Raw genomic sequence first — 115,343 nt, forward strand, 5'->3', positions numbered from 1 at the left:
CAGGAGGACGCGATTGACGCGGATGCCGGTGAGGCGTGCCGCCTCCTTGTCGTCGCCGACGGCGTACACGTGGCGTCCCCAGGCGGTTCGGGCGAGGACGAACGAGATGACGACGTAGAGCAGCAGCATCAGCAGCACGCCGAAAGTGATGTCGACGCCGAGATGGAATGTTGTTCCCGTCCAGGTGACGATGTCGGGCAGCTTGTCGCCCTGCACCGTCGCGCCGTTCGAGAGGAGCAGCGTCAGCGCGGTGAAGATGCTCAGTGTGCCGAGGGTGACGATGAACGGCGGCAGATTCAGCCGCGTGACGAGGAGCCCGTTGATGATGCCGGTGGCGAGGCCGGTCAGCAGACCGAGGAGGAGTGCGACGACTCCGGGCAGGCCCATGCCGGCGGCCGCGTTGCCGATGACGACGGAGCTCAGCACCATCGCAGCGCCGACCGACAGATCGATGCCGGCGGTGAGGATGACGAGAGTCTCGGCCACGCCGAGGGTGCCGATGACGGCGACCTGCTGCGTGATGAGCGACAGGTTGTTCGGCGCCAGGAAGCGCGGGTTGATCACGCCGAAGATGATCACGGAGATCACGAGTACGATCGCCGGGCTGATCGCCGGATAGCGGTACAGCACGGCGCGCACGCGCATCATGGGCGTCTGGCGGGCGAGGAACTCGTCGGCCAGGTGAAGCGACGAGGTCGGCGGGTTCGGAGGCGGCGGTGGCGTTACGGTCGCGGACATTCTGTTCTCCCGAGTTCTGATGGATAGGGATGCGGGGCGCCGGCGTCTGCGCCGGCGCCCCCTGGTGTCACTTGCCCCAGCAGGTGTTGGCCGCGTCAGCCGTGGTGATGCTGTCGAGTCCCGTCATAGGCTGGTCGGTCACGAGGCGCTGACCCGTGCTGAAGAAGTCGAGGCCGTTGCTCGTCCTCGGCTTCTCGCCGCCACGGGCGATCTTCGCGATGGCCTCCATGCCGAGCGCGGCCATCTTGGACGGGTACTGCTGAGCCGTCGCGCCGATGATGCCGTCCTTGACATAGCCGACACCGGTGCAGCCGCCGTCGATCGAGACGATGATGACGTCCTTCTCCTTGCCGGCTGCCTTCAGAGCCTGATAGGCACCGTAAGCGGCGGGCTCGTTGATCGTGTAGACGACGTTGATGTTCGGATTCTTCGACAGAAGGGTCTCCATGGCCGAGCGACCGCCGTCCTCGGCGCCCTGCGTGGGCTGGTGGCCGACGATTTCGTACTCACCGCCCTTGCCGCCGGTGTAGGAGCCCGTCTTCGCCTCCGAGCCGTTCTTGCTCTTGTCCGGAACCGTGATGCCCATGCCGGAGAGGAAACCCTGGTCGCGGTTGGTATCGACGGAGACGATCTGGTCGGAGAAGAGGTCGAGCATAGCGATCGTCGCCTTCTTGCCGTCGAGCTTGGCGGCGGTCCACTGGCCGATCTCCTTGCCCGCGGAGAAGTTGTCGGTGGCGAAGGTGATGTCGACGGTGTTGGCGGGGTCCGGAACGGTGTCGAGCGCGATCACGTAAAGGCCCGCTTTGCGCGCCTTCGCGATCTCGTTGTTGACCGCAGTGCCGTTGGGCGTGATGAGGATTCCCTTGTCGCCGCGGGAGATCGCGTTCTCAATGGCCTGAATCTGGCTGTCGGTGTCGCCGTCCTTCTTGCCAGCGGCAAGTGTGAGATCCACGTTCGCGGACTGGGCGTCTTTCTTGGCGGCGTCCTCCATGGAGACGAAGTAGGGGTTGGTCGTGGTCTTGACGATGAGCGTCACGCCGACCTTGTCGTTCGGCCCAGCGGTCGCGCCGCCGGTCGCGCCGGATGAACAGGCGGCGAGCGAGAGGGCTGCGACGGCGGCGAGGGACACGGCGGCGGTGAGCTTCACGCGGGGAGTCGTTCGAAGGGGCATCTTTGCTGTCCTTTGCAGGTGGTGTGTGTGACACCATGACAACGGTGTCAGCTGTATGTTTACCTCACCGGATGCACGAGCGCAAGGCCAAGATGGGGAAATCATGACATCGTTATCAAACCAACGCCTGCCCCGCGTGACGATCCGTGAGGTCGCGCAGCGCGCAGAGGTGGGCATCAAGACGGTGTCGCGCGTCGTGAACAACGAGCCGAACGTCGCACCCGCCACCGCCGCGCGCGTGCGTGCCGCGATCGAGGAGCTGCGCTGGGAGCCGGACGCCCATGCGTCGAACCTCCGGCGCACGACGACGCGTACCCGCTCCGTGGGACTCCTGCTCGGCAACGTGGCGAACCCGTTCTCCGCCACCATCCACCGCGCGATCGAGGACACCGCCGTCCATCGCGACGTCGCTGTCTTCGCGTCGAGCCTCGATGAGGAGCCGGAGCGTGAGATCGCCGCGGTCGAGGCATTCCTTCGCCGTAAGGTCGACGGCCTGATTCTCACGTGCATCGCGGAGAGCCAGGAGTATCTCGCCGACCTCGTCCCGCCGGAGATGCCGATCGTCTTCATCGACCGTGAGCCGGCCTCGTTCACCGGCGATACGGTGCATTCGGACAACTTCGGCGGCTCGCGGCTCGCGACCCGACATGTGCTCGGCTTCGGGCACCGCAGACTCGCGCTCCTCATCGACCGTCGCGAGATCTGGACGGCCCGGGAGCGCGAGCGCGGCTTCATCGCCGCGCTCGAAGAGTTCGGCGTCCCCTCCGACGCCGCCACGATCGTCGCCGATCTCTCCGACCGGGATGCGGCGGAGCGCGCCGTGACGCGGCTGCTCGGCATGCCGGATGCTCCGACGGCTATCGTCAGCGGCCAGAACCTCATCACCGTCGGAGCCGTGCACGCTCTGCGCCGGTTGGGCCGCCACCACGACATCGCGCTCATCGGCTTCGACGACCTCGAACTCGCCGATCTGCTCGAGCCGGGTATCAGCGTGGTCGCACAGCGCCCGCAGGAGATGGGGCAGGTTGCCGCCGCGCGGCTGTTCGCCTCCCTCGACGCCGGACAGCGGCTCGCACCGACATCGATCGTCGTCCCGGTCGACCTCATCCCGCGCGGCTCCGGCGAGATCAGACCGCACCGCTCGTAACTCCCGCACGAGTCCGGTGGTGGGGACTCACCCCGCATGCAGCACATCCAGGGGCGTGCCGGTATCCGGGGCAGCGACAACGCTGTCAGTGCGGCCCGCGAGCACTGCGTCTACCGAGCTCTGGCGCTGAGTGCTGACCACCGACGTTCGGCATCACGACGGCGAGCCATTGACGTCGCGTGGTTGCCGCGCGTACTCTCGCAGCTTGACATCGTTGTCAATGAGGAGAGGTCAGAAATGGGTTCAACCGTCCCCCGGCCGAGCAGGCGAGCGCGGCGCAACGCGGTCGCGGGCGCGGCGATCGCCGCAATGGCGAGCGCCCTGCTTGCGTTCACGGCCCCGGCGCACGCTTCGACGGCAACACCCCCGCCGGCGCCGCATACGGAGACCTACCGTCCGCAGTTCCACTTCACTCCACAGCACAACTGGATGAACGACCCGAACGGGCTCGTCTACTACAAGGGCGAGTACCACCTGTTCTTCCAGTACAACCCGACCGGCAACACGTGGGGAAACATGTCGTGGGGACACGCTGTGAGCAAGGACCTCGTCCACTGGACGGAGCTCCCGGTCGCCATCCCTCAGGACACCGAGGAGATGGTGTTCTCGGGCAGCGCGGTCGTCGACACGAATGACACGAGTGGCTTCGGAACGCCGGGGAACCCGGCCATCGTGGCCATCTACACCAGTCTGGACAAGGCAACGGGTCAGCAGAAACAGTCATTGGCGTACAGCACAGACGACGGCCGCACGTTCATCAAGTACGCAGGCAACCCCGTGCTCGACATCGGCTCATTCAACTTCCGCGACCCCAAGGTGTTCTGGTACGCGGCCGGGAACGAGTGGCTCATGGCAGCGGCGCTGTCCGACCAGCACAAGGTCACGTTCTACAGCTCAGCCGACCTGAAGCACTGGACTCACCTCAGCGACTTCGGACCCGCCAATGCCACGGGCGGCGCCTGGGAGTGCCCAGACCTCTTCCCGATCGCCGACCCGCAGAACCCCGGAAAGCAGAAGTGGGTTCTGGTCGTGAATGTCAACCCCGGGAGCATCGCCGGAGGCTCCGGCACCCAGTACTTCACGGGCGACTTCGACGGCACGACCTTCACCGCGGACGACACGCCCTATGTCCCGCCGACCGGGACATCTCTGGGCGACTTCGACGGGGCGACATGGGATGCCGGGTGGACCACCAGCGGGGCCGCGTTCGGCACCGGGCCGACACCCGGCAACGCTCCGGGTCAGGGCGGCGTGACGGGCTACATCGGGGCAGGGTTGGCCAACAGCTACAACGGGTTCGACGGAGCAACGGGCTCGCTGACCTCGTCCAACTTCACCATCGACCAGCCATACCTGAACTTCCTGGTCGGCGGCGGAAACCACCCCTACGTCCCCGGCTCGGTCGTGGGCAACGCGCTCCCCGCCGGAACGACGTTCGCCGACTTCGAAGGCCCCACATATGGCACCGGATGGACGACGACCGGCGACTTCGTCGGCACTGGTCCCGCCCCCGGAACCTGGCCAGGGCAGAATCAGGTGAGCGGATATGTCGGCAATCAGCTCGTGAACACCTTCATCAATGGCGATCAGTCTGAAGGCAGCATCACCTCCCCGGCGTTCACGATCTCCAGCAACTACATCAACCTCCTCGTGGGAGGCGGTCGCCATCCCTGGGGCGTATCCGACCCGACATCGGTGAACCTCGTCGTGGACGGCAAGGTCGTCGCAAGCGCCACCGGTCGGAACGATGAAGCGCTGGACTGGGCTGACTGGGATGTCAGCGCCTACACCGGGAAGTCTGCGACGATCCAGATCGTCGACCAGAACTCCGGAGGCTGGGGACACATCAATGTCGACCAGATCATGTTCTCCCCGCAGCCTTCCGCACCGCGTGCCGTCGACACATCCGTCCGGCTCATCGTCGACGGAAACGTCGTGCGCACCGCAACGGGTCCGAACAGCGAGTCCCTCGACTGGAACAGCTGGAACCTCAGCGACCTGCAGGGCAAGACCGCTCACATCGAGGTCGTCGACAACAACACGGGCGGCTGGGGACACATCCTCGCCGATCAGTTCAGCCTTGCCGGAGTCGCTGCGCAGTCGGTGATCCAACGCGCGCACTGGATCGACTTCGGGAAGGACGACTACGCAGCCGTCACCTACAACGACGCTCCCGGCGGCAAGCGGATCATGATCGGCTGGATGAACAACTGGGACTACGGCGGGTCCATCCCCACCTCCCCTTGGCGCAGCGCGATGACCATCCCGCGCGAGCTGTCCCTCGAGGACGTCGATGGTCAGGATGTTCTCGTGCAGAAGCCGGTCACCCAGCTCGACCAGCTGAAGACAGCGCCCTCGTCGCACGTTCAGAACCTGAGTCTGCCCAACCGCACCGCCACGCTCGACGCACGAGGCGACACCGCCGATATCGACGCGGTCCTGGCGCCCGGAACGGCAACCACGTTCGGCCTGAACGTGCGGGTAGGCAACGGACAGCAGACGTCCATCGGCTACGACACCACCACCGGGGAGGTCTATGTCGATCGGACGAAGTCAGGTGACGTCAGCTTCGACCCGTCCTTCGCCGCCGACACGCAGCGCGCGCCGCTGAAGCTGCAGGACGGCAAGCTTAAGCTGCACATCCTCGTCGACTGGTCCTCGGTCGAAGTGTTCGCGAACGACGGCAAGGTCCTGATCACCGATCAGATCTTCCCTGATCCCGCGAGCACCGGCATCAACGCGTTCGCCACGGGCGGTACGGCATCGCTCGTCTCCCTGACGGTGCATCAGATGTCCTCGACGTGGACGCGAAGCGGCGATGCCCGGTAACGGAAACTGCGCTCCGGCCCTCAACCCGCGCGGCTCCGGAGATCCGACCCGGGGCTGACGGCCCGGCATGAGGCGGGCCCGGTCGCATCACGGCCTGGCCCGTCTCATCCGATCACTCACATCCGAAGCGACCCGACGGACGTCTCGTTCACGCCGACGGCGTCGCCTCCCCATCGTCCACGGAGATGACGAGGTCGGCGAACGCGCGGCGGGCGCGGATGCGGCGCGCGTTCGGCTCATCGACGGAGGCGACCCAGTCCTCGGCGTCCGCGCGGGCCTTCCCGAACGCGACGTGCCGCTCGACGAGGCGCGAGCGCCGAACGTCCGAGGGCACGTCGGCATACCAGATCTCCGCCGCGACATCTCGCACGAGCGACCACGGTGCAGTGTCGTCGAGCAGGTAGTTCCCCTCGGTGACGATCAGCGCGCGGCCGGGCGGGATGACGCGGTCCGCGGCGATCGGCTGCTCGAGCGTGCGTTCGAACCCGGGAACATAGACGGGGTGAGATGGCTCCGCGAGAGCCCGCCGCAGCGCGGCGAGGTACCCCCATCCGTCGAACGTCTCGATCGCACCCTTCCGTTCGAGGAGTCCGAGCTCTGCAAGAGTGCGGTCGCCGAGATGGAAGCCATCCATCGGCAGCCACGCGACCGGGATGCCGCGAGCGCGCAGCGCATCCATCACGTCGAGCGCGAGCGTCGACTTGCCCGCCCCCGGCTCCCCGACGATGCCGAGGATCACGCGATCCGCCCGCGATGCGAGCGCCGCCGCGCGATCCGCAATCGCCGTATCCAGGTTTCGCACGCTCGAACTCTACGGCGCGCCCCGGGGGTACGGCTGCCGCATTTCCCGCTCCATCGCGCTCTCCGTGTGACGCGCATCCTGAAGCGATTCGCACACCTGCCCACGCGGCGATCGCGCGGGGATCGGCAACCCGCCGCGAAGGGAAGTCGCCTGTGACCGCCTGGCATGCAGCATAGCGGGATGCCATCGCGGCGTTGCCGACGCGCTTTGCGGTGGTGCAGTCGGCCACGCCGGGACCGAGACGAGGTTGCCTTTGGCCAGACGTCCGAACTGCTGGGAGACGGAGGGAATGGCGCCCTCCGCCTCGGTTGCCCACATGCCAGCTGCCTTACATCGCTGCGGATTGGATGCATGTTGCAGAGCAGCAGTAGCTCGCGCTCAACAGATCGGCGAGCTGGACGGCGCCCAAGTCAATGGGATTTGAGCGCATTCGTTCTTTCCCACGGCGTTCCTAAAAGGAGCGCTGATCCGGGATTTTTATGGCGGAGACGGAGGGATTTGAACTCTTCTGGAGAGTGATGAGTTCGATGCACTTCGCCGATACTGCGTTGATTTCACGCGGATTCAGCGGCGCGGAACGCCGCGTTCGATGAGGTTCTATCAGGGTCGCCCGAGCAGAATCCCGTGCGATCTTTCCCACTGCTTTCCCACGTTTTCCTGTGCTGCCACCCCACGTCGTGTCGCCGCTCGAACCGACGAACCGGTACCGACCCGGCGGGCGCAACCGCGTCCGCCGGGTCGGCCGCCATCAGACGACAGAAACGTCTTCCAGCCGGTCGAGCCGCATGGTTGCCGTCGCGCTGTGGGCGGCCATGCCCTCGGAATCCGAGATGACCTGCACGGCATGGGCCAGCTGCGGCGTCGCCTCCCGCGCGATGCGCTGATAGGTCAGCGGCTTGAGGAACCGCGACACCGACAGCCCTGCGCTGTGTTTGGCGCCACCGGCTGTGGGGAGCACGTGGTTGGTCCCGGCCATCCCCTTGTCGGAGTAAGCAACGGTGCTCCAGGGTCCGAGGAAGATCGACCCGTAGTTGCGGAGCCGGTCGTGGTACCAGGCGTCGTCCGCCGTGATCAGCTCAAGGTGCTCGGGAGCGAGGTCGTCCATCAGCTGCGCTGCGGTCTCGCGATCCTTGGCGACCGTGACGACGCCGTAGTCGCGCCACGCGGGGCCGGCGATCGGCTCGGTGGACAGAGTGCTGAGCTGGCGCTCCGCCGCCTCGACCACGGCCCGGCCGTGCGACTCCGAGGTCGTGACGAGGGCGGCAGGAGAGTTCGGGCCGTGCTCGGCCTGGCCGAGGAGGTCGGCCGCGACGATCTCGGGGTCGGCCGTCTCGTCTGAGAGGACGGCGACCTCGGAGGGACCGGCGAGCAGATCGATCGCGACAGTGCCGAAGAGCTGGCGCTTGGCCTCGGCGACGAACGCGTTGCCGGCCCCGACGAGCATGTCGATCGGCAGCTCACCCAACAGCCCGTAGGCCATGGCGGCGAGGGCCTGAACACCACCGAGGACGAACACCCGGTCGACGCCGGACAGGTGCGCGGCGTAGACGACGGCGTCGTTTGCGCCCCCGTGTGGCTGCGGCGGCGTGCACGCGATGACCGTCGGCACTCCGGCAGCTTTGGCGACGCCCACGGTCATGAAGGCGCTGGCGGTCAGCGGGAACCGCCCGGCGGGGAGGTAGGCGCCGACCCGCGACACCGGAATGTATCGCACGCCAGTGACCAGACCCGGGACGAGCTCGGTCTCGAAGTCGGTGAGGTGCGAGCGCTGCTCGGTCGCGAACAGTCGGGTCCGCTCGGAGCCGAGTTCGATCGCTGCGCGCAGGTCGGCGGGGAGGCGGGAGCCGCTCGAGGCGATCTGTGCGGCCGACAGCTCGATGTCGCCGCCCTGGTACTTGTCGAGGGCGCGTGCGTAGTCGAGCACTGCGTCGAGGCCGCGCCGCTGGATATCGAGGAGCATCGCCGACACCTTCTCGATGACGGCCGGATCGCGCTGCGCCGCGGGGGCGTCGATGAGTGGGGTCTTGAGATGACGGTACGAGCCGTCGAGGCTCTGGAGGAGGGCGGGGCTATAACGCATTCCTGCAGGCTAGATTGAAGCGAACATCCGGCACAAGGCCATTGGATCCGATGATTCCCATAGGGCTAGCCTGTAGTAATGACGATCGTTCAGCTCAAGGCGTTCCTCGCGGCCCTCAAGCTCGGTTCGTTCACCGCGGCGGCGACGGATCTGGACATCACCCAGGCCTCGGTGTCCGAGCTCATCGCGCGACTTGAGCGCGAACTCGACGCGCGTCTTTTCACACGAGGCGGTCGACGGCTGATCCCCACGGATGCCGCGCTCGCGCTTCGCGACCACGCCGAACATGCCGTCGCCGCGATCGACCACGGCATCGAGGCCGTCCGCGCGAACAACGCCCTCGAAGGCGGGACCTGCACATTCGGGGTGCTGCGCAACGCCGCCTACTACGACCTCTCCGATCTCGTGCAGCGATTCCACCGTCGACACCCGAAGGTCACCGTGCGGCTTGTCGGACTGAACTCGTCACTGGTCGCTGAGTCGATCGCTCAAGGCGAGATCGAGGCTGGGCTCGTGGTGCTGCCGATCGCAGCGAAGGGGCTGAAGATCAGACCCCTCTTCCGCGACGAAGTCCTCTACGCCACAACGAAGCGGTCGCCCTCCAAGGGCCCGGTGACGATCGACGAGGTCTCGCGGGCGAAGCTCGTCCTCTACGACGCGTATGCCGGCTGGAAGGACCCGACCCGCCGGCAGCTGCTGGAGCGCGCGCGGCTGCGCGGACTTCCCCTCGAGCCCGCGATCGAGGTGGAGCACGTCGAGACGGCGCTCAGCCTCGTGGCCACCGGAGCCGCAGACTCGATCGTCTCGCGCACTATCGCCGAGTCGGCATCCTTTCCGCCCGGTATTGACACGGCGCCGTTCGCCGAACCGCTCTACGACACGATCGCGCTCGTGCAACGGGAGGGCGCCGAGCTCTCCCCCGCCACCCGGAAGCTCGCCGATCTCGCCGAACGGACGCTGCTCGCCAAAGTCGGCGAGCATGCGGGACGCGCAGCGGTGTCGCAGCGCGTCGACGATCCTCAGTAGAGTTCGGGCCGCCGATCGGCGAACAGGTCGTTGTACGGCGGAAGCGACTTGTCGCCGGGCGCACGGAGGATGAGCTCTGCCACCGCCAGGTTGCCCAGGCCGGGGAGGGCGGCGACCCATCCGTCTTCGTCGATCACGGCGGTGCCGCTCGTCCAGGTCACGCCGCGCTCCTTACCATGGCGGTCGGCGATCACGGTCGCCAGGCGCGAGGACCGTGCCGCAGCCATCGCCTGGATCGTCTCGGGCGCGTGCTCACCGGCCGGCCGCGCCACCAGCGGCCAGTTGACCGGCAGCGCGAGCACCTCGGCTCCCGCGAGCGCGAGCCCGCGGGGGACCTCGGGGAACTCATTGTCGTAGCAGATCGCGACCCCGAGTCGGCCGATGGGGCTGTCGAACACCGCACCGGCGATGTCGCCCCGGAGGAAGAACTCGCCTTCGCTCCCCCACAGGTGCGACTTGCGGTAATCACCGAGACGATCGATTCCGGTCAGCACCGCCGCCGTGTTGTAGAGGTCGCTGCCATCGCGCTCCGCATATCCGACGACGGCGACGACACCGTCCGGTAGCACCGCCGAGATCTGGGCCCACATCGGGTCATCGCGGGTTACGGCGGCCGCGCGAGCCTCCGACGGGTCGGTGAAGACGTATCCGCTCGTCGCGAGCTCGGGAAGCACGATCAGCCGGGCGCCCTCTTCCACCGCCGCGCGGAGGGCGTCGCTGATGCGCTCCCCGTTGCCGGCGACGTCCCCGAGTTCGACCTCGGGAGACGCCGCCGCAACGCGGAGCGAACGGGGAGCCTGGGCAGGCTGCATGGTTCGAGCCTATGAGGTCGTGCTCAGTCGTCCTCGGTCGCCGTGATCATCACACCGACGGGTGCCAGATATCCGTTCGGGTCGATCATCCAATCGGCGTCACGCGCTGCGCTGACGACCTCGGGAGCCCACTCCAGGTACACGCGGTCGTCGCCGCCGTTGATGACGAGCAGCTCACCGGCCTCGGCATCCCCCGTGTCGATGCAGCGGAATGCGCGCCAGGCACCCTGCGGGATCGACAGGGAGTCGGCGGGGCCGAGCTCGACGGTGGTGTCCATGTCGCCGTTGAGCGTGACGGCCCAACGGCCGGTCTTCACGAGGATCGCCTGAGTGCGGTCATGGCGGTGCCGCAGCATCCCCTCGTCGCGAGCGGCGCGCACCCAGGCGAGGTTGAAGGAGTGCGGTTCGTGGATGTTCGGAACCTGTCGGCGGTCCTCGGTCATGCCGTAGCCGATGGCGAGGCTCAGTTCCGCGGCGCCTCCCGGAAGGCTCGCGCAGAGCAGCGCGTTCTTGCTGTAGGCGCGGTCGCTGGGCCTGATGACGCGGGAGCGCATCTGTTCCGGGGTATACGTGGTGAGGTCGTCGATGTACTTCTGCTTCATCGGCGTGATCAGCGGCACATCGTCGGGCACCACATCTCCGGCGACGGTGTCGATCAGCCGGTTGTCCGCCGTCAGGTGCAGGCCATACGACTCCGCCTCCTTGAGGACGGAGGGACCCCAGATGATGCCGCCTGTGTTGTCGCGGCCGAGCACGGTGAACAGCAGCCCGTCGTCGGGTCCCTCGTTGGTGAACCCGCGGAAGATCCAGGTCGGGATCGAGACGATGTCGCCGTCGGTGCTGACGTACTCGCCCTGCTTGCCGTCCACGCCCCAGCGCAGCCGGAACTCGCCGCCCAGGTTGATGAAGACCTCGGCGGTGAAGTGGAGGTGCAGATTGTTCGAGATGCCGTTCGGCATCCCGGCCGCGCCCGTGTTGAAACCGTGGTTCTCGGTGAGGTTCACGTACTGGTTCGCGTTCTGGGAGACCCCGGCGCCGATGAAGGCGTAGTTCTCCTTCTGATCGGAGCCCGGGGTGCGGCAGTCGATGAAGGCCGCGTTGCAGGCGACCCAGTCGGTCTTGCGGATGGTCCTGCGCTGGAGCTCCGTCGTATCCACGATCACGTCGGTCATGTCGTACTTCTTCTTCCTGGTTGTGGTGTTGTGTCGGGCGCCCGCGCGCCGCTGGTCAGTAGATGTTGGTGAGTGCCACAGGCTCATCGCCGCGCATGCCGGCGATCTGGGCGCGCAACGCGATGTCGTCCCAGATGCGCACCTCCTTCACGAGCGCACCGTTGTGGAACGTGAACTGCGAGATGCCGAGAACGTCGACGGATGAACTCGTCAGCGGACCGTAGTTGGCCTTGCCGATGTAGTCGCCGGTGAACTTCCAGGTGACGGCGACGCGCAGTCCCGCGTACCGGACGTCGTAGTTGGTCTGGATGTCGCGGACCTGGAACTGTCCCGCCGGGAACGACTCGAGGAACCTCAGCAGCGCACGCCGATACCCCTCGGGACGGAGGATGACGCGGTTGCCCACCGTCAGCAGGACGAGGTCGCGGTGGAAGAAGGACTCGACCTTCTGCAGGTCGCGTTCGTTCCACACGGTCTGGATCATCTCCAGCACGGTCTCGACTTCCGAGCGGTAGTTGTCGGGCCGAGGTCCCGAGTCGCCCTTCGCGATCGGATCGACCGGCGCCGGCTCGGTCCACGAACCCGTGTAGCCACGGAACGCCGGTGCCTGTGCACGCGCCAGCTCGTCGAGGTCCTCTCCATGCAGGAGTGCTCCGGCGAGCGTGTCGCGGACGACCCACTCCTCCACCATGCGCCCACGCCGATACAGGCAGTTGGCGATCGTCCGGCTGTACTCGAGCGTGAGAAGGTCGCTCGAGAGCACGAGGTGGGAGCTCAGAAAGGCGTCGTCGCCGCGCGCCTCCCAGATGACGTCCTCCGCCTGGCCCGTGCGATCCGGGGTTGCCGAGATCCGCATGAGTGAGCCTTCGATGACCTCGTCGCGGGTGGTAGACGTGCCGTAGGCGCCGTGCACGACGGAGTCCGGCTCGTAGTTCTCCCGGATAAAGGAGATGGACCGTTCGACCCAGATGAGGTCCGTGACCTCGCGAATGAAGTCGTCGGGGTCGGTGTACGGCTGGTAGGCAACCGGATCGAGGGACACGTGCACACTCCTTGGCTCTTGCCGCGGTGCCTCCGTCTGCACCCGGCAGGTGTCGATGAACGTCAGTGTATGCGTATGCACAACACGAAGGCAAGGCCTCGCGGAAGGCGGTGCGGAGGCCGTCAGCGCGCGGCGGGGGCCGCCAAGGTGCCGCGCTCGACGAACGACGTCTCGAACTGGATGTGCGAGATCGGGGCATCCGGCTGCTCGATGCGGCGCGTGATCAGACCGGCAGCGGCGCTCGCCATCCCGACGAGGTCGTACGCGATCGTGGTCAGTTCGAGGATCGGCCATGAGGCGGGCGGAAGGTCGTCGAACCCGATGATGGAGATCCCGTCGGGGACCGGGACGCCTGCGCCACGAGCCGCGTTGAGCGCGCCGTACGCGACGACGTCGTTGCCGCAGAAGATCACCGTCGGCGGGTGGGGCAGTGCGAGCAGCGATGCGGTCGACAGTGCACCCGATTCGGTGTCGAACGGCCCGCGGCGAACATAGTCGGGCTCGAGGGCGAGCCCGTGCTCGGCCAGCGCCGTGCGGAGGGCGACCTCGCGGCCCTGCGCGGTGCTCGTGTTGCTCGGACCGAGGATCGCTCCGATGCGGCGGTGCCCGAGGTCGACCGCTCGGGTAACGGCGGCGGTCAGCCCATTGACGGGCGAGACGACCGTCGAGTCGGCGTCTACGGCGGCGGCCGTGCGGTTGAAGTAGACGAAGGGGACCCCTCGATCGTGCAGCCGCAGCGGCGCGACGGACTCGGCCGTCGTGGTCGCGAGGATCACCCCGTCCAGGCCGTTGGCGATCAGCCGGTCCGCGATGGTCTCGCTGTCGGCGGACTCGGTGTGCAGCAGCAACTGGTATCCGAGCCGCTCGAGTTCACGGTGCGTCGGGGCGATGATGTGCGAGTAGAACTGGTTGTCGAGGTCCGTCACCAGGAGCCCGATCCGCCGGGTGCGACCGGACGACAGCGCCCGACCGGCCTCGATCGGCACGTAGCCGAGCTGATTCACGGCCTCGCGCACCCGATGCTTCGTGGCTTCGGACACCCGTGGGTCGTCGCGCAATGCTCTCGAGACGGTCGGCTGAGAGACGCCGGCCAAACGGGCGACGTCGTGACTGGTCACCGCCATGAACGCTCCCCCGGCTCGGCTTAGAACCCTTAGACAACCTTGACCCGCCGTACATACGCAAGCATAATATGAGCATACGTATGCACCGAGAGGACCACCCGCACATGCCCCTGTACCTGAAGAGCGCGCCGACGAAGTCGTTCACCGACACGGCTCAGGCCGATGTCGCCGAGAGCGTGCGAACGGTGATCGACGAGATCCGCCATGGCGGCGACGCAGCCGTCCGGAAGTACGCGGAGCAGTTCGACAAATGGTCGGCCGACTCGTTCCGGCTGGACGACGCGCAGATCGCCGAGATCATGGCCGGGCTCGATCCGCAGGTCATCGAAGACATCGAATTCGTGCAGCACCAGGTGCGCACCTTCGCGCAGGCCCAGCGCGACTCCCTGGTCGACATCGAGGTCGAGACCCTCCCCGGCGTGCGCCTGGGCCAGAAGCACGTCCCGGTCCAGGCCGCCGGCGCGTACATCCCCGGAGGGAAGTACCCCCTGACGGCGTCGGCGCACATGACGATCATCACCGCCAAGGTCGCCGGTGTCCCCCGCGTGGTCGCGTGCACGCCGCCGATCCGCGGGGAGATCCCCGCCGCGACCGTCGCCGCCATGAAGCTGGCCGGTGCGGACGAGATCTACATCCTCGGCGGCATCCAGGCTGTCACCGCGATGGCCGTCGGCACCGAGACGATCGCGCCGGTCAACATGATCGCCGGCCCGGGCAACGCGTATGTCGCCGAGGCGAAGCGTCAGCTGTTCGGCGAGGTCGGCATCGACCTGTTCGCCGGCCCCACCGAGATCCTGATCATCGCGGACGACGACGCCGACCCGTTCCTCACCGCTGTCGATCTGCTCTCCCAGGCCGAGCACGGCCCCGAGTCACCCGCCGTCCTGATCACGACCTCCAAGGCCCTCGGCGAGAAGGTCATCGAGCACATCGACCGGCTGCTTCCGGGGATGTCGACGAAGGACTACGCGGGGCCTGCCTGGCGCGACTGGGGACAGGTCATCGTCGTGGACGACATCGACGAGGCCTACGCCCTGGCCGACACGTTCGCGTTCGAGCACGTACAGGTCTTCACAGCGCAGCCGCGCGAAGCGCTGGAGAAGATGCACGACTACGGCGCCCTCTTCCTCGGCGAGAACACCTGCGTCTCCTACGGCGACAAGGTGATCGGCACGAACCACGTGCTGCCGACGCTGGGCGCCGCCCGGTACACCGGCGGATTGTGGGTCGGCAAGTACCTGCGCACCGTGACGTACCAGGAGATCCTCGAGCCCTCCTCGTCCGCTCAGCTGGGTGAGGTGTGCGGTCGTGCAGCGCGAGTGGAACTCTTCGAGGGCCACGCCCGCTCGGGCGATGCCCGGGTGTGGCGGCACGCCGGCCGTTCCTTCGGCTGGATCGAGGACGCCGTCGGCGCAGGAGCCGGCGCTCGATGACCGATCTCACCGGCCGCACCGCCCTGATCACGGGCGGCGGAAGCGGCCTCGGCGCGGCGATCACCGCGGCCCTGCATGACGCGGGGGCGGCGGTCGTCCTCGTCGGCCGCGACGAGTCGAAGCTGGCCGCCGTCGCCGACCGGCTCGGAGAGCGCGCACGATGGGAGGTCTGCGACGTGGCGGACCCCGCATCCATCGACGCACTGGCGACCGCCCTCGCATCCACCGAGGTGTCTATCCTTGTCAACAACGCGGGCGTTCCGGGACCCGTCGCTGCGCTCACGGACATCACGGTCGACGAGTGGGACGAGGTCTTCGATGTCAACGTGCGGGGCACATTCCTGATATGTCGCGCGTTCCTTCCCGCGATGACCGCGCGGGGATCAGGAGACGTCATCAACGTGGCATCCGTGTCGGGCAAACGGCCGCTCGCTCACCGCACGCCGTACGCCGCCTCCAAGATGGCGGTCATCGGCCTCACCTCCACGCTGGCGTTCGAAGTCGGGCCGCTGGGCGTGTCGGTGAACACGCTGTCCCCCGGCCCGGTCTCGGGCCCGCGCATGGCGCGCAACTTCCGGCTCGAGGCGGAGCGCTCGGGAAGCACGATCGAGGATGCCGAGCACGCCTTCGTCTCCCGCGCGGCGCTCGGCCGCATGGTCACCGAGGAAGAGGTCGGACTCGCGGTCGTTGCGATGCTCGGGATGCCCGGGCTGTGCGGCGCCGACATCGACCTCTCCGCCGGGATGATCGCATGAGCGCGTCGCTGCGTGCCCGGGCGAGATCAGGCGACCGTCTCCTCGGTGTGCTGCTGCGCATGCCCGCCGAAGAACTTGTGGAGATGGCGGCCGTGGCGGGATACGACTTCATCCTCATGGACTGCGAGCACGGCCCGGCCGACGTCGTCGCCCTGCGACAGCACATGGCGCTCGCCGAGGCGCACGGGGTGCCCGTGCTGGTGCGCGTCGGTGAGGGCGACGACGCGGCCATCCTGCGGGTGCTCGATCAGGGGGCGCAAGGGGTGGTGGTCCCGCACCTCGACTCGGATGAGGACGCCCGCCGCGCGGTCGCCGCCGCGCACTATCCCCCGGTAGGACATCGCGGATTCGCGACCTACAGCCGGGCCGGCCGATTCGGCACGCGGGATGCCGCGGAGCACCGTGACTGGTTCCTCCAGAACACGCTGGTGATCGGCATGATCGAGTCGCCCCTCGGGGTCTCTGCCGCGTCGGCGATCATCGCGACGCCCGCGCTGGACGGGATCATGGTCGGGCCGTCCGATCTGGCAGCGTCATCCGGTCCCGATGATCCGCCGCCCGCCGTCGCAACCGGGCAGGTGCACGTCGAGCTCGCCCGGGCGGGGTCGCTGCGGATGGACATCGTCGGTTCTCCCGAGGCCGCCGCCCGCGCGTTCGCCGACGGCGCCGGTATCGTGGTCTACAACCTCGCGCACGTCCTCATGGCGCATCTGCGCTCTGCGCTCGACGCACGGTCCTGACCGCTGCGGCGGTCAGCGGTCGAGCCGGCTGCGCCAGGCGCCCACCACCTCACCGAACGCCTCGGGCTGTTCGAGCGGGAGCAGGTGGCCACCGTCCAGCGTGACCAGTTCCGCGCCCGGGATGGCATCGGCGATCTCGGTGTGAAACGAGGGCGGACAGATGGCGTCCTGCGCGCCCGAGACCACGAGGGTCGGCGCAGTCACGGCCGGCAGCTGAGGCAGCAGATCCACGCGCGTGCCCTGCAGGCGCAGCTGCATGTGCAGCACCTCGGCGCCGGTCTCCTCGCCCATCGCCAGCGTCCGCGCCACGAGGTCCGGGCGCACGGCCGAGGCCGAGAGAAGCATCGGCAGAAGGCCGCCCTGCAGGTCGACAGGTGAGACACCCGCGTCGAGCTGTCGGAGCCAGTCGTCCCACCCTGCCCGCTGCGCCGCGGTGGGCGCCTTCGCGTTCGTCGAGACGAGGAAGAGCCCGGCCACGCGCTCCGGAGCTCGGAGGATCATCGCCATGGCGACGATCGCTCCGAGCGAGAGCCCCCCGAGCAGGAACCGGTCCGGCAGCGATTCGAGCAGCCGCTCGACCTGGGCATCCATCGCTGGCACGTCCAGGACGGGAGTCACCGCGTCGTCGAAGCCGCATCCGGTCCAGAGATCGGCCGTGCAGTTCATCCCCGACAGCAGGACCAGCGGTGTCACCTCAGCCCTTCACCGCTCCGTCGCTGAGTCCGGCGACCAGATACTTCTGCGCGATGAACGCGATCAGGATGACCGGGACCGTCAGCAGCATGGATGCGGCGCCCGCCTGCTGGAGCATCGGCAGCGTCTGGCCGAGCTGGGTCGCAATGAACACGGGCACGGTCTTCGACCCGGTGTCGGTCAGGACGAGCGCTGTCAGGTACTCCTGGAACGCGAAGAGGAACACGAAGATCCCCGCGGTCAGGATGCCGGGGCCCATGAGCGGGATCATCACGCGCCGCAGCATCCCGATGCGTGTGCAGCCGTCGATCATCGCGGCCTCGTCGAGGTCGGGCGGAATCTCGGCGAAGAAGTTCCGCAGCAGCCAGATCGTGAACGGCTGGTTGATCGCGACCAGCGCCAGAGCGAGCGCGAAGGTGGTGTCGTAGATCCCCAGGGCGCGGCTGATGTCGTACATCGGCAGCACCACAGCGAAACGCGGCAGGGCACGGAAGATGAGGGCGAGCACGAGCAGGATCGCCGAGACGTAGCTCGGGAATCGCGACAGCGCGTACGCCGCGGGGATGCCGATGATCAGGGCGAGGATCGTCGAGATCACGGCGACCGCCAGCGTGTTCACCAGGTAGTCCGCGAAATACGTCGTCTCCCAGAGGTCGACGAAGGCCTGGAGCGTGGGCTGGTACCCCCACAGCACCGGCGGATTCGCGAAGGCGACGTCGGTCGGCTTCGTCACCGAGAGCGCCATCCAGATGAACGGTGCGAGCACCAGCACGCAGAGCAGGGCGAGCAGGATGCCGACCCAGAGAGGTGCACGCTTCGTGCGCCGTCTGCGCTTCGCCGGCGCGTCGCGTTCTCCGGTGGTGAGGGCGCGGGTGGACAGATCAACGGTCTCGAGCATCAGCGTGCCACCTTTGCTTCCTTGAAGATGCCTCGGATGAACGGCGTGAGCATGACGAGGATCAGGAGGATCGTGAGCACGTTGACCGCGCTGCCGAGGCCCAGCTGCTGAGCCCCGTTGGCGAACGCCACTGAGTAGACGTACAGCATGATCGATTCGTTTCCGATGGCCTGAGCCTGCGGCGACAGCGGGATCAGGCTGTCGAAGATGCGCAGGACATCCATGATCGTGATGAGCGTCACGAACCCGAGTACGCCGCGGATCGTCGGGATGATGATGTTCCAGTGGGTCTGGATCGCGCTCGCGCCGTCGATCCTCGCGGCCTCTCTCAGCTCGGCCGGAACACCCTGAAGGCCCGCCAGGATGATCAGCATGGCGAACGGCAGCATCTGCCAGACGGTGTTGGCGATGATGAGGATCGCATTCGGAACCGGGTCCGTGAACCAGAGCACCTTGGGCCCGCCGAAGAACGCGATCACGTGATTGACCACGCCGCCGAAGTTGTCGTCGAAGAGCCAGGAGAAGGCGACGGCGCCGACCAGCTGCGGCAGGACGTACGAGATCAGCAGGATGCCGAGCACGACGGGCCTCGAGACCGTCAGCATGTTGACCCCGGTCGCGACCAGGTAACCGAGAACGAGCAGGATCGCGACCGAGATCACCGTGATGATTACGGTGAAGAGCACCGCACGACCGAAGCGCGGGTCTGTCAGGGCCGCGGTGAAGTTGCTCAGGCCGACGAAGGTTCCGGGCGTGCCGTAATGCACGTTCTGGAGACTCCACTGGATGGTGCGGATCAGCGGCAGGACCAGGAGTCCGCCCATCACCAGCACGCTCGGCCCGATCAGCAGCCAGAATTCGCGTGGCTTCACGCCTTGTCCTCCCTCTCAACGGCTGTGGCCCAGAGCGTGCCCTGGGCCACAGCCATCACTTGCCTGTCGTGGAGACCTCAGCCGGCGATCTTCTCGCCGGCCGCCTGCATCTGCGTCATCCCGTCCTCGACCGAGAGCTTGCCGGTCAGCACCTGGACGAGGATCGGCTGGATCGCGTTCGTGACATCGGCGAGGATCGGCGACACGACCGGAGGCATGGCGCCGGCGATCGAGTCGTTGGCGGCCTGCCCGTACGGCGAGTTCTTGGTGGTGACCATGCCCTCACGAGCGGGGTAGGCGGCGGGGACCGACGCCTTCGAGGCGCGCTCGTTGACAGCGGCGGACATCATGCTGAAGAGCATGTCGTGGTTGAGCTTCGTGTTGAACGGGATCGACCATCCGTCGATGGAGGTGCGGTCGTAGAGGTACTTGGCATCCCCAGTCGCCTTCGGCGGCGCGGCGAAACCGAAGTCCTTGGACAGCTTGCTGTTCGTCGACAGAGTCAGGTCGTTCATGCGGCCCGAGAACATGATCGCCATCGCGGCCGTGCCGTTGTAGAGCTGCTGCTGCACCTTCGGCTGGTCGAACGTGGTGACCTGCGGGTCCATGTACGGGACCAGCGCACGCATCGACTCGAGCGCCTGCTTGGCCTGCGGCGTGTCGAGCGTGACCTTTCCGTCGGCCGTGACGAAGTCCTGGCCGAGCGAGTTCATGGTCGCCTCGAAGCTCGTCGTGATGTCGCCCGTGGCGAGCCACGGCAGGGCGATCGGGTGGTCCATCAGCTTCGCCGCTGTGATGGCCTTGGCCGCGCTGATCATGTCATCGAACGTCTTGGGCACGGGGAGATTGAGCTTTTTGAAGATGTCCTCGCGGTACGCCATGACGAACATCTGCCCCTGCATCGGGATGGCGTACAGGTGCCCGTCGTAGGTCATCGCCTTGCGCATCGACTCGCTGAGGGAGCCGAGGTCGTACTTGTCCTTGTACTTGGCGTAGAGGTCATCGAGGGCCACGAGCTTCTTGTCCGTCGCGAGGCTCGGGATGACGAAGCCGTACGTCTCGATGATGTCGTAGCTGCCGGTGTCGCCGGACAGGGTCGCCGTGGTCTTGGTCACCTGGCCGCCGAAGTCGATCGGGTCGTGCTTGACCGTGACCTTCCCCTTGCTGCAGCTGGAGACCATGGTGTTGGTGAAGGGGTCGATCGCGGACGAGTTGTACGCCAGGACATTGACGGTCGTGGCGTTCGAAGGAGCTGTGTAGTCGCAGACGACTTTCGTCGCGTTGGCGTTCCCGGTGCGGCTGCCAGCGCTGCACCCGGCGAGGACGAGCAGGCCGGCCACGATGCCGGCCGTGAGGGCGAGGCCCCGGAGCTTCTTGGTAGACATGAGGCGAGCGTATACGTATGCACCCTGGTAAGGGAAGCCTTACTCCAGATATTGAACAGACATCCGATCGCATCGGTCTGCGGGACGTCGACGTCGCGACTGCATGTCGCCACGACTTACCGGCCACTTCAGGCGCAATGCCCTTCGATGAACCATGGCTCGGGGATTTCGTGCCCACTCAATCCCTGACCAGCTGCTCGCCGGCCTCGACATCCTCCCCGCTAGCAGACTGCCAACCTGAGGTGCTCACGCCCTCAACCCGCGCGGCTCCGGAGATCCGACCCGGGGCTGACGGCCCGGCATGAGGCGGGCCCGGTCGAATCACGGCCTGGCCCGTCTCATCCGATCACTCACATCCGAAGCGACCCGACGGACGTCTCGTTCACGCCGACGGCGTCGCCTCCTCACCGTCCACGGAGATGACGAGGTCGGCGAACGCGCGGCGGGCGCGGATGCGGCGCGCGTTCGGCTCATCGACGGAGGCTACCCAGTCCTCGGCGTCCGCGCGGGCCTTCCCGAACGCGACGTGCCGCTCGACCAGGCGCGAGCGCCGAACGTCCGAGGGTACGTCGGCATACCAGATCTCCGCCGCGACATCTCGCACGAGCGACCAGGGTGCAGTGTCGTCGAGCAGGTAGTTCCCCTCGGTGACGATCAGCGCGCGGCCGGGCGGGATGACGCGGTCCGCGGCGATCGGCTGCTCGAGCGTGCGTTCGAACCCGGGAACATAGACGGGGTGAGATGGCTCCGCGAGAGCCCGCCGCAGCGCGGCGAGGTACCCCCATCCGTCGAACGTCTCGATCGCACCCTTCCGTTCGAGGAGTCCGAGCTCTGCAAGAGTGCGGTCGCCGAGATGGAAGCCATCCATCGGCAGCCACGCGACCGGGATGCCGCGAGCGCGCAGCGCATCCATCACGTCGAGCGCGAGCGTCGACTTGCCCGCTCCCGGCTCCCCTACGATGCCGAGGATCACGCGATCCGCCCGCGCTGCGAGCGCCGCCGCGCGATCCGCAATCGCCGTATCCAGGCTTGGCACGCTCGAACTCTACGGCGCGCCCGGGTACGGCTGCCGCATTTCCCGCTCCATCGCGCTCTCCGCGTGACGCGCATCCTGAAGCGATTCGCACACCTGCCCACGCGGCGATCGCGCGGGGATCGGCAACCCGCCGCGAAGGGAAGTCGCCTGTGACCGCCTGGCATGCAGCATAGCGGGATGCCATCGCGGCGTTGCCGACGCGCTTTGCGGTGGTGCAGTCGGCCACGCCGGGACCGAGACGAGGTTGCCTTTGGCCAGACGTCCGAACTGCTGGGAGACGGAGGGAATGGCGCCCTCCGCCTCGGTTACCCACATGCCAGCTGCCTTACATCGCTGCGGATTGGATGCATGTTGCAGAGCAGCAGTAGCTCGCGCTCAACAGATCGGCGAGCTGGACGGCGCCCAAGTCAATGGGATTTGAGCGCATTCGTTCTTTCCCAGTTCTTGCCCACGGCGTTCGCAAAAGGAGCGCTGATCAGGGATTTTTATGGCGGAGACGGAGGGATTTGAACCCTCGGTCCCCTTACGGGGCTCCACCTTAGCAGGGCGTCGATTGGCCCACCGGAGCCGACACTGCGGGCTCCACATACTCGCTGAGCACTCCATACACGGCGACCACAAGGCGGGCCGGTTCGCGCTGAGTCCGCTTGACGACGAGGCGTTCAGTTATCCCTCCGGCGCATCCCCATCTCCGGACTCAAGCTCAGAGCCCACGTCTTCGGCGAAGGACCGCACGACTTCTTCGAGCAGCCGGAGGAACCACCGCCGCGCAGCCGTGGGGTGCAGTGCTGGGTTGGCGAAGAGGCGGACCTGGAAGTCCTCCAGGAGGTGGTTGACCGGGCGGGAGCTCAAGGGCCAGCGTTTCTCGAAAACGGCCGCGACGCGACTGGGCACAATCGCCGCGCTCTGGGAGCGGACGAGCGTCTCAGGAAGCGTCGAGAGGTGGTGTACCCGCAACGCGGACGCCGGCACCACGCTTGCGGCCTCGAGAGTTCGACCCACCCGATCATGGCCGGACGACGTATCGATGAGCGCCAATCGGAGGGTGGCGAACTCGGACGGCACCACCGGTGTCCCGATGAGGTCTTTCGGCCACGCCGCTACGCACACGTAGCTCTCCGTGAACAGATCGACCGTCGGCGTGCGACCAGTGGGAGGAGCGCTGCTGATCGCGGCGTCCACTTCGCCGCTGGAAATCCATCGGTCAACCGCGTCGATATCAACGGGTACGACGTCAAGGCTGACGGCCGGGGCATCGGTGGACAACCTTTCCATGAGCGAGGGCAGGTAGGAGAACTCGCCCATATCGGTGAGAGCGATGCGAAAACGTGTACGGGCGGTTGCAGGGTCGAAGTCGCGCCCGGCGACGACATCGTCGATCGCATCGATGGCGGAGCGGGCCACGGCGTAGAGCTGCTCCGCCCGCGCGGTGGGAGCCATGCCCTGCGCCGAGCGGACGAAGAGCGCGTCGCCAAGATCCTGACGCAACCGCCCGAGGGCGTAGCTCACGGAGGGTTGAGTCACGTTGAGCAGGGCTGCTGCGAGGGTGAGGCTGCGACGCTCGTAGATCGCGACGAAGGTGCGCAGCAAATCCAGGTCCACAGTCGCCAAGAGGGACCTCCTTCGCGTCGGAGCACCCGAGGTGCCGCTCATAGAGGGATTCTATTCCTGACATCTGAACCCTCGTCTGGACACTATTAACATCGAGATATTGAATCGAATCAGCCCGAAGGCGGGTGCGAAGGGATTGTGCGATGACGCAGCAGTGGACCCCGAGACGTATCGCGGTGCTGGGCGCTTCCGGCCTGACCGGCTCGGGACTCGCCCACCAGCTGTCGCTCAGCCCTGACTTCGACGAGATCCTCCTGCTGGATCTGAAGGACAGCCTTCTGCAGGCGCACGCGATTGATATGCGCGAGGCGCAGATCGTGACGGGGAGTACTCACGCAGCGCTGCAAGTGATCCCGATGGAGCGGGCCGCCGAGCAGCGGCCGGTGGATCTGGTCGTGGTCGCCGCGTCACTGCCTGAGACCCCGGATGGCAGCCGAGAGGCATTCCTCGATGCCAATCTCGGCGTGTTCCGCGCTTTGGTGCCGACAATCAACGCCCTTGCCGGGGACGACGCCCTCGTGATGATCCTGACCAACCCTACCGACGTGCTCGCGACCTGCCTGGCGCGCATGAGTGGCCTCGCCCCCTCACGCATCTTCGGGTACTGCTTGAACGACAGCGTGCGCCTCGTCGCGGCTGTCGCGCGCGAATTGCAGGTGTCACCCGCCAGGGTCCGGGCACTTGTCGTCGGCGAGCACGGCGACGGGCAGGTACCCGTGTGGAGCGGGATCGAGGTCGACGGCTCGCCGGTCCACCTCGCTGACGACCAGCGAGCTCGAATCGACGCGGACGCACGAGGCTGGTTTCGACGCTGGTCCGACCTGCGTCCCGGAAGGAGCTCCGGCTGGACGACGCCAGTGGGCTCGGCGCGCACGATTACCGGGCTCATGTCCGGAGAGCCGATGCCGGTTGCTGCATGGTACGAGGACGGCGTGAGCGAGGGCTCTCACACGACGCTTCTCGCAGTCGTGCGCGACGGATCGGTCGTGCCGATAGCGCTGGACTACTTGGACGACGCCGAACGCTCGGCTCTTGACGAGGCCTCGGCTGCGATCGCCGAGAAGGCACGCCGCACAGATGCACTCGCGCGCTCCGGCGCAGAAAGGAACTGACCGATGACGTTCTTCGACCCGCAGACCTGGGATGGCCGTTACTTCAATGGCTCATGGATGCCGGCATCCAGCACCTTCCCCGTCGTCTCACCCTCCACCGGCGAAACGCTCGGCAGCGTCGCGAGCGCCACCGCCGACGATCTTGCCGCAACGGTCGAGCGGGCGCGCCTCGCACAGGTGGCGTGGGCCGCGAGTCCTGCCGAGGAGCGTGCGGCCGTGCTTCGACGCGCCGCCGCCCTCCTCGAGGAGAACACGGGCGTGCTCGCACAATGGCTCAGTGATGAAGCCGGTTCATCACAGGGCAAGGCGCTCTTCGAGGCCGGCCTGGTGGCGAACGAGTTCCATCTCGCCGCCGCTACCGCGCTCATGCCGTACGGTCAGCTGCTGCGATCGGCGCGCCCGCGGCTAAGCCTGAGCCGACGCCGGCCGGTCGGTGTCGTGGGCGTGATCTCGCCATTCAATTTCCCTGGCATCCTCTCCGCCCGGTCCATCGCGCCGGCTCTCGCTCTCGGCAACGCCGTCGTGCTGAAGCCCGACCCACGCACCAGCGTGAGCGGCGGACTGTTCTTCGCTGCCGTCCTCGAAGAAGCGGGCGTTCCCGCCGGCGTGTTCTCGGTGATCCCCGGCGGGGTCGAAGTGGGCTCGGCCCTCGTCGATCACCCGGACGTGCCGGTCATCTCGTTCACGGGATCGACCGAGGCCGGGCGGATCATCGGTGCACGAGCGGGGCAGCTGCTCAAGCGGGCGCACCTGGAACTCGGCGGCAACAACGCACTCGTCGTCCTCGGTGACGTCGACCTGGCAGCCGCGGCATCCGCGGGGGCCTGGGGTTCGTTCCTTCACCAGGGACAGATCTGCATGACCACGGGCCGTCACCTCGTGCACGACAGCATCTATGACGAGTACATCGCCCTACTCAGCGAGAAGGCCAAGGCCCTCCCGGCCGGCAACCCGACATCGGGCGCCCCTCTCGGACCGATCATCGACGAGCGTCAGCGCGACAAGATCGACGCCATCGTGCATGAAACCGTCGACGCGGGAGCGCGCTTGACTGCCGGTGGCCGCTACGACGGCTTGTTCTACGAGGCCACCGTGCTCGCCGACGTCGCCCCGGACCATGCGGCATTCCAGAAGGAGATCTTCGGGCCGGTGGCCCCCGTCACACGGTTCGGGTCGGTGGACGAACTCGTCGAGCTCGTCAACGCGAGCGACTACGGGCTTTCGCTCGGCATCCTGGCCAAGGACGCGTTCCGGGCCTACGAGCTGGCCGACCGCCTGCCCACCGGCATCCTGCACATCAACGATCAGACTGTGGACGACGAGTCGCAAGCGCCTTTCGGAGGCGTGGGAGCGTCGGGCACCGGCGCTCGCTTCGGCGGCCATGAGGCGAACATCGAAGCATTCACCGAGACGCAATGGGTGACGATCCAAGCCGACGTCGCGACCTACCCGTTCTGATTCACGACAGCCATCCCATGCCCTCTCTCGACGTCGCTCACGCGTTCTACGACGTGCTTCGCTCCCACGGCGTGACGCGCATGTTCGGCAACCCTGGATCGAACGAGCTCACGATGCTGAAGCATCTTCCGGACGACATCGAATACGTCCTGGCCCTGCAAGAGGGCGCGGCGGTCGCAATGGCCGACGGGTACGCACAAGCTTCCGGTTCCCTCGGCGTGGTGAACCTGCATTCTTCGTCGGGTACCGGCAATGCCATGGGCAATCTCACCAACAGCGCCGCCGCGCATGTCCCGCTTCTCGTGATCGCCGGGCAGCAAAGCCGACGGTACGTTCCCCTCAACGCCATGCTCACCAATCTCGACGCGACTCGGCTGGGCGATCCGCTCATGAAGTGGTCGGCCGAGCCGCTCCGCCCGGAAGACGTACCGCTCGCGGTCTCGCAGGCCGTCCTGCTGGCGGAGTCCGCACCCACCGGACCGGTGTTCGTCTCGGTGCCACTGGATGACTGGGATCGCCCGGCGGATGATCGCGCCTCTGCCCACCTGACGCAGAGGACCGTGTCGGGTACACCCGTCCTCGCCGACGTGAGCGTCGAAGCGATCGCTGCGGCGCTCGACCAGGCTTCTGCACCTGTCCTCGTGCTGGGGCCGGGAGCAGACACCACTCACGGCTGGGAAGCGACGCGCCTGCTCAGCGAACATCGTGGGATGCCGGTCTGGGTTGCTCCCAGTCCGTCGCGGGCGCCCTTCCCGACGCGGCATCCGTACTTCCGCGGGGTCCTCCCGACGGGCTTGGGGGACGTTGCTGACGTCCTCTCCGAACACGATCTGGTGCTCACGATTGGCGCGGCGGTGTTTCGCTATCACCAGTTCGTCGACGGCAGTCCGCTGGCTTCCGGAACTCTGCTCATCGGCATCACGTCCGATCCGAGCGAAGCCTCGCGAGCGGCAGCTGGAACGCTCTACGTGGGAGATCCGTGTGACGCCGCGGTTCGGCTGGCCGCCCGAGTGAGGGAGGGAGAGCAGTCCGCGTCAGGGGTCGTCGAGATCGTCGACGCTCCGACCTCCGTCAATGGCCGGTACTCGGCGCACGCGATTCTCGATGCCGTGGATGCCGCCAAGCCCGACGATTCGGTGATCGTCCTCGAGTGGACATCCGCCGATACTCTCTGGGCCAGGCTGACTTTCGACAGCGCACAGTCTTACTACTTTCCCGCGAACGGCGGACTCGGATGGGGGTTGCCGGCATCCATCGGTGTTCAGCTCGCCAACCCTGATCGCCCCGTTATCGCGCTCATAGGCGACGGAGCCATGCAATACACGCCCTCGGCGCTGTGGACGGCCGCGCGCTACCAGGTTCCCGTGACATTCGTGATCGCGCAGAACGAGGAGTACGGCGCGCTGCAGCGCTTCTCGCGGATCATGCATGTGCCTGACGCCGGGTACCTCGACCTAGACGGCCTCGACCCCGTCTCGATCGCCAAAGGTTACGGCATCGACGCGTGCGAGCTCGCCGACATCGATCAGCTCGAACAGTTCGTGAGAGCTGCGGGGTCTGCCACGGGGCCACGTCTCGCCGTCGTCCCTCAACTCTCGCAGCGCTGACCCCACAAGAAGATCCGCACTGAGCCGCTCACCGCGGATGACACAAGAGAACACAGCTTGCCAGCAAGGGCGGACCGACCGCCCAGCTTACAAGGAGGTAACAGCATGACGATGTCCCAGACGCGGCGAGCACTCACTTCGGTACGGTCGAAAGAATCCCTTGTCGGCGGCGCTCGAAAACTGGACAGTAGCGGCGCTCGAAAAGTGAACACTCAACGATTGGAGAGTGATCACTTTGGAGGATTGGGCGTTGATCCGCAGGCTGGCTGCGGAGGGTGTTCCGAAGGCGCAGATCGCGGCGCGGCTGCAGATCTCGAGGACCACGGTCATCAAGGCGGTGGGTTCGGGTTCGCCGCCGCGGTATGAGCGGGCGGCGAGGCCGACCTCGTTCACGCCGTTCGAAGCGCGAGTCCGGCAGCTGTTGGTCGAGACTCCGGATATGCCGGCGACGGTGCTGGCCGAGCGGGTGGGGTGGACGGGGTCGATCCGCTGGTTCCGGGACAACGTGCACCGGCTGCGGCCGGAGCAACGGCGTATCGATCCCGCGGACCGGCTCACGTGGGAGCCCGGGGACGCGGCGCAGTGTGATCTGTGGTTCCCGCCGGAGAAGATCCCTCTGGAGGACGGCACCCGGAAGCTGCTGCCGGTGCTGGTGATCACGGCCGCGCACTCGAGGTTGATGCTCGCGCGGATGATTCCGACGCGGAAGACGGAGGATCTGCTGCTGGGGTCGTGGGAGCTGATCCAACAGCTCGGGCGGGTGCCGCGGCGGCTGATCTGGGACAACGAACCCGGCATCGGGCGCGGCAAACGGCACGCCGAGGGCGTTGACGCGTTCATGGGCACGCTGGCGACGAGGCTGGTGCTGCTTCCGCCGAAGGACCCGGAGTCCAAGGGCGTCGTGGAGCGCCGCAACGGCTGGTTCGAGACCTCGTTCATGCCGGGCCGGTCGTTCACTTCCGCTGCGGACTTCGACGCCCAGTTCCGGGACTGGCTGGGGCGGGTCAACGCCCGGGTGGTGCGCACCACAAAGGCGTCACCGCTGCAGCGGGTCGACGTGGACCGGGCGGCGATGCTGCCGTTGCCGCCGATCCCGCTGCACTTGGGTTGGCGCAACCGGGTCCGGCTCGGCCGGGATTACTACGTCCGTCTCGACACCAACGACTACTCCGTCGACCCGCAGGTAATCGGCCGGCTCGTGGACGTGACCGCGGACTTGGAACGGGTCAGAGTCCGCGCGGACGGGCGGATCGTGGCTGACCACGCGCGGGTCTGGGCCAGAGGGATGACGATCACCGATCCTGCCCATGTCGAGACCGCCGCGAGGCTGCGGAAACAGTTCCAACAGCCCCGCGCCGCCGCCGCCGGTGACGACCTGGCCCGTGACCTCGCGGACTACGACCGGGCCTTCGGGATCATCGATGGAGAGCTCAGCTGATGGCTACCACGAAGACGACCGAGTCGGTCAAGCAGCTCACGTATCTCGCCGGCGCGTTGAAAGCACCCCGGATCACCGAAGCCGCGACCCGGCTCGCCGACCAAGCCCGCGACGCGGGCTGGTCGTTCGAGGACTACCTCGCCGCCGTCCTGGAACGCGAGGTGTCGGCGCGCAACGCGTCCGGCGCGGAGCTGCGGATCAAGGCCGCCGGGTTCCCGGCACGGAAGACACTGGAGGACTTCGACTGGGACGCGCAGCCCCCAGCCCGGCAGCAGATCGCGCAACTCGCCTCCGGCGGGTTCCTCCTGGAAGCGCAGAACGTGGTGCTGCTCGGCCCGCCCGGAACGGGGAAGACGCATTTGGCGATCGCGTTGGGGATCGTCGCCGCCCGGCACGGGCATCGGGTGCTGTTCGCGACCGCGACGGACTGGGTCACCCGCCTCACCGACGCGCACCGGCAAGGCCGGCTCCCCCAAGAGCTCGCGAGGCTGCGGCGTTACGGGCTGGTCATCGTCGACGAAGTCGGCTACCTCCCGTTCGAGCAAGACGCGGCGAACTTGTTCTTTCAGCTGGTGTCCTCCCGCTACGAGCACGCGTCGCTGATCCTCACCTCGAACCTCCCGTTCTCCGGGTGGGGAGGGGTGTTCGGAGACCAGGCCGTCGCCGCTGCGATGATCGACCGGATCGTGCACCACGCCGACGTCCTCACCCTGAAAGGCGCCAGTTACCGGCTCCGCGGACGCGGCATCGACAGCCTCCCCAGCATCCGCACCACAACCGACGAAACCCCTGGCTAGACTGCCCGCAACCGTTCACAATTCGAGCGCCGAAAGCGACCAGGATTCAGGCGCCGCCGACATCCCTGATCAAGCGGAATTGAGCATTCTGCCCGCGGGCGGACTCGCAATCTCGCGACGCCCTCCACACACTTCAGAATCGCTAAGAAACGAGCTGCTCAGAATGCTCGGGGTCACTTGGGGGTCACCTGGTTCTCGGCGCATCCACGACTCGACACCGATCCGCACGCGGGCATCATGCGGTCGAGGATCATATCGCGGACAGCAGCTGACACTCACGTTGCCAGCTGCGTACAGGCACTGCGCGGTCGAAGAGCGGTGGCGAATGACGGTGGGAATGTCGGCTACCTCCGCGTCCGCCTATCGCGCCTGGAACTCGACGAGAAACACCGACTGAGGTGCGAGGTCGAAGTCGAGCTGGATGTCGCCCGCGTCGGACACCCGTGAATCGCTGGGGCCGTGGACGGCTCCTGTCGTCGAGGTGCGCGTGATGCTCACTGTTCGCCCAGCCCAAGGGAGGTTGCGAATGTCCACGCGGGCGGATGCGACACCCGCTGACGCCAGTTCTCGCCGTTGCGGAGGCAGGGCGAAGCCGAGCTCGATGCGCTGCGCGCCGATGGGGATGCGGAATGTGAACCGATCTTCCTCCCGTTCGACGAGCGCCGCGTCGGGCGCGACGTAATTGGCCACGAGCACGCGCACCACATCTCCGTCCCGACCGGCCGCGCAGGCGAGACCCGATTCGTCGCCGCCGGTGACCGCCAGGCGGTGTCCCCTGAGCGCTCGTCCGGCGAGGGCGAGCGCGCGGGACCGTTCATCGGGGGCGTCGTCCGCCGTTCCGACACCGGCCGGATCCACGAAGCCGTAGTGCGGGTCGCGCCCGCTGTCGGCGCGGAAGAAGAACGCGTGATCGATGACGGTGTCCTGGAGGTAGATCGCCGTCGCCGCCTGGAATGCGCCCTTCTCAGCGGCCGGCGCGGAGCTACTGGGAACGGCGAGGTAGTTCCAGTAGCAGAGCGTCAGGTCGGTGTCTGTGAAGCCGTGACGGTCGAGCAGGGCACGCAGTTCGGCAGACACGGAGCGGGTCGTGGATGCCACGATCCGCCTGCTGACCGAGCGCGGCGATGGGGACTTCACCATCGCCGAGGTGAGCGCGTATGCCGGCGTGGCTGTTGGAACCGTCTATGGGCGAGTGGGGAACAAGGAATCTCTACTGCTTGCCGTTCACGAGCGGGAGCTCACCCGGATGGACCGCGAGACCGTCGCTCAGCTGGGCGCGGCGTCCGGGAGCGGCTCCACGCTGCGCGAAGCGATCGGTGCGGTGATAGCGGCCCGGACCACAACACTCGCAGCAGAAGCTCCCCTTCTGCGCGCACTGATGCGGGTCGCCGTCGATTACCCGGCGATCTCCCGGCGAGGTCGCGAATCAGGTCTCATCGCGCAAAGCGCGTTTGTCGAAACTTTGACGGCGGTGTGCCGGCGGTTCGGCCTCGATCTCGCGGGAGAAGACGTGGAATGGGCGGACGAAGTGACTTATGCTGTTGCGGCGCGACAGCTCAGCATCGAGCTCGCCGATAGGGGCGCACCGATGCGAGTTATCCCTCTTGAGAGGCTGACGGCGCGGCTGACAGACACCATCACGGCGTATCTGTCGTCTCAATAGCTGTCCGGCTGCCGCCAGCCGCCTTCGGGGTTGCGTCCGGGAACCACGTGGCCGGCCTGGTGGTGGGAAGACTCAGCTGCTAATCGTGCGCTGACGTGTTATGCGCCCGTTGAGCGCCGCCGATCCTAGTCACGTGTGTGGCAACAAGGCACCCTTGTGATCGTCGTCCCTCAGGTCGCCGCGATTCGCGTTCTGGCGGAGACGGAGACTCACGGTCAGCATCAGACGTCATTCGAGGGGACACCACCTTTGCGGGGTCGGCTACTTCCGACTGGATTTACCTTCTGACCACTCAAATACTTTGGTCAATCGCAGCCAGAAGACGCTCATGCGTACCAGATGCGAACCGAGGCGAACCAACGGTTCGCACTCAGTCCTCTCCACGCACTTCATACACAATTCGCGTTCGAGCCGAGATGAAAGAAAAACCCCAGTTGACCTGGGGTTTTCACGCGGAGACGGAGGGATTTGAACCCTCGGTCCCCTTACGGGGACTCCACCTTAGCAGGGTGGTGCACTAGGCCTGACTATGCGACGTCTCCTTGCCCGCCGGAGCGGACAGGCACCCGCCGAAGCGGGCGCCGCACCCGCGAGCGGGCACGTCCGTCAATAGTACCTGGTCGTTCCGGCGGCTGCGAACGCGGCGGCGGGTCAGCCGTTGCCGTTGTAGACCTGGCCCTTCGAGCAGGTCTGCTGGGCCGCCGTGGTGCCTGTGATGGTCGAAGGCAGCGCAGCCGAGTCGGTCGCCGTCGGCGACGGCGTGGGGCCCGTCGTCGCACCGGCGGTGGGCGCCGCCGTGGTGGGGCCGGCGGAGGCCGTCGGTGCGGGCGTCTGCTGAACAGTGCCGACGCCGCTGTTGCCGGTCAGCTGCAGCTGCTTGTTCTGGCTGAGCGCCGTCAGGAGCTGTGTGGCGGCGGTCCTGTTCGGAACGACACGGTTGGGGTTCGCGGGGTCGTACCCGGTCGGGTACTGCACGAAGACGAACTGATCGAACGGGACGCTCTTGGCCGCGAGCGCGATCTGCACGAGCGTCATCGGGTTCGTGAGGCTCTCGCTCGGCGTGACGTTCTGAACCGTGGTCGAGGCCAGCTTGTAGAGGGTGGCGGGGTTCGACAGGACGCCCTGGCTCATGATCTTCTGCACCAGCCGCGACATGTACTGCTGCTGGTTCGAGATGCGACCGAGGTCGCTGCCGTCGCCGACACCGTGCCGCGTGCGCAGGAACTGCAGCGCCTGCAGGCCTTGGATCGTGTGGGTGCCCGCGGTGAGGTCGAGGCCCGTCAGGCGGTCCTTCAGGTGGCCCGAGACGCAGACGTCCACGCCGCCGATGGCGTTCGTGATCTGGATGACGCCGCCCCACGTGATCTTGGCCGCGAAGGGGATCTGGATGCCGGTGAGCTGCGTGATCGTCTTCGCGACGCACGAGAGGCCGCCGATGTCGTAGGTCGAGTTGAGCATGAGCTTGCTCGCCGGCGACGACGTCGAGCCGTTCGGCCTCGTACACGAGGGCACAGGCAGCATCATGTCGCGGGGGAAGGAGATGACCGTCACGCGGCGGGGGTTGCTCGAGATGTGGAGCAGCATGTTGACGTCGTTGTTCTCGCTCGCCGCATCCGCCCCCTTGCAGCGATTGCCGAACAGGGCGTCGTACGCGGGCTCGCACTGGTCGGTGCCCACGAGCAGCAGGTTGACGTCGCCCTCGTAGGCGCCGATGCCGGGCGGCGGCGCAGCCGCCTCGCCTTCGAGCTTCACGGAGCGGCCGGCGAAGGAGGACGAGAGGTCGGTCACCGCGTACGCGGCGACGCCGGCCCCCGAGACCAGGACCACGGCGATCGCGATCGCCAGTCCCTTCAGCAGCTGGGCGAAGGGATTGGGGCTCCGGAGCTGGCCGTGGCGGGCAAGCGGGCGGCGCGCAGCTCTGCCGGGCTTGGTCGTCTGGCTCACTCGAGTCCTCTCAGGCTTCGCCTCCGGCTGTTGCGGAGGGTGTGGGATTCGAACCCACGGGACATTTCTGCCCACTGGTTTTCAAGACCAGGTCCATCGGCCGCTCGGACAACCCTCCCGATGGTGTGCGCACGCGCGCACCATCCATCAATCAGGCGTCGAGTCTAGCCGACGGCGTTCTCACCATTTTCCCGGGCCCGCCTGAGCGGGCCCTGAGTGGGACGTCAGAGCCGGCGCAGGACCTCGGCGGTGCCGCCCTCGTGGACGGATGCGGTGACCTCGGTCGCCGCATCCCGCACTTCGTCCGGCGCCTGCGCCATCGCGACGGCGCGCCCGCCCTGCTGGCGCGCCCACGCGAACATGCCCAGGTCGTTGCGCCCGTCGCCGACGACGACGACCCGGGAGCCGGCGACCCCCAGCTCGGTGCGCACGATCTCGAGCGCGGTGCTCTTGTCGACGCCCAGCGGGGCGATGTCGAGCCACGCCGTCCAGCCGATGGCGTACGACACGTGGTGCAGGCCGATGCGCTCGACGAGCTCCATGAAGTCCTCGTCGCTCTGCCCGGGCGAGACCACGACCACGCGGCAGACCGGCTGCGCCGACAGCTGCTCGAAGGGCACCTGCGTGGCATCCCGCAGATTCCAGTGGTCGAGCTGCTCGGTGTACAGGCGGTGCCCGTCGGGGAGCTCCACCATGTAATGGGCATGGGGCAGGTCGCGCACGAGAAGCTCCAGCACCTCGGATGCGTCGAACGTCTCGGTGTGGAAGCGCTCGTAGCCGTCGCCGGCGCGGCGCAGCACGACGGCGCCGTTGGAGCAGACGACGAACTCCGGCGTCATGCCGAGGGTGTGCAGCACCCACTCCGTGCCCGCCCAGCTGCGCCCGGTCGCCAGCATGACCTCGTTGCCCGCGGCCGCGGCGTGCGCGATCGCATCGACGATGCCGGGGCTCAGCGTCTCGTCCTCGAGCAGGAGCGTGCCGTCGATGTCGAGCGCGATCAGGCCGGGTACGGCCTCGCGAGCGGAGGATGCGGGCACGCCGGCGGCCGTGTCGGTCACGCGATGGGCTCCAAGACCTCGAGTCCGCCGAGGTAGGGCCGCAGCACCTCGGGCACGACGACGGAGCCGTCCTCGCGCTGGTGCGTCTCCAGCAGGGCGACGATCCAGCGGGTGGTCGCCAGGGTGCCGTTGAGGGTGGCGACGTGCTGCGTGCGGCCGCCTTCGTCCGGTCGGTAGCGGATGTCGAGGCGCCGCGCCTGATACGTCGTGCAGTTCGAGGTGCTGGTCAGCTCCCGGTAGGCGCCCTGCGTCGGGACCCACGCCTCGACGTCGTACTTGCGGGCCGCGCTCGACCCGAGATCGCCGGCCGCGACGTCGATCACCCGGTAGCTGAGGCCGAGGTCCTGCAGCATCGCCTCCTGCATCGCGACCAGCCGCAGGTGCTCGGCCTCGGCATCCTCCGGAGTCGTGTAGACGAACATCTCGAGCTTGTTGAACTGGTGCACGCGGATGATGCCGCGGGTGTCCTTGCCGTATGAGCCGGCCTCGCTGCGGTAGCACGTCGACCAGCCGGCGTAGCGCTTCGGCCCGCGCGCGAGGTCGATGATCTCGCCCATGTGGTAGCCGGCGAGCGGCACCTCGCTCGTGCCGACGAGGTACAGGTCCTCCTTCTCGAGGCGGTACACCTCGTCGGCGTGCTGGCCGAGGAATCCGGTGCCGCGCATGACCTCCGGCCGCACGAGGGTGGGCGGGATCATCGGGATGAACCCGGCATCCAGCGCCCGCTGCAACGCGAGCGACATGAGGGCGTACTCGAGCCGTGCCCCCACGCCGGTGAGGAAGTAGAAGCGGCTGCCCGACACCTTCGTGCCGCGCTCCATGTCGATCGCGCCGAGGCGCTCGCCGATCTCGAGGTGGTCGAGCGGTGCGAACGCGAAGGATGCAGGCTCCCCGTGCGTGCGCAGCGTGACGAAGTCCGCCTCGCCGCCGGCGGGGACGTCGTCGATCACGATGTTCTCGATGCGGGCGAACGCCTCGTCGGCCGCCTCCTCGGCGGCGGTGACAGCGTGCTGGGCCCGCTTGACCTGCTCGCTCAGCTCCTTCGCCTCGGCGACGAGCGAGGGCTTCTCGTCCTTGGATGCCTGCGCGACACGCTTCCCGTGCACGTTCTGCGCGGCACGCAGCTCCTCGAAGGCCGTGATCGCAGCCCGGCGCGCCTTGTCGGCCGCGACGGCGTCATCCACCGTCTCCGGCGACTCCCCCCGCTTCTCCTGCGAGCGCTTGACCAGCTCGGGATTTTCGCGAAGAAGCACGGGGTCGATCATCCGTCAAGTCTCGCACAGCGTGTTCGCGCACCCGCGGGATATCTTGTCCCCATGGGCGACGATCCGGAGCGGCACAAGCGCGCCGCTCTCGTCTACAACCCCATCAAGGTCGACAAGAGGATGCTGCGCGCCAGCGTCGTCCACTGGTCGAAGCGCTCAGGCTGGCTGCATCCCCTCTTCTTCGAGACCACGCTCGACGACCTCGGCGACGGCGTCGCGCGGCAGGCGCTCGATGAGAAGGTCGACGTGGTCCTCGTCGCGGGCGGGGACGGCACCGTGCGGGCCGTCGCCGGAGCGGTCGCGGGATCCGATGTGCCGCTCGCCATCGTTCCGAGCGGCACGGGGAACCTCTTCGCGCGGAATCTGCGGCTCCCCCTCGACCCGGAGCTCATGGTGGCCGCGGCCTTCGGCGAGAACATCACCAAGACCGACGTCGGCCTGGCCCGCATCACTCGCGAAGGGGGCGACGTGGAGGAGCACGCCTTCGTCGTCATGGCCGGTATCGGGCTCGACGCCGCGATGATCGCGAACACGCGTCCGCAGCTGAAGAAGCACGTGGGCTGGATGGCCTATGTCGACGGGGCCGCCCGCGCACTGCCCGGCGCCAAGCCGTTCCGCGTGATCTATGCGCTCGACGAGCAGCGCCTGCACACGGCGCGGGTGCAGAGCGTGCTGTTCGCCAACTGCGGGCAGCTGCCGGCCGGCATCGCGCTGATCCCGGATGCGTCGCTCGACGACGGGCTGCTCGACATCATGGTGATCCAGCCGACCGGGTGGTTCGGGTGGCTGGGCGTGTGGCGCAAGGTGTGGTGGGACAACAGCGTGCTGCGCCGGTTCCGCGCGGGGCGCCGCGTGCTCGAGCGCCGCGGCCGGGACACGTCGATCCACTATCTGCGTGGCGGTTCGATGGAGGTCGCGGCGACGGCCCCCCGGCCCATCGAGCTCGACGGCGACGCGTTCGGCGACGGACGGAGCATCGTGTGCTCGGTGCGGCCGGGGGCGCTGCTCACGGTCACGCCGTAGCCGCTCCGGCGGGAATGCGCGGGGATGCGCCAAGGTTGCCGCTGAGGATGATCGCACTCTCCGTCCTCGACCTGATCCCCGTCCGCACCGGCCAGACGAGCGCGCAGGCGGTCGCCGCATCCCTCGATATCGCCTCCCGGGCCGACGATCTCGGCTACCGGCGCTACTGGTTCGCGGAGCATCACAACATGCCGTCGGTCGCGTCCACCACCCCTCCGGTGCTGATCGCCGCCGCCGCGGCGCGCACGTCTCGGATCCGCGTCGGCTCGGGCGGCGTGATGCTCCCCAACCACGCGCCGCTCATCGTCGCCGAGCAGTTCGCCGTGCTCGAGGCGATCGCGCCCGGACGCATCGACCTCGGCATCGGCCGCGCCCCTGGCAGCGACCCGGTGATCACCCAGCTCCTGCGCCAGGAGGGGACGACGAGCGACGTCGAGCGCTTCCCCGAGCACGTACGCGACATCGCCTCCCTCGTCGCACCCGGCGGTGCGACGCTGCGCTTCACCTCCGGCGGCGAATATTCGGTGCACGCGACACCGGCCGCGGCCGGGACTCCGGAGATCTGGCTGCTGGGCTCGAGCGACTACTCGGCGCAGCTGGCGGCATCCTTCGGTCTGCCGTACGTCTTCGCGAACCACTTCTCCGGCGACGGCCTGGAGCGGGCGCTCGAGCTGTACCGGACGCAGTACCACCCGTCCGAGGCCCACCCCGAGCCGCGTACCTTCCTGACCGCGAACGCCGTCGCGGCGCCCACCGCCGAGGAGGCCGAGGCGCGTGCCCTGCCCCAGCTGCGGGCCATGGGCCGACTGCGCTCGGGTCGCCCGGCGACGCCGCTCGAGACCGTGGAGCAGGCGCAGGCGGCCGAGCCGGATCCCGCCGTCGACGAGCTCGCAGCCCGCATGCGCCCGCGGTGGTTCGTGGGCACCGGCCCGGAGGTGCTCGCATCGCTCACCGCGCTCGCGCAGCAGCACGGCCTCGACGAGGTCATGATCTCGCCCATCGCGGGATCGTTCGACGGTGAGCCGCTGGATGCCGCGCCCGGCCGGGTCCAGACCCTCGAGCAACTCGCGGCCTGACGAGAGCTAACGGAGGGCGCCGACGCTCGCGAGCGCCATGCGGACGAGCGTGCCGCGGCCGCCCTCCATCTCGGCGGCGAGGGCGTCGGAGGCAGCCTCCTGCGGCGACAGCCACGTGACCTCGAGTGCGTCCTGCCGCGGCTCGCACGTGCCGGTGACCGGCACCACGAAGGCGAGCGACACCGCGTGCTGCCGGTCGTCGTGATACGCGCTGACGCCCGGGATGGGGAAGTACTCGGCCACCGTGAACGGGTTCGGCTGCGGCGGAAGCAGCGGGAAGGCCATGGGACCGAGGTCGTCCTCGAGGTGGCGGAACAGCGCATCCCGCACGGTCTCTCCGTAGCGCACACGGCCGGACACGATCGTGCGCGTCATCTCGCCGAGCGGCGTGGCGCGCAGCAGGATGCCGACCTCGGTCACCGCCCCCATGCCGTCGGTGCGCACGGGCACAGCCTCGACATAGAGGATCGGCAGGCGCCGGCGCACCTCGGCCAGCTCGACGTCGGTGAGCCAGCCCGGATTGGCGGTCGGACCGCCGAACGGCGGCTGCGCGTCGAACGGCGGATTCGATCCGAACGGCGGATTCGATCCGAACCCGCCCGACCCGCTGAAGGGCGGATTCGCACCGAACCGGCCGGGGGGCTGATCGCCGCGCTCGTCGGGATCCGGATCTGGGGTGCGGACAGGCATGGTTCCTGTATACCCGTCCCTCCCCCGGCGCGCACTCAGGCTGGTTCGTGTCCTCCGTCCGCGCGATGATGGGCGGATGACGCCGTCCGACGCCTCATTGGACCCCGACGTCGTCCGGTGGTCGGCGCCGCCGGCGGAGCGAGCCGGGCGCCCTCTGCTCGTGCTGCTGCACGGGTACGGCTCCGACGAGAACGACCTGTTCGGGCTCGTCCCCTACCTTCCCGACGACTTCGTCACGGCCTCGGTGCGCGCGCCGCTGACGCCGCCCTGGCCCATGATGGGCAACGCCTGGTACGCGATCGACGCGATGAATCTCGACGACGTGGGCGCACGCCCCGGCGCGGCGGCCGCTCCCGACGAGGGCATGGGAGGGGTGACGGCCGCAGCATCCGCGTTCATCGAATGGCTGGATGCCGCGACGGATGCGCCGCACGTCGGCCTGCTCGGCTTCTCCCAGGGCGGCGCGGTGTCGCTGCAGGCGCTGCGCCTGCAGCCCGAGCGCTTCGCGTTCGCCGTCAACCTCAGCGGCTACGTGTCGCCGGGCGAGCTGCCGCGGGATGCGGAGCTCGCCGCACGCAAGCCGCCCGTGTTCTGGGGGCGCGGCACGCGGGATGACGTCATCCCGCCCTCCCTCGTCGAGCACAGCGCCGAGTGGCTGCCCGCCCACGTCGACCTGTCGGGCCGCGTCTACCCCGGGCTCACGCACAGCGTGTCGGAGGAGGAGCTGGCGGACGTCCGCACATTCCTCACCCATCGTCTTGACGAACTCGCAGACTGATGCGCTATCGTGGCGAGGTCCTTGTTCCCCAGGTCAGGAATGAAATGACGGAGATCGCCGCCATCGCGCTGTAAGCGCTGATCGTCGATGTCCCTCGACGTGTCGCGCTCGCAGATTCCCTCTCGCGCGGTCGTCGATCTTCCTCCCCCGGTGTTCTTCCGGGCCCTTCGAGGTTCCTCGGTGTCGCGCGTCCGACACCACGAGGAGGACCTCATGCCCACCACACTGTCATCCGTCGTCCTGGACCGCGTCTCGTTCACGTGGCCGGACGGCACCATCGCCCTCGACGGGATCTCCGGCGCCTTCGGTGCGGGACGAACCGGTCTCGTCGGCCGGAACGGTTCCGGCAAGTCCACGCTGCTCCGCCTGATCGCGGGGTCGCTCACGCCGTCATCCGGCTCGATCTCAGCGGGCGACGTCGCATATCTTCCGCAGCACCTCACGCTGGACGTCGGCCGCCCCGTGTCGGCGCTGCTCGGCATCGAGCCTGTGCTCGCGGCGGTGCGCGCGGTCGAATCCGGAGACGTCGCCCAGGAGCACTTCGACAGCATCGGCACGGACTGGGACGTCGAGGCGCGCGCGATCGCCGCTCTCGACGAGGCCGGTCTGCCCGGCATGCTCGACCGGCGCGTCGGCGAGCTCTCCGGCGGTGAGGCGGTGCTGGCGGCGGTGGCCGGCATCCGGCTGCGGAACGCATCCGTCACGCTCCTCGACGAACCGACGAACAACCTCGACCGGATCGCGCGCGCCCGTCTGTACGATCTGGTGCGCGGGTGGCGCGAGGCGCTCGTCGTGGTCAGTCACGACATCGCGCTGCTCGAGCTGATGGACGACACCGCCGAGCTCTACGCCGGTGAGCTGTCGGTCTTCGGCGGCCCGTACGCGGAATGGCGCGCCTGGCTGGAGGCTGAGCAGGAGGCGGCGCGACACGCCGAGTCGGACGCCCGCAAGGACCTCCGCCGCGAGAAGCGCCAGCGTATCGAGGCCGAGTCCAAGCTCGCCACGCGCGCTCAGATGGGCCGCAAGGCGTTCGAGGAGAAGCGCGTGCCGAAGATCGTCGCGAACGGGCGCCGGATGGCGGCCCAGGTGTCGGCGGGCAAGCTGCGCACCGAGGTACGCGAGAAGGAGGCGGACGCCCGTGCCGTGCTCGACGCAGCCGAGCGGCGGGTGCGCGACGACGACCGCGTGCACATCGACCTGCCCGATCCGGGTGTTCCGGCGGGAAGGCGCATCGCGACGATCGGCACGCACATCATCCGCGGACCGGAGCGGGTCGCCCTCATCGGTCCGAACGGCATCGGCAAGACGACGCTGCTGGAGCGCCTCGTCGCCTCGGCCGTTCAGCATTCAGGAGATCCGGCTGCGGCGGCCCCGGAAACGCCGGGGGATGCAGGGCCGCAGGGCGCGGATCTCCTGAATGCCGAACACCGGCCGCGGGCGAAGCCCGCAGACCTGGAGCCGGCGAAGCCCGCAGACCTGGAGCGGGCGAGGCCCGCAGACCTGGAGCGGGCGAAGCCCGCAGACCTGGAGCGGGCGAGGCCCGAACACCTGGGGAATGTGGGTCTCGGCCTCCACGTCGAGCACGTCGGGTACCTGCCGCAGCGCGTGGACGGCCTCGACGATCGGGCGACCGTGCTGCAGAACGTGGAAGCGGCGGCGCCGAGCGTGCCGACGGCGGAGATCCGCAACCGGCTGGCCCGGTTCCTGCTGCGCGGCGACACGGTGCACCGCCCGGTCGTGACGCTGTCGGGAGGCGAGCGGTTCCGCGTCGCCCTGGCACGGCTGCTGCTCGCCGACCCGCCGCCGCAGCTGCTCGTGCTCGACGAGCCGACGAACAACCTCGACCTCGACACGGTCGATCAGCTCGTCGACGCGCTGGCCGCCTACCGCGGGGCCGTGCTCGTCGTGAGCCACGACGACGCGTTCCTCGCGCGGCTCGGGCTCGACGCGACCCTCGAGCTCGATGCGGAGGGAAGCATCACGCAGCGGTGACCGTGCCCGGCTCCGCGCCCACCAGCACCTCGCTCGCCCGCGCGAGCCGGGCGACGAAGGGCGCGGAGTCGGTCCCACGGGCGAGGGCATGGGCGGCGAGGCCGTCGATCATGCCGAGCAGCTGCCATGCGACGGCATCCGGATCGTCCGTGGTGAAGACTCCGTCGCGGCATCCGTCCACGATGATCCCGGTCACGAACGCCTGCCACGCGGCCATCTGCTCGTCGATCGCGGCGGACAGGGCGGGATTGCGCCGCCCGTGCGCCCACGCCTCCACCCACACGAGGGTGACGTCGTCGCGGCCGTCGCCGAGGATCGTCGAGAACAGGCGCGCGAGCCGCTGGCCCGGCGTCCCGGCCACGACCGTCCGCACCTCGGCGAGCTCCTCGCCCACGACGTCGGCGAACACCTCCGCGACGAGCGCGTCCATGCTGGGCCGGTAGTGCGCCACGAGCGCCGGCGTCACACCCGCCCGCTCGGCGACCGAGCGCAGCGTCAGGGCAGCCAGCCCCTGCTCGTGCGCAAGCGCCACGGCGGCCCGCTGGATCTCGGCCGCCCGCGCCTCGGGGCTCTTGCGGGTGCGCTGGGGTGTTGACATCGTGAACGCCAGTGTAGGAAACTCTGGTATTGATCGCTAGATCAATAATGGACCGCCGGATGCACACCGGCTGACAGCCGATTGCCGAAGGGGGCAGCATGGCCTGGAGGATGCCGCACGAGGGTGCGCCGCACGATCGCACGTGGATGGCCTTCCCGGCCCAGGGACAGACCCTCGGCGACGACCCCGCCGAACAGGAGCGCTGCTACGAGGCGTGGAGCGCCGTCGCCAACGCGATCATCGACTTCGAGCCGGTGACTATGGTCGTCGACCCGGCCGAGGTCACCCGCGCCCGACGCATGCTGAGCGGCGAGATCGAGATCGTCGAGGCTCCGGTCGACGAGTTCTGGATGCGAGACCACGGCCCCACCTTCGTCGTCGATGACGAGACCGGCGCCCTGGGCGCCGTCGACTGGGTCTTCAACGGCTGGGGCGACCGCGGCTGGTCCGACTTCGAGAAGTCGGCGGAGCACGCCCGGCTCATCTCGGGGATCGTCGGCTCCGAGCTCGTCAGCTCGATGCTCGTCAACGAGGGGGGCGGCATCCACGTCGACGGCGAGGGCACCATCCTCCTCACCGAGACGGTGCAGCTCGACAAGCGCCGCAACCCCTACGCCGACAAGGCGCGGGTGGAGGCGGAGTTCGCCCGCACCCTCGGCACGACGAAGGCCATCTGGCTGCCTCGCGGCCTGACCCGCGACTACGACGACTTCGGCACGAACGGGCACGTCGACATCGTGGCGGCCTTCGGCCGCCCGGGCACGGTCATGCTGCACCGGCAGCAGAACCCCGAGCATCCCGACTTCGAGGTCTCGAAGGCTCTCAAGGCGTTCCTGACGGGGCAGACGGATGCCGCGGGCCGGACGATCGAGATCATCGATCTCCCGGCCCCGGCGACGATCCGTGATGCGGAGGGGTTCGTGGACTACTCCTACGTGAACCACCTCGTCGTCAACGGGGGCGTCATCGCGTGCGGCTTCGGCGACGAGCGGGGGGATGCGCAGGCCCGCGAGATCCTCGAGGCCGCCTACCCCGGCGATCGCCGCGCCGTGACGATCGACGCCCGGCCCATCTTCGCCGGAGGCGGCGGCATCCACTGCATCACGCAGCAGCAGCCGGCCGTGAAGGGGTCCTGACGTGTTCGATGTCGTGGAAGCATCCATCGCCGATCTGCGCGCGGCGCTCGAGTCCGGACAGGCGACGAGCGTCGACCTCGTGCACGCGTACCTCGCGCGCATCAACGCCTATGACCCTCCCGGCACGAAGACCGCGCTGAACTCGGTCGTCGTGCGCAATCCCGAGGCGCTGGTGGACGCCGAGCATTCCGATGCCCGTCGCGCGCGCGGTGAGACGCTCGGGCCGCTGGACGGCATCCCGTACACGGCGAAGGACAGCTATCTCGTGCGCGGGCTGACCGCGGCGTCGGGATCGCCCGCCTTCGCACAGCTCGTCGCGCAGCGCGACGCGTTCACGATCGAGCGGCTGCGGGCCGGCGGCGCCATCTGCCTGGGCCTGACGAACATGCCGCCGATGGCGAACGGCGGGATGCAGCGCGGCGTCTACGGCCGCGCCGAGAGCCCGTACAGCGCATCCTGGCTCACGAGCGCCTTCGGCAGCGGGTCGTCCAACGGATCGGGGACGGCGACCGCGGCCAGCTTCGCGGCCTTCGGCCTCGGCGAGGAGACGTGGTCGAGCGGGCGGGCGCCCGCATCCTGCAACGCGCTCGTCGCCTACTGCCCGAGCCGCGGCGTCATCTCGGTGCGCGGGAACTGGCCGCTCGTCCCGACGCAGGACGTCGTCGTGCCGCACGCGCGGACGACGGCAGACCTCCTCGAGATCCTCGACGTCGTGGTGGCCGATGACGACCAGACGCGCGGCGACTTCTGGCGTGTGCAGTCGTGGGTCGCGCTGCCCGCCGCGTCGGCGGTGCGACCGGAGTCGTATCGAGCCCTCTCCCCCGCGAGCGCGGATGCGGCCCGCCGGCGGCTGCGCGGCACCCGCTTCGGCGTGCCGCGCATGTACATCAACGCCGACCCGGATGCCGGCACCGGCGTCGGCATCGGGGGCTCGACCGGGCAGCGTATCGAGACGCGTGCATCGGTCATGGAGCTGTGGCGCGCCGCCCGCGCGGACCTCGAGGCGGCGGGCGCCGAGGTCGTGGAGGTCGACTTCCCCGCCGTCACGAACTACGAGGGCGACCGCGCCGGAGCGCCGACGATCGCCACACGCGGGCTCGTGCCCCCCGATTTCCTGCACAGCGAGGTCGTCGAGCTGTGCGCCTGGAGCTGGAACGACTTCCTCGACGCCAACGGCGATCCCGCGCTCCACAGCCTCGCGCAGGTCGACGGCGCCCGGATCTTCCCCGCGCCGCCCGGTGCGCTGCCCGACCGCTACACCGGCTTCGACGACGACATCAACGAGCTGCCGGATCTGTTCCGCACGCATCCGATCACCGATCTGACGACGATCCCGCACATGGCGGAGGGACTGCGCGGCCTCGAGCAGACACGGCGCATCGATTTCGAGGAGTGGATGGATGCACTCGGTCTGGACGCCATCGTCTACCCGGCGATGGCCGACGTCGGCCCGGCGGACATGGACGTGAACCCGGCATCCGCCGATCTCGGCTGGCGCAACGGCGTGTGGGTCGCCAACGGCAACATCGTGCCGCGACATCTCGGCATCCCGTCCGTCACCGTGCCGATGGGCACGATGACGGATATCGGGATGCCGGTGGGCCTCACGATCTCGGGCCGTGCCTACGACGACACGGCCCTGCTGGAGCTCGCGGCGGCGTTCGAGGCGACGGGTTCCCGACGCACCGAGCCGCCGAGAACCCCGCGCCTCTAGCTCGCCCCACGCCCGGGCCGTGTTCGAGATGTGTAAAGCATCCGGAGTTCACATCCCGTCCTGAACCGCGCGCTGGTGGAATGTGATCGTGGATGCGCGGCGCGGCCTCGTCATGCTCGTCGAGGACGAGCCGGCGATCGCCGACGTCCAGCGCCGGTACTTCGCCGACGCGGGGTACGGCGTGCACGTCGAGCGCGAGGGGACCGCGGCGCTCCGCCGCATCCGGGAGCTCCGACCCGTCGCGATCGTGCTCGACATCGGCATCCCGGGCATGGACGGCCTCACGCTGTGCCGCATGCTCCGCTCGGAGGGCGACTGGACCCCGATCGTCTTCGTGACCGCCCGCGACGACGAGGTCGACCGCATCCTCGGCATCGAGCTCGGCGGCGACGACTACCTCACGAAGCCCTTCTCGCCGCGGGAGCTCGTCGCCCGCGTCGGCGGCGTGCTGCGGCGCACTGAGCGCCGCAGCGATGCGCCGCCCCTGCGCGTCGGCGACGTCGCGCTCGACGAGCAGCGGCACACCGTCGAGGTCGCGGGAGCACCCGTCGACCTCACCGCCACCGAGTTCGCCCTGCTCGCACACCTCATGCGGGAGCCCGCCCGGGTGTTCTCGCGCGAGCACCTGCTCTCGGCGGTCTGGGGCACGGCCGCCTACGCGGGCACGCGGACGGTCGACGTGCACGTCGCGCAGGTGCGCGCCAAGCTCGGACGGATGGATGCGATCCGCACCGTCCGCGGCGTCGGCTACGGGATGGGCGACTCCCGGTGAGGCGGTGGCTGCGCACGCTCGGCGGTCGCACGATGCTGGCGACGACCCTCGTGGCCGTGGTCGCGGTGCTCGTGACGGCCGCCGCATCCCTGCCGCTGGTATCGCTCGCGGTCGACCTGCAGGTGCGCCGCCAGCTCACGACGCAGGCGCTGACGCTCGCGGCCGCCACCCCGGGGGTGCGGGACCGGGCGGTGGCGGCCAGCGGCCACGGGGGCGCGCGGCTCGCGGTCGTCTCGGCGGACGGCACGGCCCGCGGCTCTGCCGCCGCGCTGGTCACTCCCCGGGTGCGCACCGCCATCGACAAGCGGTCGGACGTCTCGACCACCGTCGACGTCGGCGGGCGGACCTTCGTGCTCGTGGCGCGGACACTCGACGGCGGCGGGGCGCTCATCGCCGCCCAGCGCGTCGACGACGTGCAGCGCACGAGCCAGGCGATCGTGCTCTCGGTGCTCGCGGCGCTTCTCATCGGCCTCGTGATCGCGATCGGCGCCGGCGCGCTCCTCGCTCGGGCCACCGTGCGGCCGCTGAAGGCGACGGCCGCCCTCGCGCGACGGATCGCCGCGGGCGAGCGCGGCCTGGAGGTCCCCCAGCAGTCCGTCGCCGAGGTCGACGACATCGCGTCGGCGCTGACCACTCTCGACCGCGCCCTCGCCGTCAGCGAAGACCGGCAACGGGAGTTCCTCCTCTCCGTCTCGCACGAGCTGCGCACCCCCCTGACGGCGGTGCGCGGGTACGCCGAGGCGCTGGCGGACGGACTCATCTCCCCCGACGAAGCCGCCGAGGTGGGAACGACGCTCGTCGCCGAGACGGTGCGGCTGGACAGGTTCGTCAGCGACCTCCTCGAACTCGCCCGGCTGGATGCCGACGACTTCACCCTGTCGTTCTCCGACGTGGACGCGGGCGTTCTCGTGGCGGATGCCGCGCGCGCGTGGTCGGGTCGCGCGAGAGCGCTGCAGGTCGAGCTCGTGACCGGGCCGGTGCGGCCGGAGCCCCTGCGCACCGACCCGATGCGCGCCAGGCAGCTGCTCGACGGGCTCATCGAGAACGCGCTGCGCGCTGTGCCGCCAGGCGGGCACGTGATCGTCGCGCAGCCGGACGCGCGCAGCATCGAGGTCCGCGACGACGGCCCGGGCCTGGATGCCGACGACCTGGCGCACGTGTTCGACCGCGGCGTGATCCACGGACGCTACCGCGATGCGCGCCCGGTGGGCACCGGCCTCGGACTGTCCATCGCCGCGCGCCTGGCCGCGCGCCTCGGGGCGGCGCTCACGGCCGGGAGCGCCCCGGAGGGCGGGGCGTCGTTCCGCGTGACATTCCCCTCGTCAGGACATCAGGATGCGCGGCCCGCGGGCCCCGTGGCATCCTTTCCCTGATCCGCGGGCGGCGCGACGACGTGCGCGTGGATCTGCGTCGTGAGGTCGCGGATCTGCTCGGACAGGTCGCGGATCGTCCGGGTCAGCTCGGTGTTCTCGACGAGGAGAGTCTCCTGGTCGGTGTAGTCGCGGTCGGCCTTCGCCTGCTGGAACGCGGCCTGCCGATTCTGCCCGATCATCACGAACGTCGACAGGAAGATCGCCTCGAGCGACACGATGAGCGTCAGCGTCGGCCACGGGCTCCTCTCGATCCACAGCATCCAGACCGCGAACACCACGATGTGGAGATAGACGAACGCCATCGAGCCCGCGAAGGCGGTGATCCCGTCGGCGATACGCAGCTGGACGCTCGCTGCGCGTCGCTCGGCCTGGGCCAGCACGGCGGGGTGCAGCCGCGCGGGATCGACATTCTTCAGAAGGCGCGACGGCCGCAGGTACGGACCGCGCGGAGCCTTGGTCGCCGGCTTCGCAGGGGGTGCCGTGGTGGTGCTCATGTCGTCCTCCGCCCGGCAGGCGCGTCCTGCCACGGTGGGAGGGTACTTCCGGCGGGCCCGCCCGCGCGAGAGGATGTCGCCATGAGCACCCTCGTGAGACCGCGCAGCGGACGGTTGATCGCCGGTGTGTGCCTGGGCATCGCACGCCGGTTCGACGTCGACCCGCAGCCGGTGCGCATCCTCACCGTCCTCGGGCTGCTGTTCTTCGGCCTGTCGTTCTGGATCTACCTCTGGCTCTGGATCCTCATGCCCGCCGAGAGATGAGGCTCGCCCGGACCCGATGTCGGGGGTCCGGGTAAGGATGGTGGGATGGGCGACGTGCTCGATCGCTTCGGCGCGGCCACGCGAGACTGGTTCCGCGGCGCCTTCGCCGCGCCCACCGACGCGCAGCGCGGGGCATGGGAGGCGATCTCGTCGGGCAAGCACGCCCTCGTGGTCGCGCCCACCGGTTCGGGCAAGACGCTCTCGGCCTTCCTCTGGGCGATCGACCGGGTGTTCCACGAGCGCTCCGAGTCGTCGGGCGAGGAGAAGGTCGATGAGAGCAGGCGCACCCGCATCCTGTACATCTCCCCGCTGAAGGCGCTGGGCGTCGACGTCGAACGGAACCTCCGCTCCCCCCTGGTCGGCATCGGGCAGGCGGCGACGCGGCTCGGGATGCCGTTCCCCGACGTCCGGGTCGGCGTGCGCTCGGGCGACACGACCTCCGCCGACCGGCGCAAGCTGCTGTCGGCGCCGCCCGACATCCTCATCACGACCCCCGAGTCGCTCTACCTCATGCTGACGAGTCAGGCCGCCGAGACGCTCCGTGGCGTCGACACCGTCATCGTCGACGAGGTGCACGCGGTCGCAGCGACCAAGCGCGGCGCACACCTCGCGGTCTCGCTCGAACGGCTGGACGCCCTTCGACGGGCTCAGGGACCGGAGTACCGGCCGGCGCAGCGCATCGGGCTGTCGGCGACGGTGCGTCCGATCGATGAGGTCGCGCGCTTCCTCGGCGGAGCGCAGCCGGTCGAGATCGTCGCCCCCAAAGCATCCAAGACGTTCGATCTGCGCGTGGTCGTGCCGGTCGACGACATGCTGAATCCTGGAGGAAGCGTCGGCAGGATTCCGGCATCCGCCACTGCCCTCGACGAACCGGCCGGCAGCACCGAGATGACCGGGTCGCTCTGGCCGCACGTCGAGGAGGCGATCGTCGACCTCATCCTCGAGAACAACTCGACGATCGTCTTCTCCAACTCCCGGCGGCTCGCGGAGCGGCTCACGGGCCGGCTCAACGAGATCTACAGCGAGCGCCTCGGGCTCGAGCTGCCGGCCCTTCGACAGGCTCAGGGACCCGGTAGGGTGCCGGCCGCGATCATGGCCCAGGCCGGAGCGACGGCGGGAGCCGATCCGGTCCTCGCGAAGGCGCACCACGGCTCGGTGTCGAAGGAGCAGCGCGCCGAGGTCGAAGAGGAGCTGAAATCCGGCGCCCTGCGCTGCGTCGTCGCGACCAGCAGCCTCGAGCTCGGCATCGACATGGGTGCCGTGGACCTGGTGATCCAGGTCGAGGCGCCGCCGTCCGCCGCATCCGGTCTCCAACGTGTCGGCCGCGCGGGGCACCAGGTCGGCGAGATCAGCCGGGCCGCGCTCTTCCCGAAGCACCGCGGCGACGTGCTGCACACCGCGATCGTCACCGAGCGGATGCTCGCCGGCCAGATCGAGGCGATCGCGGTGCCGCAGAACCCGCTCGACATCCTCGCGCAGCAGACGGTCGCAGCCGCCGCCCGCGGCTCGATCGAGGTCGAGGACTGGTACGAGACCGTCAAGCGCAGCGCTCCGTTCCGGACGCTCCCCCGCTCGGCGTTCGAGGCGACCCTCGACCTGCTCGCGGGCCGCTACCCCTCCGACCGGTTCGCCGAGCTGCGCCCGCGGGTGATCTGGGATCGCGACCGGGGCACGCTCACCGGCCGTCCCGGCGCGCAGCACATCGCCGTCACGAGCGGCGGGACGATCCCCGACCGCGGTCTGTTCGGCGTGTTCGTGGCCGGGGAGTCGCAGAATGCGCGCGTCGGCGAGCTCGACGAAGAGATGGTCTACGAGTCGCGCGTCAACGACGTCTTCACCCTCGGCACGACGAGCTGGCGGATCGTCGAGATCACGCACGACCGCGTGAACGTCGTGCCGGCCTTCGGCCAGCCCGGCAAGGTGCCGTTCTGGCACGGCGACGGACTCGGCCGTCCCGCCGAGCTGGGCGAGGCCCTCGGCCGGTTCTCGCGGGAGCTCACGACGGGCCCGCGACAGAAGGCCGAGGCTCGCCTGGCCGACGCGGGGCTCGACGAGCGGGCCGCGGCGAACCTCCTCGCGTACCTCGACGAGCAGCGCGAGGCGACGGGCAGCCTGCCGACAGACAAGACGCTGACCGTGGAGCGCAGCCGCGACGAGGTCGGCGACTGGCGCGTCATCCTGCATTCCCCGTACGGGATGCCGGTGCACGCGCCCTGGGCGCTCGCGGTCAACGCCCGCATCCGCGAGCGCCTCGGCGTCGAGGGATCCGCTGTGGCGAGCGACGACGGCATCATCGCGCGGATTCCGGATGCCGAGTCCGAGCCGCCCGGCGCCGAGCTCTTCGTCTTCGACGCCGAGGAGCTCGACCGGATCGTCATCGACGAGGTCGGCGGCTCGGCGCTGTTCGCCTCGCGGTTCCGGGAGTGCGCGGCGCGGGCGCTGCTCATGCCGCGCCGGAACCCCGGCAAGCGCAGTCCGCTGTGGCAGCAGCGCCAGCGGTCCGCCCAGCTGCTGGAGGTCGCCCGCGAGCACCCCACGTTCCCGATCATCCTGGAGACCCTTCGCGAGGTGCTGCAGGACGTCTACGACCTGCCCGCGCTCCTGCGGATCACCCGCGCCATCGCCGAGCGGCGCATCCGTCTCGTCGAGACGACCACGAACCAGCCGTCCCCGTTCGCACGCGACCTGCTGTTCGGCTACGTCGGCGCATTCATGTACGAGGGCGACTCGCCGCTCGCCGAACGCCGCGCAGCCGCGCTCTCGGTCGATCCCGCGCTGCTGAGCGAGCTGCTCGGCAAGGTCGAGATGCGCGAGCTCCTCGATCCGGACGTGATCGCGCAGTTCGAGCGTGAAGCGCAGCGACTCGAGCCGGGGCGCCGCGCGCGAGGACGGGAGGGCGTGGCCGATCTGCTCCGCGTGCTCGGGCCGCTCGACGCGGTCGAGGTCGCCGACCGCCTCGAGCCCGCGGCTGTCCCCGCGCGCGTCGAACCGGTCCCCGAGCTCGTCGAGGGGTCGCAGGGTCTCGCCACCCTGTCGGAGGCATCCGGGCATCTCGAAGCGCTCGTCACCGCGCGGCGGGCGATCCGGGTCACCGTTGGCGCCGCGACGCGCTATGCCGCGATCGAGGATGCCGGGCGCCTCCGCGATGCGCTGGGCACGGCGCTGCCCGTCGGCATCCCGACCGCGTTTCTCGAGCCGCTCGCCGACCCGCTCGGCGACCTCGTCGCCCGTTTCGCGCGCACGCATGCGCCGTTCCGGGCGGATGCCGTCGCCCAGCGATTCGGCGTCGGCGCCGCGATCGCGCGCCAGACACTGCAGCGCCTCGAGTCCCAGGGCCGCGTCGCGAGCGGTTACTTCCTGCCCGACCCCTCGACAAGCTCGGGGACCGGCGCGGGCGCGGGCTCGGGGACCGGCGCGGGCGCAGGCTCGGGGACCGGCGCGGGGGCGGGCTCGGGGACCGGCGGTACGGCGGGCTCGGGGATCACCGGCGGCATCGGAGTGGACGACCTCGAGTGGTGCGACTCGGAGGTCCTCCGACGTCTGCGGATGCGGTCGCTCGCAGCGATCCGCGGGAGCGTCGAGCCCGTGCCGCCCACGGCCTTCGCCCGGTTCCTCTCCGCCTGGCAGCACATCGACCGGCCGCTCGAGGGGGTCGATGGGGTGCTGGCCGTCATCGAGCAGCTGGCCGGCGTGCCGATTCCGGCGAGCGCGTGGGAGACCCTCATCCTCCCGATGCGCGTGTCCGACTACGCGCCCGCGATGCTCGACGAGCTGACCGCGACCGGCGAGGTGCTGTGGTCGGGGCACGGCGCACTGCCCGGCCGCGACGGATGGGTGGCGCTGCACGCGACGGATACCGCGCCCCTGACGCTCGGGCGAGAGCCCGAAGAGCCAGACCTCCTGCCGCAGGAGCAGCGCATCCTGGAGGTCTTGACGAGCGGCGGCGCCTACTTCGCGAACCAGCTCGAGCAGCTCGTGGGCGCACCGGACGCCGACGCGGAGCAATCGGTGATCGAGGCGCTGTGGGCGCTGACATGGGCCGGGCGCATCACCAACGACACGTTCGCGCCCGTGCGGGCGTTCCTGGGCGGCGGCTCGCAGGCGCACCGCGCCAAGCGCCGCGCGCCGCGTGCGCGCCTGTACCGGGGAGTGGAGCTGCGCCCGACCGCGACTCCCGCTCCGCGCGCACCCGTGCTCGCCGGACGCTGGTCGGCTCTGCCGCAGCCGGAGGCCGATCCGGCCGTGCGCGCCACGGCGACCGCGAGCATGCTGCTCGACCGCTACGGCGTCGTCACCCGCGGATCGGTGCAGACCGAGGGCGTGCCGGGCGGCTTCGCCCAGACCTACCGCGTGCTCGCCGGGTTCGAGGAGGCCGGGCACTGCCGCCGCGGTTACGTCATCGAGAAGCTCGGGGCGTCGCAGTTCGCCGCATCCGCCACCGTCGACCGCCTCCGCGAGTTCGCCAACCTGCCGGATCCCCCGCCGCTGCGCGGACTCACCCTCGCCGCGACCGACCCCGCCAATCCGTATGGCGCCGCCCTGCCCTGGCCCGCACTCGACGGTGTCGGGCACCGTCCTGGCCGAAAGGCCGGCGGACTCGTCGTCATGGTCGACGGGGCGCTCGTGCTCTACCTCGAACGCGGAGGCAAGACCGCGCTCGCCTTCACGGACGACGAGTCCCTCCTCGAAGCGAGCGCCCGGAGCCTCGCCGAGACGGCCCGCGAGCGCCGCCTCGAGACGCTCACGATCGAGCAGGTCAATGGCGTCTTCGTCTACGCGACCGAAGTCGGCCGCGCGCTGCGCGCGGCGGGCTTCGTCGAGTCGCCGAAGGGCCTCACCCTCCGCAGCCGGAGCGTTCATGCCTGAGGGCGACACCGTCTGGCAGGCGGCGCACCGCCTTGACGAGGCGCTCCACGGCGCCATCGTCACACGGTTCGACCTTCGCGTGCCGCGTGCCGCGACGGCGGACCTGCGGGGTGAGACGGTGCACGAGGTCGTCGCCCGCGGCAAGCACCTGCTCCACCGCATCGGCGATTACACGCTGCACACCCACCTCAAGATGGAGGGCGAGTGGCACGTGTACCGGCCCGGCGAGAGATGGCGCCGTCCCGGCTTCCGCGCCCGCGCCATCGTCGGCACCGAGCGCAGCGAGGCGGTCGGCTTCGACTTGGGCGTCGTGGAGCTGATCCGCACCGCCGACGAGCCGAAGGTCGTCGGCTATCTCGGTCCCGACCCGCTCTCCGAGGACTGGGATCCCGAAACGGCGGCGGCTCGCCTGGCCGCCGACACCCGCCCGATCCACGTCGCCCTCCAGGACCAGCGCAACATCGCCGGCTTCGGCAACGAGTATGCGAGCGAGCTGCTGTTCCTGCGCGGCATCCATCCGCTCACGCCGGCGAACGAGACGGATGCACCCGCCCTCGTCGCCCTCGGCGCCCGCACGATCCGCGCCAATCGCGAGCGTGTCAACCGGACGTTCACCGGCGACACGCGCAGCGGCCGCACCGACTGGGTCTACGGCCGGGAGAGGCGCGCATGCCTGCGCTGCGGCACGCCGATCCGGTCGATGATGCTCGGCGCCGATCCGACCCGCGAGCGCAACGTCTTCTGGTGCCCGAACTGTCAGCCGGAGCACTCTGCGCGCACCGCGGAGAACGATGCTCCAGCCTCCGCGCAAAGTCACGAGAACACAACGATTCGCTCGCACAGATCGTCCTGAGCCTGCCGTCATGGCGCGCAGGGCCCGCACATCACCGCATGATTTCGCAGATTTCGCGGATATTACGGCCGGGCCGGACAGTCTGTGCGGCCTGGCTATGGACGGGGTGATTTCGTCCGGTTCCGAATGATTCGCGTTGCAGCCATGCATCCGCCCGTATTGAATCTCAGGAACGCGGCGCCGGTGCTGCGACGGAGGTGCACCACGTGACAATCGCAGATCCCTTGACCGCCCCGCAGACGAGCGCGGAGGCGCCCGGCTCGGTCGTGATCGAAGAGGTCACCAAGACGTACGGCGATCAGTACGCGGTGAACGGCGTGTCCCTCGCCATCGAACCCGGCGAGTTCATCTCCCTGCTCGGCCCGTCGGGCTGCGGCAAGACCACGACGCTGCGCATGATCGCGGGTTTCGAACAGCCCGACAGCGGCGACATCCGGGTGTCCGGCGCATCCGTCCTCGGCGTCCCGCCGTTCCGCCGCAACGTCAACACCGTCTTCCAGGCGTATGCGCTGTTCCCGCACATGTCCGTCGCCGAGAACGTCGCCTACGGCCTCCAGCAGCGCCGCACCCCGAAGGCCGAGATCCGCGAGCGGGTCGCCCAGGCGCTCGACATGGTGCAGATGCGGCGCTTCGCCGATCGCAAGTCCACGCAGCTCTCCGGGGGACAGCAGCAGCGCATCGCGCTCGCCCGCGCGCTCGTGAACCGCCCCGCCGTCCTCCTCCTCGACGAGCCGCTCGGCGCCCTCGACCGCCAGCTGCGCGAGGAGATGCAGCTCGAGCTGAAGCTCCTCCAGTCGCGCCTCGGCATCACGTTCGTCTTCGTCACGCACGACCAGGGCGAGGCGCTCTCGATGAGCGACCGCATCGCGATCATGCGCGACGGGCGCATCGAGCAGATCGGGGATGCCGACACCGTGTACGCGCGCCCGGCCTCCGCCTACGTCGCGGCGTTCGTCGGTCAGCAGAACTTCTTCCGCGGCCCCGTGGTCGAGGGCGGTGCGGCGGTGCGGAGCCCGCACGGGCTCGTGCGCGGAGCATCCCCCGCCCTCGCGAACGCCGCGAACGGCCAGGCGGCCGTGCGCCCCGAGTTCGTGCGCATCCAGAGCGGCAGTGCGCCGGCCTCGGACGTGAACTCTGTCGCCGGCACCGTCATCGGCGTCGCGCACCTCGGCGAGACGATGCAGTACCTCGTCCGGATCGGCGAGGACCAGAGCATCATCAGCCGTCGCCCGACGCCCGAGGCGCCCGACCTCGTCACCGGCAGCGCCGTCGTCTGCTCATGGAGCCCGGAGCACGTGCTGCTCTACCCCGGCGACCAGGACGCCGCGGGCTACGTCGCTCCGCCCACCGACTGATCCGAGACGCAACACCCGCGGGGCCCGACCCGCAACACACAGCAAACCCCATCCGTCCGCACCACCCGGAGGCCCCGATGACCGAAGAAGTCCGCATCCTCGCGCACCGCAGCGCTGCCCGCATCATCGACAACGAGCTCACCCGCCGCGGCTTCCTCGCCGCCTCGACGGCCGCCGGGCTTGCGGCGGTCCTCGCCGCGTGCTCGCCCGCCGGCTCGAAGGCCGCTCCGCAGGCCACCGGCGGCAAGCTCGAGAGCCAGCTGTCGATGTACAGCTGGGGCGACTACGACGCGCCCGAGGTGCTCAAGGCGTACACGAGCAAGCTCGGCCCGACAATCAAGATGAGCTCGTTCGGGTCGAACGAGGAGATGATCGCGAAGCTCGTCGCCGCCAAGGGCACGTCAGGCTACGACATCGTCGTGCCGACGGGCGTGTTCATCCCCCAGATGGTGCAGAACAAGCTGCTCGAGAAGTTCAACAAGGACCTCATCCCGAACATCACGTACATGGACACGGCGTTCCTCGGCCGCCAGTGGGACCCGGACAACGAGTACTCGGTCTGCAAGGCGTGGGGCACCACCGGCTTCGTGTACGACAAGTCCGTCATCACCCGCGAGCTCAAGACCTGGAACGACTTCCTGGATGCCGCGCAGAACGAGGCGAGCGGCAAGACCTCGATGCTCGACGACCCGGCCGAGCTCACGGGCGTGTACTTCTGGGCCAACGGCATCGACTGGAACACGACCGACAAGAAGCAGCTCGACGCGGCGGAGGAGTTCCTCGTCACCAAGCTCGCCAAGCACGTCTCCGCGTTCAACTCCTACCCCGGCAGCGACGCGATCCCGCAGTCGTCGCAGGCCCTCATCCACGTGTGGAACGGCGACGCCCGCCAGGGGATGATGACCAGCAAGGAGCCCGACAAGTGGCAGTGGGTGCTCGGCGCCCCCAACACCGAGCTGTGGATGGACAACTGGGCCATCGCGGCAGGGGCACCGCATCCCGAGGCCGCCCACGCGTTCATCAACTACGTCCTGACCCCCGAGAACGCGCTCAAGGAGGTCGACTACATCGGCTACCACACCGGCGCGAAGGACATCCAGGCCGAGGCCGAGAAGGCCAAGATGGAGAAGCTCGACATGGTCTTCTTCACCCCCGAGCAGCTCGCCACGATGCACACCGGCCAGGTGACCGAGGCACAGGCGCGCATCGTCGACATCTACAACAAGATGAAGGCCGCCGCTGGTGCGTAAGAGGAGCTTCGGAGCGCTCCTCGCCGTCCCGGCGTGGATCTGGCTCCTCTTCTTCTTCGTGGTGCCCGTGGGGCTGATCGTCTACTACAGCTTCGGCTACAAGCCGGGCCTGTTCGGCACCCACGCCAACGACAAGATGTCGCTGGACAGATACGCCGAGGTGCTCACGCCGACGTTCTTCGCGACCTTCCAGAACACGCTCTGGATCGGTCTGGCCGGCACCGCGCTGTGCTTCATCATCGGGGCGCCGGTCGCGTACTGGATGGCGACGAAGGCCGCGCCGTCCAGGCGCGGCCTGCTGGTCGCCCTCGTGATGGTGCCCTTCTGGACGAACTTCCTCGTCCGCACGATCGGCTGGCAGGTCATCCTGTCGCCGGACGGGTGGATCTCGACCGTCCTGAAGTGGGTGGGCCTCGGCCCGCTCGACATCCTGTACACGCGGCCCGCCGTGCTGCTGGGCGTCGTCTACAACTATCTGCCGCTCATGATCCTGCCGCTGTTCGTCGCGTTCGACCGCGTGCACGGATCGCTGCGCGAAGCGTCGAAGGATCTCGGCGCGGGCCGCTGGACGACGTTCCTGCGGATCACGCTGCCCCTCGCGAGCCCGGGCGTGCTCGCCGGCGTCATGCTCGTCTTCATCCCCCTCATGGGCGACTACATCACCGCGACCGTCCTCGGCGGCGCGAAGGGCAACATGATCGGGCAGCTGGTCGCGAGCCAGTTCCAGACCGCGCAGAACTGGGCCCTGGGCTCGGCGATGGCCGTCATGCTCATCCTCATCGTGATGCTGACGGTCGCCGTCGGCATCGCGATCGTGTGGCTCGTGCGCCTGCCCGTCCGCGCGCACTACCGCGTCACGCTGCCACCCGAGGACGGTGGGGCCGCACCCGTTCCGGTCACCCGCACTGCCGAGCAGCAGCCTCAGGAGGTTCCGGCATGACCACCGAGACCCGCGCCATGGCGACGCAGAAGTCGGCCGCCCGCGTCCGCTCGAAGCGCTCCTGGAGCGACGTCGGCTTCACCGTCTGGGGCGTGATCGTCTTCGCGTTCCTCTTCGCACCGATCGCCGTCATCATCGTCAACTCGTTCAACACGGGGCGGCTGCTGGCCTCGTTCACGCAGTTCGGCTTCGACTCGTTCGCCGCGCTGTTCACCAAGGAGGTCATCCGCGACGCGGTGGTCGTCTCGGTGCAGACCGGCATCATCGCGGCGCTCGTCGCATCCATCCTCGGTACGCTCGCCGGCATCGCGATGGCCCGCCACCCCGGCAGGTGGGTGTGGTGGTTCCTGGTGCTGCTGCTGCTCGTCTCGGTGACGCCCGAGATCGTGGATGCCGTGTCCCTCCTGCCGTGGCTCGTGACCCTCGGTCAGGACTGGGGCATCTCGATCTTCAACGACGGCATCGTACGCCTCGTCATCGGCCATTCGCTGTTCTCGATCGCGGTCGTGTCGTACCTCGTCCGTGCCCGGCTCGTCGGCCTGGACGCGCAGCTGGAGGAGGCATCCGCCGACCTGTACGCGCCGCCGCTGCGCACGTTCTTCCGCATCACGCTGCCCCTCGCGATGCCGGCCGTGCTCGCCGGCTTCCTGCTGTCGTTCACGCTGAGCCTCGACAACACGGTCATCGCCGCCTTCGTCTCGGTGTCGGGCACGACGCCGTGGCCGGTCTACGTGCTCAGCGCGCTGCGCTCCGGTCTGCGCCCGGAGATCGCGGCGGTGTCGACGATCATGCTCGTGCTGACGCTGCTCGCGCTCGGCGCCGTCGCTCTCGTCCTCAAGCGCGCCGGGGACTCGGCCGCGGACATCGCCCGCACCATGGCAGGAGGCTGATCGGATGCCCTACGCGGATCTCGTCTTCACCGGCGGCCCCGTCTTCACCGCCGACACCGTGCGCTCGCGCGCCTCTGCCGTCGCCGTATCGGGCGGGCGCATCGTGGCCGTCGGGCACGACCTCGGCGACCTGATCGGTCCCTCGACCGAGGTCGTCGATCTGGCCGGGCGCCTGCTCATCCCCGGCTTCCAGGACGCGCATGTCCATCCCGTCTGGGGCGGGCTGGACATGCTGCGGTGCAACCTCGCGCCGTTCGAGACGCAGGCGGAGTACCTCGACGCGATCGCGGACTACTCGGCATCCCACCCGGACGACGAGTGGCTGCTCGGCGGCGGCTGGTCGATGTCGGCCTTCCCGGGCGGGACGCCCACCGCGCAGGCCCTCGACAGGGTCGTCGCGGACCGCCCGGCATTCCTGCCCAACCGCGACGGGCACGGCGCGTGGGTGAACTCGGCTGCGCTGCGCCGCGCCGGCATCGACCGGGACACCCCGGACCCGGCGGACGGACGCATCGAGCGGGATGCCGACGGCACCCCGACCGGCACCCTCCACGAGGGCGCGATGACCCTCGTCAACCGCCTTCTCCCCGTGGAGCCGCCGTCGCGGCTGGTCGACGCCCTCCTCGAGGGTCAGCGCTACCTGCACTCGTACGGGATCACCGCGTGGCAGGACGCCATCGTCGGATCGTACGGGGATGCCGGCGACCCCGGTCCCGCGTATCTGGCGGCCGCGGCATCCGGGCGGCTCACGGCCCGGGTGGTCGGCGCGATCTGGTGGGACCGCTCGGCCGGGCTCGAGCAGATCCCGTCGCTCGTCGAGCGCCGCGAGCGCTACCGCGGCGGTCGGTTCGTCGCCACCTCGATCAAGGTCATGCAGGACGGCGTCGCGGAGAACTTCACGGCCTCGATGCTCGAGCCCTACTGCGACGGCCACGGGCACCCGACCGACAACTCAGGAATCTCGTTCGTCGATCCCGAGATCCTGAACGAGGCCGTTCCGCGACTGGACGCCCTCGGATTCCAGGTGCACTTCCACGCCATCGGCGACCGGGCGGTGCGGCAGTGCCTGGACGCCGTCGAGCACGCGATCGCGCGCAACGGGCGCAACGACAACCGCCACCACATCGCGCACCTGCAGGTGGTGCACCCCGACGACATCCACCGGTTCCGCACGCTGGGAGTCGCCGCCAACATGCAATCGCTGTGGGCCGCGCTCGAGCCGCAGATGGTGGATCTGACGCTGCCGTTCCTCGGCTCCCCCCGCGATGCGTGGCAGTACCCCTTCGGCGCCCTGCAGCGCTCCGGTGCCGTGCTCGCGGCAGGCAGCGACTGGTCGGTCTCATCGCCCAATCCGCTCGCCGCGATCCACACCGCCGTCAACCGCAAGGCCGCGCCGGAGTACGCCGATGCCGAGTACGACTCATTCCTGCCCGAGCAGGCGATCGACCTCACGACCTCGCTGACGGCCTACACGGCGGGCTCGGCGTGGGTGAATCACCTCGACGACGTCACGGGAACAATCGAGGCGGGCAAGTTCGCCGACCTCGTCGTGCTCGACCGCGACCCCTTCGCCGGGCCACCCGAAGAGATCGCGTCGACCGCGGTGCTCCAGACGTTCGTCGAGGGTGAGCGCGTCTATGCCGGCTGACGCGTCTCCCGCCCGCGTCCCACTCCGAAACCGAGGCTGAATCGTGTCCCGACTCCTGCTCATCGTCGACATCCAGCGCGACTACTTCCCCGGCGGGCGCAACCCGCTCGTGGAACCGGATGCGGCGGCCGACGCCGCATCCCGCCTGCTCTCCGCCTTCCGCGCGGAGGGCTCGCCCGTCGTGCACGTCATGCACGTGTGGGAAGCGCCGGATGCTGCATTCTTCGCGCCGGGGACCCCGGGCGTGGAGATCGATCCGCGCGTGGCCCCACGGCACGGCGAGCCGCTCGTGGTGAAGGCGTTCCCCAACGCGTTCCGCGAGACCGACCTCGGCGACCGCCTGCGCGCGGCCGCGCCCGACGAGCTCGTCATCGTGGGCATGATGTCCTCCATGTGCGTGGACGCCACGGTCCGGGCGGCCGCCGACCTCGGCTACACCGTGACGGTCGCCCATGACGCCTGCGCGGCTCCCGACCTCGCCTTCGGCGACACGGTCGTGCCGGGAGCCCAGGTGCACGCGGCGTTCATGGCCGCACTCGCCGACAGCTACGCACACGTCGCGTCGGTCGACGACATCGTCTGAACGACGGCATCGGAGCTGATTCCCCGTGGGCACCACCGTCTTCGAACGACGCCGACCTGCCGCATCCGTCATCGCGAACTCACTGGACGGCACCGCCCACGCGGTGTTCTGGCGCGACGACCTTCCCGCCGAGCTGCTGCCCGATCGGGCGCCGCTGACGGGTCGGCATCGCGCCGATCTCGTGATCGTGGGCGGCGGCTACACCGGCCTGTGGACGGCGCTCCTCGCCCAGAAGCGCGCCCCCGACGCGCGCATCGTCGTGGTCGAGGCGCAGCGCGTCGGGTGGGCCGCCTCCGGCCGCAACGGCGGCTTCTGCGAGGCGAGCCTCACGCACGGCCACGAGAACGGTATGGCCCGCTGGCCGAAGGAGATGCCGCTCATCGACCGGCTCGGGCTCGAGAACCTCGACGCGATCGAGGCGGCCGAGGCCGAGTACGGCATGGACTTCCACTTCGAGCGCACGGGACAGCTGGCCCCGGCCGTCGAGGCGCATCAGGTCGAGTGGCTCAAGGAGTGGGCCGCCGAGGGCGAAGAGGGCGTCGTCTACCTGGACGAGGCTGAGGCCCGGGCATCCGTCGCGTCGCCGACCTACCTCGCCGCCGTGTGGGAGAAGAACACGTGCGGCATGGTCCACCCGGCGCGGCTGGCAGCGGAGCTCGCGCGTGTCGCGGAAGACCTCGGTGTCGCGATCTACGAGCGCTCCGCCGTCACGGGCATCGAGACGCCCGACCGCACCGGCGTCTCGGTGGTGACGGATGCCGGGCGGGTCGACGCATCCCGAGCCGTTCTCGCGACGAACGTGTTCCCGTCGCTCATCAAGCGCAACCGCCTTATGACCGTTCCGGTATACGACTACGTGCTGATGACCGAGCCGCTCTCGGACGAGCAGCTCGCGTCGATCGGCTGGCGCGACCGCCAGGGCATCGGCGACATGGCGAACCAGTTCCACTACTACCGGATCTCGAAGGACAACCGCATCCTGTTCGGCGGGTACGACGCGATCTACCACTACGGTCGCAAGGTCCGCAGCGAGTATGAGAACCGGCCCGAGACCTGGGAGAAGCTGGCCGCGCACTTCTTCACCACGTTCCCCCAGCTCGAGGGCCTGAAGTTCAGCCACCAGTGGGCCGGCGCGATCGACTCGTCCACGCAGTTCACGGCCTTCTTCGGTACGGCGCGCGACCGCCGTGTCGCATATGCCGCGGGGTTCACGGGTCTCGGCGTCGGTTCGACGCGCTTCGCCGGCGAGGTGATGCTCGACCTGCTCGACGGCGTCTCGAACGAGCGCACCGAGCTCGAGATGGTGCGCAGGCGTCCGCTGCCGTTCCCGCCCGAGCCGGCCGCCGCGGCCGCGGTCAACGTGGTGCGCTGGTCGCTCGACCGCGCCGATCACAACCAGGGCAAGCGCAACCTCCTGCTGAAGACGCTCGACGCGCTCGGCCTCGGGTTCGACTCGTGATCGGCGGAGCACTGGTCGACGCCTGTTCTCACCGGGCGCCCGGGATGAGAATCGTCGCATGGACTACGGCCACGACCTGCAGTTCGGCACGTTCATCACTCCGCGGAACTCTCCGCCGCGGGCGCCCGTCGAGCTCGCGCGGCTGAGCGAGCGCCTCGGCTACGACCTCGTCGCGTTCCAGGATCATCCGTATCAGCCGCGGTTCCACGACACGTGGACGCTGCTGTCGTATGTCGCGGCGACGACGACGACGATCCAGCTCGCGCCGGATGTGGCGAACCTCCCGTTGCGCCAGCCCGCTGTGCTCGCGCGGGCCGCGGCATCCCTCGATCTCCTCTCCGGAGGCCGGTTCAACCTCGGCCTCGGCGCCGGTGGATTCTGGGACGCGATCGAGGCGATGGGCGGGCGCCGGCTGACCCCCGGCCAGTCGGTGGATGCGCTGGCCGAGGCGATCGAGATCATCCACGGGATCTGGGACCCCGACGTGCGTGAGCCGCTGCACGGCGGTGACCTCTACCCGGTGCGCGGCGCGAAGCGCGGTCCGGCGCCGGCGCACCGCATCCCGATCTGGATCGGCGCGTATCGCCCGCGCATGCTGCGCCTCACCGGGCGCATGGCGGACGGCTGGCTGCCGTCGCTCGGCTACCTGCAGCGCGCGGACCTCGCCGACGGCAACGCGCGCGTCGACGACGCGGCGACGGATGCGGGGCGCGACCCCCGAGACGTCCGCCGGCTGCTGAACATCTCCGGCGGCGAGGGCACCGAGGCGATCGCGGCGCTTGCGCTCGAGCACGGCTTCTCGACCTTCATCTCTGCGGGCGACGATCCCGCGGCTGCGGAGCGCTACGCCGCCGAGGTGATTCCGGCGGTCCGGCAGACGGTGGCCTCCGAGCGCGCCCGCGGCTGAGCCGTTCGCGAGCGGCGCCGACAGCGGATGCGAGGGATCCGAATGTTGTTTCTTGTGACTGCTTGTTGTTTTGCCTTGATTCGTGTTGTACTGTGTGGGGATCGCAAGGAAGGAAGCGCGAGATGTACGCAACGGAGCGGCAGAAGCTCGTCGAGCAGCTCCTCGCCCGGCAGGGGCGGGTCGCCGTGGTCGAGCTGGCGGGGCGATTCGACGTCACGACCGAGACCGTCCGTCGTGATCTCGATGCCCTCGAGCGGCAGGGTGCGCTCGTCCGCGTGCACGGCGGCGCCGTGCTCCCCGAGCGCGCGAGCACGACCGAGCTGACGCTGGTCGAGCGCGCCGAGCGACGCAGCGACGACAAGCAGGCGATCGCGCGACGCGCCCTCGATGTCCTGCCCGAAGGCTTCTCCGGCTCGATCTACGTGGATGCGGGCACCACCACCGCCGCGGTGGCAGAGCTCCTTCCGGCCAGACTCGCCGCCATCCACGGACGCGCCGACGTCGTCACGCACTCGCTGACCGTCGCATCCGCGCTCGCCGGCGACCCCGACGTGTCGCTCACCCTCATCGGCGGACGCGTGCGCGGCGTCACGGCCGCCGCGGTCGGCGCATCCACCGTCGCGGCGATCGAGGGCCTGCGCCCCGACATCTCGTTCGTCGGCACGAACGGCGTCTCCGCCGACTTCGGCCTCTCGACACCCGACCCGGACGAGGCCGCCGTCAAGCGCGCGATCGTCCGGTCGGCCCGGCGCGTGGTCGTCGTCGCCGACTCGTCGAAGCAGGACCGCGACCTCCTCACGGGATTCGCCTCGCTGTACGAGGTGGACGTGCTCGTGACGGATGCCGCCCCCGAGCCCGCTCTCGCCCATGCCCTCGCCGCTGCCGATGTGGAGGTATCGCTCGCATGATCGTCACACTCACCGCCAACCCGTCGCTCGATCGCACGATCGTCCTCGAGGCGCCGCTGCGTCCGGGCGAGGTGCAGGCGGCCCTCGAGTCCCGGGAGGATGCCGGCGGTAAGGGCATCAACGTCGCCCGCGTCGTCGCCGCCGCCGACGTCCCTACCATGGCCGTGCTGCCGCTCGACGAGGCCGATCCGTACGTGGGCGCCCTGCGGGCGACGCGCGTGCCGAACCGCGCCGTCCTGGTGGCCGGCAACGCGCGCGCCAACGTCACGATCACCGATCCCGAGGGCGTCACGACCAAGCTCAACCTTCCCGGCACGCAGCTGACCGAGGAGGAGTGCGGGAAGGTCATCGCCGCCGTGGTCGACGAGTGCGAGGGAGCCGCGTGGCTCGCGATCGCCGGCTCCCTGCCCCCGGGCGTGAGCGACGGCTTCTACGTCGACGTCATCCTGGCGGTCCGTGAGCGGTGGGGAGACAAGGCTCCTCGCATCGCCGTCGACACCTCCGGCGCGGCCCTCGCCGCCGTGGTCGAGCGCGGATACCCCGACCTCATCAAGCCCAACGACGACGAACTCGCAGAGCTCACCGGAGTCGACATCCCCGACGGCGACGAGCACATCGAGGCGGTGCTGCCCGTCGCACGCCGGCTGGTGCCCTCCGCGGTCGGCGCCGCGCTCGTGACCCTCGGCGCCCGCGGCGCCGTACTCGTCACGGCCGACGGCGCATGGGCGGCGACACCGCCGAAGATCCAGGTCGTCAGCACCGTCGGGGCCGGCGACAGCTCGCTCGCGGGCTACCTGCTCGCCGACATCGAGGGCGCCCCGCCGGCGGAGCGCCTTTCTCGGTCGATGCTCTACGGCGCGGCCGCAGCATCCCTCGCCGGAACCCAAGCCCCCACCCCGCACCAGCTGCCCACGGGCGAGGTGCACACCACCCCGCTCAGCTGAGCCCCCACCTTGGCCAAAGGAGGTCACCGTGTCCAACACCATCACCCCCGAACTCGTCAGTCTCGACGTCGGGCTCGGATCCGACAAGCAGTCGGTCATCAAGTCCCTCGCGGAACGCGTCGTCGCCCAGGGGCGCGCGACGGATGCCGACAAGCTCTTCCGCGACGCCTGGGCGCGCGAGGAGAAGGATGAGACCGGCCTGCCCGGCGGCATCGCCATCCCGCACGCCAAGAGCGCCGCGGTGACGACCGCGTCGCTCGTGTTCGCCCGTCTGAAGCCCGGCGTCGACTTCGGCGCCTTCGACGGCCCCGCCGACCTCGTCTTCCTCATCGCAGCGCCCGAGCACGCGGCCGAGGAGCACCTCGCGGTGCTCTCCAAGCTCGCGCGCAGCCTCATGCGCGACGAGTTCACGGCGGGGCTGCGCGCGGCCGAGACGCCGGCCGACGTCGTCGCGATCGTGGATGCGGCGCTCTCCGACGAGCCGGCTCCCGCAGCTGCCGCCGCTCCCCCAGCAGCCGCCGCTCCGGCCGCCGCAGCACCGTCGGCCGCGACCACTGCCACCGCTCAGGACCTCACGGTGGACGGGCGCCCCGCCCGGATCGTCGCCGTGACGGCCTGCGCGACGGGTATCGCGCACACGTTCATGGCCGCCGACGCGCTGACGGCGCAGGGCAAGAAGCTCGGTGTCGACCTCACCGTCGAGCCCCAGGGCTCGAGCGGCTACAAGGCGATCCCGCAGAGCGTCATCGACGGTGCGGACGCCGTGATCTTCGCGACCGACGTCGACGTGCGCGAACAGCAGCGGTTCTCCGGCAAGCCGGTGGTGCGATCGAATGTCAAACGCGGCATCGAGCAGCCGAACGAGATGATCCACGAGGCCGTCGCGGCGGCCAACGACCCCCACGCGACGCGCGTCACGGGTGCCGCGGCTGCCGCGAGCACGGCGGCGAGCGACGCCAACGTCGGCTGGGGCGCCAAGATCCAGCGGATCCTGCTCACCGGCGTCAGCTACATGATCCCGTTCGTGGCCGGCGGCGGTCTGCTGATCGCGCTCGGCTTCCTCCTCGGCGGGTACAACGTCAGCGCGGATGCCAGCAAGGTCATCGTCGACAATGCGCTCTGGGACCTCCCTGCGGGCGGTCTCGGGCAGTACCTCGGATCTGTCGCATTCATGATCGGCGCGACGTCGATGAACTTCCTCGTGCCTGCCCTCGCCGGATACATCGCATTCGCGATCGCCGACCGGCCGGGCATCGCACCGGGCTTCGTCGCCGGTGCCGTGGCGGTGCTCATGAGCTCCGGCTTCATCGGCGGGATCGCCGGCGGTCTGATGGCCGGATTCGTCGCCCTGTGGTTCACCCGACTCAATGTGCCGCGCTGGCTCCGAGGACTGATGCCAGTGGTGATCATTCCGCTCATCGCCTCGATCGTCGCTTCGGGAATCCTGATCCTGTTCCTCGGGCGCCCGATCGCGACCCTGATGGGGTGGCTGAACACCTGGCTGAACGGCCTGGCCGCCACCGGTGCCATCGTCGTGGTGGGTGTGATCCTCGGCCTCATGATGTGCTTCGACCTCGGCGGCCCCATCAACAAGGTCGCTTACGCCTTCGCGGTCGCCGGTCTCGCCGCCGGCTCGGAGACGAACCAGACGCCGTACCTGATCATGTCGGCCGTCATGTGCGCCGGTATGGTGCCCCCACTCGCGATGGCGCTCGCGTCGACGGTGCTTGCACGCGACCTGTTCCCGCCTGTGGAGCGCGAGAACGGCAAAGCGGCCTGGCTGCTCGGAGCCGCTTTCATCTCCGAGGGCGCGATCCCGTTCGCCGCGGCGGACCCGCTTCGTGTGATCCCCGCCTGCATGGCAGGCGGCGCCGTCACGGGCGGGCTCAGCATGGCGTTTGGTGTGACCTCCCTCGCTCCGCACGGCGGCATCTTCGTGCTCTTCGCGATCAACCCCATCTGGGGCTTCCTCGTGGCGCTCGCGGCCGGTACCGTCGTGACGGCGCTCCTCGTCATCGCCCTGAAGCGCTGGGTCGGTCGCAAGGAGCTCGAAGCGGCCGAGGCGCCGTTCGAAGCCGTCGCCGTGACGGCATGACGCGCGAAGTCCGCATGACGATCGAAGGAGACTGACCCATGCCAGAACGTCAAGCCACCATCGCCAGCAGCTCGGGGCTGCACGCCCGGCCGGCGAAGCTCTTCGTGCAGGCCGTGCAGCAGAAGGCGGTCCCGGTCACGATCGCGGTCGCGGGCGGCCCGGACCTCAACGCCGGCAGCATCCTGTCCCTCATGGGACTCGGCGCGGCGCACGGCTCGGTCGTGACGCTCAAGGCCGAGGGCGACGGCGCCGACCAGGCGCTCGACGAACTCGTCGTGCTGCTGGAGACGGATCTCGACGCCGAGTAGCCGCTCCGGACGACGGATGCCGCGGGCCCTCGGGTCCGCGGCATCCGTCGTTCACGCGAGAACGCGGTGCAGGAACTCCACCTCGGCGCCGCCGACCGTGTCGAACAGGGCCGACCGCTCGTGGAGCAGGCCGAAGTGCCCGCCCTCGATGCGCAGGAGCTCGCCGCCTGCGGCGGCGCACCCATCCCGCGCCACGCCGGGCTCGGCGCCCGACATCGCGTCGTCGTCCGCGACGACCCACAGCGACGGGCATGCGATGTGCGGGGCCAGGATGCTCATCGTGAACGGCGCCGGCGCGCGCAGCGACGCCATGCGCGCCGTGTTGCGCCAGGTCGATCCGGGCCGCATCCCGTACTCGCCGAACCAGGCGGCCGCCGACGGGTCGGTGAGCAGCGGGTCCGCGTCCGCGCGATCCAGTGCGACGACGGGATGCGGGTCGCCGATGCGGGCCGTCGTCGGATCGACGCTCCGCGCGAACTCCGCCAGCGCCATGAACTGCGAGCCGTCGGGATCCGGCTCTCCGAAGCTCGTCCCGCACGCGGGCACCTGCACGACCAGCGCCGCGATCGCCGGATACATCGCCGCGAGCGCCGCCGACACCGCCCCGCTGAAGCTGTCGCCCCACAGGGCGATCCGCGATGCGTCGACCGCCTCGTGCGACCGGACGAACGCGACCGCATGCTGGTAGCCGCGCAGCTGCAGCCATCTGCTGATGACGCCGGGCTCGCCGCCGCTGCGCCCGAATCCCTCGTGGTCGAACAGCAGAACCGCGAAGCCGGCCGCGTGCAACACCTCGGCGTAGTCGTCGACGACCATGCCGAACGCCGTGCACGAGAAGCCGTGGGTCATGACGACCGCCGGCCGCGGTTCGTCGTGGGCGTAGAGCCGGCCGCGGATCGTGGCCGCAGCGCTGGGGAACGAGACATCCATCATCACGGCTTCAGTCTTGCCTGGGCCGATCCTCTCGGGAAGCGGGGGCCGTGGACTCGCGGAGGATGATCCGCCCGTGGTCGGGCTCGGGCACCCGGAGGTCGAGGTCGGGCTCGAGCTGGCGCAGCACCGCGGCGGCCGCCTGCCGACCGAGCGCCTCCGGCTGCAGGTCGACCGACGAGATCGACGGCGTCGCCGTGCGCAGGCTGTCGGCATCCGACCCGCACACGACGCGGATGTCGTCGGGAACCCGCACTCCCCGAGCGACCAGCCCTTCGACGAGACCACGGGCGTGCTCGCTCGTCAGGCAGTAGACGCCGTCCGGCCGCTGGGGCAGAGCGAGCAGCTCGTCCGCGGCCCGGACTCCCGCCGCGCGCCCCTCGGTCTCCGGGGCGTACAGGACGATCTCCTCGCGGCCGGCCTCGCGCATCCGCTCGCGGTAGCGCTGCTCCGTCGCGGCGTTCCACTCGATCGGGTCGACGCCGTTCACGAGCGCCAGACGCGTGGCGCCGGCATCCGTCAGATGATCGAGCACGCGATCCGTGATCGCCGGAGTGGCGATGTCGATGACGTGCGGGTCGTCCGGGTCGTTCACGTCGGCCCCGACGAGGGTGTAAGGAGTGTGGCTCGAGCGCAGTCGGGCGACGAGGACGTCGTCGGCGACGGGGTCGGTCACGACGATGCCGTCACAGGCGTAGGCCGTGACGGGGGCCCCCGACACGGTCGGATCGGCGACGAGCATGAGGGCGTAGCCGTGCTCCAGCGACGTCAGCGCGGCGGCACCCGCGAAGCGCGGGAAGTAGTCGACGTCACTGAGGTCCTGCGGGCGCTCCCCCACGGCAGGTCGCAGCACGAGCCCGATCACGCCGAGCCGGCTCTTGCGCAGCCCGCTCGCCACGACATCCGGGTGGTAGCCGAGCTCGGATGCGGCGGCGCGCACCCGGGCCTGGGTCGCCGGATTCACGACCCCGTTGCCGGAGAACGTGTGCGACACCGTGGTCACCGAGACACCCGCCCGGCGGGCCACGTCGCGGATCGTCGAGCGCTGCCGGGCCATGCCGGGATCATAACCCGCGGATTCGCCTTGCCCAAATCGTTTTGGGTACGTAGCGTGGCCACCCGAGCGAGGACGACGACGTTCCGCGACCCGCAAGAGACAGCCCAGAATGACCTGGAGGATCCCGTGTCACAGACGACACCGACTCAGAAGACTCCCGCCCCGAAGACGACAGAGCAGCCGCCGAGCACGCCGGACGAATTCGCGCTGACCACCGCGACCGACAGTCCGACGCGCGTCGAGACCCATGGCATCGACTTCATCCCGGCCTCCGAACGGCACGGCCGCGCCCGCGACCTGTTCGCCGTGTGGGCTGCGCCGAACGTCAACTTCCTCGCGGTCGTCGTGGGCGCGACCCTCATGGTCATGGGCCTCAACCTGTGGGAGGCTCTCGCCGTCATCGTGATCGGCAACGTCTTCTCGATCATCACCGGCATCGTCGCGGGCTCCGGCCCCGCGGCCGGCACGCCGAGCGAGGTCATCACCCGCGCGATGTACGGCATCACCGGCAACCGCTTCAACGTGGCCATCGCCGGCTGGCTGATCAGCGTCTGCTACCTCGCCATCAACTGGGCCGCCGCGACGACAGTGGCCGTCGGCCTCCTCGGCCGCATCGGCGTGCCGTCGAACGGCTGGACGATCGCCGTCAGCGCCGTCGTCATCGCCGCCGCGACCATGGTCATCAGCGTGTACGGCCACGGCCTGATCATGCGGCTCTACCAGCCGCTCGCCGTCGCGCTGGCGATCATCTTCGCCGGCATGGGCGTGTTCGTCGTCGGCGGGGCGCACTGGACCTTCACCTCCGCCCATCCGCTCTCCGGGGTGGAGCTCGTGGCGATGATGGCGGCCGGCATCGCGCTCGTCGCATCCGCCCCGCTTTCGTACACGAACAGCGCCGACTTCTCGCGCTACCTGCCCAGCCGCACGCGCGTCCGCGACGTGGCGCTGTGGACGACGCTCGGCCTCGTCATCCCCGGCATCCTGGCGACGTTCGTCGGAAGCCTCGCCGCCAGCGCCGTGGACATGACCTCGCCCGAGGCGGGGCTCGAGAAGCTCCTGCCCGCGTGGTTCGCGCCGATCTTCCTGATCTCGGTCATCGTCGGCACGATCGCCAACAACGCCATGACCGCATACAGCTCCGGGCTCGCCCTGCAGGCGGTCGGCGTGAAGCTGCCCCGCTCGCGCACCGTGCTGCTCGACGGATCCGTCGGCGTCGCGATGACCCTCTTCGCCCTGCTCGTCTGGAACTTCCTCGACAGCGTGTCGAGCGCCCTCCAGCTCGGCGTCACGATCCTCGCCCCGATCATGGGCGTCTACCTCGCCGACATGCTGTGGCGCCGCAACCGCTACGACGGGCCCGCGCTCGCCGACGACTCGCGCACCGGCCGCTTCTGGTTCGCCGGCGGCTTCCATCTCGCCGGAGTCGCGGCCGTGCTCGTCGGCATCGTCGCCTCGCTCATGTGCAGCGCGACCCTCGTCTTCGTCGGCCCCATCGCGGCCGCGATGAGCGGCATCGACCTGTCCGTGCCGGTCGGCCTCGTCGTCCCGTTCGTCATCTATCTCGTGATGGTGCGGTCGTCGCGCCAGTCGAAGGAGTCCCTGTGAGCACCCTGATCCACTACCGCGGCGGTGCGATCTTCACCTCCGACACCCAGCCCTGGGCCGAGTCGATCGTGGTCGAGGACGGGCGCATCGCGTACGTCGGCGACACCGCCACCGCGGACGCGCTTCCCGTCGACGAGGTCGTCGAGCTCGACGGCGCGGTCATGCTGCCCGGCATCGTCGACGCGCACACGCACCTCGTCGGCATGGGCGAGTCGCTCACGCAGATCGACCTGCAGGATGCCGAGGATCTCGCGGACATCCAGGGCCGGCTGCGGGATGCCGCGGCATCCGCCCCCGGCACCGAGCGCATGATCGGCCGCAGCTGGCTGTTCTCCGCCCTCGACGGACGCCCTCCCCACCGCGACATGATCGACGCCGTCGTCTCGGATCGCCCGGTCTACCTGAACGCGAACGACAGCCACTCCGCGTGGGTCAACAGCGCCGCGCTGGCCGAGCTCGGCATCGACGACGACACGCCCGACCCGCTCGGCGGGACGATCGAGCGGGATGCCGCGGGCCACGCCACCGGGATGCTGCGGGAGACCGCGGCCCTCGGGCTCATGCGCGACCGACTGGACGAGCTCGTGTCGGACGCCGCGCGCGAGGACGCCCTTCGCGCCGCGTTCGACCGCTACCTGGCTGCAGGTGTCACGGCGGCCGTCGACATGGCGCTCGGCGAGCCCGAGCTGCGGGCGCTCGTCGCCGTGCAGACCTCTCGCGGCGGAAGCCTCCCGATGCGCGTCGCGGCGCACTGGGTCGTGGACCGCACGGGAACGCCCGAGGGCGACCTCGCCGGAGTCGCCCGCGCGATCGAACTCGCCGCGGAGCACGCCGGCCCGTGGCTGCGGGTCACCGGCATCAAGCTCTTCGTGGACGGCGTGATCGACAGCTGCACCGCGGCGATGCGCGCACCGTTCGCGGACGGCTCGCATCCGGAGGCGCTGTGGGACCTCCCCTCGCTGTCGGCCGTCGTGACCGCCGCGGATGCCGCGGGCCTGCAGGTCGCGATGCACGCCATCGGGGACGCGGCATCCGCCCTCGCCCTCGACGCCCTCGACGCGGCTGTCGCCGCCAACGGACCGCGCGCGGACCGCCGTCACCGCATCGAGCACCTCGAGACGGTGGATGCCGCCACCCCGACGCGGCTCGCACGCCTCGGCGTCATCGCCTCGGTGCAGCCGGTGCACAGCGACCCCGCGATCCAGGAGAACTGGCGCGCGATGCTCGGGGACGCCCGGGTCGAGCGCGGATTCCCGTGGGGCGAGCTCGCGGATGCCGGCGCCACCCTGGCGCTCGGCACCGACGCCCCCACGGCTCCGTACGACCCGCTGGCGAACCTGTACATCGCCGCGACGCGGAAGTCGGCGTTCGACCGGTCGCTGCCGCCGAACATCCCGCGCCATGCGATGGCGATCGCGGATGCGGTGCGTCGCGCGACCCGCGATGCGGCCTATGCCGCCCGCTGGGACGGCGAGCTGGGCGTGCTGCGCCGCGGAGCTGCGGCCGACTTCTTCGTGATCGACGTCGACCCCTTCCGCGACGGCGCCGACGTGCTGCTGGACTCGGCCGTGCGGTTCACGGTGCTGGCCGGTGAGGTCGTGCACTCGGCTGCCGCCCTGCGGGCCTGACCGCCGCCCCACTGTTCGGCTGTCACCTTCCTCGTCTGCAACCCAGGATCGTGACAGTCGAGCATCACTCGGCAACTCGCCCCCACGGTTCGGCTGTCACGTTCCTCGTCTGCAACCCAGGATCGTGACAGGCGAGCATCACTCGGCAACTCGCCCCCACTATTCGGCTGTCACCTTCCTCGGCTGCAACCCAGGATCGTGACAGTCGAGCGGGCCCAGACCCACTCGACCTCTACCGGCGTGCGGCCCTCCGCACGAGCAGCGCGACGTGCAGGGCCGCCTGGGTCTCGCCGTCGTCGAGATCGGTGCCGAGCAGATCCTCGATCAGGGCGATGCGCTGGTAGAAGACCGAGCGCGAGAGATGCGAGGCGGATGCGGCGGCCGTGCGGTTGCCCGGATGCGCGAGCATCGCGCCCAGCACATCCAGCAGATCGCCGTCGCGTGCGAGGTCGTAGTCGATGAGCGGCGAGAGCATCCGCTCGCCGTGGTCGAGCAGCCGATGATCGTCACGCAGCGCGGTGAGCAGGCGCACGAGCGGCCGGTCGTCGCCGCGCCGCACCCGGAGTCCGCGCGCCTCGCGCCAGCCGCCTCCGGCGGCGAGGTCGATCGCCTCCTGCAGCGACGCGAGCGCCTCGTCGAGACCGGATGCCGACGCCCCGACCGACAGCACGGTGCGATCGGCGCCGTCGCCTGCCGCGGCGCGCGCGAACGCGCGAGCCGTCCGGTCGTCGAACTCGACACCGACCGGAAGGGACAGCAGCACGGCCGCCGCCGGAGCCGGAACCCCCGCGGGCGCCGAGCCGGTCAAGGCTCGTCCGCGCAGGCCGCGGGCCGCGGCATCCACCGCCTCCGACGAGATCGGCGCACCCGAGAGCACGAGACCGTACAGGCGTGCACCGGTCACGGGCAGTCCCGCGGCCTCGAGGCGGGCGGCCGCAGCGCCGGCGCCGGCGAAGCGGCCCGCCAGGAGGGCGTCGACGAGCCGGCGGCGGCCGAGCCGGGCCCACTCGTCGGAGTCGCCGTCGGCGATACGTCCCAGGGCGAGGGCGATGGCCCCCTGCTCGAGCACGCCACGGCGGCCAGCGGGATGCGGCGGCCCGGGGAGCAGCAGCAGGTGACCCCAGCGCGTGCCGCGCGCCTCGACGGGAACCACGAGCCAGTCCCCCGGGTCGCGGTGCGCGGAGCGGGAGCGATACTCCCATCCCGTCAGCAGCTCCTCCTCGAGGGACGGAGGCATGTCCACGGCGATCACCTCGTGCGCGAGGTTCTCGAGCACGACGGGTGCACCGAGGGTCTGCGCGAGCTGATGCACGACGTAGTCCGCCGGCGCACCGCGCAGGGCGAGCGCCGTGAACCGCTCCCGCACCTCGTCACGCGCGCGCAGCGCCGCGGTCTGCTCCGAGATGATGCGGTTGTGCACCGCCTCGGTCACGGCGACGAACTTCACCTCGCGGTGGAGGGTGGCCAGCGCCAGGTCGTGCTCGCGCGCCGCCTCGCCCACGACGGCGGGTAGGTAGCGGTAGTGCGTTCCGAGCTCGAGGACGAGCCCCGACAGTCCGGCCGCGACGAGGTCTGCGATGAATGCGCGGAGCGCGGCGGGGTCGGCGGGCCAGCCGCTGCCCGTCGACAGCAGCAGCTCGCCGCCGTTGAGCAGTCGAGCGACGCCGGCGCTGTCGGACACGTGCACCCACCGCACGCGCGCGTCCAGCGCCGCCCCTCCGACGACGATCTCGGGCAGCCCGTCGACCACCTCCGGCAGGGCGAGCACCTCACGGACCGTGGGAAGGCTCGCGTCGGCTGCGGCCGCGTTCGGACGATCCGTTCGGATCGACGCATCTTCGCGACGATCATCCATGCGTCTCCCCCTCGGACCGCTGTCACACTTGAAGACATCAGCCTAGAGGATGGCCGCACGATCTGTCCGGAACGAGAGGGACACCATGAGCATCACTGAGACTTCGCCGGCCGCTGCGGCCGAAGCATCCATCCCGCACATCGGCCATTGGATCGACGGCGCCGTCGTGGCGTCGACGTCGGGCCGGACCGCGCCCGTGTACAACCCGGCGACCGGCGCGGTCGCCGCCGAGGTCGCGCTGGCGGATGACGCGGAGATCGCGACGGCGATCGCCTCCGCCGTTCGCGGCTTCGAGGTGTGGTCGCAGTACTCGATCGCGAAGCGGCAGTCGGTGCTGTTCGCGTTCCGCGAGCTGCTGAACGCGCGCAGGGGCGAGCTGGCCGCGATCATCACGTCCGAGCACGGCAAGGTCCTCTCGGACGCCGCGGGCGAGATCGCGCGGGGCCTGGAGGTCGTGGAGCTCGCCACCGGCTTCCCGCACCTGATCAAGGGCGCCTACAGCGAGAACGCCTCCACGGGCATCGACGTGTACTCGCTCAAGCAGCCGCTCGGCGTGGTCGGCGTGATCTCGCCGTTTAACTTCCCGGCGATGGTGCCGATGTGGTTCTTCGCGATCGCGATCGCCGCCGGCAACGCGGTGGTCCTCAAGCCGAGCGAGAAGGACCCGTCCGCAGCCCTGTGGATGGCGAAACTGTGGCAGGAAGCGGGCCTCCCGGATGGCGTGTTCACCGTGCTGCAGGGCGACAAGCAGGCCGTCGACGGGCTGCTGACCTCCCCCGATGTCCAGTCCATCTCGTTCGTCGGGTCGACCCCGATCGCGCAGTACATCTACGAGACGGCGTCGAAGCACGGCAAGCGGGTGCAGGCCCTCGGCGGTGCGAAGAACCACATGCTGGTGCTTCCGGATGCCGACCTCGATCTGGCGGCGGACATGGCGGTCAACGCGGGGTACGGCGCCGCCGGTGAGCGCTGCATGGCGATCTCCGTCGTCCTCGCCGTCGAGCCCGTCGCCGACGAGCTCATCGCGAAGGTGCAGGAGCGCATCGCGAAGCTGCGCATCGGCAACGGCGCGGGCGACGCGCAGGGCGAGCCGGACATGGGACCCCTCATCACCGGCGTGCACCGCGACAAGGTGTCCAGCTACGTCGACATCGCCGAGGCGGACGGCGCGACCATCGTCGTGGACGGCCGCAATTTCTCCGTCGACGGCCTCGAGGACGGGTTCTTCTTCGGTCCGACGCTGCTGGACAATGTGCCCACGACGAGCCGCGCGTACACGGAGGAGATCTTCGGCCCGGTGCTCTCGGTCGTGCGCATCGAGTCGTTCCAGGAGGGGGTGGACCTGATCAACTCCGGCCAGTTCGGCAACGGCACCGCGATCTTCACGAACGACGGCGGCGCGGCCCGCCGGTTCCAGAACGAGATCCAGGTCGGCATGATCGGCATCAACGTGCCGATCCCCGTCCCGGTCGCCTACCACTCGTTCGGCGGATGGAAGCAGTCCCTGTTCGGCGACGCGAAGGCGTACGGCGTGCACGGGTTCGACTTCTTCACCCGCGAGAAGGCCATCACCAGCCGCTGGCTCGACCCCGCCACACGCCACTACACCGAAAACCGTGGCATCAACCTCGGCTTCCCCCAGAACAACTGAGACGATCGGTCGTCGAGCGAGCGAGGAACGAGCGAGACTCAACGACCGGCATGGAGTAAAGGACCCTCCGACATGAGCGACACCCTGACCATCGAACCCGACCTCGAGACCGAGGCACGGGTGCGGGCCGACGACCGCGCGCACGTCTTCCACTCGTGGAGCGCCCAGGCGCTCATCGACCCGCTGCCCGTCGCCGCCGGCGAGGGCTCGACCTTCTGGGACTACCAGGGCAACGCCTATCTCGACTTCTCGTCACAGCTGGTGAATCTGAACCTCGGGCACCAGCATCCCGACCTGGTCCGTGCGATCCAGGACCAGGCCGGCCGTCTCGCGACGATCCAGCCGTCGATGGCCAACGACGTGCGCGGCGAGCTCGCCCGCCGCATCGCCGAGGTCGCGCCCGGCGACCTGAACAAGGTGTTCTTCACGAACGGCGGCGCCGACGCCAACGAGAACGCCGTCCGCATGGCGCGTGCCGTGACGGGCAAGCGCAAGGTGCTGTCGATGTACCGCAGCTACCACGGCAACACGACCACCGCGATCTCGCTGACCGGCGATCCGCGGCGCTGGGCGAACGAACCGGGCGACGGCAGCGTCGCCCACTTCTTCGGTCCGTACCCCTACCGCTCGCCGTTCCATTCGACGACTCCTGAGGAAGAGGCGCAGCGCGCGCTCGAGCACCTCGAGCAGGTCATCGTCCTCGAGGGTGCCTCGACGATCGCGGCGATCATCCTCGAGTCGATCGTCGGCACGAACGGCGTGCTCGTGCCGCCGCCCGGCTATCTGCAGGGCGTCCGTGAGCTGTGCGACCGGTTCGGCATCGTCTTCATCGCCGACGAGGTCATGGTCGGCTTCGGGCGCGTCGGCGAGTGGTTCGCCGTCGACCGGTTCGGCGTCACCCCCGACCTCATCACGTTCGCAAAGGGCGTGAACTCGGGATACGTGCCGCTCGGCGGCGTCGTCATCTCGGACCGCATCGCGAGCCACTTCGACACCGTGGCGTTCCCCGGGGGCCTGACGTACTCCGGACACCCGCTGGCGTGTGCGGCCGGAGTCGCCACGTTCGAGGTGTTCGAGCGCGACGGCATCCTCGAGCGCGTCCGTGATCTCGGCACGCGGGTCGTGGAGCCTCGCCTGCGGGAGATCGCCGCGAACCATGCATCCGTCGGCGATGTGCGCGGCGCGGGGCTCTTCTGGGCGATCGAGCTCGTCAAGAGCACGGAGACGCGCGAGCCGCTCGTGCCGTTCAACGCGGCGGGTGCGGACGCGGCACCGGTCGCCGCCGTCGCCGCAGCCTGCAAGAAGGCCGGCGTGTGGCCGTTCACGCACTTCAACCGCCTGCACGTCGCCCCGCCGCTCGTCATCGCCGAGGACGAGCTGCGCCACGGACTCGACGTCATCGACCGCGCCCTCGAGGTTGCGGACGAGTACGCCGTCTGACCTGGGGAAACGGAGAGGGGATGCCGCGGCTCGCGGCATCCCCTCTTCGCGTCTGCGTGCCGTCCGACCGCTCCGGATCGAACCATCCGGGGTGTCAGGTGCGTGACATCTGTGCGCCTGCTGAGTGCGGGAATGGGATGTCCTGCACCGACGTTGCATCTATTCCGGTGCATAGTGCATACCGGGGATTATGCGCCGGCGGAGGGAAGACCGTGGGCAAGAACTACGTCGATATCGAAAAGGAAAGCGGCGAGACGCTGCGCTACCGCAAGCACGTCAATGGCCGGGGACTCATCGCGCACGGCGCGAAGGTCCACCCGACCGCTGTCGTGGAGACGGGCGCGTATGTCGAACCCGGAGCGCAGATCGCTGCCGGGGTGCACGTCCACCACGGAGCCTGGATCGAGTCGGATGCCGTCATCGGCCCGGAGGCTGACATCGCTGCGCACGCGCACATCGGCCCCGGCGCCGCCATCGGCGCGCGCGCGAAGATCGGGGTCCGCACGACGGTGGGCGATCACGCCATCATCGCGATGGGCTCGCTCATCGGCGACGACGAGATCATCGCCGACCGCGAGCACGTCGCGACCGACAAGCGAGGTCTGCGCCTGGCCGCCTGATAGCGCGCAAACGCGTCGCGCCGCCTATGCGAAGAGCATGAGCACGAAGCCGATCAGCGGCAGAGTGCCCTGCAGCAGGGCGGCGCGTAGGTATTTCAGTCCGGTGGTCGTGAGCACGAGTGCCGCCGCGACCATCGAGCCGAGGCTGAACAGCACGAGTGTGCGACCGGCGACCAGTGCATCCGGTCCGCCCATCGCGAACAGCAGGATGCCGAGACCTGCCCCGATGGCCAGGAACAGGTTGTAGAACCCCTGGTTGTACGCCATCGGCCGCACGGTGTCGGCGGCCTGCTGGTCGGCGATACCGAACCGCCGCCAGACGACGGGCGTCGTCCACCGCACGCTCTCCATGATGAAGATGTAGACGTGCAGGAGCGCGGCGAGCGCCGCGAAGACGAGCGCGAGGATACCGATCATGCGCACACGGTACCGCGCGGCCCCTCCCCCGTCCGGGATTCAGTCTCCTCGACCTGCGGGTGCCGGTGGATGGCCGACTCGGTGCCTACCAGCGCGCGGCCGGACTGAATCCTGAACCGCATGCGCGGACCGAGGCACGAACGGGCATGGGGCCGAACGGGCGCCGACCGGCGCCGACCGGCGCGGGTCGGGACTGAATCCCGAACGGGGCATCGGGGCGAGCGCCGCCGCGGTCGGCGGGATACTGTGGGCGACATGGCGAACGGCAGGCAGAGCGGCCCGCGCCCGGGCAAGCCCGGCGGAGGCAAGCCCGGCGGAGGCAAGCCCGGCGGAGGCAAGCCCGGCGGAGGGACGCCCGGCCCAGGCAAGCCGGGCGGAGGGAAGCCGACGAAGAGCAAGCCGCGGCAGCCGGCCGCGCCTCAGCCCGTCATGCCGGAACCCGAGCCGGCCGAGTCGTTCACCCTCGGGGCGGTCCCGGGCGCGACGCCCGGCAAGTGGATCGACATCTGGAACGAGCGGATGCCGCGCACCCGCCTCGACCTCGTCCCCGTGAGCGTCGCCGAGCAGCGCGACGCACTGCTGCGGGGTGAGGTCGACGCGGCGCTGGTGCGGCATCCGATCGATCAGGACCGCCTGCACGTCATCGGGCTGTATGACGAGGTCGCCGTGGTTGTCGTCGCCGCGGACTCCCACCTCACCGCCGCCGACGAGCTCGACGCCGCCGATCTCGAGGGCGAGGTGCTCATCGTGCCGCAGGACGACGTGCTGCATCTCGAGGTCGACGGCACGGTCGCGCCGCGCTTCGATCCGCCCGAGACCACGGCCGACGCGATCGCCGCCGTGGCGGCAGGGGTCGGCATCGTGATCGTCCCGATGTCGCTGGCCCGCCTGCATCACCGCAAGGATGCCGCGTACCGGCCGCTGCGCGACGCTCCGTCGTCACGCGTCTCCCTCGCATGGGTCGCCGATCGCACGACCCCCGAGGTCGAGGCGTTCGTCGGGATCGTGCGCGGCCGCACCGCGAACTCCTCCCGCTGACGCGGCACCCGAGCCCCCATTCCTTTTCCGAACCCTCACCCGATTCACGCGAATCGAGCGTGGGCTCGCGAATCGAGCATGGGCTCGCGTCGCGCGTGGGCTCGCGAATCGAGCGTGGGCTCGCGAATCGAGCGTGGGCTCGCGAATCAAGACGGCGCACGAGAGGCGGGGGATGTCGCCGACCTGGGTCTCTGCGACATCCCCCGCGGATACGACGTACGGGCGATCGGCACTCCCCATGTGCCCCCCAGTGATCCTCCGCTGCCCCCAGCAATGCGGGTGTTCCCCCCGGACCCCGCTCTGTGCAACGCCGTTCCACAGTGTCAGAGCGGGTGCCCCTACCCCTGATACACGGAATCTTCAGAAACCTGCGCCGTGCACCTGGAACGACGAGACGAGGCCCGTCCGCGCTGATGCATCCGCGAGCGCAGCCGACGGCGTGAGCCCCGCGACGAGGCCCGCGTGCATGGCGCCGAGCAGTTCGCAGGCGATGTCGTCCGCGACGATCACGGGGGTTGCGACGACGGCGTGCGTCCCCGCATGCAGCCACACGCGCGTCATCCCGACGGCCTCCTCGCCCCACCGCACGGAGGACCGGCCGACCTCGCAGGACGACAGCACGACGATCGACGGCACCCGCGGGATGCGATCCACGTCGTAGCCGAACAGCGTGCCGTCGGCGAGCTCCATACCGGAGAACAGCGGGTTGGATGCGGCATGCCGCCCGTGCGCCGCGACGTGCAGGACGCCGACCTCCGCGGCCAGGTCGGCCACCGCATCCACCGTCGCGTCCTGCCCGCGGAGCACCCGGGCGGACGGCCAGACGGAGGCCGCCGCATCCGTCTCCTCGTCCCCGCGAGCGACGCGGGGGCCGACCGCGAAGCCCGCCGTCCGCGCCGTCGCGGCGCCGGTGTGGGCGACCCATCGCGTCACCGACGCGGCGATGGTGAATTCGCGCCCACGCAGCGCGGGGAGCATCGCCCACGGCAGCCCGCCGAGGACGCCGGGCACCGTGATGACGATCCGCTCGGCACCGGCGAACGCGACCGCCTCCTCGAGCAGCGCCGTCGAGATCGCGGCGAGCCGGTCGTCGAGCGTGCGCTTGACGACCTCGACCATGGGGCCGGAGTGGATCGAGGCCGCCATGTCGAGGTCGGCGCGGAGCCCCGGCAGCATCCGGTGCACCGCATTCCAGCCCGGCAGATCGATGATCCTCGCGCGATCGCGCGTGAGGACGAGAGCTGTGAGCACGTCGCCGGAATAGACGAAGTTGAGCAGCGCCGTGCGGTCGTCCAGCGCGTCGCGCAGGGACTCGAGCGTGACGCGACGATGGATGCCGGCAGCCCCCGTCGCGGACCACTGGCGCTCCCGCGCGCGCTCCTCGAGCGCCGCAAGCCGAGGATCGCGGCGCCACGCGCCGGTCGGATCGTCGGCGCGCAGGTGGCGCAGCTCGGCGAGGTCGGCGGCCAGCTGCGGGTCCCGCGGCGGACGGATCGCGACCACCTGCTGGCTGAGGTGTCGGGCGCGCTCGGACCATTCGAAGAGCACATCGGGGCGCCGTGTCCGCACGGCCGATGCGAGCCCCGCGACGATGAGGTTGCGACCGTGCGCCGACAGCGACGTCTGCAGGTCGAGGCTGCCGAACGCGGCCTGCCACTCGGCGAGCTCGTCGAGCCCCGCCGACACGTGCCGGCGCACCTCGGCCTCGCGACCTGCGGCGACCGCACGCTCGGCCCGCGCCTCGTGGGCGAGCAGGCGCACCTCGAGCGAGGCGGTGCGCGGCACGCGCAGCACGCGCGTGCCGCTCGGGCCGGCCTGCGGATGCCGCGACCGCCAGATGTCGAGCGACAGCCGGAGCGCGGCGGCCTCGCTCGCGAAGCCGAACCCGTCGAGGGCGGATGCCACCGCCTCCGCCTCTGCGGGGTCCACGGCCCGCCGCGGCTCGGGCACGGGCCCACTCAGCGCGGGCGCGCCGGCCGCCAGTTCGGCGCGGAGGCGGATGGCGTCGGCCCGCGCCGCCCATGCCTCGTTGCCGACCGTGCGGAATCGCTTGGCGGATGCCGCGGCCGTCTTCCGGGCCTTCGGCGGGTCGTGCATGAGCTGCGAGCGCGCCAGCTGGAACTCCGTCTCGGCGCGCGACTGCGGCATGCGATGGCGACCGAAGATCGGGGCGGATGCGGCGAGCAGCGCCTCCGCTTCGCGGGTCTGCCCCGCATCCCGCAGCACCTCCGCCCGGTCGATGTCGCAGATGGCGGCTGCGACGGGGGATGCGGCAGCCAAGGGCCGTGCCGCGAGCATCCCCTGCAGGGCCGACACGAGATCGCCCCGAAGAAGCTCGACGTACGCGCGGTTGTGCTGCGCCTGGCCTTGCTCGACGGTCAGCCCGGCCGCCGCGAACGTCTCGATCGCCGCGTCCATGTCGGCTATCGCGCCGTCGAAGTCCTGCATCTGGAGTGCGACCATGCCGCGGCTGAGCAGCATGCGGGCGGCCTCGACCGTTCCGGCTCCCAGGCCCTCGATCGCCGCGCTGAGCCGTTGCTGAGCCTCGACCAGCCGCCCGTTGTACATCGCAAGCGTTCCCACCTGCCCGAGGATGGCCGCCCGGGTCCGGTCGCTGAGCCCCACGATCCTCGAGGCCGCAAGGGCGACGTCCTCGGCCTCGTCGGGGTGACCGGTCCGCTGGAGCACCACTGCACGAGTGCCGAGGATGCGCGCACGCATGTCGGGATCCGGATCGCCTGCCTCAGCCAGATCCAGGGCATGCGAAGCCTCGGCATACCGACCGCCCATGCTCAGAGCAACAGCGCGCCGATGCCAGGACTCCCCGGATCGAGACACGACTACATCTTCTCGCGGATCATTCCCCTGCGTGCGTCGGCCGGACCCAGGGGCCGGGCCACGGGAAGCGAGGCGCCCGAACCGTCAACCGGAACGCCTGGACGGGCGTCCCGTCCCCGTCACTGCTCGCTCGGGGCCACCGCCACCCCCGCGTGCGTCTTCTCCAGGTGGGCCGCGACCCCCTTCAGCAGGGCGATGCGCGCCGCCCGGTCGACCTCTCCGCCCATGAGGTGCTCGGAGAGGTGAGATGCGAGCAGCCCTGCGATGTGGGGCGCTGCGAACGAGGTCCCGCTCCACAGTCCGAACCCGCCCGTGCAGTCATCCGGGTCGATCGTCTCGCGGCGGAGGCCGTACCGATCGTTCCGAGTCCCCGCCTGGATGCCGCCATTGAACGGAGGCGTCGTGCTCAGCACCGAGACTCCGGGGGCGTACACCCGCACCCATCCACCGATGTTGCTGAACAGCGCGACCGTACGGTGGTTCGGATTGAGCGCCCCCACCGAGAGGTGCGGCGCCACGTCGTCCGGATCCTCGACGACGAAGTCCGCACCGGGCCAGTCCCACAGCGCGGCGGGGAATGCCGGGCGATCCGTCGCGTCGTTGCCGGCAGAGCACACGACTGCGCACCCCTGCCGGCGCGCCGCCACGAGCAGCTCGGACAACGTGTGGTCGAAGAGCTCGTCCTCGGGAGTCTCGTGGTAGTAGCCGAGCGACATGTTGATCACGTCGATCCGGCGCCCGCCCTCGTCCTCGGGGGTCGCCATCCACCTGACGAGTGACCGCACCGCCATCATGAAGTCGCCTTCGAGAAGCACGCCGGCGCTGTTCGCCACGCGGACCGCGATGAGGTCGGCCTCCGGTGCGAGCTGGCGGATGATCCCCGCGATGAAGGTGCCGTGCCCGGATGCGGGGTCGATGGCCCCGTCGAACTGTCCGATGAGGTCGCCGTGCAGCTCGGGATCGGTCGCCGCGCGGTGCTCGCCGATCGCATGACCGTCGAACGAGGGCGTCCGCGTCACGATCTCGTCCGTCAGCCAGGGATGCACGCCGCATCCGGTATCGAGAATGGCCACGACCGGACGGCGTCCTTCGGACGCCAGCGCCCCGGAACGCGCGGGAGCCGGCCCGATGTAGTCGACCACCTGTCTTCCGCCGCTGCCCGGCTGGGCGTAGCTGTCGGTACCCGGCGCGTTCGTGCCGCCGAAAGGGTTCGTGCCGCCGAACGGGTTCGTCCCGCCGAAGGGGTTCGTCCCCCCGAAGGGATTGGTCCCGCCGAACGGGTTCGTCCCCCCGAAGGGGTTCGTCCCCCCGAACGGGTTCGTCCCGCCGAACGGATCGATGGTGAGCACATGGTCGAGGCTGACGCCGGGCACATCCGGCTTGCCGCCGTTCGTGCTGACCCGGGCCCGGGCGCGCTGCAGCAGGCGCCAGGCGTCGATCGGCGGCACCGGCTGATCGTCCTTGTCGGGGCTCGGCGCCGGGAAGATCGACACGCGGTGCACCGTGGGAAGGTCGAGCGCATCGCGCCAGCGGCGCGCACGGGCCGACGCATCCTCCCGGCTGACCGGCGTGCCGTCCATGTTCTGCAGCTCGATGCCCCAGCCGAAGTCCGACGCGGCCTCCCCCAGCAGGTCGAGCAGCGCGTCCAGCGCTCCGTCGGCGACCGTCACCAGCAGGTGCGACCGGTCGTACGAGGTCGGATAGGCGTTGACCCCCTGCACAGGCTCACTGGCCGGATCGAGCGGCACGCCCTGCGCTCGGGCGGCGTCGTACCGATCACGCCAGGAAGCGGCCGGGCGGTCAGCGGACGAGTCGGGGGGAAGGTCTGTCATCGCCTGTCCTCAAGGTCACACTTCGAACTGCGGGGTCTGGAAGTCGTGGAGGTCGCCTCCCTCGTCTCGCACGGCCAGCTTGAGGCGCGACACACCGGCAGGGACGCCGTCGAAGGCGAAGCGGCCGTGCTCGCCGAGCTCGGCCGGCAGCTCCCGGGTGGCCTGGACGAGGCGGACCGCGAGGGCCGAGGCATCCACCCATCCGTCGATCCGGTGCTTGCCCGACTCGGTCTGCGTGATGTGCAGCAGCACGGTCGTGGTGCCGTCGCTGAACTGCAGCGTCATGGTGTCCGAATCGCTGCGGGTGGCGGCGAGGTTCGTCTCCACGAGCGTCAGCAGCGCGTACTCCCGCGACAGGTCCTCCACGGCGACCGCCGCCACCATCCTGTCGACGAGGTCGGCCGGCATCGGGTCGACGTCCTCCCACACCGAGCGAAGTCGTGCGAAGAGCGCGGCATCCGCCGCGAAGTCCTCAGTTTGCATCGTGGTCCCTCCATCCGTCGCCCTCGAGCAAGGCGCGCAGCTTTCCCAGGCACCGCTGGCGCGTCGGTCCGATCAAGCCGACCGGCATCGACAGGTCCGCGGCGATGCGCGCGTAGTCTGGCCGGTCGTCGAACGCGATGACACGCAGCAGGCGCTGGCATCGGTCGTCGAGTTTGCCGACCGACGTCCACAGGCGCCGCTGGTCGTCTTCGACCCCGGCGGTGTGCTCGGCCGACTCGTACGTCGGAAGGTGGGGTTCCAGGTGCTCGACCTCGGTCGGATCGGCGCGGCGCTGCAGTCTGCCGACGCGCCACGCTTCGCGGCGCGCGCACATCGTCAGCCATCCGGACACCGCACGAGGATCGATGATCGTCTCGTGCCGGCGCACGAGCGTGAGCCACGTGGTCTGGACGACGTCCTCGGCGAGCGCGGCATCGAGCCCGTACGCGCGCACGACGTGCCAGAGCACGGGTGTCATGAGGCGCACGAGCTCGTCCATCGCACGGGTCTCACCCTCGCGCCAGCGCAGGAACAGGTCTGCCGCGTGCTCCCATCGTGCGGGCGCGGCCGAATCGTCGGATGCCGCAGCCCACGCGTTCCCAGTACGCTCTTGGCCGTCCGGCTCCGACCGATCGATGTCGGTCATAGCGCCCATTGTCTCCACATAGGGAACGAGTGGGAAGTGTTTCGCTTGATACAACCCCTTCGGAAATCTCCAGGGACGGATGCGTCGGCCCGCGGCCGACCCATAGACTCGGCGCCATGAGCGCCCGCCTGCTGTACGTCTGCGTGCGTCCTCAGCGCGGTGCGGGCGAGGCCGAATACGAATCCTTCCGCAGCGCGGCGGGGCTCGCGGCCGACGAGATCGACGCGCTGGACCTCGTCCGCAATCCGATGCCCGACCTGGACGCGTACACCGCCTACATGGTCGGCGGCAGCCCCTTCAACATGACGGATCCCGAGACGTCGAAGACCGAAGCGCAGAAGCACGTCGAAGCCGGCCTGGCGGAGCTGGCGCAGGCGGCGGCCGACGGCGGTCCGGCCGCGCTGTTCACCTGCTACGGCATCGGGATCGCCACGAGAACGCTCGGCGGCGAGGTCAGCCGGGCGCACCCCGAGGACACCGGGCCGACGGTCGTCGCCCTCACGCCCGAGGGCGAGCGCGATCCGCTCTTCGGCGACCTCGCCACGCGGTTCACCGCCCTGACGGCGCACAAGGAAGGGTCGTCGACCGTGCCGCCGGGCGGCGTGCTGCTGGCGCAGGGCGATGCGTCCGCGGTCCAGGCGTACCGCTACGGCGACCGGCTGTACGCGACGCAGTTCCACCCGGAGGCGACGACCAAGGCGTTCACGGAGCGCATGGCGATCTACCGCGACGACGGGTACTTCGCCTCCGCGGACTACGAGGTGCTCGCCGCCCGCGTCCTCGCGACATCGGTCACCGAGCCGATGCGCCTCGTGCGCGCCTTCGCCGGGCGGTTCGGCTGACTCAGAAGAGGCCGGCGAGGGGCACCAGTGCCTCGTCGACGATCTCCGCCGGCGCGCGCGGGTCGTCGCCACGTGCCCACCACACGAGCGCCGCGTAGGACGCACCGCCGATCGCTCCGGTGAGTGCCGCGATGCGCAGGCTGTCGGCAGGCAGACCGAGCGCCTCGGACACGTGCGCGGCGAGATGCTCGCCCATCCGCTCCTGCAGCTCGGAGCCGACCGCGGCGAGCGCCGGGCTCGAGTCGATGAAGCGCAGGCGCAGGCGCGTCGCATCCGGTTCCGGGCCCAGGGGGGCGAGGGATGCCTCGTACCCCGCGCGCACCCGGTCGAGCAGCGGCAGATCCGCGGCGGCCGCCCACGCCGCCTCGAAGCGTTCGTCCGCCTCGGAGGCTCCGCCCCACACGAGCGCGCCCTTGGACGGGAACCAGCGGTAGAGCGTGCGGCGACTCACGCCGGCGGCCTCCGCGACGTCGGCCATCGTGACCTCGTCGATGCCGCGGGCCGCGAACAGACGCAGGGCCGTGAGCGCGATCGCCTCGGGGTCCGCCTCGACCGGGCGACCGGGCCCTCTGCCTGCTGCCATGCCGTACATCCTCGCAGTGCGGCCGCGACGGCCGGGAACGCCGCCCGGAAGCCTCGAGGGATTCTCTCGGGAATCAATTATGGCACCGAGTGTTATATTTCGATGGAGGGGTGGACCCGCCGCCCCGGAAGGAGACACATCCCCATGAGCACCGCCATCGTCCCGGGCCGATTCGAGGGCAGGACCGCCGTCGTCACGGGCGCCGGCTCCGGCATCGGCAAGGCGACCGCCCTGCGCCTGCTGGCCGAGGGAGCGACCGTCGTCGCATCCGACATCTCCGCCCCCCGTCTCGAGGAGCTCGCGGCCGAGGTCGGCAGCGCCAAGCTGAAGACCGTGCCCGGCGATGTCGCTGCGGCCGACACGATCGACGCGATCCTCGCCGCGGCCGACGGTGTCGTCGACGCGCTCGCCAACAACGCCGGCATCATGGATGCCTTCCTCCCGGTCGGCGAGCTCACCGACGAGATGTGGGACCGCGTCATGGGCGTCAACGTCACCGGGCCGATGCGCCTGACCCGCGCCGTGCTGCCCGGCATGCTCGCGCGCGGCGCGGGCGCCATCGTCAACACGGCGAGCGAGGCCGGCATCCGCGCCTCCGCCTCGGGCACCGCGTACACCGCATCGAAGCACGCGGTCATCGGGCTGACCAAGAGCACCGCGTTCTTCTACGGCCCGCAGGGAGTGCGCACGAACGCCGTCGCGCCCGGCGCGGTCATGACGAACATCGAGGCGCCGTTCCACTCGGAGTTCGCCGCCGGCCGCATCGGTCCGATCATGCAGACCACGATTCCCGGGGCCGCTCAGCCGGAGGAGCTCGCCGCCGCGATCACCTGGCTGCTCAGCGACGACGCATCTTTCATCAATGGCGCGATCCTCATGGCCGACGGCGGCTGGTCGGCCGTCTGAGCGTCAGGTCGCGCCCTGCGGCGGATGCCGCAGGAGCTCGACCCGCTCATCGAGGTAGCCGGCGAGCGGCGCGAAGCCGCCGGAGCGGCTCCAGCGCACGACCGGCTCGCCGTCGCGCAGCGCGAGCGGACCGGAGCTGCCGCCCCGCTCGACGGCGCCGAGGTCGAGTTCGCGCCAGCCGACGTGCACCGTCTCTCCCTCGGCGAAGCCGCCCCGCCGGGCGGCCGCGGCCAGTGCCGCGCGCTGCCGCTGCGACTCGGCGGCGAACCCCCGGCGCACCTCTTCGCGCGCCCGGAGGATCTCGCCCGTCTCGAGGACGCCCTCGTCGGTCAGCAGCAGCACGCCGAGATGCCACGCGGCGCCGCGCGGAACGATCCGCGCCGCGCGCGGGACGCCGAGAATCCGCCGTCCCGGCAGGAGCTCGCCGAGCCGCTCCTGCGGCGCGCCGGCCAGCCTGCCGCGCGCGATGTCGAACAGCTCGCGGAGCCCGGTCACAGCTTCTCTTCGGCCACTTCGGCGGCCGGATCGACGCGCTCGTGCCGCAGCGACATCCCGATGAGCGGGTAGACGAGCATCGACAGCATGCCGGCGCCGACCAGGACGGCCGCGGCGCTGCTCGGAATGATGTGCTTGTCCACGCCGATGCCGGTGACGGCGACGATGATCGGCAGCGCCGTCGCACCGAGCAGAGCGATCGATATCCGATCGCGGGCGCCGGAGCCGGCCGGAGCGGCGAGCATCGACGGCACGCCGCGCACGAGGAGAAGGGCGAGCGCGGTCGCCGGCACGAGGGCGAGCAGCACGGGGGTCTTCAGCAGGGATGCGAGATCGAACGTCACCCCCGTGTAGATGAAGAAGATCGGCACGAGGAAGCCGAAGGCGACGGCCTCGATCTTGCTCTCCACCTGCTCGCGCAGGTGCTCGTCGGCATCCCGGATCATGAGCCGCCAGACGATGCCGGCCGTGAACGCGCCGAGCAGCATGTCGATGTCGAGAACGAGGCTGAGGAACACGAGCGCCGCGAGGATCAGCAGGACGAGCCGCACGGCGAACTGGCCTGAGGTGTGCAGCGTCGACGTCACGAAGCCGTGCAGGCGCCCACGCGGGGCCCTGAAGGCATACCAGACCGCGCCGGCGGCGATGAGGACGAAGAGAGCGAGCACGATCGTCGCCCGTCCCGGCGAGCGATTGCCCAGGAAGATCGAGATCGCAACGAGCGGGCCGAACTCCCCGACCGTGCCGAGTGCGCCCACGGCGCGCCCGAAGGGCGTCTTCAGCTCTCCCGCATCCCGCAGGATCGGCAGCAGCGCGCCGAGCGCGGTCGACGCCATCGCGATGCCGATGATGATCGCGGGCTCCCCGGGCGCGATGATCCAGCCGACCGCGACACCGACGGCGAGGCTGATGAGCCACCCGAGTCCTGCTCGACGGCCCGTGCGACCCCGCAGCGCCTGGAACTCGATCTCGGTGCCGGCGACGAAGAAGAGCATCGCGAGCCCGAGCTGCGACAGCGTGTGCATGAACGCGGTCGGATTCGCCCATCCCAGCACGCTGGGTCCGAAGACGATGCCGAGCACCAGTTCGAAGACGACGACGGGGATGGGGACCCATCGGCCGAGGCCGCGGGCCAGCAGCGGCGCGAGCACCGCGGCGAGAGGGACCAGCACCAGGTCGAGGCCGAAGTCCATTCCGCCAGGGTACTGAGCCTGCTCGTCGCGCGGGGGCGGTCGCCGAACAGGTGCGGCGCCGATCAGCGCAGGGTCACGGCATCCCAGTGTCCCGGCTCGGCGAATTCCGCGTACCGGACGTCGATGCCGTCCGCGCTCGTCGAGGCCGCGCACAGGAGCGTCGACAGGGTCGGATAGCCCAGTGGCCGGTTGTCGCGCACGATCGCACGCTCGTCGTCGGGATCGACGCCGGCCGATGCCCGGAGCACCTCGAGCCACGGCACGAACCAGTCCGGGCCGTCCGTCGGCGCGAGGGCGAACGCGTCGCGCCAGGCCGCGATGCGCGCGGTGGCGGGGTCGTCGAGACCCTCGTGGGCGATCATGTGGGTGCCGGGCGGGATGCGGGTCTCCCCCCGCTCCACGCCGTCCCACGTGAGGACGCTCGCGCCCGAGGCATCCACTGTCACGAGGTTGAACCCCGCGGTCGCCGCCGTCGGCGCGATCGGGATCCCCGCCACCGCGTCGAGCGGGATGCCCCCGCGGGAGATCAGCTGCACGCCGTCCGGCGGCTCGGGGCTGCGGCGGTTCAGCAGCACCGCGAGGCGGTGGGATGCGAGGTCGGCCGCGAGCCACGCCCCGCCCGCGCGCCGGTCTCGCACGCCGACGACACCCGGGCGATCGGGCCAGTTCTCACCGAGCGGCATCCATCCCCGGTCCGGATCCTCGTCGCGCACCGCGAGGAGCCGAACCGGCCCCTCGCCCGGCTCGGGCACCCGGATGACGACCGTGCACATGTTCCCTCCCGCGTGCACCCGCGTGGGAGGATCGACACGTGTTCGTCGTCGTCGCAGTCACGGGCGGGATCGCCGCATATAAGACGGTACAGGTCGTGCGCTCGCTCGTGCTCGCCGGGCACGAGGTGCACGTCGTCCCCACCGAGAACGCCCTCCGATTCGTGGGCGCACCGACGTGGGAGGCGATCAGCCGCCACCCCGTGACCGCGAGCGTGCACGACGACGTCGCCGCCGTGCGGCACGTCGCGCTCGGGCAGGCCGCCGATATCGTGATCGTCGCTCCCGCCACGGCGAACACCCTCGCCAAGATGGCCGCCGGCCTCGCCGACGACCTCGTCGGCACGACCCTCCTGGCCACGACGGCGCCGGTGGTCGTCGCCCCCGCGATGCACACCGAGATGTGGCGGCACCCCGCCACGGTGGCGAACATCGAGACACTGCGGGCCCGCGGCGTGCACATCGTCGGACCCGACGAGGGCGCCCTGACGGGCGCGGACGTCGGTCCCGGGCGCATGTCCGAGCCGGACGAGATCGTCGCCCGCGCGCTCGCCCTCGTCGAGGGCCGCCGCGACCTCGCGGGCCTGGTGGTCGTGGTCTCGGCAGGCGGCACGCGCGAGCCCCTCGATCCAGTGCGCTTCCTCGGCAACCGCTCGAGCGGACTGCAGGGCGTCGCCCTCGCCCGCGCGGCCGCCGAGCGCGGCGCCGAGGTCAGGCTCGTCGCGGCCCACGTCGACGACGGAGTCCTGAGGGATGCCGCATCCCCTCGCATCCGCCTCACCCGCGCCGGGACGGCGGCAGAACTGGGCGACGCGGTGCGCGCGGCATCCGTCGGCGCCGATGTCGTCGTCATGGCCGCCGCCGTCGCGGACTACCGACCAGTCGACGTCGCCGACGCCAAGCTCACGAAGGAGTCGGTTCCCGGACCGCGCCTCACGCTCGAGCTCGTGCAGACGGAGGACATCCTCGCGCGCCTCGTCGCCGATCGGACGGATGGTGCGCAGACGATCGTCGGCTTCGCAGCCGAGACCGCGCCGACCCGTGCGGAACTGCTCGAGCGCGGCCGGCGCAAGCGCGAGCGCAAGGGCGTCGACCTCCTCGTCGTGAACGAGGTCGGCTGGAGCCTCGGCTTCGAGAGCGGCGACAACGCGGTCGTCGTCATCGGTCGTCGGGGCGAACCGATCGCCGAGGCTTCCGGTTCGAAGCGCGCGGTCGCCGACGCCGTCTGGGACGCGGTCCTCGCCGCCCGCGCGTGACCTCGCCGCAGACCCGGATACAGCGTCCGAGAACCGTGCGGGAAACCGACGATCAGCACGGGTGACCGGCCGGGGGTCCCCGAGTATCGTCGGGTGGGAGCCCAACGGAGGTCTTTCATGTCGCTCACAACCGAACCCGTCGCCCGTACCGACGCCGAACTGCAGGCCATGGCCCGCGAGCATCTGTGGATGCACTTCTCGCGGCAGTCCACGATGGAGCGCGACGGCGTGCCCATCATCGTCCGCGGCGAGGGTCATCACATCTGGGACTCGAACGGCAAGCGGTACATCGACGGGCTGGCGGGCCTGTTCGTGGTCAACGCCGGCCACGGCCGCAAGCGCCTCGCCGACGTCGCCGCGAAGCAGGCCGAGGAACTCGCCTTCTTCCCGATCTGGTCGTACGCGCACCCGGCCGCCATCGAGCTGGCCGATCGCCTGGCCGGCCTCGCCCCGGGCGACCTGAACCGGGTGTTCTTCTCGACGGGCGGCGGTGAGGCGGTCGAGACCGCCTTCAAGCTCGCCAAGTACTACTGGAAGCTGCAGGGCCGCCCCACCAAGCACAAGGTGATCTCGCGGGCCATCTCGTATCACGGCACGACGCAGGGCGCACTGGCCATCACCGGTCTGCCGGGCATCAAGGGCATGTTCGAGCCCGTCACCCCGGGCGGCTTCCGCGTGCCGAACACGAACTTCTACCGCGCGGCCGAGATGGGCGCGCCGGCCGACGACATCGAGGCGTTCGGCGTCTGGGCCGCCGACCGCATCGAGGAGATGATCCTCTTCGAGGGCCCCGAGACGGTGGCCGCCGTGTTCCTGGAGCCGGTGCAGAACTCGGGTGGATGCTTCCCCCCTCCCCCCGGCTACTTCCAGCGCGTGCGCGAGATCTGCGACAAGTACGACGTGCTGCTCGTCAGCGACGAGGTCATCTGCGCCTTCGGTCGTATCGGCGAATACTTCGCGTGCAACGCGTACGGCTACCAGCCCGACATGATCACGTTCGCGAAGGGCGTCACGAGCGGCTACGCGCCCCTCGGCGGCACCATCATCTCCGACAGGATCTACGAGCCGTTCCGGCACGGCGACACCGCGTTCTACCACGGGTACACGTTCGGCGGGCACCCGGTGTCGTCGGCCGTCGCCCTCGCCAACCTCGACATCTTCGAGGAAGAGGGTCTCAACGCCCACGTGCGGGAGAACTCCCCGCTCTTCCGCGCCGAGCTGGAGTCCCTCAGCGACCTCCCGATCGTCGGCGACGTCCGCGGCGACGGCTACTTCTTCGGCATCGAGCTGGTCAAGGACAAGCACACCCGCGAGACGTTCGACGACGACGAGGCCGAGCGCCTGCTGCGCGGATTCCTGTCGAAGGCCCTGTTCGACGCGGGCCTGTACTGCCGCGCCGACGACCGCGGCGACCCCGTCATCCAGCTCGCTCCGCCGCTGACGATCGGGCCGTCCGAGTTCGCGGAGATCGGCCAGATCCTGCGCGGCGTGCTGACGGAGGCGTGGACGAGGCTCTGACGGCGACCGCTCAGTGCGGCAGGCTGCCGTCGTCGGTCTGAGCGGGTGAAGGGACGTAGTCGAGCGGGCGGGATGCGGTGATGGCCGCACCCGCCCGTTCGTACAGGTAGATCTCGCTGCTGTGCAGGCGCACGGAGCCGACGCGGATGAAGCCGGTCGCCTCGATCTCCTTCACGCCGTAGGTGTCGACCGAGGTCGCATCGGCGTACTCGACCACCCACACGCGGCTGACGTCGGCCAGCCGTCCCCGCTGGATGACCTTCGCGATCGGAAGCGTCGCATCCGCCCAGTTCGCGACGTCGTAGTAGGGCTTCGACAGGCTGACGTCCTTCACATTCGCGAAGCCGGCGGGGTAGGCGCGCATCGCGAGACGCGTCTTGCGCGAGGGCCGCACGCCCTCGTCGAACACGATCGCGTCGCCCTGACGGGCCTCGGCGCCGATCGTGTCGCTGATCTGGGACCAGTCGCTGTTGTTCTTCGAATACGGAGTCCGCTGCGCGGCCCAGACCGGCGCGGTGAGGCCGCCGAGCGCGATCGCGAGGAGCACGCCGGTCGCCGTCGCGAGGAACGCCGGGCCTCGCAGGCGTCGCATGGCGTCCGATCGCCGCGCCGCCTCGCGCACGAGAACCACGAGCTCGCGCACGCCGAGCACGATCGCCACCGCCACGGCCGGCGCGCACATCGTGAGGTACCTCGAGGTGAAGGCGGGGATCGCGGCGTTCAGCAGCTCGAGCAGGATGAACGGCGCGAACGCCCAGGGCAGGACGAGGGCCTCGAGCGTGTCGGACGGCGTCCACGCGACGCGACGGATGCGTCGCACCGTGAAGCCGATCACGGCGACGAGCGACAGGCCCCAGCCGAGGTACGCGAGAGGCACGCTGGAGAAGAACGCGCCGGGAAGCACGACGCCGAGGCTCGCGTCATCCCGGTACGCGAGGAACGAGATCTGGGAGTGCTCGGATGCGGCGAGCACGACGAACGGGAGCGCGACCGCCGCCGCGATCGCACAGGTCTTGAGCCAGGCCCGCCACACGACGCGGGCCGACCGCAGCAGCGCGAGCGACATCGCATGCGCGACGGGGATGATCGCGAGGTAGAGGAACAGCTGCGTTCCGAGCGCCAGCAGGATGCCGTACCCGATCCATCCCCACGCCTCTCCCCGCATCGCTCCGCGCTGCGCGGAGCCTCGGGCGCGTGGGCCCAGCCGGTCGCCGTGGCGGGAGCGGCGGACGGTCGCGGCGAGGATCACGGTGAGCCACACCGCGATGGCGGCGGTCATCGCATACGAGCGCGCCTCCTCGCCCGCGTATGTCATGCGCGGCAGCACGGCGCACGCGAGTCCCGCGACGACCGCGAAGGGCGTGGAGGAGAAGCGCCGAACGAGCACGACGATGCCCGCGGCGGCGACACCCGCGGCGAGCGCGCTCGGGAACCGGATCGAGAACGGGCTGTCGCCGAACGCCGAGATCCAGATGTGCAGGAACACGTAGTAGCCGGCGTGCACGGCATCCACGTGGTTGATCATCGACCACAGGCTCGGCAGCGACCGCTCCGCGGACAGCAGGGACGCGGCCTCGTCTCCCCACAGGTTCGGGATCCACGAGCCGACGACCGCCACGGTGAAGGCGACGAGGCCGACGACGACCGCGGGCAGGGCCTCGCGCAACGCGCGCGACACGCGCCGAAGGAGCCCCACCTCAGCAATCGGCATTGATCGATGACACCACACCGGCCTTAACGCACGCTGAAAGCCGCCGGGACGCAGCGATGTCCCGGCGGTGGGGCGGCGATGCGCGCCCGAGGCTTTTCCAAGGTGGGTGCGGAAGACTGAGGGGATGCCGCCCTCCCCTGCCCGACTGATCAACACCGCCTGGCAGCGCGTCGCGAAGAACGCACGCCGTCTGCGCCGCGCCGGCACCGCCGACCGCAACGCGTTCTACCGGTCACGCCCGGTGCGCCCGGACACGGTGCTGTACGAGTCGTTCGCCGGCAACGGGATGCTGTGCAACCCGGAGGCGATCTTCCGCCGGCTGCTGCATGATCCGGATTTCCGCCGCCTCACGCACATCTGGGCGCTGGATGACGCGGCGGCCGAGGCCGCCTTCGCCGCAGAGTTCCGCCACCACCCTCGGGTGAGGATGGTCAAGCGCGAATCCGGCGCGTACTGGAAGGCGCTGTCGACGAGCCAGTACCTCGTGAACAACGCGACCTTCCCGCCGCAGTTCGGCAAGCGGCCCGGACAGGTGTATCTGAACACGTGGCACGGCACGCCGCTGAAGCACATGGGCTTCGACATGCCCGACGGAGCATACGAGTCGGCGAACACGCTGCGGAACTTCCTCTCGGCGGACTACCTCCTCGCCGCCAACGACTTCATGGCCGAGGGCATGTATGAAGACGCCTACCGCCTGCACAACGTGTATCCCGGCCGGATCATCACCGAGGGCTACCCGCGCATCGACCGGCAGTTCCTCTCGCCGGGCGAGGATGTGCGCACCCGCGACGCGCTGCGCGCGCACGGCCTGGAGCCGGGCGACCTGCCCATCGTGCTGTACGCCCCCACGTGGCGCGGCACGTCGTTCAGCGACCCGGCCGACGACCTCGACGCGCTGGCCGCGCAGACCGCGGCCCTGCAGGCCGCGCTGGGCGCCGGCATCCGGGTGTTCCTGAAGACCCACCAGGTCGTACACGGCCTCGCCGCGCAGCGGCCGGACCTCCAGCGGCTGCTCGTGCCGAACACGATCCCGACGAACGTGCTGCTGGGTGCGGCAGCCGGCCTCGTGACGGACTACTCGTCGATCTTCTTCGACTACCTCGCGACCGGCCGGCCCATCGTCTTCCTGACGCCGGACGCCGAAGACTACAACGACAACCGCGGCACCTACTTCCCGGCCGACGAGCTGCCCGGCCCCGTCATCGCCGACGCGACCGAGGCGGGCATCGCCCTGCGCGCGCTGATGGAGGGCCGCGAGGAGCTCGTGCCGGGCTACGCGGACTGGAAGGCCCGGTTCACGGGATACGACGACGGGGATTCGGCATCCCGCGTCGTCGACATCGTGTTCCGGGGCCGCACCGACGGCTACCGCGTCCGCGCCGCGCGCACCGACGGCCGCAAGCGCCTGCTGATCTTCCTCGGCGGCATGAAGTCCAACGGCATCACGACCTCGGTGCTGAACCTGCTGAACGCGATCGACCACCAGAGATACGACGTCACGGCGCTCATGCCGCTCGTGCGCAAGCGCACACTTCGCGAGAACCAGCGGCACGTGCATCCCGCTGTGCGCCAGGTGTTCCGCATCGGCGGCATGAACGGATCGAAGGTCGCCCAGCTGAGGCGGAAGGCCGACGACTGGCGGGGCACCGCGCCGCACCCGCACGAGGACACCCGGCACGCCGATCTGTGGAACGACGAGTGGACCCGCGTGCTCGGCGACGCGCAGTTCGACTGGCTGGCGGACTTCAGCGGCTACAGCCCCTTCTGGTCGAACCTCCTCCTGCGATCCCCCGACATGCCGCGGGCGATCTGGCTCCACAACGAGATGGCCGCCGACCGCCGCCGCACGGTGGACGGCAAGCAGCGGTTCTTCCGCAGCCTCGGACTCGTGTTCTCGCTGTACCACTCGTACGACAAGCTCGTGTCGGTCTCGCCGCTGCTCACCGAGCTCAACCGCGCCGAGCTGGAGGAGTATGCGCCCGCCGACCGGTTCGTCACAGTCCGGAACCTGCCGAACGTCGAGCGGGTCGCACGCGGCCGCGCCGTGCCGGTCCTCGATCTCTGGAACGACGTGGAGGGCGACGAGGACGAGGAGATCGAGCCGCCGGCGTGGGCCGCGCAGCTCGCCGACCCCGCGCGGACGGAGAAATGGTTCGTCACGGTCGGCAGGCTGTCGCCGGAGAAGAACCAGGCGCGCCTGCTGCGCGCGTTCGCGAAGGTGCACGCGCAGCGCCCCGACACGCGGCTGCTGATCGTGGGCGGCGGTCCCCTCTCCGGCGACCTCGAGGCGCTGATCTCGGAGCTCGGATTGACGGATGCCGCGTTCCTCGGCGGCGAGCAGAGCAACCCCTTCGCCATCATGGCGGCGGCCGACTGCTTCGTGCTCTCGAGCCGCTACGAGGGCCAGCCGATGGTGCTGCTCGAGGCGGCGCTGTGTGACCTGCCGATCGTGTCGACGTCGTTCGCGTCGGTCCGCGACGCACTGCCCAACGACACGATCCACGCGGTCGCGCAGAGCGACGAGGCGCTGCGCGACGGCATGCTCGCGTACCTGGACGGCCAGGTGGACGCCAGCCACCTCGACATCCCCTCGTACGTGCGCGAGGTGCTCGGCGAACTGGACGCCGTCATCCACGGAGCCGCAGCCGCGCCCCCAGCCGCGCGGGCGGAGGACGCCGCGCGCACCGATCCGATCGGAGCCGCTGCGGACTGACATGACGACGACGCTGCTGGCGCTCTTGCCCTCGGTCGTCGGGGTGGTGGTGCTCGCCGCCCTGGCGACGGGCGTGCTGTTGGCGTTCCGCGTGCGCGGGGCCTGGTCGCCCAGCACTGCGATCCTCCGCGGCGCGCTGCAGCTCGCCATCCTGAGCGTCATCCTCACCGGGATCATCTCGAGCTCGATCTGGATCGCGCTCGCGCTCGTCGTGATGTTCTCCGTCGCCTCGACGGTCGCCGCCCGCCGCATCGGCTGGACGATCCGCACCGCGGGGATGACCGCGTCGTCGATGGCGGCCGGCATCCTGATCTCGCTGACCGTCGTGTTCACGAGCGGTGCGCTGCAGCTCACCCCGCGCTACGCCCTGGCGATCGGTGCGATCGTGATCGGCAACTCGATGTCGATCGCGACGCTCACCGGGCGCCACTTCGTCTCGGGGACGGTCGATCGCTGGGACGAGGTGGAGGCGTGGCTGGCTCTCGGCGCCACGCCGCGCCAGTCCACCCTGGAACAGGCGCGGCGTGCCGTGCGAGAGGCGCTCGTGCCCACGATCGACCAGACGAAGACGACCGGGCTGGTCGTGCTGCCCGGCGCCTTCGTCGGCGCGATCTTCGGCGGGATCTCGCCCCTCGAGGCGGGGCGATTCCAGCTCGTCGTGCTCGCATCGATCATGGCCGCGGGCGCGGTCACGGCGGTGCTCACGGTGCTGTGGCTCGGACCGGTGAAGGTCAAGCCCACGGCCGTGCGCTGACGCCCGCTCGCCGTCTCAGTCGCTGTCGCGGACGTCGCGGACGAAGTTCGCGACGTTGAGGCGCATCGTCTCGATGCGGCGCTGCCGCGCGGCCTCCACGTCATACCCGAGGTAGGCGGGGGGCGGCGTGCGCCGGGCGTTGACCTGGCACTCGAAGCCCTCGCAGACGAGGGTACCGACGGTGTTGCCGTTGCGGCCCGACTTCCCGGCGCGCCGTGCGGCGTAGAAGACGACGTCGTTCGGCAGGGTGACATCCTCGCACCACGAGCACTGGGCACGGGTGCGCGGCTTGGACTCGCCGCGGCGGAGCTGGATGCCGACGGCCTGCCCGTCGAGCTCGACGACGACGTAGCCGACGCCCGCGAGCTTGGCATCGCGCCAGCCGAGGTAGTCGAGGTCGTCCCAGTCGAGGTCGGCCCAGGCGGTGGGGAGCGTCATGACGGTGCGCTCGCGCTGCGAGGCGTTGACGAAGGCGGCGCGAAGCTGCTTCTCGGTGAGGGCGTGCATGGAGGATCCTGTTTCTGCGGGTGGGCCCGATCGGCCCGGGGATGGGATGAGCACGACGACGCCGCGCACCGAGGGCCGACGATCGGCCACGGTGCGCTGCGGAGCGGGGTCATCTCATGCCGGCGAAGACGCCGCCGACCCCCTCCTCCCGCCCGAAGGGCAGTTCAGCTGCAGAAAGCACGTCGTCCAGTCTCGCACGACCTGCCGGGAGAAGGTCAGGCCCCCGCGGTGCGCGTCGACTGACGCACGACGAGCTGCGTCGGGATCGGCGTGTCCTCGGTGAGCGTGTCCGGCTCCTCGACCGCGAGCAGCACCTTCTGCATCATGAGGTGGCCGAGGGCCGCGAAGTCCTGGCGGATCGTCGTGAGCGGCGGGTACAGGAACGCCGCCTCCGGGACGTCGTCGAAACCGACGACGCTGACGTCCTCCGGCACGCGCAGGCCGCGCTCGCGCAGGGCCGAGAGCAGCCCGATGGACATGTGGTCGTTCGCGGCGAAGATGGCCGTCCCCGGGGCGATCTCGACGCTGGAGCCGAAGCGGTAGCCGCTCGCCGCGCTCCAGTCCCCCGCCGACGGCTCGACGATCTCCAGGCGCCGAGCCGCGAGCTCGTCGCGCCAGCCGCGCACGCGCTCGACGGCGTCGGGCGCCTGCGGGGGCCCCGCGACGTGCAGGATGCGGGTGTGCCCGAGCTCGGCGAGATGCCGCACGGCTTGCCGCGCACCCCGGTACTGGTCGATCGAGACGAGGTGCCGGCTGCGTCGCTGCGTCGCCGCCGCGGCGACGACCGGGATCGACAGGTCGATGCCCCGGACGCTCTCGAGCGCCGCGAGATCGACCACGACGAGCACGATCGCGTCGACGCGCTGGCGCAGCAGGCCCTCCACCGCCGAGCGGACCCCGACGGCGGGGTCCTCGTCGAGGACGCTGACCGTGTCGACGTTGTAGCGCGCGGCCCGCGCCGCGACGTTGAAGTGCATCGCGATGGCCGTCGGCCCGTACTCCAGCGCTCCGGGGGTCACGAGCCCGATCGTGCGGGTGCGCCGCGTGACGAGCGCCCGGGCGGCGGGTGACGGGCTGTACCGCAGCTGGGAGATCGCCTGCTCGACGCGCGCCCGGGTCGCCGGCCGCACGTTCGGCAGGTCGTTGATCACGCGCGACACCGTCTGGTGGGAGACCCCGGCGAGACGGGCGACGTCGAAGATGTTGGCGGCGCGCGCCGGCGTGTCGTCGGTCACGTCACTCCTCGTCGTTCTCGGCCGCGGCGGACGAAGGTGCGGCAGCGTCGGACGGGGGTGCGGTCGCGTCCGACGGGCGTGCGGTCGCGTCCGACGGGCGTGCGGTCGCGTCCGACGGGCGTGCGGTCGCGTCCGACGGGCGTGCGGTCGCGTCCGACGGGCGTGCGGTCGCGTCCGACGGGCGTGCGGTCGCGCCCTCGGCCGATGCCTCCGCATCGTCGGGCTGCGCGACCATGGCGAGCAGCGAGTCGACGGTGAGGTCGTCGGAGGCGACGGTCTCGACGACGCGGCCGCCGCGCAGGATCGCGACCCGGTGCCCGACACGCAGCACCTCCTCGAGCTCCGCCGAGATGAACACGACGGAGAGCCCGTTGTCGGCGAACTCGCCGACGAGGTTCTGGATCTCGACCTTGGCGCCGACGTCGATGCCGCGCGTGGGCTCGTCGAGCACCAGCAGGCGCGGAGACAGGGCGAGCAGCCGAGCCAGCAGCACCTTCTGCTGATTGCCGCCGGACAGGGTCGCTGCCGGTCGGTCGAGATCGGCGGGACGGATGCCGAGTGCCTCGACCCAGCTCGCGGCCAGCTCTCGCTGGCGCGATCGGCGCAGCCGCCGCCAGATGCCGCGCTGCGCCTGCAGCGACAGCGTGATGTTGTCCTGCACGCTCAGCTCGCCGATGATGCCCTCGGTGCGGCGGTTCTCCGACGAGTAGACGATGCCGAGGTTCACGGCCTGGCGCGGCCGGCCGAAGCGCCGCGGCGTGCCCTCGATGCGCAGGATGCCGGCATCCAATCGGTCGACGCCGGTGAGCGCCCGCGCGAGTTCCGTCCGACCCGAGCCGAGCAGCCCCGCGACGCCGAGGACCTCGCCCTCTGCGAGCTCGAGGTCCGCGTCGACGATGCCGGTGCCGACCGTCAGCCCGCTCGCGCTCAGCAGCGAGCGCTCGCTGTCGTCGAGCGTCTCGGACCGCGGATGCGCCAGGTGGTCGGGGATGGTGCGGCCGAGCATCTTCTCGACGAGGTCGATGCGCAGCAGCTCCTTCGTGAGGTACTCCCCCACGAGCCGTCCGCTGCGCAGCACCGTGACGCGGTCGCAGATCTCGTAGACCTGATCGAGGAAGTGCGACACGAACAGGATCGCGACACCGCGCTTCTTGAGCTTGCGGATGACGCGGAAGAGCTCGGCGACCTCGTCGACGTCGAGGCTCGAGGTCGGCTCGTCGAGCACGAGCACCTTGACGTCGGTGGAGATGGCGCGAGCGATCGCGACCAGCTGCTGGACGGCCAGGGAGTGCGAGCCGAGCGCGGACGCCGGGTCGATGTGCAGGCCGAGGCCGGCGAGGACGGATGCGGCGTCCTTCCGCATCTGCCGGAAGTCGATGCCGCCCCACCGGCGAGGCTCGCGGCCGAGGGCGATGTTCTCCGCGACGGAGAGGTTCGGCAGCAGGTCGATCTCCTGGTAGACCGTGCTGATACCGGCGCGCTGGGCCTCCGCGGGCGACGAGAAGCGGACGGCCTCTCCCTCGAGCCGCACGATGCCGGCGTCGAGGGCGAGGGCTCCCGTGAGCGCCTTGATGAGCGTGGACTTTCCGGCGCCGTTCTCGCCCATGAGCGAGTGCACCTCGCCCGGGAACATGCGGAAGTCGACCCCGTCCAACGCCGTCGAGCCCTGGAAGCGCACGGTGGCTCCCAGGGCTTCGATGACGGGCACGGGCGTCGGCATCCTCTTATCGTGCCGGATGCGGACCGTCTCGCAGTGCACGCCTCCTCATCGTCGGCGCGTCCGGGTGACGATCAGTCGCTGGACCACCACGAACACGAGCAGCAGGATGCCGATGATGATCCGCATCCATGCCGTGTCGGCGCCCATGAAGCTGATCGCCACCTTGATCAGGCCGTAGACGAGCACGCCGAACAGCGACCCGAGCACGTAGCCGCTGCCGCCGCTGAGGAGCGTCCCGCCGATGACCACGGCGGCGATCGTGTCGAGCTCGGTGCCTATGCCGTTCAGGCTGTAACCCGCGCCCGTGTAGGCGGTGAAGACGACCCCGGCGATACCGGCGCACATGCCGCTGATGACGTAGACGAGGAACTTGGCGCGGGCGACCGGGAGCCCCATGAGGCGAGCCGACTGCTCGTTGCCGCCGACTGCGTACACCGTGCGGCCGAAGCGCGTGCGGCTGAGCACCCACAGCGCGACGCCGACCGCGACGAGCGAGAGGATGACGCTCGGGGTGATGTACCAGCCGCCGGGTGCCTTGAAGCGTGCGGACTGGATCCAGGCGAACACCGGGTTCGACACCTGGATGGCCTCGAGGCTGACGACGAACGACAGGCCGCGGGCGAGGAACATCGCCGCGAGCGAGGCGATGAACGGCTGCACGTCGAAGACCTGCACGAGCACGCCGGTCATCGACCCGATGACGGCGCCGCTCACGATCATGATCGGGATGACGACGGCCACCGGGATCCCGTCGTGCAGGAGCCGCGCTCCCAGGATGCCGGTGAAGGCCATGACCGATCCGACCGAGAGGTCGATGCCCCCGGTGAGGATGACGAAGGTCATGCCGACCGCGAGGATCAGCAGATACGCGTTGTCGAGGAAGAGCGAGGACAGCAGGCGCGGCGACACGAAGGTGCCGAAGTACAGCTGGCCGGCCAGCAGCATCGCGAGGAAGATCGCCACCGCCGCGATGACGGGGACCCACCCGCTGTGCCTGGAGCCGAAGGAGCGCAGTCCCGAGGCGAAGCCCTCGACGGGAGGGGTGGTCGCGGTCGTCGCGCTCATCGCGCCTTCCCTTCGCCTGCGCCGACGAGCGCCGGCGTCTGTTCGCTGTCTCCCACGGGTGCGGGGGTGGATGTCGGGGTCTGAGTGCGCTGGCTGCGGCGCGAGCGGAACCACGACCGCACACGCGCGGACTGCGCAAGGCAGACGATGACGATGACCGCTGCCTTGAACACCGGCGTCACGGCCGGCGGCACGCCGAGGAACGTGATCGTGGAGGTGAGGGTCTGGATCGTGTAGACCCCGATGACGGTTCCCGCGATGGTGAACCGGCCGCCGGTGAGCAGCGTGCCGCCGAGCACGACGGCGAGGATCGCGTCGACCTCGATGTTGAGCCCCGCCGCGTTGGCGTCGGCGGCCATGATGTTCGAGCTGTAGAGCACTCCCGCCATGCCGGCGAGAAGGCCGCTCGCGGCGTAGGCGCCCCAGATGATCCCCCGCGACCGGACGCCGGCGATGCGGCTCGCCGTCGGGTTGATGCCGACCGCCTCGGTCAGCATGCCGAGTGCCGTGCGGCGCTCGACGAGGGCCACGATGACGATGACGGCCACCGCCACGAGGAAGGCGAACGGCATCCCGAACACGTATCCCTGCGCCATGAACTGATACGGGACGCTGTTGATCGTCGTGATGTAGCCCTGCGTGATCAGGAGCGCGATGCCGCGGCCGGCGAGCATCAGCACGAGCGTCGCGATGATCGGCTGGATGCCGAGCACCGAGACGAGGAAGCCGTTCCACACCCCGAGGAACAGGGTCGTCAGGACGCCGGCGACGATCGCGACGGCGAGTACCCCGAGGTCATCGGGTCGCGGTGACGCCTTGATGATGGTGAGGCTCACGGCGCCCGACACCGCCATCAGCGCGCCGACCGAGAGGTCGATGCCGCGTGTGGCGATGACGATCATCATGCCGAGCGACACGAGCATCAGCGGCGAGCTGTTGCGCAGGATGTCGACGATCGAGCCGTAGAGCTGCCCGTCGCGGACGGTGATGCTCAGGAACGAGGGGCGGGCGATCGTGTTCAGCAGCACGAGGGCCAGCAGCGCGCCGATCGGCAGCGCGAGCCGGTGCGTGATGATCTTCTTCAGCTTCATGCGGCGTCCTCCTTCAGACGCGCTGCGGTATCCGGGAGCGCCGCATCGCCCTGCGCGATGATGGCGACGAGGTCGTCGACATCCGTGTCGGCGGTGGTGGTCAGTTCGCCGATCTTACGGCGATCGCGCATCACGACGATGCGCTGCGCGAGACGCAGCACCTCCTCGAGCTCGGACGAGATGTACAGGACCGACATCCCCTCGGCCGAGAGGCGGGCCACGAGCCGCTGGATGTCGGCCTTCGCGCCGACGTCGATCCCGCGCGTGGGCTCGTCGAGGATCAGCAGTTCAGGGGCGGTGGCGAGCCAGCGGGCGAGGACGACCTTCTGCTGGTTGCCGCCCGACAGGTTGCGAACGCGGGCGTTCGGATCGGCGGGACGGATGCCGAGCGCCGAGATGTACTCCGAGACGACGGCATCCTGCTCCGACCTGCTCACCTTGCGGAGCCAGCCGCGCTGGGCCTGGATGCCGAGCACGATGTTCTCGGCGACGGTGAGGTCGCCGACGATGCCCTCCTCCCGGCGGTCCTCCGACGTGAAGGCGATGCGCGCGCCGATGGCGTCGCGCGGCCTGCCGATGCGCACCGGGTCGCCGTGGACCTCGATCTCGCCGGCATCCGCCCGATCTGCGCCGTAGAGGAGGCGCACGAGCTCCGTGCGCCCGGAGCCGAGAAGGCCGGCGATGCCGACGACCTCCCCGTCGAAGACGTCGAGGTCGACAGGCTGGATCGAGCCGCGCTTGCCGACGCCCGTCGCGCGAAGCACGGGAGCTCCGTGGCGATCGATGATCCGCTCCGCGGCGTCGATGGACTCGAGCTCGTCGAGCTCGCGGCCGAGCATGAGCGCGACCAGCTGGGTGCGCTCGAGCTCCGCAGCCGGGTACTCGCCGACGAGGCGGCCGTTGCGCAGCACGGTCAAGCGATCCGAGATCTCGTAGACCTGGTCGAGGAAGTGCGTGACGAACAGGATGGCGACGCCGCGATCGCGCAGGTCGCGCATCACGGCGAACAGCTGCTCGACCTCGCCGCGGTCGAGGCTCGAGGTCGGCTCGTCCAGGACGAGCACCTTGCAGTCCGAGACCATGGCTCGGCTGATCGCGACCAGCTGCTGGACGGCGAGCGAGTGGCTGGCCAGCGGCGAGCGCGGGTCGATCGTGAGGCCGAGCCCCTCGAGGTGCGAGCGGGCGGCCGCGTGCGTGCGACGCCAGTCGATGCCGAACGCGCCGCGGATCTCCTGGCCGAGCATGACGTTCTCACCGACCGAGAGGTTCGCGCAGAGGTTGACCTCCTGGTATACGGTCCAGACGCCGGCATCCTGCGCATCCGCCGTCCCGCCGAAGACCCGGCGCTCGCCGTCGACCTCGATCGTGCCGCCGTCGATGCGGTAGACGCCGGTCAGCGCCTTGATGAGCGTGGACTTGCCGGCGCCGTTCTCACCCATGAGGGTGTGCACCTCACCGGCGCGGAGGCTGAAGTCGACCTCCTGCAGCGCCTTGACGCCGGGGAATTCGATCGTGATGCCACGCATCCGGATGACGCTGCGGCGGTCGTCGCTGACCATGACTGCCTTTCTCACGAGTGCGGGGAGGACGCGGCGTGCGCGCCCTCCCCGGTGTGCTCAGTACTTGCGGGTGGGCAGGGCCTGCTTGGCCTGCTCCTGGTCGAAGGCCTGGTCGGTCGCGGTCTGCTTCTTCTCGACCGCCTTGCCTGCCAGGACGTCCTTGACGGTCTTCGCCACGGTCGGGCCGAGCAGCGGGTTGCACTCGACGACGTAGTTGAACTGGCCGTCCGCGAGGGCCTGCAGGCCGTCGTGCGTGCCGTCGATCGTGACGATCTGGATGTCCTTGCCGGGGGTCAGGCCGGCCGCCTTGATGGCATCGAGCGCGCCCAGGCCCATGTCGTCGTTCTGCGCGAACAGGAGGTTGATGTCCTTGCCGTACTTCTGCAGGAAGCCCTCCATGACGGTCTTGCCGTCGGCGCGTGTGAAGTTGCCCGTCTGGGAGTCGAGCGTCTTGATCTGGGTGCCCGAGATGGCGGAGCTGAAGCCGGTCGAGCGGTCGATGGCGGGAGCCGAGCCCGTCGTGCCCTCGAGCACGACCATGTTGGTCGCCTTGTCACCGAGGTTCGTCTTGGCCCAGGCTCCGGCGGTCTCGCCCTCCTTCTTGAAGTCGTCGCCGATCCACGCCTTGTAGAGGTCGCTGCTGCCGTCGATCGTGCGGTCTTCGAGGATGACGGGGATGTCCGCGTCCTTGGCCTCTTTCAGCACGTCGTCCCAGCCGGTGGTGACCACCGGAGCGATGACGATGGCGTCGACGCCCTGGTTGATGAAGCTGCGGACGGCCGCGATCTGGTTCTCCGGCTTGTTGTCGGCGGCGTTGAAGATCAGCTTGAAGCCGTTCTTGGCCGAGAAGGCGTCCTTCATGGACTCCGTGTTGGCGCTGCGCCAGCCGCTCTCGGATCCGGTCTGGGCGAAGCCCACCGTGATGACCTTGCCGTTGGAGCCGCTGCCGCCCTTGTTGCTGGCGTCGGCTGCGCCGGAGCACCCCGTCGCCGCGAGCGCCACGACGCCCAGCAGCGCGAGCCCCGCGATGATGCCCTTCTTCACTGCAAACCTCCTTGTTAGATCCGGCCCCTGTGCCGGATGTGCTGTGCGGACGCCGAGGTCCGTGATTCAGAATGTTAGCCTTCACATTCCCATCACATACAAGATGTTAGCGGTAACAGTTTGGTAACGAGGATGTCACACTCTCCGGTGCCGCGCGCGGGTTTCCGCGGGTCGCCAGCCTGGGGCGGTGCCTTCCGTGAGCGATCACACCGCGGCAGATTTCCGTGCGGCGTGCCCTTCGGCGGCGCCGTGCTGTTCTCGCCGCGCGGCCGGAATCGCCGCGCACGCGTGCGCAACGCCGGTTCCCGGCTGCGTGCACGGCTGCGCATCGCCTGTTTCCGGCTGCGTGCACGGCTGTGCGTCGTCGGTTCCCGGCTGATCGGGCGGCCGATCGACGGCTCCGCGGCGGTTCCGGGTCTCCGCATCCGGCACGATGGATGCGGAGGACACCGACGATGACCAGCAGCGACACCAGCGCGCGAAAGAGCGGCGACGGGTACCCCACCGTCCCCGAGAGCGGCGACGGGTACAGCACCGTGCGCGAAAGCGGCGACAAGTACACCGTCGCCACAGACGGCGCCTGCAAGGGCAACCCCGGGCCGACCGGCTGGGCCTGGGTCGGCGAGGACGGACACTGGGCCGCGGGGTCTCTCATCTCGGGGACCAACAACATCGGCGAGCTGCTCGCCCTGCTTTACGCGCTGCGCGACCACGCCGACGTGCGCGACCTCGTGATCCAGGCGGATTCCCGGTACGCGATCGACACCTACACGAAGTGGATGTCAGGGCATGCCCGCCGCGGGTGGAAGACGGCATCCGGGTCTCCGGTCAAGAACCGCCAGATCCTCGAGCAGCTGATGGAGGCCCGCGACGCTCGGAAGGATGCGGGACTCCCTGAGGCCGTCCTGGAGCACGTGCGCGGCCACGCCGGGCACGTGCTCAACGAGTGGGCGGACGAACGCGCGGTGCGTGCCGCGGCCCATGCCGAGAAGGGAACCGAGAGCATCTGGTCGTCGCTCGGCGCGCAGGAGCGCATCGACGTGTCGACTGCTCCCAAGAAGTCGCGCTGAGCCACAGCCGGAGGCACTCCTCAGCCGGAGGCACTCCTCAGCCGGCCGTGGGGCTCTTCGCGAAGAGTCCCACGATGCCGGCGACGGCGGCAGTGGCGATGGGCCATGCGCCCGAGGCCAGGTCGGACTTCCCCATGAGGATCAGCACCACCGCTGCCACGATGCTCGCGAGCGCGATCACGAGGACGCCGATGATGAGCGTCATCCAGAGCTTCATCCGGTCGGCCTCGCTGGTCGGCTGCGTTGTCGCGGGCGCGACGGGCGCGGGCATGGTCGGGGCCGGTGCCTTGGCCTTCCCGCGAGTGATCGACAGCGTCGTCATGATGCACCTCCGCTCCGATGGCGTGTCATCGATCAGGAGGCGCGCGAGCATCTCCCTGATACCCGCGTGCGATAGGCGAGGGCGTCCTCGACTCGACTCTGACGTGGCGCCTCGATCCGAGGCGTGCGGGCACGCGGCTGCTCCTCGTGCACGACCGCCTCGACCAGTCGACGCCGCTCCGCCGCACGGCGTTCGCAGGCATGGGCCGCGGCTGGCCGGATGTGCTCGCGCGCATCGCCGCAGTCGTCACCGCGGAGCAGTCCTGGTCAGGCTGCATAGTCGAATCGCTGACGTCCGCCGAGGCGAGGCGTTCGGGCCGGATCTGCGTGGGCGGGCGGCAGGAACCACACCGCGGCGGCCACACCTCGACCATCGATCAGAACGTCCCAGCCCGTTGTCGTGAATTCGGTGATGGCAGGCCTCGCACAGGAGCACGAGATTGGCGAGGTCTGTCGGACCGGCGTCGCGCGTCCACCACCGGATGTGGTGCGCTCTCGTGATGCCGGGAGGAGCCCCACACATCGCACAGCCACCATCCCGCTCGACGAGTGCGAGGCGCTGCGCGCGGGTCGCGAACCTCTTCTCACGACCCCAGTCCAGGAGTTCGCTGTGGGCTTCGAATACGGCGGCGATGACGCCTCCGCCCGCCGCCATGCGCCGCGCCGTACTGGCCGTGACGGGCTGATCGATTCCGTCGATCGTCGCCGCACCGGTCTCCGTGAGCAGCTCTTGGAGCGTGATCCGCACGATGACTGTCGCACCGGCCACGGGCTGTTCGGTGTGGGCGCAGGCAAGATAGTGCCGCGCGAGGAGCGCGAGGGCGTCGGCCTGCCGTTGTGGAAGAGTCCGTGGCGCGGTCTCCCCCTCCGGTCGTGGCTGGGACTCGTCCGGGATTCCCGAAACGAAGCCGTCTGCTGCACGGTTCGCCGGGCGGGGGTCGTCCCCCGATCGGAAGTCAGCGCTCACGAGGGCTTCGATGGCGGTCACGATGGGCGAAGCCGTTTCAGAGTCGAAGACGCCATTGAGGTGGACCAGCCCATCGCGCTGATAGACGCGGAGCGAACGCGCGTCACGAAGCTCGGCCTCCCGAGACGCGACACCCTGCGGATCGAGCTGCGCCTCCGCGCGGAGGAGGATCTTCCGCAGCTGATCGAGCGACAACCCCGCCGCCTGATCGACCAGTGTGCGCTCAGCGGCATCCACGCCAGCCCGTGTCGCCCGGCGGCCCACCTTGTCCAGAAGGGCGATGATCGCATCGGCCGCTTGCGCGCCGATCTCACCGGTCTTGAGCGCCTCGGCGACGGCCGGCCGCCGAGCAGGCATGGTGTCGCCGAAGACTGCGCGCGGTGCCGTGGCGTCGCCGATCCGCAGGAGGCGCGCAGCATCCGCCGTCGACGTGCCGCTCGTCGCCGCGATGAGCGCCGTGGGAGACCGGTGACCCTGCTTCTTCGCAAGTGCGTCCGCACCCAGATCCACGCTCGAGGCGCGTGCGATCTGCGAGGCGACCGCGGCATGGACGGCATCCAGTCGGCGTCGAAGCAGTCCAAGCGCGTCGTTCACCGCGATGAGGTCTGGCTCTGGGAGCTCCATCGCGTCCTGCCGAGGACCCCAAGCAGCCTCCGCAGCGGCCAGCGCTGCGGACAGACCGGTCAGAGGTGAGTCCATGCGTCTATAGTACATATGTTCGAGGCTAGATTCAAATATTTGTTCTAGTGGAGTGGGTGCCCCAGCGTTCGGGGGCGACCCGTTTCGTCTCGCTCCGCTCGCTCAACGATCGGGGGGCAACGCCGGCCGCTCGCTCAACGACCGGGGCACGACCCGAACAGGCAACCCGTTTCGTCTCGCTCCGCTCGCTCAACGACGGGGGGCAACACTCGCCCCTCGCTCAACGACCGGGGGGCAACGCCGGCCGCTCGCTCAACGACCGGGGCACGACACATTTCGTCTCACTGCGCTCGTACCTTGGATGCATGACACTTCAGCTCACGGGCACGACCGCCCTCGTCACCGGCGCCAGCTCCGGCCTCGGCACCGCCTACGCCACGGAGTTCGCCCGACGAGGCGCCGACGTCGTGCTCGTCGCCCGCCGTGAGGACCGCCTGCGCGAGCTCGCCGACCGGCTGTCGTCCAGGTACGGGGTCACCGCGACCGTGATCCCGGCCGACCTGGCGGCTGCGGGCGCCGCGGCGAAGCTGCGCGCGGATGTCGAGGCTCGCGGCATCCACGTGCACGCCCTCGTCAACAACGCGGGCTTCGGTCTGCACGACGCCTTCCTCGAGGCGGATGCCGAGCGCACCGCTGAGATGATCGACCTCAACGTGAACGCGCTCGTCGCTCTGACCCGCGAGTTCCTGCCCGCGATGGTCGCTGCAGGCACCGGCATCGTCGTGAACATCGCGAGCACCGGCGCCTTCTCGCCGTGCCCGACGATGGCCGTCTACGGCGCGACCAAGGCGTTCGTGCTCTCGTTCACCGAGGCGCTCGCCTACGAGGTGCACCCGAAGGGGGTGCAGGTGCTCGCCGTCTGTCCCGGGGCGACGGCGACGGAGTTCCGTGAGGTCTCCGGCCTGCACGCGGAGCGCATGACCCCGGACGGCTCGCAGACTCCCGATCAGGTCATCGCGACGACTTTCAGGGCGCTCGACGGAGGCAAGGTCGGCAGCGTCACGTCGGGCGGACGCAACAAGCTGCTGCAGGGCCTCACCCGCCTCGCGCCGCGACGCACCGCCACCGCGATGGCCGCGCGCATCCTCTCCTAGTCAGAACCGGCGTGCGAACGGGAAGGGCCGGCGCATCCGCACGAGCAGGAGGATCGGCAGCAGCACGTACGGCAGGTTGAACGCCAGGAACTTCAGCGGGTTCGGCGTCACCCACTGCGGCTCGCCGAAGAACTCCACACCGAAGACGACCACTCCCGTGATCGTGGCGATCATCGTCGCGTAGATCACCGAGGGCAGCTGGATCCAGTTCCAGCCCTTCACGAGCGAGATCACCAGGGTCACGTAGAACACCGGGTAGACGAACGCCGACAGGCCGGTCACGAGCCGCATCCATACCGGCGGGTGCAGGAACAGCGGGTCGGTGTCGTGGGCGTACCACCAGTTGGAGTTCACGAAGAAGTTCGGGGACGGATGCGAGAACGGGATGCCGAGCGTCGGCAGCATGTCGCTGATCATGCTCGTGACCGTGAACAGCGAGAACACGACGATGAACACGCAGTCGAACGGTCGCGCCCGCAGCGGGAGGTTCGCAGGGCGGCAGGGCTCGGTGGATGCGTCGGTCGTCGGTGAGGTCACGCGCAGAGCGTAGCGGTCGGCTCAATGGCCGGGACGGTCCCCGAGCTTGTCGAGGGGTCGCACCACGATCAGCGGACGCGCGGCCCCTCGACAGGCTCGGGGACCGGAGGGGTCCGTCAGGGGGCCGTCAGCGGTCCAGGACGACGGCGAGGCCCTGACCGACGCCGATGCAGATCGCGGCGACCGCGACGCCCGATCCGCGGCGGGCGAGCTCGTGAGCCGCGTGGCCGATGATGCGGCCGCCGGAGGCGCCGAGTGGGTGGCCGATCGCCAGGGCACCACCGTGGATGTTCACCTTCTCCGGGTCGAGATCGGGCCACCCCTGGATGCAGGCGAGGGACTGGGATGCGAACGCCTCATTGAGCTCGACCAGGTCGACGTCGGCCCACGTGTACCCCGCGCGGGCGAGCGCCTTGTTCGCCGCCTCGATGGGGGCGATCGGGAACATGTCCGGGTCCACGCCGTGCGACGCCCGGGAGGCGATGCGGGCGAGGGGCTCGGCATCCACCACCCCTTCCGCACCCAGCAGCACGGCCGAGGCCCCGTCGTTGATGGGCGACGAGTTGCCCGCGGTCACGCTGCCGTCGGAGGCGAACAGCGCCCGAAGCCCCGCGAGGACCTCCACCGACGTGTCGTCGCGGATGCCCTCATCCCGCGCCAGCTCGGCGCCGGGGACCTGCACGATCTCGGAGTCGTACACGCCCTCAGCCCACGCGGCAGCGGCGAGCCGGTGCGAGCGGACCGCGAACCCGTCCTGCGCCCCGCGGCCGATCCCCCACGCGCGAGCGATCTTCTCCGCCGACTCGCCGTTGGAGATCGTCCAGTGCCGCGGCAGCGCAGGGTTCACCATCCGCCAGCCGATCGACGTGTTCCACAGCGTCTGGTTGCCGACCGACGGCCACGCCCGCGGCGACTTCTCCACGACGAACGGGGCACGACTCATCGACTCCACCCCGCCGGCCAGGACGATCTCGGCATCACCCGTCTCGATCGCGCGGGACCCCTGGATCACGGCCTCGACGCTCGACGCGCACAGCCGATTGACCGTCACCCCGGTCACACTCGTCGGAAACCCCGCCAGCAGCGCGCCCATCCGGCCGATGTTCCGGTTGTCCTCCCCCGCCTGATTCGCGTCTCCGAAGACCACATCGTCGATCCGCGCCGGGTCCAGGCCGGTGCGCTCCACGATCGACCGCATCACGACCGCCGCCAGGTCGTCGGGGCGCACCCCCGACAGGGCGCCGCCGGCACGACCGAACGGCGTGCGCACCGCGTCGAAGACGAAGGATGTGGTCATGTCGGGTTCTCCTTCGGGGATTCGCGGCGCTGCGACGGTGGGCGCTCAGCGACCGGTTTCAGGCTACCCGCGCCCGAGGGCAGTGGATTCCCATCCAATGGGATTCGGCGGCGGATGCTGTCATCCTGGAGCCATGGCGAATTCCCCGTCGGGCGATTCGGTCACCGACCGACTGCTCCGGGTGCTCGAGACCTTCACGCCGACCCGCACGGTGCAGACGGCGGCGGAGATCGGACGCCGTGCCGGACTGCCGACGTCGACGGCGCACCGGCTCGTCGGCGAGCTCGTCGAGGCGGGGCTGCTCGAGCGCGACGAGGACCGGCGCATCCGCATCGGCATGCGCCTGTGGGAGCTCGCGACCCGCTCCTCGCAGGCCCTGCGCCTGCGGCAGGCGGCCATGCCGTCGATGGAGCGCGTGCAGGCCCGCATCCACGAGCACACGCAGCTGGCGATCCTCGAGCAGGACGAGGCGCTCTTCCTCGAGCGGCTCTCGAGCCCCGACTCGGGCGCGAACGTCACGCGCGTGGCCGGGCGCCTCCCCCTCCACGCATCGTCGTCGGGGCTCGTGCTCCTCGCGTTCGGAAGCCGCGAGCTGCAGGAGCGGATCCTCGCGGCTCCCCTCGCTCCCGTCTCGCGCGAGACGCTCACGGATGCCGGCGCCCTGCGCCGCAAGCTCGCCGAGGTGCGCCGGCTCGGCCACGCGATCGCCCCCGGGTACATCGAGGCGGTCTCGACCGGCGCCGCGGTGCCCATCCGCGACGAGACCGGGACGGTGATCGCGGCGCTCTCGGCCGTGCTGCCGCGGGATGCGGCGGTCGACCCGCCGCTCGTGGAGCTGCACGGCGCTGCCCGCGAGATCGCCGCCGCGCTGCGCGACCACGGCTGAGCGACCACCGCTGAGCCTTCCAGCGGCCCGAATCGGACGCCGGGCTGGACAACTGTTCCCGTTGAATGAGAACAGCCCCCGCATCACGACGCGCACTTGGGATGCTGGGCGGGTCGAAGGAGACCCATGACCACCACCATCCGCACCCAGGTCGCCATCATCGGCGCCGGGCCCGCCGGGCTGCTGCTCTCGCACCTGCTGGATGCCGCCGGCATCGACTCGATCGTCATCGATCAGCGCAGCCGCGACGAGATCGAGCACACGATCCGCGCCGGCATCCTCGAGCAGGGCACCGTCGATGTGCTCGTCTCGACCGGCGCCTCGACGCGCGTCCTCAGCGAGGCCCACCAGCACGACGGCATCGAGCTGCGCTTCGACGGCGGCGGCCACCGGTTCGACTTCCCCGCGCTCACCGGGCGCAGCGTCTGGCTCTACCCGCAGCACGAGGTGCTGAAAGACCTCATCGGGGCCCGCCTGGCCGCGGGCCAGGACCTGCGCTTCAACGTCACGGCGCAGTCCGTGGAGGGCGCCGAGACCGACCGCCCGCACGTGATCGCCACCGACGCGGACGGCCAGACCCTCGACATCGAGGCCGACCTCGTCGTCGGCGCGGACGGCTCCCGCAGCGTCGCGCGCGTCGCGGTGTGCGGGTCGAGCCGCGACGGCTACTTCCGCGAGTACCCGTTCGCCTGGTTCGGCATCCTGTGCGAGGCGCCCCCGAGCAACGACGTGCTCATCTACAGCAATTCCGACAACGGCTTCGCCCTCATCAGCCAGCGCAGCGACACCGTGCAGCGCATGTACTTCCAGTGCGACCCGGATGCCGACCCCGACGCCCTCACCGAGGAGCAGATCTGGGAGGAGCTGCAGTCCCGCGTCCCCGGCACGACGCTGAAGGAGGGTCCCATCTTCCAGCGCGACATCCTCCGCTTCCGCAGCTTCGTCGCGCACGAGATGCGACGCGGCCGCGTGGTGCTGATCGGGGATGCGGCGCACACCGTGCCGCCGACCGGCGCCAAGGGCATGAACCTGGCGGTCGCCGATGTGGTGCTGCTCGAGAAGGCGATCCGCGCTCTGCTCCTCGAGGACGACGAGCGCCCGCTCGACCGCTACCCCGAGGTCGCCTCGCGCCGCATCTGGAAGGCGCAGCACTTCTCCTGGTGGATGACGAGCATGCTCCATGTGGCGCCGGACGCCTCGGAGTTCGACCGCCGCCGGCAGCTCGGCGAGCTCCGCATGGTCACCGAGTCCGAGGCCGGTCGCGCGTACCTCGCGGAGGCCTACACCGGCTGGCCTTTCGAGACGCAGCGCTGAGGGCCGTCGGAGAGGCCCCGCGGGTGGCCGGGGCTCAGCGGTGTCGGGCGCGCGAGCGCGGGCGTGCCGACGGGATCTCCGGTCCGGCGACCGCCGGGCCGACAGCGCCGGACAGCTCGCCGATGCCCTCCACCACCAGACGCACGACATCGCCCTCGACCAGCGGAGGCGGCGTGAGGCCGCCGTTGCGACCCCACAGCTCGCCGAGGCATCCACCGTTCCCGACCGTCCCCGATCCGAGGACGTCGCCCGGCACCACGCGCGAGTTGCGGGATGCGTAGGCCACGAGCTCGGGCAGCGGCCACCCCATGTTCGATACGAGGTCCTCGCCGACGAGCTCGTCGTTGATGTACGCCTCGGCGCGGATCGCCAGGAAGCCGTCCTCGTCGAGGTAGGGCTCGAACTCGTCCGCCGTGACGATCCACGGCCCGAGACTCATCCCGAAGTCCTTGCCCTTCGCCGGCCCGAGCCGCACCTTCATCTCACGAGCCTGGAGGTCGCGGGCCGACCAGTCGTTCATGATCGTGTAGCCGAAGACGACCTGCTTCGCCTCGGCCGCGGAGAGGTTCGCCCCTGGGGTCCCCGAGCGCGTCGAGGGGCCCTCGGCCGCGCCGATGACGACCGCCACCTCGAGCTCGAAGTCCAGGCGCTGCGTGACGGGCGGCGACACGGGTTCGCCCGGACCGAGGATCGTGTGCGGGTTCGTGAAGTAGAAGGTCGGCGCCTGGTACCACTCCGGCGCGACGTCGCTCTTGCCCTCGATCCCCGCGCTGACGCCCTCGACGTGCTCCTCGAACGCCACGAAGTCGCGGATCGCCGCGGGCACGACGGGCGCCAGCAGCTGCACGTCCGCGAGCGGCAGGCCCGCGGCCGGGCCCACTCCCCCGGAGGCCCCGGCCGGCGCCCCGGCGACGGGTGGAGGGGGCGCGGGAATGCTCACCTGCTCGAACAGGGCGCGCGTCTGCGCGAGTCCGCGGGCGAGCACGTCCGCGACCGTCAGGCCGTCGGGGAACGGCACGACGCGATCACCGACGACGAACCCCTCCCCGATCACGCCTCCCGTGGTCCAGCGGGCGATCCTCATGCCGACAGCTCCGCGAAGGTCTCGGCGACCCAGTCGGCCGTCCACTGCGAGACGTAGGGCATGTTGTCGAGGCCGATGTGCTCCGCGCCGCCCTCCTCCTGGGTGAAGATGCGCAGCTCGCGCTTGGGCGAGTTCACGGCAGCCTCGTACTCCTTGTACGCGTACTCGACGGGGATCTGCCGGTCGCCGATGCCGTGGGTCACGAGGAACGGCACCGTGATGTCCTCGACGACGCCCTCGAGGCGCATGTTCTCCGTCTTCTCGATGAAGTCGTCCATGTCGCTCGCGCCGAAGACCCAGTGCACGTGGTCCCAGTAGTGGGGCACGGGGTTCTCGCCTTCGCGCCGGCGGCGGGCCTCCTGCACGGCTGCCCAGTCGTAGTTGGCCCCCCAGGCGACCGCGAGCGCGATGCGCTTCTCGAACGCCGTCGCGCGCGGCACGTAGT

At 69.9% G+C, this 115,343-nt stretch carries 98 protein-coding genes and 2 tRNA genes (2 of these 100 only partly in view); 51 read left to right on the forward strand and 49 right to left on the reverse strand.

The genetic code is table 11. The features are described 5' to 3' along the window. Both SM116_RS17090 and SM116_RS17095 read right to left on the reverse strand, forming a co-directional pair. Positions 1-738 carry the 5' portion of an ABC transporter permease gene (locus SM116_RS17090; protein ID WP_320942167.1) on the reverse strand. 312 nt of this gene lie to the left of the window's left edge, so 738 of the gene's 1,050 nt are visible here — the first part of the coding sequence; its start codon is at positions 736-738; its stop codon lies off the left edge, out of view. 67 nt (positions 739-805) lie between these two features. Next, positions 806-1,909: a substrate-binding domain-containing protein gene (locus tag SM116_RS17095; RefSeq protein WP_320942168.1), complete on the reverse strand. Its 1,104-nt coding sequence runs from the start codon at positions 1,907-1,909 to the stop codon at positions 806-808. Positions 1,910-2,012: 103 nt separating this feature from the next. Between SM116_RS17095 and SM116_RS17100 the strand changes: the two genes are divergently transcribed. Then, the gene (locus SM116_RS17100) at positions 2,013-3,056 is read left to right on the forward strand and encodes a LacI family DNA-binding transcriptional regulator (RefSeq protein ID WP_320942169.1); all 1,044 of its coding nucleotides are present in this window, start codon (positions 2,013-2,015) and stop codon (positions 3,054-3,056) included. A gap of 237 nt (positions 3,057-3,293) precedes the next feature. Next, positions 3,294-5,885, forward strand: coding sequence for a GH32 C-terminal domain-containing protein (locus SM116_RS17105; RefSeq protein ID WP_320942170.1), 2,592 nt, complete (start codon positions 3,294-3,296; stop codon positions 5,883-5,885). 148 nt (positions 5,886-6,033) lie between these two features. On the opposite strand, the gene SM116_RS17110 is transcribed toward SM116_RS17105, so the two are convergent. Beyond that, positions 6,034-6,687, reverse strand: coding sequence for a nucleoside/nucleotide kinase family protein (locus SM116_RS17110; protein ID WP_320942171.1), 654 nt, complete (start codon positions 6,685-6,687; stop codon positions 6,034-6,036). Between the two features lie 748 nt (positions 6,688-7,435). Then, on the reverse strand, positions 7,436-8,767 hold the full coding sequence (gene hisD, locus SM116_RS17115) for a histidinol dehydrogenase (RefSeq protein WP_320942172.1): 1,332 nt from the start codon (positions 8,765-8,767) through the stop codon (positions 7,436-7,438). A gap of 78 nt (positions 8,768-8,845) precedes the next feature. Here hisD (SM116_RS17115) and SM116_RS17120 point away from each other — a divergent pair, with 78 nt between their 5' ends. Then, on the forward strand, positions 8,846-9,793 hold the full coding sequence (locus SM116_RS17120) for a LysR family transcriptional regulator (RefSeq protein ID WP_320942173.1): 948 nt from the start codon (positions 8,846-8,848) through the stop codon (positions 9,791-9,793). On the opposite strand, the gene SM116_RS17125 is transcribed toward SM116_RS17120, so the two are convergent. The 4 genes from SM116_RS17125 to SM116_RS17140 all read right to left on the reverse strand — a co-directional run bounded on the left by SM116_RS17125 (position 9,787) and on the right by SM116_RS17140 (position 13,943). Beyond that, positions 9,787-10,605: a nitrilase-related carbon-nitrogen hydrolase gene (locus SM116_RS17125; RefSeq protein WP_320942174.1), complete on the reverse strand. Its 819-nt coding sequence runs from the start codon at positions 10,603-10,605 to the stop codon at positions 9,787-9,789. The two genes, SM116_RS17120 and SM116_RS17125, sit on opposite strands and share 7 nt — an antisense overlap. 23 nt (positions 10,606-10,628) lie before the next feature. Next, positions 10,629-11,777 (reverse strand): cupin domain-containing protein, encoded by a 1,149-nt coding sequence (locus SM116_RS17130; RefSeq protein WP_320942175.1) that lies wholly within the window; start codon positions 11,775-11,777, stop codon positions 10,629-10,631. A gap of 55 nt (positions 11,778-11,832) precedes the next feature. Further along, a complete protein-coding gene (locus tag SM116_RS17135; RefSeq protein ID WP_320942176.1) occupies positions 11,833-12,819 on the reverse strand; it encodes an ester cyclase in 987 nt (328 codons plus the stop codon). A gap of 122 nt (positions 12,820-12,941) precedes the next feature. Beyond that, a complete protein-coding gene (locus SM116_RS17140) occupies positions 12,942-13,943 on the reverse strand; it encodes a LacI family DNA-binding transcriptional regulator (RefSeq protein WP_320942177.1) in 1,002 nt (333 codons plus the stop codon). A 104-nt stretch (positions 13,944-14,047) separates the two neighbouring features. Between SM116_RS17140 and hisD (SM116_RS17145) the strand changes: the two genes are divergently transcribed. The 3 genes from hisD (SM116_RS17145) to SM116_RS17155 are packed head-to-tail and all read left to right on the forward strand — an operon-like array spanning position 14,048 to position 16,871. After that, entirely contained in the window at positions 14,048-15,376 is a 1,329-nt protein-coding gene (gene hisD / locus SM116_RS17145; RefSeq protein WP_320942178.1) for a histidinol dehydrogenase, read from the forward strand. After that, the gene (locus tag SM116_RS17150) at positions 15,373-16,131 is read left to right on the forward strand and encodes an SDR family NAD(P)-dependent oxidoreductase (protein ID WP_320942179.1); all 759 of its coding nucleotides are present in this window, start codon (positions 15,373-15,375) and stop codon (positions 16,129-16,131) included. The genes hisD (SM116_RS17145) and SM116_RS17150 overlap by 4 nt, the downstream gene beginning before the upstream one ends. Beyond that, complete coding sequence (locus SM116_RS17155; RefSeq protein WP_320942180.1) at positions 16,128-16,871, forward strand: HpcH/HpaI aldolase family protein; 744 nt, start codon at positions 16,128-16,130, stop codon at positions 16,869-16,871. Before SM116_RS17150 ends, SM116_RS17155 begins: the two co-directional genes overlap by 4 nt. Positions 16,872-16,883: 12 nt before the next feature. Here SM116_RS17155 and SM116_RS17160 read toward each other — a convergent pair whose 3' ends face one another. The 6 genes from SM116_RS17160 to SM116_RS17185 form a co-directional block, all read right to left on the reverse strand. Next, a complete protein-coding gene (locus SM116_RS17160) occupies positions 16,884-17,564 on the reverse strand; it encodes an alpha/beta fold hydrolase (RefSeq protein WP_320942181.1) in 681 nt (226 codons plus the stop codon). 1 nt (position 17,565) lies between these two features. Then, entirely contained in the window at positions 17,566-18,462 is an 897-nt protein-coding gene (locus tag SM116_RS17165) for a carbohydrate ABC transporter permease (protein WP_320942182.1), read from the reverse strand. Continuing rightward, positions 18,462-19,334, reverse strand: coding sequence for a carbohydrate ABC transporter permease (locus SM116_RS17170; protein ID WP_320942183.1), 873 nt, complete (start codon positions 19,332-19,334; stop codon positions 18,462-18,464). The genes SM116_RS17165 and SM116_RS17170 overlap by 1 nt, the downstream gene beginning before the upstream one ends. Positions 19,335-19,411: 77 nt before the next feature. Beyond that, complete coding sequence (locus tag SM116_RS17175) at positions 19,412-20,515, reverse strand: ABC transporter substrate-binding protein (RefSeq protein ID WP_425563207.1); 1,104 nt, start codon at positions 20,513-20,515, stop codon at positions 19,412-19,414. Positions 20,516-21,101: 586 nt separating this feature from the next. Further along, positions 21,102-21,755 (reverse strand): nucleoside/nucleotide kinase family protein, encoded by a 654-nt coding sequence (locus SM116_RS17180; protein WP_320942185.1) that lies wholly within the window; start codon positions 21,753-21,755, stop codon positions 21,102-21,104. Between the two features lie 666 nt (positions 21,756-22,421). Then, the gene (locus SM116_RS17185; protein WP_320944205.1) at positions 22,422-23,357 is read right to left on the reverse strand and encodes a LysR family transcriptional regulator; all 936 of its coding nucleotides are present in this window, start codon (positions 23,355-23,357) and stop codon (positions 22,422-22,424) included. 152 nt (positions 23,358-23,509) lie between these two features. Between SM116_RS17185 and SM116_RS17190 the strand changes: the two genes are divergently transcribed. The 5 genes from SM116_RS17190 to istB all read left to right on the forward strand — a co-directional run bounded on the left by SM116_RS17190 (position 23,510) and on the right by istB (position 29,778). Beyond that, positions 23,510-24,478: a lactate/malate family dehydrogenase gene (locus tag SM116_RS17190; protein WP_320942186.1), complete on the forward strand. Its 969-nt coding sequence runs from the start codon at positions 23,510-23,512 to the stop codon at positions 24,476-24,478. Positions 24,479-24,481: 3 nt separating this feature from the next. Then, positions 24,482-25,936 (forward strand): aldehyde dehydrogenase family protein, encoded by a 1,455-nt coding sequence (locus SM116_RS17195; RefSeq protein WP_320942187.1) that lies wholly within the window; start codon positions 24,482-24,484, stop codon positions 25,934-25,936. Positions 25,937-25,953: 17 nt separating this feature from the next. After that, positions 25,954-27,543 (forward strand): benzoylformate decarboxylase, encoded by a 1,590-nt coding sequence (gene mdlC / locus SM116_RS17200; RefSeq protein WP_320942188.1) that lies wholly within the window; start codon positions 25,954-25,956, stop codon positions 27,541-27,543. Positions 27,544-27,769: 226 nt separating this feature from the next. Continuing rightward, a complete protein-coding gene (gene istA / locus SM116_RS17205; RefSeq protein ID WP_320941640.1) occupies positions 27,770-28,981 on the forward strand; it encodes an IS21 family transposase in 1,212 nt (403 codons plus the stop codon). Further along, a complete protein-coding gene (gene istB, locus SM116_RS17210) occupies positions 28,981-29,778 on the forward strand; it encodes an IS21-like element helper ATPase IstB (protein ID WP_320941639.1) in 798 nt (265 codons plus the stop codon). Before istA ends, istB begins: the two co-directional genes overlap by 1 nt. A gap of 360 nt (positions 29,779-30,138) precedes the next feature. Here the strand turns inward: istB and SM116_RS17215 are convergent, their stop codons facing one another. After that, positions 30,139-30,876, reverse strand: a complete 738-nt coding sequence (locus SM116_RS17215) for a hypothetical protein (RefSeq protein ID WP_320942189.1) — start codon at positions 30,874-30,876, stop codon at positions 30,139-30,141. On the opposite strand from SM116_RS17215, the gene SM116_RS17220 reads away from it, so the two are divergent. Then, a complete protein-coding gene (locus SM116_RS17220) occupies positions 30,866-31,441 on the forward strand; it encodes a TetR/AcrR family transcriptional regulator (protein WP_320942190.1) in 576 nt (191 codons plus the stop codon). The two genes, SM116_RS17215 and SM116_RS17220, sit on opposite strands and share 11 nt — an antisense overlap. 453 nt (positions 31,442-31,894) lie before the next feature. On the opposite strand, the gene SM116_RS17225 is transcribed toward SM116_RS17220, so the two are convergent. The 5 genes from SM116_RS17225 to serS all read right to left on the reverse strand — a co-directional run bounded on the left by SM116_RS17225 (position 31,895) and on the right by serS (position 35,708). Then, a tRNA-Ser gene (locus tag SM116_RS17225) sits at positions 31,895-31,983 on the reverse strand. Positions 31,984-32,092: 109 nt separating this feature from the next. Then, positions 32,093-33,385, reverse strand: coding sequence for an LCP family protein (locus tag SM116_RS17230; RefSeq protein WP_320942191.1), 1,293 nt, complete (start codon positions 33,383-33,385; stop codon positions 32,093-32,095). A 33-nt stretch (positions 33,386-33,418) separates the two neighbouring features. Then, positions 33,419-33,503, reverse strand: a tRNA-Ser gene (locus SM116_RS17235). 106 nt (positions 33,504-33,609) lie between these two features. Continuing rightward, on the reverse strand, positions 33,610-34,443 hold the full coding sequence (locus SM116_RS17240) for an HAD family hydrolase (protein ID WP_320942192.1): 834 nt from the start codon (positions 34,441-34,443) through the stop codon (positions 33,610-33,612). Then, positions 34,440-35,708 (reverse strand): serine--tRNA ligase, encoded by a 1,269-nt coding sequence (gene serS / locus SM116_RS17245; RefSeq protein WP_320942193.1) that lies wholly within the window; start codon positions 35,706-35,708, stop codon positions 34,440-34,442. Before serS ends, SM116_RS17240 begins: the two co-directional genes overlap by 4 nt. A gap of 51 nt (positions 35,709-35,759) precedes the next feature. On the opposite strand from serS, the gene SM116_RS17250 reads away from it, so the two are divergent. Both SM116_RS17250 and SM116_RS17255 read left to right on the forward strand, forming a co-directional pair. Next, positions 35,760-36,731, forward strand: a complete 972-nt coding sequence (locus tag SM116_RS17250) for a diacylglycerol/lipid kinase family protein (RefSeq protein ID WP_320942194.1) — start codon at positions 35,760-35,762, stop codon at positions 36,729-36,731. Between the two features lie 47 nt (positions 36,732-36,778). Then, entirely contained in the window at positions 36,779-37,807 is a 1,029-nt protein-coding gene (locus SM116_RS17255; RefSeq protein WP_320942195.1) for an LLM class flavin-dependent oxidoreductase, read from the forward strand. A gap of 6 nt (positions 37,808-37,813) precedes the next feature. Here SM116_RS17255 and SM116_RS17260 read toward each other — a convergent pair whose 3' ends face one another. After that, positions 37,814-38,497 (reverse strand): NUDIX hydrolase family protein, encoded by a 684-nt coding sequence (locus tag SM116_RS17260; RefSeq protein ID WP_320942196.1) that lies wholly within the window; start codon positions 38,495-38,497, stop codon positions 37,814-37,816. Positions 38,498-38,573: 76 nt separating this feature from the next. Between SM116_RS17260 and SM116_RS17265 the strand changes: the two genes are divergently transcribed. Further along, a complete protein-coding gene (locus SM116_RS17265; protein WP_320942197.1) occupies positions 38,574-39,275 on the forward strand; it encodes an alpha/beta hydrolase in 702 nt (233 codons plus the stop codon). 213 nt (positions 39,276-39,488) lie between these two features. Further along, entirely contained in the window at positions 39,489-41,267 is a 1,779-nt protein-coding gene (locus SM116_RS17270) for an ABC-F family ATP-binding cassette domain-containing protein (RefSeq protein ID WP_320942198.1), read from the forward strand. Here the strand turns inward: SM116_RS17270 and SM116_RS17275 are convergent. Next, complete coding sequence (locus tag SM116_RS17275) at positions 41,254-41,865, reverse strand: TetR/AcrR family transcriptional regulator (protein ID WP_320942199.1); 612 nt, start codon at positions 41,863-41,865, stop codon at positions 41,254-41,256. The genes SM116_RS17270 and SM116_RS17275 overlap by 14 nt on opposite strands. A 98-nt stretch (positions 41,866-41,963) precedes the next feature. On the opposite strand from SM116_RS17275, the gene SM116_RS17280 reads away from it, so the two are divergent. From SM116_RS17280 to SM116_RS17295, 4 genes are all read left to right on the forward strand, one after another. Continuing rightward, positions 41,964-43,001, forward strand: a complete 1,038-nt coding sequence (locus SM116_RS17280) for an agmatine deiminase family protein (RefSeq protein ID WP_320942200.1) — start codon at positions 41,964-41,966, stop codon at positions 42,999-43,001. A gap of 1 nt (position 43,002) precedes the next feature. Next, a complete protein-coding gene (locus tag SM116_RS17285; protein ID WP_320942201.1) occupies positions 43,003-44,715 on the forward strand; it encodes an amidase in 1,713 nt (570 codons plus the stop codon). A gap of 88 nt (positions 44,716-44,803) precedes the next feature. Then, positions 44,804-45,487, forward strand: a complete 684-nt coding sequence (locus SM116_RS17290; protein WP_320942202.1) for a response regulator transcription factor — start codon at positions 44,804-44,806, stop codon at positions 45,485-45,487. Next, on the forward strand, positions 45,484-46,860 hold the full coding sequence (locus tag SM116_RS17295; RefSeq protein ID WP_320942203.1) for a sensor histidine kinase: 1,377 nt from the start codon (positions 45,484-45,486) through the stop codon (positions 46,858-46,860). Before SM116_RS17290 ends, SM116_RS17295 begins: the two co-directional genes overlap by 4 nt. On the opposite strand, the gene SM116_RS17300 is transcribed toward SM116_RS17295, so the two are convergent. Further along, on the reverse strand, positions 46,818-47,354 hold the full coding sequence (locus tag SM116_RS17300; protein ID WP_320942204.1) for a DUF1003 domain-containing protein: 537 nt from the start codon (positions 47,352-47,354) through the stop codon (positions 46,818-46,820). The genes SM116_RS17295 and SM116_RS17300 overlap by 43 nt on opposite strands. 81 nt (positions 47,355-47,435) lie before the next feature. On the opposite strand from SM116_RS17300, the gene SM116_RS17305 reads away from it, so the two are divergent. From SM116_RS17305 to SM116_RS17375, 15 genes are all read left to right on the forward strand, one after another. Then, entirely contained in the window at positions 47,436-47,618 is a 183-nt protein-coding gene (locus SM116_RS17305) for a PspC domain-containing protein (protein WP_320942205.1), read from the forward strand. Between the two features lie 45 nt (positions 47,619-47,663). Further along, positions 47,664-52,484 (forward strand): ATP-dependent helicase, encoded by a 4,821-nt coding sequence (locus tag SM116_RS17310; protein WP_320942206.1) that lies wholly within the window; start codon positions 47,664-47,666, stop codon positions 52,482-52,484. After that, entirely contained in the window at positions 52,477-53,337 is an 861-nt protein-coding gene (locus tag SM116_RS17315; protein WP_320942207.1) for a DNA-formamidopyrimidine glycosylase family protein, read from the forward strand. The genes SM116_RS17310 and SM116_RS17315 overlap by 8 nt, the downstream gene beginning before the upstream one ends. Before the next feature lie 206 nt (positions 53,338-53,543). Beyond that, the gene (locus SM116_RS17320) at positions 53,544-54,692 is read left to right on the forward strand and encodes an ABC transporter ATP-binding protein (RefSeq protein WP_320942208.1); all 1,149 of its coding nucleotides are present in this window, start codon (positions 53,544-53,546) and stop codon (positions 54,690-54,692) included. 77 nt (positions 54,693-54,769) lie between these two features. Beyond that, positions 54,770-55,942, forward strand: coding sequence for a polyamine ABC transporter substrate-binding protein (locus SM116_RS17325; protein WP_320942209.1), 1,173 nt, complete (start codon positions 54,770-54,772; stop codon positions 55,940-55,942). Next, on the forward strand, positions 55,935-56,882 hold the full coding sequence (locus SM116_RS17330) for an ABC transporter permease (protein ID WP_320942210.1): 948 nt from the start codon (positions 55,935-55,937) through the stop codon (positions 56,880-56,882). Before SM116_RS17325 ends, SM116_RS17330 begins: the two co-directional genes overlap by 8 nt. Continuing rightward, a complete protein-coding gene (locus tag SM116_RS17335) occupies positions 56,879-57,772 on the forward strand; it encodes an ABC transporter permease (protein WP_320942211.1) in 894 nt (297 codons plus the stop codon). Before SM116_RS17330 ends, SM116_RS17335 begins: the two co-directional genes overlap by 4 nt. A gap of 4 nt (positions 57,773-57,776) precedes the next feature. After that, positions 57,777-59,420 (forward strand): amidohydrolase, encoded by a 1,644-nt coding sequence (locus SM116_RS17340; protein ID WP_320942212.1) that lies wholly within the window; start codon positions 57,777-57,779, stop codon positions 59,418-59,420. Between the two features lie 43 nt (positions 59,421-59,463). Next, positions 59,464-60,003 carry a cysteine hydrolase family protein gene (locus tag SM116_RS17345; RefSeq protein WP_320942213.1) on the forward strand — a complete coding sequence of 180 codons (540 nt, stop codon included), beginning with the start codon at positions 59,464-59,466 and terminating at the stop codon, positions 60,001-60,003. A 25-nt stretch (positions 60,004-60,028) separates the two neighbouring features. Continuing rightward, positions 60,029-61,462: an NAD(P)/FAD-dependent oxidoreductase gene (locus tag SM116_RS17350; protein ID WP_320942214.1), complete on the forward strand. Its 1,434-nt coding sequence runs from the start codon at positions 60,029-60,031 to the stop codon at positions 61,460-61,462. A 58-nt stretch (positions 61,463-61,520) separates the two neighbouring features. Next, a complete protein-coding gene (locus tag SM116_RS17355) occupies positions 61,521-62,369 on the forward strand; it encodes an LLM class flavin-dependent oxidoreductase (protein ID WP_320942215.1) in 849 nt (282 codons plus the stop codon). A 122-nt stretch (positions 62,370-62,491) separates the two neighbouring features. Beyond that, positions 62,492-63,277, forward strand: coding sequence for a DeoR/GlpR family DNA-binding transcription regulator (locus SM116_RS17360; RefSeq protein WP_320942216.1), 786 nt, complete (start codon positions 62,492-62,494; stop codon positions 63,275-63,277). Continuing rightward, positions 63,274-64,221 carry a 1-phosphofructokinase family hexose kinase gene (locus SM116_RS17365; protein ID WP_320942217.1) on the forward strand — a complete coding sequence of 316 codons (948 nt, stop codon included), beginning with the start codon at positions 63,274-63,276 and terminating at the stop codon, positions 64,219-64,221. The genes SM116_RS17360 and SM116_RS17365 overlap by 4 nt, the downstream gene beginning before the upstream one ends. A 28-nt stretch (positions 64,222-64,249) precedes the next feature. Then, positions 64,250-66,316 carry a PTS fructose transporter subunit IIABC gene (locus SM116_RS17370; protein ID WP_320942218.1) on the forward strand — a complete coding sequence of 689 codons (2,067 nt, stop codon included), beginning with the start codon at positions 64,250-64,252 and terminating at the stop codon, positions 66,314-66,316. Between the two features lie 38 nt (positions 66,317-66,354). Beyond that, on the forward strand, positions 66,355-66,624 hold the full coding sequence (locus tag SM116_RS17375; protein ID WP_320942219.1) for an HPr family phosphocarrier protein: 270 nt from the start codon (positions 66,355-66,357) through the stop codon (positions 66,622-66,624). Positions 66,625-66,675: 51 nt separating this feature from the next. Here SM116_RS17375 and SM116_RS17380 read toward each other — a convergent pair whose 3' ends face one another. Next, entirely contained in the window at positions 66,676-67,557 is an 882-nt protein-coding gene (locus SM116_RS17380; RefSeq protein ID WP_320944206.1) for an alpha/beta hydrolase, read from the reverse strand. 7 nt (positions 67,558-67,564) lie between these two features. Then, the gene (locus SM116_RS17385; protein WP_320942220.1) at positions 67,565-68,611 is read right to left on the reverse strand and encodes a LacI family DNA-binding transcriptional regulator; all 1,047 of its coding nucleotides are present in this window, start codon (positions 68,609-68,611) and stop codon (positions 67,565-67,567) included. A gap of 126 nt (positions 68,612-68,737) precedes the next feature. On the opposite strand from SM116_RS17385, the gene SM116_RS17390 reads away from it, so the two are divergent. Continuing rightward, a complete protein-coding gene (locus SM116_RS17390) occupies positions 68,738-70,216 on the forward strand; it encodes a purine-cytosine permease family protein (protein WP_320942221.1) in 1,479 nt (492 codons plus the stop codon). Beyond that, positions 70,213-71,844 carry an amidohydrolase gene (locus tag SM116_RS17395; protein ID WP_320942222.1) on the forward strand — a complete coding sequence of 544 codons (1,632 nt, stop codon included), beginning with the start codon at positions 70,213-70,215 and terminating at the stop codon, positions 71,842-71,844. The genes SM116_RS17390 and SM116_RS17395 overlap by 4 nt, the downstream gene beginning before the upstream one ends. A 232-nt stretch (positions 71,845-72,076) precedes the next feature. Here the strand turns inward: SM116_RS17395 and SM116_RS17400 are convergent, their stop codons facing one another. Further along, positions 72,077-73,699, reverse strand: a complete 1,623-nt coding sequence (locus SM116_RS17400) for a PucR family transcriptional regulator (protein ID WP_320942223.1) — start codon at positions 73,697-73,699, stop codon at positions 72,077-72,079. 85 nt (positions 73,700-73,784) lie between these two features. Between SM116_RS17400 and SM116_RS17405 the strand changes: the two genes are divergently transcribed. The 3 genes from SM116_RS17405 to SM116_RS17415 all read left to right on the forward strand — a co-directional run bounded on the left by SM116_RS17405 (position 73,785) and on the right by SM116_RS17415 (position 77,410). Further along, positions 73,785-75,350 carry a CoA-acylating methylmalonate-semialdehyde dehydrogenase gene (locus tag SM116_RS17405; RefSeq protein WP_320942224.1) on the forward strand — a complete coding sequence of 522 codons (1,566 nt, stop codon included), beginning with the start codon at positions 73,785-73,787 and terminating at the stop codon, positions 75,348-75,350. A gap of 72 nt (positions 75,351-75,422) precedes the next feature. After that, on the forward strand, positions 75,423-76,790 hold the full coding sequence (locus SM116_RS17410; protein WP_320942225.1) for an aspartate aminotransferase family protein: 1,368 nt from the start codon (positions 75,423-75,425) through the stop codon (positions 76,788-76,790). Positions 76,791-77,002: 212 nt separating this feature from the next. Then, positions 77,003-77,410 carry a transferase gene (locus SM116_RS17415; protein ID WP_320942226.1) on the forward strand — a complete coding sequence of 136 codons (408 nt, stop codon included), beginning with the start codon at positions 77,003-77,005 and terminating at the stop codon, positions 77,408-77,410. 24 nt (positions 77,411-77,434) lie between these two features. Here the strand turns inward: SM116_RS17415 and SM116_RS17420 are convergent, their stop codons facing one another. Then, positions 77,435-77,827, reverse strand: a complete 393-nt coding sequence (locus SM116_RS17420) for a DUF1304 domain-containing protein (protein ID WP_320942227.1) — start codon at positions 77,825-77,827, stop codon at positions 77,435-77,437. Positions 77,828-78,082: 255 nt separating this feature from the next. On the opposite strand from SM116_RS17420, the gene SM116_RS17425 reads away from it, so the two are divergent. Beyond that, the gene (locus tag SM116_RS17425) at positions 78,083-78,865 is read left to right on the forward strand and encodes a LysR substrate-binding domain-containing protein (protein ID WP_320942228.1); all 783 of its coding nucleotides are present in this window, start codon (positions 78,083-78,085) and stop codon (positions 78,863-78,865) included. 360 nt (positions 78,866-79,225) lie between these two features. On the opposite strand, the gene SM116_RS17430 is transcribed toward SM116_RS17425, so the two are convergent. The 4 genes from SM116_RS17430 to SM116_RS17445 form a co-directional block, all read right to left on the reverse strand. Continuing rightward, a complete protein-coding gene (locus SM116_RS17430) occupies positions 79,226-81,586 on the reverse strand; it encodes a CHAT domain-containing protein (RefSeq protein WP_320942229.1) in 2,361 nt (786 codons plus the stop codon). Between the two features lie 236 nt (positions 81,587-81,822). Further along, positions 81,823-83,535: a S8 family peptidase gene (locus SM116_RS17435; RefSeq protein WP_320942230.1), complete on the reverse strand. Its 1,713-nt coding sequence runs from the start codon at positions 83,533-83,535 to the stop codon at positions 81,823-81,825. A 15-nt stretch (positions 83,536-83,550) separates the two neighbouring features. After that, the gene (locus tag SM116_RS17440) at positions 83,551-84,018 is read right to left on the reverse strand and encodes a hypothetical protein (protein ID WP_320942231.1); all 468 of its coding nucleotides are present in this window, start codon (positions 84,016-84,018) and stop codon (positions 83,551-83,553) included. Further along, the gene (locus tag SM116_RS17445; RefSeq protein ID WP_320942232.1) at positions 84,008-84,664 is read right to left on the reverse strand and encodes an RNA polymerase sigma factor; all 657 of its coding nucleotides are present in this window, start codon (positions 84,662-84,664) and stop codon (positions 84,008-84,010) included. The genes SM116_RS17440 and SM116_RS17445 overlap by 11 nt, the downstream gene beginning before the upstream one ends. A 116-nt stretch (positions 84,665-84,780) precedes the next feature. On the opposite strand from SM116_RS17445, the gene SM116_RS17450 reads away from it, so the two are divergent. Next, positions 84,781-85,506, forward strand: coding sequence for a glutamine amidotransferase-related protein (locus tag SM116_RS17450; RefSeq protein ID WP_320942233.1), 726 nt, complete (start codon positions 84,781-84,783; stop codon positions 85,504-85,506). A 1-nt stretch (position 85,507) separates the two neighbouring features. Here SM116_RS17450 and SM116_RS17455 read toward each other — a convergent pair whose 3' ends face one another. After that, positions 85,508-86,089 (reverse strand): TetR family transcriptional regulator, encoded by a 582-nt coding sequence (locus SM116_RS17455; protein ID WP_320942234.1) that lies wholly within the window; start codon positions 86,087-86,089, stop codon positions 85,508-85,510. Positions 86,090-86,233: 144 nt separating this feature from the next. Between SM116_RS17455 and SM116_RS17460 the strand changes: the two genes are divergently transcribed. Beyond that, a complete protein-coding gene (locus SM116_RS17460) occupies positions 86,234-86,995 on the forward strand; it encodes an SDR family oxidoreductase (RefSeq protein ID WP_320942235.1) in 762 nt (253 codons plus the stop codon). Between the two features lie 3 nt (positions 86,996-86,998). Here SM116_RS17460 and SM116_RS17465 read toward each other — a convergent pair whose 3' ends face one another. The 3 genes from SM116_RS17465 to SM116_RS17475 all read right to left on the reverse strand — a co-directional run bounded on the left by SM116_RS17465 (position 86,999) and on the right by SM116_RS17475 (position 89,456). Beyond that, complete coding sequence (locus SM116_RS17465) at positions 86,999-87,490, reverse strand: glutaminase (protein ID WP_320942236.1); 492 nt, start codon at positions 87,488-87,490, stop codon at positions 86,999-87,001. Next, complete coding sequence (locus SM116_RS17470) at positions 87,487-88,683, reverse strand: cation:proton antiporter (RefSeq protein ID WP_320942237.1); 1,197 nt, start codon at positions 88,681-88,683, stop codon at positions 87,487-87,489. Before SM116_RS17470 ends, SM116_RS17465 begins: the two co-directional genes overlap by 4 nt. Positions 88,684-88,745: 62 nt before the next feature. Continuing rightward, complete coding sequence (locus SM116_RS17475; protein WP_320942238.1) at positions 88,746-89,456, reverse strand: NRDE family protein; 711 nt, start codon at positions 89,454-89,456, stop codon at positions 88,746-88,748. Between the two features lie 38 nt (positions 89,457-89,494). Between SM116_RS17475 and coaBC the strand changes: the two genes are divergently transcribed. Both coaBC and SM116_RS17485 read left to right on the forward strand, forming a co-directional pair. Continuing rightward, the gene (coaBC, locus tag SM116_RS17480; protein ID WP_320942239.1) at positions 89,495-90,709 is read left to right on the forward strand and encodes a bifunctional phosphopantothenoylcysteine decarboxylase/phosphopantothenate--cysteine ligase CoaBC; all 1,215 of its coding nucleotides are present in this window, start codon (positions 89,495-89,497) and stop codon (positions 90,707-90,709) included. A 117-nt stretch (positions 90,710-90,826) separates the two neighbouring features. Further along, positions 90,827-92,227, forward strand: a complete 1,401-nt coding sequence (locus tag SM116_RS17485) for an aspartate aminotransferase family protein (protein ID WP_320942240.1) — start codon at positions 90,827-90,829, stop codon at positions 92,225-92,227. 10 nt (positions 92,228-92,237) lie between these two features. Here the strand turns inward: SM116_RS17485 and SM116_RS17490 are convergent, their stop codons facing one another. After that, positions 92,238-93,938: a glycosyltransferase family 39 protein gene (locus SM116_RS17490; protein WP_320942241.1), complete on the reverse strand. Its 1,701-nt coding sequence runs from the start codon at positions 93,936-93,938 to the stop codon at positions 92,238-92,240. A gap of 124 nt (positions 93,939-94,062) precedes the next feature. On the opposite strand from SM116_RS17490, the gene SM116_RS17495 reads away from it, so the two are divergent. Both SM116_RS17495 and SM116_RS17500 read left to right on the forward strand, forming a co-directional pair. After that, positions 94,063-96,654, forward strand: a complete 2,592-nt coding sequence (locus tag SM116_RS17495; RefSeq protein ID WP_320942242.1) for a glycosyltransferase — start codon at positions 94,063-94,065, stop codon at positions 96,652-96,654. Between the two features lies 1 nt (position 96,655). After that, entirely contained in the window at positions 96,656-97,408 is a 753-nt protein-coding gene (locus tag SM116_RS17500; protein ID WP_320942243.1) for an ABC transporter permease, read from the forward strand. Positions 97,409-97,423: 15 nt separating this feature from the next. Here the strand turns inward: SM116_RS17500 and SM116_RS17505 are convergent, their stop codons facing one another. The 7 genes from SM116_RS17505 to SM116_RS17535 form a co-directional block, all read right to left on the reverse strand. After that, positions 97,424-97,915, reverse strand: a complete 492-nt coding sequence (locus SM116_RS17505; protein WP_320942244.1) for an FBP domain-containing protein — start codon at positions 97,913-97,915, stop codon at positions 97,424-97,426. A 215-nt stretch (positions 97,916-98,130) separates the two neighbouring features. Continuing rightward, positions 98,131-99,150 carry a LacI family DNA-binding transcriptional regulator gene (locus tag SM116_RS17510; RefSeq protein ID WP_320942245.1) on the reverse strand — a complete coding sequence of 340 codons (1,020 nt, stop codon included), beginning with the start codon at positions 99,148-99,150 and terminating at the stop codon, positions 98,131-98,133. 1 nt (position 99,151) lies between these two features. Further along, positions 99,152-100,870, reverse strand: coding sequence for a sugar ABC transporter ATP-binding protein (locus SM116_RS17515; protein WP_320942246.1), 1,719 nt, complete (start codon positions 100,868-100,870; stop codon positions 99,152-99,154). Between the two features lie 45 nt (positions 100,871-100,915). Further along, positions 100,916-101,935: an ABC transporter permease subunit gene (locus tag SM116_RS17520; RefSeq protein ID WP_320942247.1), complete on the reverse strand. Its 1,020-nt coding sequence runs from the start codon at positions 101,933-101,935 to the stop codon at positions 100,916-100,918. Further along, positions 101,932-103,026, reverse strand: coding sequence for an ABC transporter permease (locus tag SM116_RS17525; protein WP_320942248.1), 1,095 nt, complete (start codon positions 103,024-103,026; stop codon positions 101,932-101,934). The genes SM116_RS17520 and SM116_RS17525 overlap by 4 nt, the downstream gene beginning before the upstream one ends. After that, positions 103,023-104,585 (reverse strand): sugar ABC transporter ATP-binding protein, encoded by a 1,563-nt coding sequence (locus tag SM116_RS17530; RefSeq protein WP_320942249.1) that lies wholly within the window; start codon positions 104,583-104,585, stop codon positions 103,023-103,025. The genes SM116_RS17525 and SM116_RS17530 overlap by 4 nt, the downstream gene beginning before the upstream one ends. A gap of 57 nt (positions 104,586-104,642) precedes the next feature. Beyond that, complete coding sequence (locus tag SM116_RS17535) at positions 104,643-105,629, reverse strand: ABC transporter substrate-binding protein (RefSeq protein WP_320942250.1); 987 nt, start codon at positions 105,627-105,629, stop codon at positions 104,643-104,645. Between the two features lie 455 nt (positions 105,630-106,084). Here SM116_RS17535 and SM116_RS17540 point away from each other — a divergent pair, with 455 nt between their 5' ends. Next, a complete protein-coding gene (locus SM116_RS17540; protein WP_320942251.1) occupies positions 106,085-106,699 on the forward strand; it encodes a ribonuclease H family protein in 615 nt (204 codons plus the stop codon). Positions 106,700-106,736: 37 nt separating this feature from the next. Here the strand turns inward: SM116_RS17540 and SM116_RS17545 are convergent, their stop codons facing one another. Further along, positions 106,737-107,021 carry a hypothetical protein gene (locus SM116_RS17545; RefSeq protein ID WP_320942252.1) on the reverse strand — a complete coding sequence of 95 codons (285 nt, stop codon included), beginning with the start codon at positions 107,019-107,021 and terminating at the stop codon, positions 106,737-106,739. Between the two features lie 246 nt (positions 107,022-107,267). Beyond that, entirely contained in the window at positions 107,268-108,686 is a 1,419-nt protein-coding gene (locus SM116_RS17550) for an HNH endonuclease (RefSeq protein WP_320942253.1), read from the reverse strand. A 305-nt stretch (positions 108,687-108,991) separates the two neighbouring features. Here SM116_RS17550 and SM116_RS17555 point away from each other — a divergent pair, with 305 nt between their 5' ends. Continuing rightward, entirely contained in the window at positions 108,992-109,780 is a 789-nt protein-coding gene (locus SM116_RS17555) for an SDR family NAD(P)-dependent oxidoreductase (protein WP_320942254.1), read from the forward strand. Here SM116_RS17555 and SM116_RS17560 read toward each other — a convergent pair whose 3' ends face one another. Together SM116_RS17560 and SM116_RS17565 are read right to left on the reverse strand one after the other, a co-directional pair. Further along, the gene (locus tag SM116_RS17560) at positions 109,781-110,317 is read right to left on the reverse strand and encodes an EXPERA domain-containing protein (protein WP_320942255.1); all 537 of its coding nucleotides are present in this window, start codon (positions 110,315-110,317) and stop codon (positions 109,781-109,783) included. 127 nt (positions 110,318-110,444) lie between these two features. Further along, a complete protein-coding gene (locus SM116_RS17565; protein ID WP_320942256.1) occupies positions 110,445-111,614 on the reverse strand; it encodes a thiolase family protein in 1,170 nt (389 codons plus the stop codon). Positions 111,615-111,747: 133 nt separating this feature from the next. Between SM116_RS17565 and SM116_RS17570 the strand changes: the two genes are divergently transcribed. Both SM116_RS17570 and SM116_RS17575 read left to right on the forward strand, forming a co-directional pair. Continuing rightward, positions 111,748-112,500 carry an IclR family transcriptional regulator gene (locus SM116_RS17570; protein ID WP_320942257.1) on the forward strand — a complete coding sequence of 251 codons (753 nt, stop codon included), beginning with the start codon at positions 111,748-111,750 and terminating at the stop codon, positions 112,498-112,500. 126 nt (positions 112,501-112,626) lie between these two features. Continuing rightward, positions 112,627-113,814 carry a 4-hydroxybenzoate 3-monooxygenase gene (locus tag SM116_RS17575; RefSeq protein WP_320942258.1) on the forward strand — a complete coding sequence of 396 codons (1,188 nt, stop codon included), beginning with the start codon at positions 112,627-112,629 and terminating at the stop codon, positions 113,812-113,814. A gap of 34 nt (positions 113,815-113,848) precedes the next feature. On the opposite strand, the gene SM116_RS17580 is transcribed toward SM116_RS17575, so the two are convergent. Continuing rightward, the gene (locus SM116_RS17580; protein WP_320942259.1) at positions 113,849-114,898 is read right to left on the reverse strand and encodes a fumarylacetoacetate hydrolase family protein; all 1,050 of its coding nucleotides are present in this window, start codon (positions 114,896-114,898) and stop codon (positions 113,849-113,851) included. Then, positions 114,895-115,343: the 3' portion of an alpha/beta hydrolase family protein gene (locus tag SM116_RS17585; protein ID WP_320944207.1), read on the reverse strand. 727 nt of this gene lie beyond the right edge of the window; only the last 449 of its 1,176 coding nucleotides appear in the window; its start codon lies beyond the right edge, outside the window; the stop codon is at positions 114,895-114,897. Before SM116_RS17585 ends, SM116_RS17580 begins: the two co-directional genes overlap by 4 nt.

The sequence above is a fragment of the Microbacterium rhizosphaerae genome, assembly GCF_034120055.1.
Taxonomy (GTDB): domain Bacteria; phylum Actinomycetota; class Actinomycetes; order Actinomycetales; family Microbacteriaceae; genus Microbacterium; species Microbacterium rhizosphaerae.

Excerpts from the sequence above, each read along its gene's own strand:
- SM116_RS17095 (WP_320942168.1), bottom strand. The coding sequence starts at position 1,909 with ATGCCCCTTCGAACGACTCCCCGCGTGAAGCTCACCGCCGCCGTGTCC.
- SM116_RS17100 (WP_320942169.1), top strand. The coding sequence starts at position 2,013 with ATGACATCGTTATCAAACCAACGCCTGCCCCGCGTGACGATCCGTGAG.
- SM116_RS17105 (WP_320942170.1), top strand. The coding sequence starts at position 3,294 with ATGGGTTCAACCGTCCCCCGGCCGAGCAGGCGAGCGCGGCGCAACGCG.
- hisD (WP_320942172.1), bottom strand. The coding sequence starts at position 8,767 with ATGCGTTATAGCCCCGCCCTCCTCCAGAGCCTCGACGGCTCGTACCGT.
- SM116_RS17120 (WP_320942173.1), top strand. The coding sequence starts at position 8,846 with ATGACGATCGTTCAGCTCAAGGCGTTCCTCGCGGCCCTCAAGCTCGGT.
- SM116_RS17125 (WP_320942174.1), bottom strand. The coding sequence starts at position 10,605 with ATGCAGCCTGCCCAGGCTCCCCGTTCGCTCCGCGTTGCGGCGGCGTCT.
- SM116_RS17130 (WP_320942175.1), bottom strand. The coding sequence starts at position 11,777 with ATGACCGACGTGATCGTGGATACGACGGAGCTCCAGCGCAGGACCATC.
- SM116_RS17140 (WP_320942177.1), bottom strand. The coding sequence starts at position 13,943 with ATGGCGGTGACCAGTCACGACGTCGCCCGTTTGGCCGGCGTCTCTCAG.
- hisD (WP_320942178.1), top strand. The coding sequence starts at position 14,048 with ATGCCCCTGTACCTGAAGAGCGCGCCGACGAAGTCGTTCACCGACACG.
- SM116_RS17150 (WP_320942179.1), top strand. The coding sequence starts at position 15,373 with ATGACCGATCTCACCGGCCGCACCGCCCTGATCACGGGCGGCGGAAGC.
- SM116_RS17155 (WP_320942180.1), top strand. The coding sequence starts at position 16,128 with ATGAGCGCGTCGCTGCGTGCCCGGGCGAGATCAGGCGACCGTCTCCTC.
- SM116_RS17165 (WP_320942182.1), bottom strand. The coding sequence starts at position 18,462 with ATGCTCGAGACCGTTGATCTGTCCACCCGCGCCCTCACCACCGGAGAA.
- SM116_RS17175 (WP_425563207.1), bottom strand. The coding sequence starts at position 20,515 with ATGGTCTCCAGCTGCAGCAAGGGGAAGGTCACGGTCAAGCACGACCCG.
- SM116_RS17190 (WP_320942186.1), top strand. The coding sequence starts at position 23,510 with ATGACGCAGCAGTGGACCCCGAGACGTATCGCGGTGCTGGGCGCTTCC.
- SM116_RS17195 (WP_320942187.1), top strand. The coding sequence starts at position 24,482 with ATGACGTTCTTCGACCCGCAGACCTGGGATGGCCGTTACTTCAATGGC.
- mdlC (WP_320942188.1), top strand. The coding sequence starts at position 25,954 with ATGCCCTCTCTCGACGTCGCTCACGCGTTCTACGACGTGCTTCGCTCC.
- istB (WP_320941639.1), top strand. The coding sequence starts at position 28,981 with ATGGCTACCACGAAGACGACCGAGTCGGTCAAGCAGCTCACGTATCTC.
- serS (WP_320942193.1), bottom strand. The coding sequence starts at position 35,708 with ATGATCGACCCCGTGCTTCTTCGCGAAAATCCCGAGCTGGTCAAGCGC.
- SM116_RS17250 (WP_320942194.1), top strand. The coding sequence starts at position 35,760 with ATGGGCGACGATCCGGAGCGGCACAAGCGCGCCGCTCTCGTCTACAAC.
- SM116_RS17255 (WP_320942195.1), top strand. The coding sequence starts at position 36,779 with ATGATCGCACTCTCCGTCCTCGACCTGATCCCCGTCCGCACCGGCCAG.
- SM116_RS17260 (WP_320942196.1), bottom strand. The coding sequence starts at position 38,497 with ATGCCTGTCCGCACCCCAGATCCGGATCCCGACGAGCGCGGCGATCAG.
- SM116_RS17265 (WP_320942197.1), top strand. The coding sequence starts at position 38,574 with ATGACGCCGTCCGACGCCTCATTGGACCCCGACGTCGTCCGGTGGTCG.
- SM116_RS17270 (WP_320942198.1), top strand. The coding sequence starts at position 39,489 with ATGCCCACCACACTGTCATCCGTCGTCCTGGACCGCGTCTCGTTCACG.
- SM116_RS17275 (WP_320942199.1), bottom strand. The coding sequence starts at position 41,865 with ATGTCAACACCCCAGCGCACCCGCAAGAGCCCCGAGGCGCGGGCGGCC.
- SM116_RS17280 (WP_320942200.1), top strand. The coding sequence starts at position 41,964 with ATGGCCTGGAGGATGCCGCACGAGGGTGCGCCGCACGATCGCACGTGG.
- SM116_RS17300 (WP_320942204.1), bottom strand. The coding sequence starts at position 47,354 with ATGAGCACCACCACGGCACCCCCTGCGAAGCCGGCGACCAAGGCTCCG.
- SM116_RS17305 (WP_320942205.1), top strand. The coding sequence starts at position 47,436 with ATGAGCACCCTCGTGAGACCGCGCAGCGGACGGTTGATCGCCGGTGTG.
- SM116_RS17310 (WP_320942206.1), top strand. The coding sequence starts at position 47,664 with ATGGGCGACGTGCTCGATCGCTTCGGCGCGGCCACGCGAGACTGGTTC.
- SM116_RS17315 (WP_320942207.1), top strand. The coding sequence starts at position 52,477 with ATGCCTGAGGGCGACACCGTCTGGCAGGCGGCGCACCGCCTTGACGAG.
- SM116_RS17325 (WP_320942209.1), top strand. The coding sequence starts at position 54,770 with ATGACCGAAGAAGTCCGCATCCTCGCGCACCGCAGCGCTGCCCGCATC.
- SM116_RS17335 (WP_320942211.1), top strand. The coding sequence starts at position 56,879 with ATGACCACCGAGACCCGCGCCATGGCGACGCAGAAGTCGGCCGCCCGC.
- SM116_RS17340 (WP_320942212.1), top strand. The coding sequence starts at position 57,777 with ATGCCCTACGCGGATCTCGTCTTCACCGGCGGCCCCGTCTTCACCGCC.
- SM116_RS17355 (WP_320942215.1), top strand. The coding sequence starts at position 61,521 with ATGGACTACGGCCACGACCTGCAGTTCGGCACGTTCATCACTCCGCGG.
- SM116_RS17360 (WP_320942216.1), top strand. The coding sequence starts at position 62,492 with ATGTACGCAACGGAGCGGCAGAAGCTCGTCGAGCAGCTCCTCGCCCGG.
- SM116_RS17365 (WP_320942217.1), top strand. The coding sequence starts at position 63,274 with ATGATCGTCACACTCACCGCCAACCCGTCGCTCGATCGCACGATCGTC.
- SM116_RS17375 (WP_320942219.1), top strand. The coding sequence starts at position 66,355 with ATGCCAGAACGTCAAGCCACCATCGCCAGCAGCTCGGGGCTGCACGCC.
- SM116_RS17380 (WP_320944206.1), bottom strand. The coding sequence starts at position 67,557 with ATGATGGATGTCTCGTTCCCCAGCGCTGCGGCCACGATCCGCGGCCGG.
- SM116_RS17385 (WP_320942220.1), bottom strand. The coding sequence starts at position 68,611 with ATGGCCCGGCAGCGCTCGACGATCCGCGACGTGGCCCGCCGGGCGGGT.
- SM116_RS17400 (WP_320942223.1), bottom strand. The coding sequence starts at position 73,699 with ATGGATGATCGTCGCGAAGATGCGTCGATCCGAACGGATCGTCCGAAC.
- SM116_RS17405 (WP_320942224.1), top strand. The coding sequence starts at position 73,785 with ATGAGCATCACTGAGACTTCGCCGGCCGCTGCGGCCGAAGCATCCATC.
- SM116_RS17410 (WP_320942225.1), top strand. The coding sequence starts at position 75,423 with ATGAGCGACACCCTGACCATCGAACCCGACCTCGAGACCGAGGCACGG.
- SM116_RS17420 (WP_320942227.1), bottom strand. The coding sequence starts at position 77,827 with ATGATCGGTATCCTCGCGCTCGTCTTCGCGGCGCTCGCCGCGCTCCTG.
- SM116_RS17425 (WP_320942228.1), top strand. The coding sequence starts at position 78,083 with ATGGCGAACGGCAGGCAGAGCGGCCCGCGCCCGGGCAAGCCCGGCGGA.
- SM116_RS17430 (WP_320942229.1), bottom strand. The coding sequence starts at position 81,586 with ATGCGTGCGCGCATCCTCGGCACTCGTGCAGTGGTGCTCCAGCGGACC.
- SM116_RS17435 (WP_320942230.1), bottom strand. The coding sequence starts at position 83,535 with ATGACAGACCTTCCCCCCGACTCGTCCGCTGACCGCCCGGCCGCTTCC.
- SM116_RS17440 (WP_320942231.1), bottom strand. The coding sequence starts at position 84,018 with ATGCAAACTGAGGACTTCGCGGCGGATGCCGCGCTCTTCGCACGACTT.
- SM116_RS17445 (WP_320942232.1), bottom strand. The coding sequence starts at position 84,664 with ATGACCGACATCGATCGGTCGGAGCCGGACGGCCAAGAGCGTACTGGG.
- SM116_RS17450 (WP_320942233.1), top strand. The coding sequence starts at position 84,781 with ATGAGCGCCCGCCTGCTGTACGTCTGCGTGCGTCCTCAGCGCGGTGCG.
- SM116_RS17455 (WP_320942234.1), bottom strand. The coding sequence starts at position 86,089 with ATGGCAGCAGGCAGAGGGCCCGGTCGCCCGGTCGAGGCGGACCCCGAG.
- SM116_RS17460 (WP_320942235.1), top strand. The coding sequence starts at position 86,234 with ATGAGCACCGCCATCGTCCCGGGCCGATTCGAGGGCAGGACCGCCGTC.
- SM116_RS17470 (WP_320942237.1), bottom strand. The coding sequence starts at position 88,683 with ATGGACTTCGGCCTCGACCTGGTGCTGGTCCCTCTCGCCGCGGTGCTC.
- SM116_RS17475 (WP_320942238.1), bottom strand. The coding sequence starts at position 89,456 with ATGTGCACGGTCGTCATCCGGGTGCCCGAGCCGGGCGAGGGGCCGGTT.
- SM116_RS17485 (WP_320942240.1), top strand. The coding sequence starts at position 90,827 with ATGTCGCTCACAACCGAACCCGTCGCCCGTACCGACGCCGAACTGCAG.
- SM116_RS17490 (WP_320942241.1), bottom strand. The coding sequence starts at position 93,938 with ATGCCGATTGCTGAGGTGGGGCTCCTTCGGCGCGTGTCGCGCGCGTTG.
- SM116_RS17495 (WP_320942242.1), top strand. The coding sequence starts at position 94,063 with ATGCCGCCCTCCCCTGCCCGACTGATCAACACCGCCTGGCAGCGCGTC.
- SM116_RS17500 (WP_320942243.1), top strand. The coding sequence starts at position 96,656 with ATGACGACGACGCTGCTGGCGCTCTTGCCCTCGGTCGTCGGGGTGGTG.
- SM116_RS17505 (WP_320942244.1), bottom strand. The coding sequence starts at position 97,915 with ATGCACGCCCTCACCGAGAAGCAGCTTCGCGCCGCCTTCGTCAACGCC.
- SM116_RS17515 (WP_320942246.1), bottom strand. The coding sequence starts at position 100,870 with ATGCCGACGCCCGTGCCCGTCATCGAAGCCCTGGGAGCCACCGTGCGC.
- SM116_RS17520 (WP_320942247.1), bottom strand. The coding sequence starts at position 101,935 with ATGAGCGCGACGACCGCGACCACCCCTCCCGTCGAGGGCTTCGCCTCG.
- SM116_RS17525 (WP_320942248.1), bottom strand. The coding sequence starts at position 103,026 with ATGAAGCTGAAGAAGATCATCACGCACCGGCTCGCGCTGCCGATCGGC.
- SM116_RS17530 (WP_320942249.1), bottom strand. The coding sequence starts at position 104,585 with ATGGTCAGCGACGACCGCCGCAGCGTCATCCGGATGCGTGGCATCACG.
- SM116_RS17540 (WP_320942251.1), top strand. The coding sequence starts at position 106,085 with ATGACCAGCAGCGACACCAGCGCGCGAAAGAGCGGCGACGGGTACCCC.
- SM116_RS17545 (WP_320942252.1), bottom strand. The coding sequence starts at position 107,021 with ATGACGACGCTGTCGATCACTCGCGGGAAGGCCAAGGCACCGGCCCCG.
- SM116_RS17550 (WP_320942253.1), bottom strand. The coding sequence starts at position 108,686 with ATGGACTCACCTCTGACCGGTCTGTCCGCAGCGCTGGCCGCTGCGGAG.
- SM116_RS17555 (WP_320942254.1), top strand. The coding sequence starts at position 108,992 with ATGACACTTCAGCTCACGGGCACGACCGCCCTCGTCACCGGCGCCAGC.
- SM116_RS17565 (WP_320942256.1), bottom strand. The coding sequence starts at position 111,614 with ATGACCACATCCTTCGTCTTCGACGCGGTGCGCACGCCGTTCGGTCGT.
- SM116_RS17570 (WP_320942257.1), top strand. The coding sequence starts at position 111,748 with ATGGCGAATTCCCCGTCGGGCGATTCGGTCACCGACCGACTGCTCCGG.
- SM116_RS17575 (WP_320942258.1), top strand. The coding sequence starts at position 112,627 with ATGACCACCACCATCCGCACCCAGGTCGCCATCATCGGCGCCGGGCCC.
- SM116_RS17580 (WP_320942259.1), bottom strand. The coding sequence starts at position 114,898 with ATGAGGATCGCCCGCTGGACCACGGGAGGCGTGATCGGGGAGGGGTTC.